98 protein-coding genes, 1 tRNA gene and 2 pseudogenes are annotated in these 105939 nt (G+C 69.2%); 42 read left to right on the forward strand and 59 right to left on the reverse strand.

Annotated features, from left to right (window positions below; translation table 11 throughout):
- The 5 genes from argB to RM1_RS14255 form a co-directional block, all read right to left on the reverse strand.
- Nucleotides 1-470, reverse strand: a 470-nt coding sequence (argB, locus tag RM1_RS14235; RefSeq protein ID WP_143187332.1) for an acetylglutamate kinase, incomplete at its 3' end; no start/stop codon positions are given.
- On the reverse strand, nt 467-1705 hold the full coding sequence (gene argJ / locus RM1_RS14240) for a bifunctional glutamate N-acetyltransferase/amino-acid acetyltransferase ArgJ (protein WP_072752139.1): 1239 nt from the start codon (nt 1703-1705) through the stop codon (nt 467-469). The genes argJ and argB, both read right to left, overlap by 4 nt.
- Nucleotides 1702-2775 (reverse strand): N-acetyl-gamma-glutamyl-phosphate reductase, encoded by a 1074-nt coding sequence (argC, locus tag RM1_RS14245; RefSeq protein WP_072752141.1) that lies wholly within the window; start codon nt 2773-2775, stop codon nt 1702-1704. Before argC ends, argJ begins: the two co-directional genes overlap by 4 nt.
- A 55-nt stretch (nt 2776-2830) precedes the next feature.
- Nucleotides 2831-3319 (reverse strand): DUF420 domain-containing protein, encoded by a 489-nt coding sequence (locus tag RM1_RS14250; RefSeq protein ID WP_072752271.1) that lies wholly within the window; start codon nt 3317-3319, stop codon nt 2831-2833.
- A 95-nt stretch (nt 3320-3414) separates the two neighbouring features.
- Nucleotides 3415-4947, reverse strand: a complete 1533-nt coding sequence (locus RM1_RS14255) for a class I adenylate-forming enzyme family protein (protein ID WP_072752143.1) — start codon at nt 4945-4947, stop codon at nt 3415-3417.
- 126 nt (nt 4948-5073) lie between these two features.
- Here RM1_RS14255 and RM1_RS14260 point away from each other — a divergent pair, with 126 nt between their 5' ends.
- Together RM1_RS14260 and RM1_RS14265 are read left to right on the forward strand one after the other, a co-directional pair.
- On the forward strand, nt 5074-5694 hold the full coding sequence (locus RM1_RS14260) for a TetR/AcrR family transcriptional regulator (RefSeq protein WP_072752145.1): 621 nt from the start codon (nt 5074-5076) through the stop codon (nt 5692-5694).
- Nucleotides 5695-5725: 31 nt separating this feature from the next.
- Nucleotides 5726-7378 (forward strand): acyl-CoA dehydrogenase family protein, encoded by a 1653-nt coding sequence (locus tag RM1_RS14265; protein ID WP_072752147.1) that lies wholly within the window; start codon nt 5726-5728, stop codon nt 7376-7378.
- A 57-nt stretch (nt 7379-7435) separates the two neighbouring features.
- Here the strand turns inward: RM1_RS14265 and RM1_RS14270 are convergent, their stop codons facing one another.
- The 8 genes from RM1_RS14270 to infC form a co-directional block, all read right to left on the reverse strand.
- Complete coding sequence (locus tag RM1_RS14270; RefSeq protein ID WP_072752149.1) at nt 7436-7621, reverse strand: hypothetical protein; 186 nt, start codon at nt 7619-7621, stop codon at nt 7436-7438.
- Nucleotides 7622-7687: 66 nt separating this feature from the next.
- The gene (locus RM1_RS14275; RefSeq protein WP_072752152.1) at nt 7688-8161 is read right to left on the reverse strand and encodes a hypothetical protein; all 474 of its coding nucleotides are present in this window, start codon (nt 8159-8161) and stop codon (nt 7688-7690) included.
- 113 nt (nt 8162-8274) lie between these two features.
- Nucleotides 8275-10761 (reverse strand): phenylalanine--tRNA ligase subunit beta, encoded by a 2487-nt coding sequence (pheT, locus tag RM1_RS14280; protein WP_072752154.1) that lies wholly within the window; start codon nt 10759-10761, stop codon nt 8275-8277.
- Between the two features lie 28 nt (nt 10762-10789).
- Nucleotides 10790-11860, reverse strand: a complete 1071-nt coding sequence (gene pheS / locus RM1_RS14285; RefSeq protein WP_072752156.1) for a phenylalanine--tRNA ligase subunit alpha — start codon at nt 11858-11860, stop codon at nt 10790-10792.
- Between the two features lie 64 nt (nt 11861-11924).
- Nucleotides 11925-12737: a TrmH family RNA methyltransferase gene (locus tag RM1_RS14290; protein WP_072752158.1), complete on the reverse strand. Its 813-nt coding sequence runs from the start codon at nt 12735-12737 to the stop codon at nt 11925-11927.
- Nucleotides 12738-12760: 23 nt separating this feature from the next.
- Nucleotides 12761-13150 (reverse strand): 50S ribosomal protein L20, encoded by a 390-nt coding sequence (gene rplT, locus RM1_RS14295; RefSeq protein WP_027503191.1) that lies wholly within the window; start codon nt 13148-13150, stop codon nt 12761-12763.
- Nucleotides 13151-13217: 67 nt separating this feature from the next.
- Entirely contained in the window at nt 13218-13412 is a 195-nt protein-coding gene (gene rpmI / locus RM1_RS14300; protein WP_027503190.1) for a 50S ribosomal protein L35, read from the reverse strand.
- 54 nt (nt 13413-13466) lie between these two features.
- A complete protein-coding gene (gene infC, locus RM1_RS14305; protein WP_072752160.1) occupies nt 13467-14168 on the reverse strand; it encodes a translation initiation factor IF-3 in 702 nt (233 codons plus the stop codon).
- Between the two features lie 293 nt (nt 14169-14461).
- Here infC and RM1_RS14310 point away from each other — a divergent pair, with 293 nt between their 5' ends.
- The 6 genes and pseudogenes from RM1_RS14310 (at nt 14462) to RM1_RS27050 (ending at nt 21165) form a co-directional block, all read left to right on the forward strand.
- Nucleotides 14462-14806, forward strand: coding sequence for a DUF1844 domain-containing protein (locus RM1_RS14310; RefSeq protein WP_027503188.1), 345 nt, complete (start codon nt 14462-14464; stop codon nt 14804-14806).
- A 73-nt stretch (nt 14807-14879) separates the two neighbouring features.
- Entirely contained in the window at nt 14880-15299 is a 420-nt protein-coding gene (locus RM1_RS14315; RefSeq protein WP_072752272.1) for a DUF1801 domain-containing protein, read from the forward strand.
- 257 nt (nt 15300-15556) lie between these two features.
- On the forward strand, nt 15557-16939 hold the full coding sequence (locus RM1_RS14320; RefSeq protein WP_083576726.1) for a toll/interleukin-1 receptor domain-containing protein: 1383 nt from the start codon (nt 15557-15559) through the stop codon (nt 16937-16939).
- Complete coding sequence (locus tag RM1_RS14325; protein ID WP_072752164.1) at nt 16936-20583, forward strand: nSTAND1 domain-containing NTPase; 3648 nt, start codon at nt 16936-16938, stop codon at nt 20581-20583. The genes RM1_RS14320 and RM1_RS14325 overlap by 4 nt, the downstream gene beginning before the upstream one ends.
- 18 nt (nt 20584-20601) lie before the next feature.
- A pseudogene (locus RM1_RS26840) lies at nt 20602-20770 on the forward strand (aminopeptidase P family protein); the annotation flags it as partial.
- A 263-nt stretch (nt 20771-21033) separates the two neighbouring features.
- Nucleotides 21034-21165, forward strand: a complete 132-nt coding sequence (locus tag RM1_RS27050) for a hypothetical protein (RefSeq protein WP_281252142.1) — start codon at nt 21034-21036, stop codon at nt 21163-21165.
- 87 nt (nt 21166-21252) lie between these two features.
- Here the strand turns inward: RM1_RS27050 and uvrA are convergent, their stop codons facing one another.
- Complete coding sequence (uvrA, locus tag RM1_RS14330; RefSeq protein WP_072752166.1) at nt 21253-24198, reverse strand: excinuclease ABC subunit UvrA; 2946 nt, start codon at nt 24196-24198, stop codon at nt 21253-21255.
- Nucleotides 24199-24368: 170 nt separating this feature from the next.
- On the opposite strand from uvrA, the gene RM1_RS14335 reads away from it, so the two are divergent.
- The 4 genes from RM1_RS14335 to RM1_RS14350 all read left to right on the forward strand — a co-directional run bounded on the left by RM1_RS14335 (nt 24369) and on the right by RM1_RS14350 (nt 28782).
- Nucleotides 24369-25058 (forward strand): MBL fold metallo-hydrolase, encoded by a 690-nt coding sequence (locus tag RM1_RS14335; RefSeq protein WP_072752169.1) that lies wholly within the window; start codon nt 24369-24371, stop codon nt 25056-25058.
- Nucleotides 25059-25111: 53 nt separating this feature from the next.
- Nucleotides 25112-25960, forward strand: a complete 849-nt coding sequence (locus RM1_RS14340; RefSeq protein ID WP_072752171.1) for a DoxX family protein — start codon at nt 25112-25114, stop codon at nt 25958-25960.
- Complete coding sequence (locus tag RM1_RS14345; protein WP_218019708.1) at nt 25957-26370, forward strand: DUF4440 domain-containing protein; 414 nt, start codon at nt 25957-25959, stop codon at nt 26368-26370. The genes RM1_RS14340 and RM1_RS14345 overlap by 4 nt, the downstream gene beginning before the upstream one ends.
- Nucleotides 26371-26481: 111 nt before the next feature.
- Nucleotides 26482-28782: a HelD family protein gene (locus RM1_RS14350; protein ID WP_072752173.1), complete on the forward strand. Its 2301-nt coding sequence runs from the start codon at nt 26482-26484 to the stop codon at nt 28780-28782.
- Nucleotides 28783-28851: 69 nt separating this feature from the next.
- On the opposite strand, the gene RM1_RS14355 is transcribed toward RM1_RS14350, so the two are convergent.
- On the reverse strand, nt 28852-29304 hold the full coding sequence (locus tag RM1_RS14355; protein ID WP_072752175.1) for a universal stress protein: 453 nt from the start codon (nt 29302-29304) through the stop codon (nt 28852-28854).
- A 149-nt stretch (nt 29305-29453) separates the two neighbouring features.
- Between RM1_RS14355 and RM1_RS14360 the strand changes: the two genes are divergently transcribed.
- On the forward strand, nt 29454-32261 hold the full coding sequence (locus tag RM1_RS14360) for an alpha/beta fold hydrolase (protein ID WP_072752177.1): 2808 nt from the start codon (nt 29454-29456) through the stop codon (nt 32259-32261).
- Nucleotides 32258-33127 (forward strand): ABC transporter permease, encoded by an 870-nt coding sequence (locus RM1_RS14365; protein WP_072752178.1) that lies wholly within the window; start codon nt 32258-32260, stop codon nt 33125-33127. The genes RM1_RS14360 and RM1_RS14365 overlap by 4 nt, the downstream gene beginning before the upstream one ends.
- 16 nt (nt 33128-33143) lie before the next feature.
- Here RM1_RS14365 and RM1_RS14370 read toward each other — a convergent pair whose 3' ends face one another.
- Both RM1_RS14370 and uvrB read right to left on the reverse strand, forming a co-directional pair.
- Complete coding sequence (locus RM1_RS14370) at nt 33144-34010, reverse strand: SCO6745 family protein (RefSeq protein ID WP_072752180.1); 867 nt, start codon at nt 34008-34010, stop codon at nt 33144-33146.
- 70 nt (nt 34011-34080) lie between these two features.
- The gene (uvrB, locus tag RM1_RS14375; protein WP_027501997.1) at nt 34081-36243 is read right to left on the reverse strand and encodes an excinuclease ABC subunit UvrB; all 2163 of its coding nucleotides are present in this window, start codon (nt 36241-36243) and stop codon (nt 34081-34083) included.
- 91 nt (nt 36244-36334) lie between these two features.
- Here uvrB and RM1_RS14380 point away from each other — a divergent pair, with 91 nt between their 5' ends.
- Nucleotides 36335-36832, forward strand: coding sequence for a ribonuclease FAU-1 family protein (locus RM1_RS14380; RefSeq protein WP_174562955.1), 498 nt, complete (start codon nt 36335-36337; stop codon nt 36830-36832).
- 40 nt (nt 36833-36872) lie between these two features.
- Here the strand turns inward: RM1_RS14380 and coaE are convergent, their stop codons facing one another.
- Entirely contained in the window at nt 36873-38093 is a 1221-nt protein-coding gene (gene coaE, locus RM1_RS14385; RefSeq protein WP_072752184.1) for a dephospho-CoA kinase, read from the reverse strand.
- Nucleotides 38094-38217: 124 nt separating this feature from the next.
- Here coaE and RM1_RS14390 point away from each other — a divergent pair, with 124 nt between their 5' ends.
- The gene (locus tag RM1_RS14390; protein ID WP_027502000.1) at nt 38218-38430 is read left to right on the forward strand and encodes a hypothetical protein; all 213 of its coding nucleotides are present in this window, start codon (nt 38218-38220) and stop codon (nt 38428-38430) included.
- 121 nt (nt 38431-38551) lie between these two features.
- Nucleotides 38552-38797 (forward strand): hypothetical protein, encoded by a 246-nt coding sequence (locus tag RM1_RS14395; RefSeq protein ID WP_027502001.1) that lies wholly within the window; start codon nt 38552-38554, stop codon nt 38795-38797.
- Between the two features lie 74 nt (nt 38798-38871).
- Here RM1_RS14395 and rpsA read toward each other — a convergent pair whose 3' ends face one another.
- Nucleotides 38872-40347, reverse strand: a complete 1476-nt coding sequence (rpsA, locus tag RM1_RS14400) for a 30S ribosomal protein S1 (protein ID WP_072752186.1) — start codon at nt 40345-40347, stop codon at nt 38872-38874.
- 186 nt (nt 40348-40533) lie between these two features.
- Here rpsA and RM1_RS14405 point away from each other — a divergent pair, with 186 nt between their 5' ends.
- Nucleotides 40534-41427 (forward strand): class I SAM-dependent methyltransferase, encoded by an 894-nt coding sequence (locus RM1_RS14405; RefSeq protein WP_072752188.1) that lies wholly within the window; start codon nt 40534-40536, stop codon nt 41425-41427.
- Nucleotides 41428-41437: 10 nt separating this feature from the next.
- On the opposite strand, the gene RM1_RS26435 is transcribed toward RM1_RS14405, so the two are convergent.
- The 6 genes from RM1_RS26435 to RM1_RS14430 all read right to left on the reverse strand — a co-directional run bounded on the left by RM1_RS26435 (nt 41438) and on the right by RM1_RS14430 (nt 46406).
- Entirely contained in the window at nt 41438-41599 is a 162-nt protein-coding gene (locus RM1_RS26435) for a type II toxin-antitoxin system antitoxin (RefSeq protein WP_169310583.1), read from the reverse strand.
- 4 nt (nt 41600-41603) lie between these two features.
- Nucleotides 41604-42449 carry an SPFH domain-containing protein gene (locus RM1_RS14410; protein WP_072752190.1) on the reverse strand — a complete coding sequence of 282 codons (846 nt, stop codon included), beginning with the start codon at nt 42447-42449 and terminating at the stop codon, nt 41604-41606.
- 48 nt (nt 42450-42497) lie between these two features.
- Nucleotides 42498-43250 carry an amino acid ABC transporter ATP-binding protein gene (locus RM1_RS14415; protein WP_072752276.1) on the reverse strand — a complete coding sequence of 251 codons (753 nt, stop codon included), beginning with the start codon at nt 43248-43250 and terminating at the stop codon, nt 42498-42500.
- A gap of 29 nt (nt 43251-43279) precedes the next feature.
- A complete protein-coding gene (locus RM1_RS14420; RefSeq protein ID WP_245816341.1) occupies nt 43280-44257 on the reverse strand; it encodes an amino acid ABC transporter permease in 978 nt (325 codons plus the stop codon).
- A gap of 23 nt (nt 44258-44280) precedes the next feature.
- On the reverse strand, nt 44281-45147 hold the full coding sequence (locus RM1_RS14425) for an ABC transporter substrate-binding protein (protein WP_072752278.1): 867 nt from the start codon (nt 45145-45147) through the stop codon (nt 44281-44283).
- Nucleotides 45148-45287: 140 nt separating this feature from the next.
- Entirely contained in the window at nt 45288-46406 is a 1119-nt protein-coding gene (locus RM1_RS14430) for an isocitrate/isopropylmalate dehydrogenase family protein (protein ID WP_072752194.1), read from the reverse strand.
- On the opposite strand from RM1_RS14430, the gene RM1_RS14435 reads away from it, so the two are divergent.
- Both RM1_RS14435 and trxA read left to right on the forward strand, forming a co-directional pair.
- Entirely contained in the window at nt 46405-46917 is a 513-nt protein-coding gene (locus RM1_RS14435; RefSeq protein ID WP_072752196.1) for a 2'-5' RNA ligase family protein, read from the forward strand. The two genes, RM1_RS14430 and RM1_RS14435, sit on opposite strands and share 2 nt — an antisense overlap.
- 94 nt (nt 46918-47011) lie before the next feature.
- Nucleotides 47012-47374 carry a thioredoxin gene (gene trxA, locus RM1_RS14440; protein WP_027502010.1) on the forward strand — a complete coding sequence of 121 codons (363 nt, stop codon included), beginning with the start codon at nt 47012-47014 and terminating at the stop codon, nt 47372-47374.
- A 16-nt stretch (nt 47375-47390) separates the two neighbouring features.
- Here the strand turns inward: trxA and RM1_RS14445 are convergent, their stop codons facing one another.
- A complete protein-coding gene (locus RM1_RS14445; RefSeq protein WP_072752199.1) occupies nt 47391-48164 on the reverse strand; it encodes a PIG-L family deacetylase in 774 nt (257 codons plus the stop codon).
- 60 nt (nt 48165-48224) lie between these two features.
- Between RM1_RS14445 and RM1_RS14450 the strand changes: the two genes are divergently transcribed.
- Nucleotides 48225-48659, forward strand: a complete 435-nt coding sequence (locus RM1_RS14450) for a protein-tyrosine phosphatase family protein (protein ID WP_072752201.1) — start codon at nt 48225-48227, stop codon at nt 48657-48659.
- A 30-nt stretch (nt 48660-48689) separates the two neighbouring features.
- Here RM1_RS14450 and polA read toward each other — a convergent pair whose 3' ends face one another.
- From polA to RM1_RS14485, 7 genes are all read right to left on the reverse strand, one after another.
- A complete protein-coding gene (polA, locus tag RM1_RS14455) occupies nt 48690-51425 on the reverse strand; it encodes a DNA polymerase I (protein ID WP_072752203.1) in 2736 nt (911 codons plus the stop codon).
- Nucleotides 51426-51465: 40 nt separating this feature from the next.
- Nucleotides 51466-52245, reverse strand: a complete 780-nt coding sequence (locus RM1_RS14460; RefSeq protein WP_072752205.1) for an ABC transporter ATP-binding protein — start codon at nt 52243-52245, stop codon at nt 51466-51468.
- Nucleotides 52232-53164, reverse strand: coding sequence for an ABC transporter ATP-binding protein (locus RM1_RS14465; protein ID WP_425467871.1), 933 nt, complete (start codon nt 53162-53164; stop codon nt 52232-52234). The genes RM1_RS14460 and RM1_RS14465 overlap by 14 nt, the downstream gene beginning before the upstream one ends.
- A 26-nt stretch (nt 53165-53190) precedes the next feature.
- Nucleotides 53191-54327 (reverse strand): branched-chain amino acid ABC transporter permease, encoded by a 1137-nt coding sequence (locus RM1_RS14470; protein WP_425528715.1) that lies wholly within the window; start codon nt 54325-54327, stop codon nt 53191-53193.
- Nucleotides 54328-54446: 119 nt separating this feature from the next.
- Nucleotides 54447-55484, reverse strand: coding sequence for a branched-chain amino acid ABC transporter permease (locus tag RM1_RS14475; RefSeq protein WP_072752208.1), 1038 nt, complete (start codon nt 55482-55484; stop codon nt 54447-54449).
- 95 nt (nt 55485-55579) lie between these two features.
- Complete coding sequence (locus RM1_RS14480; RefSeq protein WP_245816343.1) at nt 55580-56779, reverse strand: branched-chain amino acid ABC transporter substrate-binding protein; 1200 nt, start codon at nt 56777-56779, stop codon at nt 55580-55582.
- Between the two features lie 319 nt (nt 56780-57098).
- Entirely contained in the window at nt 57099-57710 is a 612-nt protein-coding gene (locus tag RM1_RS14485; RefSeq protein WP_037176995.1) for an ANTAR domain-containing response regulator, read from the reverse strand.
- 106 nt (nt 57711-57816) lie between these two features.
- Here RM1_RS14485 and RM1_RS14490 point away from each other — a divergent pair.
- From RM1_RS14490 to RM1_RS14500, 3 genes are all read left to right on the forward strand, one after another.
- A tRNA-Leu gene (locus RM1_RS14490) sits at nt 57817-57893 on the forward strand.
- A gap of 403 nt (nt 57894-58296) precedes the next feature.
- Nucleotides 58297-58578 (forward strand): hypothetical protein, encoded by a 282-nt coding sequence (locus tag RM1_RS14495; protein WP_072752212.1) that lies wholly within the window; start codon nt 58297-58299, stop codon nt 58576-58578.
- A 97-nt stretch (nt 58579-58675) separates the two neighbouring features.
- Entirely contained in the window at nt 58676-58915 is a 240-nt protein-coding gene (locus RM1_RS14500) for a hypothetical protein (RefSeq protein ID WP_072752214.1), read from the forward strand.
- 68 nt (nt 58916-58983) lie between these two features.
- On the opposite strand, the gene RM1_RS14505 is transcribed toward RM1_RS14500, so the two are convergent.
- The 3 genes from RM1_RS14505 to RM1_RS26550 all read right to left on the reverse strand — a co-directional run bounded on the left by RM1_RS14505 (nt 58984) and on the right by RM1_RS26550 (nt 64509).
- The gene (locus RM1_RS14505) at nt 58984-60381 is read right to left on the reverse strand and encodes an FAD-binding oxidoreductase (protein WP_245816345.1); all 1398 of its coding nucleotides are present in this window, start codon (nt 60379-60381) and stop codon (nt 58984-58986) included.
- A gap of 63 nt (nt 60382-60444) precedes the next feature.
- The gene (locus RM1_RS14510; RefSeq protein ID WP_072752216.1) at nt 60445-63285 is read right to left on the reverse strand and encodes an ATP-binding protein; all 2841 of its coding nucleotides are present in this window, start codon (nt 63283-63285) and stop codon (nt 60445-60447) included.
- Nucleotides 63286-63360: 75 nt separating this feature from the next.
- Entirely contained in the window at nt 63361-64509 is a 1149-nt protein-coding gene (locus RM1_RS26550) for a phosphatidylinositol-specific phospholipase C domain-containing protein (RefSeq protein ID WP_072752218.1), read from the reverse strand.
- A 112-nt stretch (nt 64510-64621) separates the two neighbouring features.
- Here RM1_RS26550 and RM1_RS14520 point away from each other — a divergent pair, with 112 nt between their 5' ends.
- Nucleotides 64622-65083, forward strand: a complete 462-nt coding sequence (locus tag RM1_RS14520; RefSeq protein ID WP_072752220.1) for an SRPBCC family protein — start codon at nt 64622-64624, stop codon at nt 65081-65083.
- Between the two features lie 9 nt (nt 65084-65092).
- On the opposite strand, the gene RM1_RS14525 is transcribed toward RM1_RS14520, so the two are convergent.
- The gene (locus RM1_RS14525; RefSeq protein ID WP_092667888.1) at nt 65093-66076 is read right to left on the reverse strand and encodes an alpha/beta hydrolase; all 984 of its coding nucleotides are present in this window, start codon (nt 66074-66076) and stop codon (nt 65093-65095) included.
- A 304-nt stretch (nt 66077-66380) separates the two neighbouring features.
- Between RM1_RS14525 and RM1_RS26170 the strand changes: the two genes are divergently transcribed.
- Complete coding sequence (locus RM1_RS26170; RefSeq protein ID WP_143069478.1) at nt 66381-66572, forward strand: hypothetical protein; 192 nt, start codon at nt 66381-66383, stop codon at nt 66570-66572.
- Nucleotides 66573-66582: 10 nt separating this feature from the next.
- Here the strand turns inward: RM1_RS26170 and RM1_RS14530 are convergent, their stop codons facing one another.
- From RM1_RS14530 to RM1_RS14585, 12 genes are all read right to left on the reverse strand, one after another.
- The gene (locus RM1_RS14530; protein WP_072752222.1) at nt 66583-68442 is read right to left on the reverse strand and encodes an ABC transporter ATP-binding protein/permease; all 1860 of its coding nucleotides are present in this window, start codon (nt 68440-68442) and stop codon (nt 66583-66585) included.
- 169 nt (nt 68443-68611) lie between these two features.
- Nucleotides 68612-69514 (reverse strand): acyl-CoA thioesterase, encoded by a 903-nt coding sequence (locus RM1_RS14535; protein ID WP_072752224.1) that lies wholly within the window; start codon nt 69512-69514, stop codon nt 68612-68614.
- Nucleotides 69515-70933 carry a pyruvate kinase gene (pyk, locus tag RM1_RS14540; RefSeq protein WP_072752226.1) on the reverse strand — a complete coding sequence of 473 codons (1419 nt, stop codon included), beginning with the start codon at nt 70931-70933 and terminating at the stop codon, nt 69515-69517.
- A 95-nt stretch (nt 70934-71028) separates the two neighbouring features.
- Nucleotides 71029-72534, reverse strand: coding sequence for a glutamate synthase subunit beta (locus tag RM1_RS14545; RefSeq protein ID WP_072752228.1), 1506 nt, complete (start codon nt 72532-72534; stop codon nt 71029-71031).
- Entirely contained in the window at nt 72527-77110 is a 4584-nt protein-coding gene (gene gltB / locus RM1_RS14550; protein WP_083576728.1) for a glutamate synthase large subunit, read from the reverse strand. The genes RM1_RS14545 and gltB overlap by 8 nt, the downstream gene beginning before the upstream one ends.
- A gap of 303 nt (nt 77111-77413) precedes the next feature.
- Nucleotides 77414-77968 carry a TM2 domain-containing protein gene (locus RM1_RS27055; protein ID WP_072752230.1) on the reverse strand — a complete coding sequence of 185 codons (555 nt, stop codon included), beginning with the start codon at nt 77966-77968 and terminating at the stop codon, nt 77414-77416.
- 30 nt (nt 77969-77998) lie between these two features.
- Complete coding sequence (gene lgt, locus RM1_RS14560; RefSeq protein ID WP_072752232.1) at nt 77999-78991, reverse strand: prolipoprotein diacylglyceryl transferase; 993 nt, start codon at nt 78989-78991, stop codon at nt 77999-78001.
- Nucleotides 78988-79809, reverse strand: coding sequence for a tryptophan synthase subunit alpha (gene trpA, locus RM1_RS14565; RefSeq protein WP_072752234.1), 822 nt, complete (start codon nt 79807-79809; stop codon nt 78988-78990). Before trpA ends, lgt begins: the two co-directional genes overlap by 4 nt.
- Nucleotides 79806-81065 (reverse strand): tryptophan synthase subunit beta, encoded by a 1260-nt coding sequence (trpB, locus tag RM1_RS14570; RefSeq protein WP_051637511.1) that lies wholly within the window; start codon nt 81063-81065, stop codon nt 79806-79808. Before trpB ends, trpA begins: the two co-directional genes overlap by 4 nt.
- A gap of 113 nt (nt 81066-81178) precedes the next feature.
- Entirely contained in the window at nt 81179-81988 is an 810-nt protein-coding gene (gene trpC / locus RM1_RS14575) for an indole-3-glycerol phosphate synthase TrpC (protein ID WP_072752236.1), read from the reverse strand.
- Between the two features lie 82 nt (nt 81989-82070).
- A complete protein-coding gene (locus RM1_RS14580) occupies nt 82071-82781 on the reverse strand; it encodes a TIGR02234 family membrane protein (RefSeq protein ID WP_072752238.1) in 711 nt (236 codons plus the stop codon).
- Nucleotides 82774-84348, reverse strand: coding sequence for an anthranilate synthase component I (locus tag RM1_RS14585; protein WP_072752285.1), 1575 nt, complete (start codon nt 84346-84348; stop codon nt 82774-82776). Before RM1_RS14585 ends, RM1_RS14580 begins: the two co-directional genes overlap by 8 nt.
- A gap of 31 nt (nt 84349-84379) precedes the next feature.
- Between RM1_RS14585 and RM1_RS14590 the strand changes: the two genes are divergently transcribed.
- Nucleotides 84380-84853, forward strand: a complete 474-nt coding sequence (locus tag RM1_RS14590; protein WP_072752240.1) for a peroxiredoxin — start codon at nt 84380-84382, stop codon at nt 84851-84853.
- Nucleotides 84854-84860: 7 nt separating this feature from the next.
- On the opposite strand, the gene RM1_RS14595 is transcribed toward RM1_RS14590, so the two are convergent.
- Complete coding sequence (locus tag RM1_RS14595; protein ID WP_083576729.1) at nt 84861-85643, reverse strand: dioxygenase family protein; 783 nt, start codon at nt 85641-85643, stop codon at nt 84861-84863.
- Between the two features lie 79 nt (nt 85644-85722).
- Between RM1_RS14595 and RM1_RS14600 the strand changes: the two genes are divergently transcribed.
- A complete protein-coding gene (locus tag RM1_RS14600) occupies nt 85723-86196 on the forward strand; it encodes a MarR family winged helix-turn-helix transcriptional regulator (RefSeq protein WP_072752243.1) in 474 nt (157 codons plus the stop codon).
- 16 nt (nt 86197-86212) lie between these two features.
- Here RM1_RS14600 and RM1_RS14605 read toward each other — a convergent pair whose 3' ends face one another.
- Nucleotides 86213-86392 (reverse strand): tautomerase family protein, encoded by a 180-nt coding sequence (locus RM1_RS14605; RefSeq protein ID WP_027502040.1) that lies wholly within the window; start codon nt 86390-86392, stop codon nt 86213-86215.
- 439 nt (nt 86393-86831) lie between these two features.
- The gene (locus RM1_RS14610; protein WP_072752244.1) at nt 86832-87458 is read right to left on the reverse strand and encodes a sigma-70 family RNA polymerase sigma factor; all 627 of its coding nucleotides are present in this window, start codon (nt 87456-87458) and stop codon (nt 86832-86834) included.
- Nucleotides 87459-87548: 90 nt separating this feature from the next.
- Between RM1_RS14610 and RM1_RS14615 the strand changes: the two genes are divergently transcribed.
- Entirely contained in the window at nt 87549-87764 is a 216-nt protein-coding gene (locus tag RM1_RS14615; protein ID WP_072752245.1) for a hypothetical protein, read from the forward strand.
- Between the two features lie 171 nt (nt 87765-87935).
- On the opposite strand, the gene RM1_RS14620 is transcribed toward RM1_RS14615, so the two are convergent.
- The 4 genes from RM1_RS14620 to RM1_RS14635 form a co-directional block, all read right to left on the reverse strand.
- Nucleotides 87936-88745: an ABC transporter permease gene (locus tag RM1_RS14620; protein ID WP_072752246.1), complete on the reverse strand. Its 810-nt coding sequence runs from the start codon at nt 88743-88745 to the stop codon at nt 87936-87938.
- Nucleotides 88742-89668 (reverse strand): ATP-binding cassette domain-containing protein, encoded by a 927-nt coding sequence (locus RM1_RS14625; RefSeq protein WP_072752247.1) that lies wholly within the window; start codon nt 89666-89668, stop codon nt 88742-88744. The genes RM1_RS14620 and RM1_RS14625 overlap by 4 nt, the downstream gene beginning before the upstream one ends.
- A gap of 150 nt (nt 89669-89818) precedes the next feature.
- Nucleotides 89819-91033: an MFS transporter gene (locus RM1_RS14630; protein ID WP_072752248.1), complete on the reverse strand. Its 1215-nt coding sequence runs from the start codon at nt 91031-91033 to the stop codon at nt 89819-89821.
- A gap of 6 nt (nt 91034-91039) precedes the next feature.
- Nucleotides 91040-92380 carry an NAD(P)-binding domain-containing protein gene (locus RM1_RS14635; RefSeq protein WP_072752249.1) on the reverse strand — a complete coding sequence of 447 codons (1341 nt, stop codon included), beginning with the start codon at nt 92378-92380 and terminating at the stop codon, nt 91040-91042.
- A 101-nt stretch (nt 92381-92481) separates the two neighbouring features.
- Here RM1_RS14635 and RM1_RS14640 point away from each other — a divergent pair, with 101 nt between their 5' ends.
- From RM1_RS14640 to arsA, 8 genes are all read left to right on the forward strand, one after another.
- Nucleotides 92482-93351 (forward strand): helix-turn-helix domain-containing GNAT family N-acetyltransferase, encoded by an 870-nt coding sequence (locus tag RM1_RS14640; RefSeq protein WP_072752250.1) that lies wholly within the window; start codon nt 92482-92484, stop codon nt 93349-93351.
- Nucleotides 93352-93437: 86 nt separating this feature from the next.
- Nucleotides 93438-93968: a DinB family protein gene (locus RM1_RS14645; protein ID WP_072752251.1), complete on the forward strand. Its 531-nt coding sequence runs from the start codon at nt 93438-93440 to the stop codon at nt 93966-93968.
- A 162-nt stretch (nt 93969-94130) separates the two neighbouring features.
- Nucleotides 94131-94517 carry an ArsR/SmtB family transcription factor gene (locus RM1_RS14650; protein ID WP_072752252.1) on the forward strand — a complete coding sequence of 129 codons (387 nt, stop codon included), beginning with the start codon at nt 94131-94133 and terminating at the stop codon, nt 94515-94517.
- Complete coding sequence (gene arsB / locus RM1_RS14655; RefSeq protein ID WP_072752287.1) at nt 94514-95593, forward strand: ACR3 family arsenite efflux transporter; 1080 nt, start codon at nt 94514-94516, stop codon at nt 95591-95593. The genes RM1_RS14650 and arsB overlap by 4 nt, the downstream gene beginning before the upstream one ends.
- Before the next feature lie 30 nt (nt 95594-95623).
- Nucleotides 95624-96034: an arsenate reductase ArsC gene (locus RM1_RS14660; RefSeq protein WP_072752253.1), complete on the forward strand. Its 411-nt coding sequence runs from the start codon at nt 95624-95626 to the stop codon at nt 96032-96034.
- A 16-nt stretch (nt 96035-96050) separates the two neighbouring features.
- Nucleotides 96051-96488, forward strand: coding sequence for an arsenate-mycothiol transferase ArsC (locus tag RM1_RS14665; RefSeq protein ID WP_072752255.1), 438 nt, complete (start codon nt 96051-96053; stop codon nt 96486-96488).
- Nucleotides 96485-96898, forward strand: coding sequence for an arsenite efflux transporter metallochaperone ArsD (arsD, locus tag RM1_RS14670; protein WP_072752257.1), 414 nt, complete (start codon nt 96485-96487; stop codon nt 96896-96898). The genes RM1_RS14665 and arsD overlap by 4 nt, the downstream gene beginning before the upstream one ends.
- Before the next feature lie 14 nt (nt 96899-96912).
- Nucleotides 96913-98772, forward strand: a complete 1860-nt coding sequence (gene arsA, locus RM1_RS14675) for an arsenical pump-driving ATPase (protein ID WP_083576730.1) — start codon at nt 96913-96915, stop codon at nt 98770-98772.
- An 8-nt stretch (nt 98773-98780) separates the two neighbouring features.
- On the opposite strand, the gene RM1_RS14680 is transcribed toward arsA, so the two are convergent.
- On the reverse strand, nt 98781-99428 hold the full coding sequence (locus tag RM1_RS14680) for a vitamin K epoxide reductase family protein (RefSeq protein ID WP_072752258.1): 648 nt from the start codon (nt 99426-99428) through the stop codon (nt 98781-98783).
- On the reverse strand, nt 99403-100053 hold the full coding sequence (locus RM1_RS14685; RefSeq protein ID WP_072752260.1) for a DsbA family protein: 651 nt from the start codon (nt 100051-100053) through the stop codon (nt 99403-99405). Before RM1_RS14685 ends, RM1_RS14680 begins: the two co-directional genes overlap by 26 nt.
- Before the next feature lie 131 nt (nt 100054-100184).
- Here RM1_RS14685 and RM1_RS14690 point away from each other — a divergent pair, with 131 nt between their 5' ends.
- Both RM1_RS14690 and RM1_RS14695 read left to right on the forward strand, forming a co-directional pair.
- Nucleotides 100185-100580 (forward strand): ArsR/SmtB family transcription factor, encoded by a 396-nt coding sequence (locus RM1_RS14690; protein WP_072752262.1) that lies wholly within the window; start codon nt 100185-100187, stop codon nt 100578-100580.
- On the forward strand, nt 100573-102633 hold the full coding sequence (locus RM1_RS14695) for a heavy metal translocating P-type ATPase (RefSeq protein ID WP_072752264.1): 2061 nt from the start codon (nt 100573-100575) through the stop codon (nt 102631-102633). Before RM1_RS14690 ends, RM1_RS14695 begins: the two co-directional genes overlap by 8 nt.
- Nucleotides 102634-102664: 31 nt before the next feature.
- On the opposite strand, the gene RM1_RS14700 is transcribed toward RM1_RS14695, so the two are convergent.
- Entirely contained in the window at nt 102665-103843 is a 1179-nt protein-coding gene (locus RM1_RS14700; protein ID WP_072752266.1) for an MFS transporter, read from the reverse strand.
- A 417-nt stretch (nt 103844-104260) separates the two neighbouring features.
- On the opposite strand from RM1_RS14700, the gene RM1_RS14705 reads away from it, so the two are divergent.
- From RM1_RS14705 to RM1_RS14715, 3 genes and pseudogenes are all read left to right on the forward strand, one after another.
- Complete coding sequence (locus tag RM1_RS14705; protein WP_143069479.1) at nt 104261-104758, forward strand: hypothetical protein; 498 nt, start codon at nt 104261-104263, stop codon at nt 104756-104758.
- Between the two features lie 149 nt (nt 104759-104907).
- Nucleotides 104908-105642, forward strand: coding sequence for a hypothetical protein (locus RM1_RS14710; RefSeq protein ID WP_245816347.1), 735 nt, complete (start codon nt 104908-104910; stop codon nt 105640-105642).
- 34 nt (nt 105643-105676) lie between these two features.
- A pseudogene (locus tag RM1_RS14715) lies at nt 105677-105939 on the forward strand (TIGR03118 family protein); the annotation flags it as partial.

The following is a 105939-nucleotide window of genomic DNA, read 5'->3' on the forward strand; positions in this document are numbered from 1 at the left end:
AGCCCGATGTCGGTGGCGACCCCGTCGACCTGGACCGTGCGCCTGGTCGCGGTGAACAGGTGCGCGTCCTCGCCCGAGATCCCGACCGCGTACGGGCCGTGGCTGTTGATCAGGCCGACGAGCTCGCGCCCCACCTGACCGAACAGCACCATCCGGACCACGTCCATCACCTCGGGGGTGGTGACCCGGAAGCCCCCGCGGAACTCACCCTCCATGCCGAGACGCGCCAGCATCGCGTTGATCTGCGGACCGCCACCGTGCACCACGACGGGATGGATCCCGACGGTGCGCAGGAAGGCCATGTCCGCGGCGAAGGCCCGCTTGAGGTCGTCGTCGACCATCGCGTTGCCGCCGTACTTGACCACCACGATCTTGCCGTGGAACCGCTCCAGCCAGGGCAGCGCCTCCGCGAGGACGTGTGCCTTCTCCGCCGCGGTGATGTGCTCGATGCTGTCGATGTGCCCGGTCATGACGAGTACGCCGAATTCTCTTCCACGTACGCGTGCGAGAGGTCGGTGGTGCGGATGGAGACCTCCGCGTCACCGACGCCGAGCTCGATCCGCAGCGCGATGTCGATGCCGGAGAGGTCGACCTCCCTTGCGCCGGGCGCGCCGACACCGTCGATGCAGACCGGGTTCCCGTTGAAGGACACCGAGATCCGGTTCGGGTCGAGCTCGATCGGGGCGATGCCGACCGCGGCGAGCACGCGGCCCCAGTTCGGGTCGGACCCGAACAGCGCCGTCTTGACCAGGCTGTCGCGGGCGACGGTCCGCGCGGCGACGAGCGCGTCCTGCTCGGAGGCCGCGCCGGACACCGTGACGGTGACGCGCTTGGTGACGCCCTCCGCGTCGGCCATGAGCTGGTCGGCGAGGTCGTCGCAGACCGCAAGCACGGCGGCGTTGAGCTCGTCCTGGCTGGGCGCAACGGAACTCGCGCCCGAGGCGAGCAGCAGCACGGTGTCGTTGGTGGAGGTCGCGCCGTCCACATCCAGCCGGTCGAACGACAGCCGGGTCGCGTTGCGGAGCGCCTCGTCGAGCTGGGCCGGGGTCGCGATGGCGTCGGTGGTGATCACGCACAGCATGGTGGCCAGCGCCGGGGCGAGCATGCCCGCGCCCTTGGCCATCCCGCCGACGTTCCACTTGTTCGCGTGGTGCAGGGCCGCCTGCTTCGGCACGGTGTCGGTGGTCATGATCGCGTAGGCCGCGTCGGTGCCCCCGGAGATCCCGCCTGCCAGTTCGTGCACGATCTCGGTGACGCCCGCGAGGAGCTTGTCCATCGGCAGCCGGTCGCCGATCAGCCCGGTCGAGCACACCGCGACCTCCCCCGCGCCGGTCTCGGTGCCCCAGTCGCTCAGCGTCGCCGCGACGTGCTCGGCGGTCTGGTGGGTGTCCTGGAAGCCGGGCGCTCCCGTGCAGGCGTTCGCGCCGCCCGAGTTCAGCACGACCGCGCGGAGCCTGCCGCCGGTCAGCACCTGCTGCGACCACAGCACGGGCGCGGCCTTGACCTTGTTGCTGGTGAACACGCCGGCCGCGGCGGTGTCCGGGCCCTCGTTGAAGACCAGCGCCAGGTCCTGGCGTCCGCTGACCTTGATGCCCGCGGCGATTCCTGCGCCGCGGAATCCGGCGGGCGCGGTGACGCCCTGGGTGCGCACGAGCTTGCCGCCCGCGACGGCGACCGAGTCGGGGATGACGGGGGTGGTGTTCACGGGGCTACTCCCACTGTCGAGAGACCATCGGTCTCGGGCAGGCCAAGGGCAAGGTTCATCGATTGCACTGCGCCGCCCGCGGTCCCCTTGGTGAGGTTGTCGATGGCGGCGATGACGACGAGCAGGCCCGCGTCGGCGTCGACCGTGACGCCGATCTGGGCCGCGTTGGATCCGATCACCGCACCGGTCTGCGGGAAGACATGCTCGGGCAGCACGTGCACGAAAGGCTCGTCGGCGTAAGCCTTTTCGTACACCTCCCTGGCCTGCGCCTCGGTGACGGTGGTCGGCGCGGTGCAGGTGGCGAGGATACCGCGGGGCATCGGCGCCAGCACCGGCGTGAAGGACACGGTGACGTCGGTGCCCGCGAGGGGCGAGAGGTTCTGGATGATCTCGGGGGTGTGCCGGTGCACGCCGCCGACCCCGTACGCCCGGGCCGAACCCATGACCTCGGAACCGAGCAGGTCGGCCTTGGGCGCGCGACCCGCGCCGGAGGTGCCACTGACCGCGACCACGGTCACCCGCGGCTCGACGATCCCGGCGGCCACCGCGGGGGCAAGCGCAAGGCTGGCCGCGGTCGGATAGCAACCGGGGACCGCGATCCGGGTCGCGCCCGCGAGCTTCTCCCGGTGGCCCGGCAGCTCCGGCAGGCCGTACGGCCAGGTCCCGGCGTGCTCGCTCTTGTAGTACTTCTCCCAATCCGCCGCGCTCGCCAGCCGGAAGTCGGCGCCGCAGTCGATGATGACGGTGCTCTCCGGCAACTGCTTGGCGATCTCGGCCGAATTGCCGTGTGGCAGACCGAGGAACACCACATCATGGCCGGCGAGCTGCTCGACGGTCGTCGGCTCGAGGACGCGATCGGCCAGCGGCAGCAGATGCGGGTGATGCTCACCGAGCCTGCTGCCCGCGTTGCTTCCCGCGGTGAGCGCGCCGATGGTCAGCGAGCCGTCGCGATAGGCGGGGTGACCCAACAGGAGTCGGAGGACCTCACCGCCCGCGTAGCCGCTCGCACCGGCGATGGCGACCCGGATCGGCGTGGACGCCGGGCCTGAGGAAGCTGCAGAAGTGACCATACGATTGATTATGCATCATCATGCAAGCCCATTCATAGCCAGGGCGCGGGCGGCCTCAGGCGACGAACGCGACCCAGTAGAAGGCCCAGCAGGACACCGCGGTCATGGTCATGCCGATCGCGGCGATCCGCGCCCATCGCCGATGCCACGCGCTGTGCGCCCCCGGGTGCGGCGAGCCGCCGAAGTTCCGCACCGCCCGAACGATCACCACCGGCCACAGCAGGACCGAGAACACCGCGAACACCAGGTGGATCGCCAGCACCGACCACACCAGGGTCGACGCCGAGCCGCCGACCACGCCAGCCGACCGTTCTTCCCATCCGTTGAAGCGCACGTCCAGCTCGAAGAGGACGACGGCCACCAGCAGCGCGATACCGAGCGCGAGCTGCACCGATCTGTGCAGCCGGAAGCGCCTGCCGACCCTGACCTGGTAGACGCTCCAACCGAGGACCGCCACCACCAGCGCCATCAACAGCACCATCATGTCCATGGCCGCGGAGGCCCTCGTGCCGAGGAAGCCGTCGATCCCACTGAAGTCGTTCATCGCCGAAACCACACCCTTGTCCCAAACTTACCGACACCGTGTCGGGAAGATGCGGTTCGGACGGTATCAGGCCGGACAGGCGGGCCTCGCGCCGGTCAGGACAGCACGGCCTCCCGGATCACGTGCTTGGTGAGCTTGCCGGAGGGATTGCGCGGCAGTTCGTCGACAACGACCAGCTCCCGCGGTATCTTGTAGCGGGCCAGCTTGTCCGCCAGGTACTCCCGCAGCTCGTCCAGCTCGAGCGTCGCGCCACCGACGGTCGCCACCACCGCGACCACCGTCTCGCCCCACTGCGGGTGCGGCCGCCCGATCACCGCGACGTCGACGATGTCCGCGCGCGGGCGGATAGCCTCCTCCACCTCCTGCGAGTAGACGTTCTCGCCGCCGGTGATGATGACGTCCTTGGTGCGATCGACGATGTAGAGGTAGCCGTCCTCATCGACCCGTGCCACGTCGCCGGAGCGGTACCAGCGGCCCTCGAACACCTCGGCGGTGGCCTCGTCGTTGTCGAGGTAGCCGACCATGCGGGTGTCGCTCGCGAGCCAGATCTCGCCCGTCTCCCCCGGCCCGGCGTCGAGGCCGTCCGGCCGGACGACGCGCAGATCGACGCCCGGCATGCCGCCGCGCCCGATCGACCCGGCCTTGGCGATCTGCTCGTGCGGGTAGAGGGCGGTGCCGGTCGGGCCCATCTCACTCATCCCGTACACCTGATAGAAGTCCTCGGACCGGTACGCGTCCTGCAGCTGCCGCGCCACCTCGGCACCGATCGGCGCACCGCCGTATGTCCATCGCCGCATGGTCGAGAAGTCGTAGGTGGACATGTCGATGCCAGCGGCGCGGACCACCTGCAACGGCGCCAGGTAGGCGATCGGAGCGCCGAAGAACGCGGTGATCTTCTCGGCGCCGATGATCTCGAGGAAGGGCAGCGGCGCATACTCGCGCATCAGCACGACCGTGCCGCCGAGGAACATCGTCGGGACGAACCAGACATTGAGTGGGGCCGCATGCCAGATCGGCATCGCGATCAGCACCCTTTCGTCGCGGTCGAGGCCGAGGGTGGTCGCGATGTACGGCGCGACGGTCGTGATCGAGCGGTGCGTGTGCAGGCAGCCCTTGGGGGCACTGGTGGTTCCCGACGTGTAGAGCACCTGGGCGATCTCGGTCTCCTCGACCTCGACGCCTGCCCACTCGTCAGCGACGTCCACGAGCGCGTCGAAGTCCCGGTCGGCGTTTCCCTCGGCGTCGTCACCGAGCTCGGTGAGTAGCCAGTCCACCTGCGGCGCACCGGCTTCCGCGTTCGCTCGGAGCCCGGCCGAGACCACACCCACCTTCGCGCCGCAATGCGTGAGCGTGTACTCGACCTCAGGGGGCGCCAGCTTGTGGTTGACCGGCACCAGCACCGCGCCCGCCCGCCACGCCCCGAAGGCCGCGATCACGAAGCCAGGGGTGTTGTAGGTCATCACCGCGACCCGGTCGCCGCGCCGGACACCCCGGCCGCGCAGCACCTCGGCCGCCCGCTTCGACGCGGCGACGAGTTCGCGGTAGCTGAGGCGCTCGGCCCCGTAGACCACCGCCTCCTTGTCCGGGAACTTCCGGCAGGTGCTCTCCAGCATCGTCGTCAGGTCCATGGGTCCTCCTCGGGTGGCGCCCGGCATGTCGTTGCGGCCGGATTGCCGTCTACGGCGATTCGTTCTACAGTCGGGATGGACAAGGATTGAATCACGATTCATAGTTTTGCGAAAGGCGCCGACCACATGGCCTACCGAGCGACGGAGAAGACCCGCGCCGCCCAGGCGGAGCGCAGGGAGGTGCTGCTCGCCGAGGCCGGGAACCTGGTCGCGGCCGGCGGATTCTCCGCCGCCTCGGTCAAGGCCATCGCGGAGAACTGCGGCGTGAGCGTCGGATCGGTGTACTCGTACTTCGACGGCAGGGCCGACCTGCTGGCCGCCGTGTTCCGGCGCGGCGCCGACCAGGAACTGAACGAAGTGCGGATGGCCGTTGCCGAACACTCGGGCGCGGCGGACCGACTGCGCGCGCTGGTCGAGACCTTCGCCCGGCGCGCCATCCGGGGGCGTCAGATGGCCTGGTCACTGCTGTTCGAACCGGTCGATCCCCGGGTCGACGAGGAACGGCTCGTCTACCGCGGCTCCTATGTCGAGCTGACCACCGCGATCCTGCGCGACGGCATCGAGGAGGGCGAGCTGCCCGAGCAGCACGTCGGGATCGCCGCGGCCGCGCTGATCGGCGCCATCAGCGAGTCCCTCACCGGCAGGCTCTCCCCCGTTCCCGTGGAGCTACCCGAGACCTTCTCCGACGATGACATCGTCGACGCCATCCTCCAACTGTGCCTGCGCGCGGTCGGTTTCGCCGCCTGACCGCAGCCGATACCCAAGAAGGAACCAACACATGACGAACGCAGTCGCCTCGCCGCACCGCACCCACGAGGTCTTCAACCAGGCACCCCCTCGGGTGGACGTCAACGAGTACACCTCGAACGTCCCGCTCGTGGAGGGCGTGCGCCGCTACGACGCCGAGTGGGCGCAGCGCGATCTCACCGAGGTCGGCGCACTGGTCGGCACGGCGGGGTTCCAGCACGACGCCGAGCTGGCCAACACCGTGCTCCCGACCCTGCACACACACGACAGGTACGGCCACCGGATCGACGAGGTCGAGTACCACCCGGCCTATCACCGGATCATCGGCGCGGCGGTCGAGCACGGCGCGCACACCTCCGCCTGGGCCGACCCGAAGCCCGGCGCCAATGTCGCCCGCGCCGCAACCTTCATGATGTTCGCGCAGGTCGAGCCCGGTCACTCCTGCCCGGTCTCCATGACCCATTCGGTCGTGCCCGCCCTTGACTTCTCCCCCGAGCTGGCCGGGCTGTGGCTGCCGCGCCTCTACGCACGCGGGTACGACGGCGGACTCGCCGCGCCAGGCAGCAAGCCGGGCGTGCTGTTCGGCATGGCGATGACGGAGAAGCAGGGCGGATCCGACGTCCGCGCCAACACCACCCGCGCGGTCCCGAACTCCGACGGCAGCTGGTCGCTGACCGGGCACAAGTGGTTCTGCTCGGCGCCGATGTCGGACGGGTTCCTGATCCTGGCCTACACGGACGAGGGCATGTCCTGCTTCCTGGTCCCCCGGGTGCTCGAGGACGGCACCCGCAACGTCTTCCGCATCCAGCGCCTCAAGGACAAGCTCGGCAACAAGTCGAACGCGTCGTCGGAGATCGAGCTCGACGGCACCATCGGGCATCTGGTCGGCGAACCCGGCCGCGGCGTCCGCACCATCATCGAGATGGTCTCGCGCACCCGCCTGGACTGCGTGTACGGCTCGGCAGCGGGCATGCGCCAATCGGTCGCGGAGGCCCTGTGGCACGTGCGCCACCGGGCCGCGTTCGGCGCGACGCTGATCGACCAGCCCGCGATGACCGCGGTCGCCGCGGACCTCGCGCTCGAATCGGAGGCCGCCACCGCGACCGCGCTGCGCCTGGCCCGCGCCCACGACGAGGACGGCGACGACACCGAGAAGGCCTTCCGCCGACTCGCCACAGCAGTCAGCAAGTACTGGATCTGCAAGCGCGGACCGCACCACGCCTACGAGGCGCTCGAGTGCCTCGGCGGCAACGGCTACACCGAGGCGTTCCCGCTGGCTCGCCGGTACCGCGAGCAGCCGGTGATGGCGGTGTGGGAGGGCTCCGGCAACGTGATCGCCCTCGACGTGCTGCGCGCCATGACGCGCGAGCCCGAATCCGTCGCGGCCTTCGACGCGGAGCTCGCGCTCGCCTCCGGGTCGTCGAGGCTGTTCGACGAACATCTCACCCGCATTCGCGGCGCACTCGCCGAGCTGGCGACCCTCGACACGGCGCAGGCTCAGCTGCGCGCACGTCCCGTGGCCGCTGCGATGGCGCTCGGCCTGCAGGGCTCGCTGCTCCTGCGCACCGCACCGTCCGCGGTCGCCGAGGCGTTCCTGGCGGCGCGGCTCGGACCCGAGCGCGACCTCGAATACGGCACGCTCCCCGTTGGCACCGACTTCACGGCGATCCTGGACCGCCAGTAGTTCGAGGACGGCAGGCGCGGTGGCGGACCCAGGTCCGACCGCGCCTGCCGTTCGCGCTCACTCCAGGCGCAATGCGGGCGACCGGCGACCGCCGGGCTCGTCGGGGAACCCGCGCGGCTTGCGCTGCCCGAAGTTCTCCCAGATCGACACGATGAAGAGCATCGTGACGCCGATGAGGACGACCGCGATGGCGGCGCAGACGACCACGAAGCCGAACACGACCCCGATTTCCGACCAGACCATGGCATTACCTCCACGTCTTGGTTGTGAAGTTGCAGAGCGGGATGGCTACACCGTACGCCGGGGGTCCTACGAGTCCATGGACTTTCGGATCTCGTCGAGTTTGCTCTTCGCCGCCTTCTGCCGCTCGTCCCACTGCTCCGCGACGGTGCGACCGGCCGGGGACTCGGCATCGAGCTCGGTGGCACCCGCCGCGGTCCCGGCGCGGGTCTCGATCTTCTCCCGAACCGAGTCGAAGGTCGGCACACCGGAGTCGGTGTAGTCGGGCGCGGGCATCGCGGTCGGCAGCCCGGGTCCCGCCGTCGGCACCGGGGCGCCGGTCACCACCGTCGGGCCGGGAGAAATCGGTATGTCGGCCGGGCCGGGCACCTCGGCCGGGATCGGCACGTCCGGCGCTGCGGGGACCTCGCCGCCGATCGCGTTCGCGGCGGCCGCGATCGACGCCAGCGCCGGACGGCCCGCGGTCGCGGCGGCGATCACCCGCGCCAGTTCCTGGTCGGTGAGCCCGCTCAGCCCATCGGCAACGCTCTGGGAATCGGTCATGACACCTCATTCCGTCGACTTGCCGCAAGGCTACGGCAGCCCGCGTCGAGAGTGCACCTGCCGGCGGCCGACTCGGCCGATGCCCCGGCAGGTGCACTCTCGACGGATGGGGGTCAGGCCCGAAGCTGCGCACCCACCGCGGCGGAGGCCGCGGCGACGGCCGCGTCCCGACCGGCGGAGGCCTCGTCCTCGGTGAGCGTCCGATCCGCGGCGCGGAACCGCAGCGCGAAGGCAAGGGACTTGCGCCCCTCGCCCACCTGGGCACCCTCGAACACGTCGAACAGCCGGATCTCCTCGAGCAGCTCGCCCGCGCCGGAGCGCAGCGCCGCCTCCACGGTGGCGGCGGGCACGGTGGCGTCGACCACCACCGCGACGTCCTGGAGAACGGCGGGGAACGGCGAGACCCGAGGCGCAGGAAGCGATTCGGTGATCGGCAGCGCCGTCAGGTCGATCTCCACCGCGCAGGTACGCGGCGGCAGCCCGCTGCGCTCGAGCACAGCCGGGTGCAGCTCACCTGCGTGCCCGACGACGACTCCGTCGACCAGCAGTTCGGCGCCGCGGCCCGGGTGCCAGGGCAGGTACTGGGCGGCCCGCCGCTCGAGGGACACGCCGGCCGCCTCGGCGATCGTCTCCGCGGCCGCGAAGGCATCGGAGGCCTCGACGGCGCGGCCCGCGCCCCACGGCCCGCTCGGCTCCCTCAGCCCGGTCAGCACCGCGGCGACGTGGGTCGGCTGCGCGGGCAGCGACTTCAGCAGGTCCGCGACCTGCTCGTCCGTCGGGCGCCGGTCCACCGGCAGTGCCTGCACCGGCTTGGTATCGGGCCCGGGGAGGACGACCTGCGCGATGCCGAACAACGCGAGGTCGCGCTGGCCACGAGAGGTGTTGCGGGACAAGATCTCCAAGAGGCCCGGCAGCAGCGTGGTGGCGAGCTCGGGGCGATCGGACTCGAGCGGGTTGAGCACCTTCGAGGTGGTGCGGCGCGGATCGTCGGCGTCGAGGCCCCAGGCGTCGAAGACCCCGGTGGGCAGGAACACCGTCGGCAGCACCTCGACGTACCCGTCGAACGCGAGCGCCCGACCGACGGCGCGGCGGCGACGCTGCTGCGGGGTCAGGCCGCGGCCTGCGGGCGCGGCTGGGAGCACCGACGGGATCTGCTCGAGCCCCTCGAGGCGCAGCACCTCCTCCACCAGGTCCGCCGGCTGCTCCAGGTCCGGCCGCCAGGTGGGCGGGGTCACCACGAGCTGACCGTGGCCGGACTCGCTGACCCCCACGTCCACGCCGCAGCCGACCTGGGTCAGCCGCCTGGCCGCGGTGCCGTTCGGGTACGCCACACCGGCCACCCGATCGGGCAGATCGATGTCCATGCGGATCGGAGCGGGCTCGTCGACCCCGCCGACATCGGTGAGGACCGGCTCGATGCGGCCGCCCGCGATCTCCACAAGGAGCGCGGCCGCGCGGTCGAGCGCGGCGACGGGCAGGGCCTGGTCCACCACGCGCTCGTACCGCTTGCTCGCCTCGCTGATCAGCTTGTGCCTGCGGGAGGTCCGGAACACCGCGAGCGGGTTCCAGATCGCGGCCTCGAGCAGCACCTCGGTGGTCCCGGCGCCGACCTCGGTGCTGGCACCACCCATGACACCGGCGAGGGAGACCGCGCCCGTGTCGTCGGCGATCACCACGTCCTCGGCGTCAAGCGTCCGCTCCACCCCGTCGAGCGTGGTCAGCTTCTCGTCCGCGGCGGCCCGGCGCACCACCAGGCCACCGGTCAGCTTGTTCGCGTCGAAGGCGTGCAGCGGCTGTCCCAGCTCGAGCAGCACGTAGTTGGTGACGTCGACCGCAGGGGAGATCGGACGCACACCGGAGAGCAGCAGCCTGCGCTGCAGCCACCACGGCGAGACCGCGGCGGGGTCGATCCCGGTGACGCGACGCAGCGCGAAGCGCGGTGACCCGGACTCCGGCTGCACCGTCAGCGGCCAGGCCTCCCCGTCCGTCCCGTGGGTGGGCAGTACCGCGGGGTCGGCGAACTCGAGGTCGAAACCGCAGGCCAGCTCCCTGGTCAGCCCGCGCACCGAGAAGCAGTACCCGCGGTCGGGGGTGATGTTCAGCTCGATGATCGTGTCGCCGAGGCCGAGCAGCTCGTTGGCGTCTGCACCGGGCTCGGCCGTGCCGGGCTCGAGCACCAGGATGCCCGAATGATCCTTGCCGATCCCGAGTTCGGCGACGGAGCAGATCATCCCGTCGGACACCTGGCCGTAGGTCTTGCGCGCGGCGATCTTGAAGTCGCCGGGCAGCACCGCGCCGGGCAGGGCCGCGACGATCAGGTCGCCCTCAGCGAAGTTCCTTGCACCGCAGACAATTCCGCGGGGCTCGGACTCTCCGACGTCGACCTGACACATCCGGATCGGCTTCTTGAACTCGGTGAGCTCGGTGATCGACACGACCCGGCCGACCACCAGCGGCCCCGGCACCCGGTGCAGGACGTCGACCTCCTCGACCTCGAGGCCGACGCGCACGAAACCGGCGTCCAACTCCTCGGCCGTCACCTCCCAGTCGGGGGTCGCCCGCTGCAGGATCTCGGTCAGCCACGATTGCGCTACTCGCACGTCTACTCAGCTCTCTCGTTCTCGTCGATCAGGCCTGGACACCGAAGGGCAGCGTGAATCGCACGTCGCCCTCGACGATGTCGCGCATGTCCGGGATGCCATTGCGGAACTGCAGGGTTCGCTCCAGACCCATGCCGAACGCGAATCCGGAGTATTCGTCGGGGTCGATTCCACTGGCCCGCAACACCTTCGGGTTGACCATGCCGCAGCCACCCCACTCGACCCAGCCCGCGCCACCCTTCTTGCCCGGGAACCACACGTCCACCTCAGCCGACGGTTCGGTGAACGGGAAGTAGTTGGGCCGCATCCGGGTCCGGGTGTCCGGGCCGAACAGGGCCCTGGCGAAGGCGTCGAGGGTGCCGCGCAGGTGCGCCATGGTCAGGCCCTTGTCGATCGCCAGGCCCTCCAGCTGGGAGAAGACCGGCGTGTGCGTGGCATCCAGCTCGTCGGTCCGGAAGGTGCGCCCAGGGCACACCACGTAGATCGGCACCTCCCGCGAGAGCATGGTGCGGACCTGCACCGGCGAGGTGTGCGTGCGCAGCACCTGTCGCGAGCCCTCGGGCGCGATGTGGAACGTGTCCTGCATGGTGCGGGCGGGATGATCCGGCAGGAAGTTGAGCGCGTCGAAGTTGAAGTGCTCGGTCTCCACCTCGGGACCCTCGGCGACCTCCCAGCCCATCGCGACGAACACGTCGGAGACCTGCTCGGAGATGATGGTGATCGGGTGGCGGGCGCCAACCGGACGACGCTGGGCGGGCAGCGTCACGTCGATCGCCTCCGCGACGAGCACGGCGGCGTCGCGCTCGGCGAGCAGCACCTCACGGCGGGCGTCGAATGCCGTGGTGGCCCTGGTGCGCGCCGCGTTGACCCGCTTGCCCGCGTCCGCCTTCTCCTTGCCGGGCAACGCGCCGAGGGCACGCCGGACGAGCGACAGCGGCGCCTTGTCGCCCAGGTGGTCGATCTTCGCCTTGGCCAACGCATCGAGATCGCCTGCGGCGGCGAACGCCGACTCGGCCCGCTCGGCCGAGGCACCGAGCGCGTCTTCGGTCAGCGCCTCGGTGTCGATCGGTCCTGAAGTCTCGGCCTCGTTCTTTGCCACGGCTGGTCAAACTCCTCGTCGATGGTCGTCGCGCCCTGCGCACCCGGCGCACAGCAGAACAATCCTAGGTTGTCGGTCGGTCCTGTCGGTGCTGCACCCGCGCGCTCGCGTACAGGCAGATGGCGGCGGCGGTCGCCAGGTTCAGGCTCTCCGCGCGGCCGTGGATGGGAATCCGCACCCGGTGGTCGGCCCCTGCGGCGATCGCCGGGTCCAGCCCGTGCGCCTCGTTGCCGAACAGCCACGCCGTCGGCCGGGCCAGCAACTCGTCCGCGTCGTCGAGGTCGACCTCGCCGTCGGCAGCGGTCGCCAGGATCTGCACCCCCGCGGCGGTGATCTGTTCGAGGACGAGGGCCACGTCCCGCTCCCGCGCGATCGGCAGGTGGAAGACGCTGCCCGCCGAGGAACGCACGCACTTGCCGTTGTGCGGGTCGACGCTGTCGCCTGCCAGGATCGCCGCGTCGGCCCCGACCGCGTCCGCGACCCGGATCACCGTTCCCGCGTTACCGGGCTCGGACACCGAGACGGGGACGGCCAGCAACCTGGGCGACCCGCCCAACGCCTGCCCGAGCGGGACGTCCAGGAGTCCACACACCGCGACCAACCCCGGCGGGGTCACCGTGTCGCTGAGTGACCTGGCGGCCCGCTCGGTGATCGGCGAGACCCGCACGCCCGCTGCGGTTGCCCCGGCGATGAGCTCGCCGTACCTGGCGCCGGCCTCGTCGGTGAAGAAGAGTTCCTCCACGCGACCGGTGGCGAGCGCCGCGGTCACCGAGTTCGCGCCCTCGGCGAGGAAGCGCCCCGCCTTCTTGCGCTCGGCGCCGCGCAACAGCTTGACAGCAGAAACGACCCGTGGAGTCCGCTCGGTGAACGGGTCCACGGGTCGCTCCTGGTTCAGCTTGCTCAGGCTGCTTCCCCGGCGGGGGCGTTCACGTCGGCAGGCAGGGCGGCCTTCGCGATCGCCACCAGGCCGGCAAACGCCTCGGCGTCGGAGACGGCCAGCTCGGCGAGGATCTTGCGGTCGACCTCGACACCCGCGGCGTTCAGGCCCTGGATGAAGCGGTTGTAGGTCATGTCGTTCGCGCGCGCGGCGGCGTTGATACGCGTGATCCACAGCTTGCGGAAGTCACCCTTGCGCGCGCGGCGGTCCCGGTACGCGTAGGTGAGCGAGTGGAGCTGCTGCTCCTTGGCCTTGGTGTACAGGCGCGAGCGCTGTCCACGGTAGCCCTTGGAGGCCTCAAGAATCGAACGACGCTTCTTCTGGGCGTTGACCGCCCTCTTTACGCGTGCCACTGGGAAATCCTGTCAATCTCGGAGCGCGACGGGCGCTCCTGGGTTGGTCAAAAAGTGCTGGTCTCGATCAGATGCCGAGCAGGCGCTTGATGCGCGGGGTGTCAGCCTTGCTGACGACGGCCTTGCCATCGAGGCGACGGGTCACCTTGGTGGGCTTGTGCTCGAGCAGGTGGCGACGGCCGGCCTTCTGGCGCAGGATCTTGCCGCTGCCGGACACCTTGAATCGCTTCGAGGTGCCGCTGTGGCTCTTCATCTTGGGCATGGAGTCCTCAGTTCTGTGTTTCTTCGGTACTGCATTTCGGTGGTGCTGGTCTGGCTAGCTGCTCGGCGCCTCGGGTGCAGCGCCTCCGGCCGGAGCCTCGGGTGCCGCAGCGGGGGCCTCCGGCGCGGGCGCCGAGGCGGGCCTCGGAACCTGGGGCACCGGAGCCTGAGCGCTCTCCTGGGCCTTGACTCGGGTCTTGGCGCCCTTGTGCGGGGCGAGCACCATCGTCATGTTGCGGCCGTCCTGCTTCGCCGAGGTCTCGACGAAGCCGAGGTCGGCGACATCGGCACCGAGGCGCTGCAGCAACCGGAAGCCCAGCTCGGGGCGGGACTGCTCGCGACCGCGGAACATGATGGTGACCTTGACCTTGGACCCGGCCTCGAGGAAGCGCACGACGTTGCGCTTCTTGGTCTCGTAATCGTGGTCGTCGATCTTCGGACGGAGCTTCTGCTCCTTGATCACGGTCAGGGTCTGGTTCTTGCGCGATTCGCGCGCCTTCTGCGCGGCCTCGTACTTGAACTTGCCGTAGTCCATGATCTTGCACACCGGCGGACGGGCGTCGGGCGCCACCTCGACCAGGTCGAGATCGGCCTCGAGGGCCAAGCGGAGTGCATCTTCAACACGCACGATCCCGACCTGCTCACCGCCAGGTCCGACGAGTCGAACCTCGGGTACGCGGATGCGATCGTTGATGCGGGTCTCAGTGCTGATGGGGCCTCCTAGGTTGAGCGGCGTGGTCGTCCTGACCGCCGGCAGCCCGTTGCCCGCTCTCTCCCAACAAAAGAGCCCCGCTGGATTTTCACCATGCGAGGCCCGATGTCGACCGGTTCGATGTCCGCCGCGATCGCATCGCGGCCTTCACCCCCTCAGGAGAGGGAACCCGACCCTGAGATGATCTCCGCACGGAACACCGTGCCGAGATCAAGCCCAAGGGCGGGCGACCGGACCGCTGACCAGCGTGTTTGATGCGCCGGATAGCGGTGGGAGTCGGACTCCACTTGCTGCCCCCAACATCGTCGGGGGCGGTCGTGTATGGAAGTCTAGCAGGCATGACAGAGCAAACTCACACGGGCGACGTCCGCGAGCTGGCCGATGTGCCCGCAGTGGAGGTCATCAGCCGCGCCGCAGTGATGCTGATGAGCTCGGCCGCCGAGAAGCTCGGCCTCTCCTCGCCCGACCCCGACGAGAGCGACCACCTCGACCTGGACGAGGCCCGCCGGGTGATCACCGCGCTCGCAGGCCTGGTCACCGCCTCGGCGGAGTACCTCGGCCCGCACGCGGGTCCGATCCGCGAGGGACTGCAGGCGCTCCAGCGCGCCTTCCGCGAGGCATCCGCCCATCCCGACGAGCCCGGCAACGGCCCCGGCGAGAAGTACACCGGACCCGTTTACTGACCGCTCCACCCCGCCGCCATCGAGTGACACGATTCGCTCGGTGGCGGCCGGGGCGAACGGCGATACTGAATCCGTGGCGAACAAGACCCAGCCGACCGGCGCCGACGTCGAGGAGTTCCTCGGCACGCTGACCGACGACGTCACGAGAGCCGACTGCGGACACCTGATCGACCTGATGCGCGCCGCGACCGGCGAGCCGGCCGCCATGTGGGGCCCGAGCATCATCGGGTTCGGTAACCGCACCTACCGCTACGCCAGCGGGCATCACGGCAACACGGCACTGATCGGCTTCGCCCCCCGATCGACGGCCCTCGTCCTCTACCTGAGCCTGGACCTGGACGACCACCGCGACGCCCTGCAGCGTCTCGGCAAGCACCGGACCGGCAAGGGCTGCCTCTACATCAAGCGACTCGCCGACGTCGACGAGTCCGAGCTCCGCGCGTTGATCGAATCCTCGGTGCGCGCCGCCCGCGCGTTGTCCGCCGACTCCTGAGATCGGGTCGACCTTCGATGTGAGGTCGCCGGGAACCTCGTCATAGGGGGTGGCGCAGTTCAGCGGCATACCCCGGGGTCGTCGATGACGATCGCGAATTCCACTCGACATTCCGGCGGCGTAGCGGGTCGGCGCCAAATCACCGAAACAGGGAATTCGAGTAGTCGACTACTCTGTTGCGCCGCACTCTCAGCGAACACCATTAGACCTGTGTGACGAGTGCTCTATGACACACGTCAGGGCGCAGGAGTAGGCGCATGAGCGTGAACGACGAAGATTTTTGGGACGATCTCCTCTCGCATATTCGGGAGCAGCGACTGGTGCCGGTCGTCGGGCCCGAATTGAATGTCGTCGGTGACAACCAACAGACCCTGACCGCCCTGATCGGCGAGCGCCTCGTCGAAAAGCACGGCCTCACCGTGCCACCGGGTGTGACGACGATGGGCGAAGCGGTGGCCGAATTCCTGAGGAAACGCGGTCAGATCGAGGGCGACCGGCTCTACCGAGACATCAACAAGATCATCGCGACACTGGACCCGCAACCCGGCGACGCGCTCCGCGACCTGGCCGCGATCGACGATTTCCGCCTCCTCGTTGCCACGACACCCGACCGATTACTCGCGAAAGCAGTCAACGAAGTCCGATTCAACGGCCGACCGATGGCGCGCGAGATCGCTTTCTCCCCGACACAGTCCACGAGCGAACACTCCTACAACGCGGAGGCACCCGCAGCAGCCGAAACCGTGGTGCTGAATCTGTTCGGTCGAGCCGCCGCCACTCCTCAATATGCGATTCACGAGGAGGATCGACTGGAATGGATGCATGCGTTACTGAGTGACACGGCCAGTCTTCCCGACTGGCTCAATCATCAGCTGAAAGACTGCGCTTTGTTGTTCATCGGCTGCGAAATACCCGACTGGGTAGGCCGATTCCTGCTGCGGATGTCGACGAACGGTCGGCTGTCGGTCGAGCAGAAGCAGTTCTTCTTCGCAGGCTGCTCATCGATGTACGAACCATCACTATCGGACTTCTTCGAAACCTACTGCCGCAGTACGCAGGTCCAGCAGTTGAGCGTGTCTCCGACCGAGTTCGTCGCAGAGTTGAAGACCCGCTGGGAACAGGAATCCGGTCCGAGACCATGGACCCCTGAGCCCGCACCAAGGCGCTCCCCTGCGGACACGCCGACGATCTTCATCAGCTACATGCGCGAAGATGCTCACGCTGCGCGGCAAGTCTGCGATGCCATTCAAGATCTCGGTGGTGACGTTTGGCTGGACGATCGACGGCTACTCCCCGGCGACGACTGGCACACCGAGATCCTCTCCGCGATACGCCGCAACGTTCGCTTGTTCATTCCGATCATCTCGGCGAACACCGAGCGGGTCGAGGAGGGTTACGTTTTCACCGAGTGGTACGAGGCGCTCCAACGATCACGCCGCATTCCGGGACGCAGCTTCATCGTGCCAGTCGTCATCGACGATGACTACACGGGAAGCGCGAGTGCATATCCTCGAATGCGGGACCGCTTCGGACACTTGCACATTGGGCATGCGCCGGCAGGCGAGCCCGATATGGACCTGCTCACCGCGCTGAAGGTCGCTATCCGCGACATGCGACGACCCGCCAACGATGCAGCATGACCCTCACCACGGCACCGCAACTCGACAGCGAGAATCCTTGGCCGGGACTCGCATCGTTCGAAGAGAACGCGCATGCCTTCTTCTTCGGCCGCACCGACGAAACTTCCTCCCTGCTCGGTCATGTGCTCGATACGCCGGTCACGGTGCTGTACGGGAGCTCCGGACTCGGCAAGACATCGCTGTTGCGAGCCGGTCTGTTCCCGGTGCTTCGCGAGCGCAATTTCTTGCCGGTCTACGTGCGCTTGGAACTCAAGCCGGGCGCGCCCGGACTGTCTCAACAGCTACATGAATCTGTCAGTAGAGCCATCCGGGCGGAGGCGCCCGATGCCGAGCTGCCCGCGGATGACGAGTCCCTGTGGGAGTACTTGCATCGCAAGGGCCTCGAACTCTGGAGCACGGGGAACCAACTGCTCACACCGGTGATCGTCATCGATCAGTTCGAGGAGGTCTTCACACTCGGCGATCGGGTGCCTGCGCTGGTCGATGCCTTCAGGGACGAGCTGGGCGACCTCGCCGAGAACCGCATTCCAGCCGGTCTGGCCGCGCGTATCGACGAGGACGAGACGGTGGCAGACCAATTCGACCTGCGATCGCGCCGGTTCAAGTTGTTGATCAGCCTTCGAGAGGACTTCCTGCCCGCACTCGAGGAGTGGTGCGGGTTGATCCCAGCACTGGGACGTTCGCGGGTGCGGCTGCATCGCTTGCATGCGAGCCACGCGCTGGAGGCTGTGCACGAGCCAGCAGCACACCTGATCACCGACGACCTGGCGTGCCGGGTGGTGAGCATCGTTGCCGGCAAGGATCTTCAGCCAGCCGGCACGCCACAGAGCACCGAACCCGAACCTCCGAACGGCGAACTGGAACCTGCCGATGTCGAGCCCGCCCTCCTCAGCTTGTTCTGCCGCGAACTCAACGAGATGCGGAAGCGGCGGTCCTTGCCGCACTTCGATGAGCAGCTCGTCGAGGACGCCAAGGAACACACTCTGGCGAACTATTACTCGTCGTGTGTCGGACACCTGCCGAAGCGCGTAGCAAGGTTCATCGAGTCCGAGCTGATCACGGAAACCGGGTTCCGGGACCGCTACATTCGTGAGGACGCGGTGCCCACGTACCTCGCCGACGACGAACTCGAGCAGCTGATTCAGTCGCGCCTGCTTCGAATCGAAGAAGACCGCAACGGTGCTCAGTGGATCGAGCTGACGCACGATGTGCTGACCGACGTCGTCCGCGAGCACAGAGATGCGCGGCGCGCGACCGAGGACAAGGCAGCGCTCGCGGCACGTACGGCAGAGCTCGAGGCCGACAGGGAGCGTCAGCAGGCCGAGCTGGACAAGGCGAAGAAACGCTCTCGGGTTCTGCGTGCTGTGCTGGCGGCGACCGCTCTCATCGCCGTCGTGGCCATCGTCGCGGCTGTCGTTGCCGTGGTCGCGTTCCGGCAAGCGAACGACGCACAGCAGCAAGCCGATGCACAACGGCAAGAGGCAGACAAACGCACCAACGAAGCCTTCGCGCAGCGGCTCACCTCAGAAGGCCAGGCTATCCTCACCGGCGGGCAACCGGGCAGCGAGCTTGCCGCCTTCGTCAAACTGATTACAGCACAGCATATTTCGCCGGACGCTAACCCAGGAGGACTGCTCGTCGCGCTCGATCGCAAGTCTCGGATACAGGCAATCGATCCCTCCGCCGGGTTCGTGAGCGGCGATGGCAGGCGGATCGTGACGACGGGCCCAGCGGGTGCCCAAACGGTGGACACTCAGACGTGGAAGCCGGTCGGCCACCCGTTCGGAGAACTGGAGTGGCTTCGCATGGGCCTGAGCTTCAGTGGGCGCTACCTCGGGAGCTTCGACTATTCCGACAAGGTGATTCGAGTCTGGGACTTTGACGCCGGGAACTACATCGGACAGCCGATGAGCGGCTCCGATAGCTACGTCGCCGATGTCGCCGTCAGCGCAGACGGGCGCCTCGTTGCCGCCTCGGATGCCCAAAGGACGGCGCGGCTGTGGGACGTCGAGTCCGGTCGGTTGATCGCCACCCTGACTCAGGCGAGGGCGCTCGAGTTCAGCCTCGACGGGCGCAGGCTGGCCACGGCCGGTGACGAGCTCAGCGTGCAACTTTGGGATACCGAGACGGGCGCGGCGTTGCTGAGGACGCAGCCGGCCGGCGATGAGCGCCTGGGCGACGACGACACGATAGAGAACCTGGCGTTCAGCCCGGACGGCAGCATCGTTGCCGCCGGCGGGAGGACCGTGGGCCTCGGATCCGTCAGCGGAGGATCACCGGTGCGACTCTGGGACACCGGCACCGGGGAGTTGATAGCCACACCCGTCGTCGGTGACTACGGCCGGATACGGGCACTCGCGTTCAGTCCTGACGGGCAACGGATCGCCACCGGCAGCGACGACAACTCGGTGCGGCTGTGGGACGCCAGGACGGGCCAGCCGGTCGGCGAGCCGCTCGGCTTCAAATCGAACGTCTGGCAGATCGCATTCACCCGCGAAGGCAACAAGATCATCGCGGTGTCCGAGGACGGCGCACAAACTGTGGACGCGGATCCCGACGCACACATGCCGGTGGAGTCGGCCGGCAGCAAGGCCGCCGCCTTGCGCCCCGACGAATTGATCGGTGTGGACATCAATACCGACGTCCCATACATCGTTCTCGCGCGAGACAACGCCCTGCACCGGGTGAACGCCGACACCGGAGAAGACCGCGCCTATTCGAACAGCCTTCCGGTGTCGATGAACGACGAAGAAGCGAGCCACGACGGTCGTTGGCTTGCAATCGCGGGTACAGACCACGTCATACGTGTGCTCGACACATCGAATGGCCAGTTCGTCGGCAGTCCCCTCCAGGGCCACGAAGACACGGTCAACGACCTGGAGTTCAGCCCCGATGGGCAGACCCTCGCCAGTGCGAGCGCCGACAACACCGTGCGACTGTGGGACTGGCGCGCGGGCCGTCAGATCGGCGAGCCGCTCACCGGACACGAGGACGCCGTGGGGCAGCTCGTGTTCAGCGATGACGGCGAACACCTGTTCACTCGCGGAGGTGGCTCGATCCAGATCTGGGACCTGACGATTGAGCACCCCACCGGAAAGGCTCTCGGTGGCGATCGCAACCGAGATTTCTTCACGGCAATGGCGGTCAACGGAGATGACAACCTGATCGCTGCGGCCACAGGCGACGGGACGATTCAGCAATGGGACGTCGGCACCGACGAGACGCACGGCCGTGAGATGAAGGGCCACAACCAAGGTGTCAGCGACATCGCCTACAGCCCCGACGGCCGCTACCTGTCGTCGATCGGCAGCGGGGGCACCGACGACACGTTGCGTTTCTGGGATACAGAATCGGGGAACCAGATCGGTGAGCCGGTGGACACCACGCCACTCGGCGCAACTTCCCGGGTCAAGTTCAGCGGGGATGGCCGTTGGGTGTACGTCGTCGGGCACGGCGTGTCCCTGAACGGCGAGGGGCCTCAGGAAGGCCGCGACGCGATCTGGCGGCTTCCCGCACCCCTGCAATGGGAGCACGAACTGTGCGCCAAGCTGACCGTCAATCCAAGCGAAGCACAATGGAAAGAGTGGGTCTCGGCCGTTGTCCCCTACCAAGAGCCTTGCCCCGGCAAACCCCGGACGCAGTAGAAACGCAGCGCCTGGGGCCTGACGGCCGCTTCCGCGGCCGTGGATGCGGGGCTCGCCGGGACTGTCCCCAGGCTATGGCCGGCGGTGTCTGGTCGGCTCGCGGCCGCAGACCTTCGAGCGGCCGACGGCCCTGGTGCTGCCGGCCAAAGGTGACCCGAACATGGTGGTGCCACGTCTGGAGTTGGCCGTGCGTACGTATCGGCGGCGACCCCGCTCGCGGCCTGTGATTGACATCACAATCCTTCGCTGAAACCGGCTCCCGGATTCCGTACGTGCGTCCAGTCCCGCTCGTGTACAAAGATTCCGGATCGGGGGATCACTTTCGTTCTACCCGCCCCGTCGTCCGACATCCGGGGATGGGGCAGCAGCTCGATTCGTCTCCAGCCAACGAGGTCGCTGGCTTTCAGCGACTCGGCAATGAACACCGCATATCGCAATGAAGGAGCTCACATGCCCAACCCCAGTGACATCGACGGCCTGTTCGGATCGATTGCCAACATCATCAACTCCATGATCGCGGGCGGCTCGTCCATTCCCGGCGCGGATACCGGCGCAGGAACCGGCACCGGCACCGGCGCCTGAGGAATTTCGGCTAGAGCACGGCTCTGAGCAGAACGGGCCGGGTCTTCACGACCCGGCCCGTTCTGCCGTCTGTGGCTGCCTTCCGCGTCAGACCGCGGCCGCCGCCTTGCGCGGGGCCCGCTTCCGCTTCGTCTCACCCGCCGCCTGCGCCTTGGCCTTGCCGTTGACGGCGGGCTGCTGGTCGAGCACCTCCCGCAGGAACCTGCCGGTGTAGCTGGCAGGCACCGCCGCGATCTGCTCCGGGGTGCCCTCCCCCACGACGGTTCCGCCGCCCGATCCACCCTCGGGCCCCATGTCGACCACCCAGTCCGAGGTCTTGATCACGTCGAGGTTGTGCTCGATCACGATCACCGTGTTGCCCTTGTCCACCAGCCCGTTGACGACACCGAGGAGCTTGCGGATGTCCTCGAAGTGCAGGCCGGTGGTCGGCTCGTCCAACACGTACACGGTGCGCCCCGTGGAACGCTTCTGCAGCTCGGCGGCCAGCTTCACCCGCTGCGCCTCGCCGCCGGACAGGGTGGGCGCCGGCTGGCCGAGGCGCACGTAGCCGAGTCCGACCTCGACGAGCGTCTTGAGGTAGCGGTGGATCGAGGTGATCGCCTCGAAGAAGCCGGCGGCCTCCTCGATGGACATGTCGAGCACCTCGGCAATGGTCTTGCCCTTGTAGTGCACCTCAAGGGTCTCCCGGTTGTAGCGGGCCCCGTGGCACACCTCGCACGGGACGTACACGTCCGGCAGGAAGTTCATCTCGATCTTGAGCGTGCCGTCTCCCGAGCACGCCTCACACCGGCCGCCCTTGACGTTGAAGGAGAACCGTCCCGGCTGGTAGCCGCGGACCTTCGCCTCGGTCGTCGCGGCGAACAGGGTGCGGATCTTGTCGAACACGCCGGTGTAGGTGGCCGCGTTCGAGCGCGGCGTCCGGCCGATCGGCGACTGGTCCACCTGGACCAGCTTGTCGAGCTGGTCGAGCCCGTTGATCCTGGTGTGCCTGCCGGGGACCTGGCGCGCGCCGTTGAGCTTGTTCGCCATCACGGTCGCGAGGATGTCGTTGACCAGTGTCGACTTTCCCGAGCCGGAGACGCCGGTCACCGAGGTGAGGACGCCGAGCGGGAAACTGACGTCGATGTTCTTGAGGTTGTGCTCCTTGGCCCCGATCACCGTGACCTGACGCTTCTTGTCGACGGGCCTGCGAATGGCGGGCACATCGATAGTCGACCGGCCGGAAAGGTATGCGCCGGTGAGCGATTCCTCGCAGGTCAGCAGCTCCTCGTACGGTCCGCTGTGCACGACCCTGCCGCCGTGCTCGCCCGCGAGCGGGCCGATGTCGACGACCCAGTCCGAGGTCCTGATGGTGTCCTCGTCGTGTTCGACGACGATGAGCGTGTTGCCGAGGTCCCGCAACCGGGTCAGCGTGTCGATCAGCCGCCGGTTGTCACGCTGATGGAGTCCGATGGACGGCTCGTCGAGCACGTAGAGCACGCCGACCAGGCCGGAACCGATCTGGGTGGCCAGCCGGATCCGCTGGGCCTCCCCGCCGGAGAGGGTGCCTGCCGCACGTGAGAGCGACAGGTACTCGAGCCCGACGTCGAGCAGGAAGCCGAGCCGCGCCTGCACCTCCTTGAGGACCTGACCGGCGATGGCCTCCTCGCGGGCGCCGAGTGTGAGGCTGTTCAGGAAATCCGCGCAGTCCGAGATCGACAGCTCGGCGACATCGGCGATCGACTTCTTGCCGTGCTCCCCCGCCGAGATGGTGACCGAGAGGATCTCCGGGCGGAGCCGGGCACCGTCGCACGCCGGACACGGCACGTCGCGCATGTACCCGTCGTAGCGTTCCTTCATCTGCTCGGACTCGGTCTGCTCGAGCCGACGGTGCAGGAAGGGCATCACGCCCTCGAACTCGGCGTAGTACGAGCGCGTCCGCCCGTACCGGTTCTTGTACTTGACGTGCACCTGGTCCGCGCTGCCCTCGAGCACCGCCTTGCGGGCCTTGGCGGGCAGTTCGTTCCACGGGGTCGACATCTCGAAGCCCATGATGTCGGCGAGCCCGGACAACAGGCGGCCGAAGTACTCGGAGGTCTGCCCCATCGACCACGGCGCGATCGCCCCGTCCTCGAGACTCAGCTCCGGATCCGGCACAACCAGGTCCGGGTCGACCTCCTTGCGGATGCCGAGGCCGGTGCACTCCGGGCAGGCGCCGTACGGCGAGTTGAACGAGAACGACCGCGGCTCGAGATCGTCGATCGAGAGGGCGTGCCCGTTCGGGCAGGCCAGCGACTCGGAGAAGCGGCGTTCCCGGTCCGGCGCGTTCTCGTCCCGGTCGACGAAGTCGAGGACGACGATGCCGTCCGCCAGCCGCAGCGCGGTCTCCACCGAGTCCGTGAGCCGCTGCTTCGAGCTCGCCTTGACCGTGAGGCGGTCGATGACCACCTCGATGTCGTGCTTCTCCTGCTTCTTGAGCTTCGGCGGGTCGGTCAGCTGATGCACCACCCCGTCCACCCGGACGCGGGCGTAGCCCTGGGTGTTGAGCTGGTCGAAGAGATCGACGAACTCACCCTTACGGGTGCGTACCACCGGCGCGAGCACCTGGAAACGGGTGCCCTCCTCCATGGCGAGCACCTGGTCGACGATCTGCTGGGGGCTCTGCTTCGCGATCTGCTCGCCACACACCGGGCAGTGCGGGGTGCCTGCGCGGGCGTAGAGCAGACGGAGGTAGTCGTACACCTCGGTGATGGTGCCGACCGTGGACCGCGGGTTGCGGTTGGTCGACTTCTGGTCGATCGACACCGCGGGCGAGAGGCCCTCGATGAAGTCGACGTCGGGCTTGTCCATCTGGCCGAGGAACTGGCGGGCGTAGGCCGACAGCGATTCGACGTAGCGGCGTTGGCCCTCCGCGAAGATGGTGTCGAACGCGAGCGACGACTTGCCGGATCCGGACAATCCGGTGAAGACGATGAGACTGTCCCGGGGCAGGTCGATGTCGATGCCTCGCAGGTTGTGCTCGCGCGCTCCTCGCACGATCAAGCGGTCCGCCACTCGATGTCCCTTCTCGTCGACGCAGAGGAGGTAGTCCTCACGCGCTGCACATGGTAGGCCGGGGTACCGACATCGTCGGCTGAGCCGCGATCGGACGACCCCGAGCCCACCCGCGGCCGATCGCGCGCCCGAACCCTCGCCCGCACCCATTCGACGGTAGCGTCCCCACCATGGACGGGCAGCAGATGACAATCGACGACAACTACACCGGCGAGCTCACGGTGGATTCCGACCCGCAGCGGCGGTCCTTCGCCGGCGCCAGCATCACCAAGATCTCCGTCGGCCCCATGGACAACAACTCCTATCTCGTGGTCTGTTCCGAGACCGGCGAATCCCTGCTCATCGACGCCGCGAACGACGCGGACCGGCTCGTGAGCCTGGTCTCGACCGCAGCGCCGACGCTCACCTCGATCGTCACCACCCACCAGCATCCGGACCACTGGCTCGCGCTCGCCGAGGTGGTCGGCAAGACCGGCGTCCCCACCATCGCGCACGCCCTCGACGCGGGCCCGCTCCCGGTCGCGCCCGACCGCACCGTCACCGACGGCGACCTGGTGGAGGTGGGCCGACTCTCACTCGAGGTCATCCATCTCGCGGGTCACACGCCGGGCTCGATCGCGCTGGCACTGACCGATCCGGCGACCGGCCAGGTCCACCTGTTCACCGGGGACTCGCTGTTCCCCGGCGGAGTCGGCAAGACCGCCGATGCTGAGAAGTTCGCCTCGCTGTACCGGGACGTGACGACCAAGCTCTTCGAGCGGTTCCCCGACGACACCGTCGTGTACCCGGGTCACGGCAAGGACACCACGATCGGCACCGAGCGGCCGTTCCTCGCGGAGTGGCAGGAACGCGGTTGGTGACGCCCGGCCCCTGACTAGGGTGGAGTACACCCGATCACGAGGGAGGCCACGCCATGTTGGTCCGTCGAATCGCCCGTCCCCTGCTCGCAGCGGTGTTCATCACCGGCGGCATCGATGCGCTCCGACACCCCGCGGGGAAGGCAGAGCGGGCGGAGCCGTTCATCAAACGGGCGCGGGGCGCTCTCCCCGCGTTGGTGCCCACTGACCCCGAGAACCTGGTGCGCCTGAACGGGGCGCTGCAGGTCGGCGCGGGCGCGCTGCTCGCCACGGGCACCGTGCCGCGCGTCGCATCGCTGACCCTGGCCGGCAGCCTGCTGCCGACCACGCTCGCAGGCCATGCCTTCTGGTCGGAGCCGGACCCGGCGCAACGAGCCGCGCAACGGACCCAGTTCTTCAAGAACATCAGCCTGCTCGGCGGCCTGCTCATCGCGGGCGTCGACACCGAGGGCAAGCCGTCCCTCGGCTGGCGGGGCCGCCGCGCTGCCCGTCAGGCCTCCGAGGCGGTGCTGGCGGCGCTGCCCTCAGCCAAGGACGGTGAGGTCCACGCGGCGGTAGGCGAGCGACTCCACTCCGCATCCGAACGGGTCCGCGGGCTCGCGTCGGAGGCCGCCGAACGCGGGGCTGCGCTCGCCGAGATGGCACAGGAACGCGCCCCCGAGCTCCTCTCGCTCGCGCGCCAGCACGGCGCCGAGTGGACCGAGGCCGCCGCCGAACGCGGGGCCGCGCTCGCCGAGACGGCACAGGAACGCGCCCCCGAGCTCCTCTCGGTCGCGCGCGAACACGGCGCCGAGTGGACCGAAACGGCTGCCGAGCGCGGCGCCCAACTCGGACACACCGTCGGGGTGGGCACCGAACGCGCGGTGCGGCGGGCCCGACGGGCCGTCGCGGACCTGGGCTCGTGATCGCTGCCCCCGAATCCCGGATCATCCGAGAGATCGAGGATCACCACGCGGTGCTCGAACGGTGGCTGGGGACCGTCGCGGACCCGGCGCTGCTGACCGAGTTCATCGGCGCCCACACCGCGGACTTCTCCCTCGTCACGACCGACGGGCACATCGTGTCCGGCGACGAGCTCGCGGATTCGCTGCGCGGCGCCGGTAACGCGGCCCCCGGGCTCAGGGTCGTGATCACTGCGGTCGAGGTGCAGCTCGTCACCGCCGAGGTGGCGATCGCCCGGTTCCACGAGACGCATCACACCGAGACCGGGGGCGGGTCCGGCGTGCGGATCGTCACCGCAGTCCTGGTCCCCGCGCCGGGCGCCCGCAACGGACTGCGCTGGCGTTCGGTACACGAGACGCTCCGCACCGACTGACGACGCGACCGCGGTGAGGACAACTCGCTGACCTGGTCCTTCTGCGTCCGAGCCACCCGACCACTAGACTCGCTTGGCACTTTTCCCTCCCCTACCGCCCGAGGAGACCACTTGCCGGACGAGGCGCTGCAGCACGACGAACGTGAGCGCGAGCAGCAGTACGTGTCGATGCTGTACGACCGTCTGGATTCGATGCGTGACTACGCCGCGACCCGCCTGCGCAAGGTGCTCCTCGAGAAGGGCGGCACCCCCCAGGCCCGCAGCGAGCGCGAGTCGTTCAGCCTGATGTACACCGAGGACATCGCCAAGTACGACGCGGCCGAGAACGGCCTCTGCTTCGGGCGGATCGACCTCGACGGGCAGGACCAGGACACCGAACGCCCCGACGGCGACGCGCGACGCTACATCGGCCGGGTCGGCATCCTCGACGAGGCAAACGACTACGAGACCCTGCTGCTGGACTGGCGGGCGCCGCTGGCCCGGCCGTTCTACCTGGCGACCCCGGCCGCGCCCGAGGGCGTCACCCGGCGCAGGCACATCAGGACCCGCAGCAGAAAGGTCACCGGGCTCGGCGACGAGTACCTGGACCTCGCGACCGCGGAGCGCTCGGGGGCCCTCGACGGCGCAGGCGGCGTGGCGGGCGAGAGCGCCCTGCTCACCGCGCTCAACGCGGCCAGGACCGGCCACATGAACGACATCGTCGAGACCATCCAGTCGGAGCAGGACGCGATCATCCGGTCCGAGCACAAGTCGGTGATGGTCGTTCAGGGCGGACCGGGAACCGGCAAGACCGCGGTGGCACTGCACCGCGCGGCGTACCTGCTCTACACCTACCGGCAGCAGCTGGCGAAGAGCGGCGTGCTGATCGTGGGACCCAACGACACCTTCCTGGACTACATCGGCCAGGTGCTGCCCTCGCTCGGCGAGACCGGTGTGCTGCTCTCCACCATCGGCGATCTCTATCCGGGAGTGCGTGCCACGCATCAGGATTCGCTCGAGTGCGGCGAGGTCAAGGGTTCGCTCGCGATGGTCGAGGTGCTCAAGCAGGCGGTCCGGGACCGGCAGGAGACCCCGCAGGAGCCGATCCGGCTGAGGTTCGACTCTTACCCGATCACCCTCGATCGCAAGGTCGTCACCCGCGCGCGCGGGCGGGCCCGCTCGTCGCGGCGCCCGCACAACCTGGCCCGGCCGATCTTCGTCTCGGCCGTGATCGAGGCCCTCGCGGATCAGCACGCGGCCCGGATCGGGTCGAACGTGCTCGGCGGGGCGAACCTGCTCAGCCGCGACGACATCGCCGACATCCGCGACGAGATGCGCGGCGACCCCGAGGTGATGGCCGCGATCGACGGGCTGTGGCCGCAGCTGACGCCCCAGCGGGTGCTCGCCGACCTGCTCGGTTCGCGGAAACGGCTGGCCACGGCGGCACGCGAACTCACTGCCGAGCAGCGCGAATTGCTGCACCGCATCGGTGTCGCGGGGTTCAGTGCCGCCGACGCTCCCCTGCTCGACGAGCTCGCCGAACTGCTCGGTGTGGACGACGCGGCGGAGCGCGAGCGCGCGGACCGCGAATGGCGGGCACAGATCGCCGACGCCCAGGGCGCGCTGGACATTCTCACCGGCTCGGCCCCGCAGGACCTCGAGGACGAGCTGGATCCCGAGATCCTGATGGCGTACGACCTGATCGACGCCGGGCAGCTCGCGCAGCGTCAGGACCTGCGGCAGTCCCAGACCGCGGCGGAGCGCGCGGCGGCCGATCGCACCTGGACCTACGGTCACGTCATCGTGGACGAGGCTCAGGAACTCTCGGAGATGGCCTGGCGAATGCTGATGCGGCGCATCCCGAATCGCTGGATGACCCTGGTCGGCGACACCGCCCAGACGGGCGATCCGGCCGGCAGCTCGTCCTGGCAGACGGTGCTCGAGCCGTACGTCGCCCGGCGCTGGAAGCTTACCGAGCTGACGGTGAACTACCGCACGCCGTCCGAGATCATGGAGGTCGCGCAGGACGTGCTCGCCCGGATCGACCCCGGCCAGACGGTGCCGCGTTCGGTGCGTGACTCGGGGACGCGACCGTGGGCACGGCGGGTTCCGGAGGGCGAGGTCGCCGAACAGGTCCGTCGGCTGGTCGCCGCGGAGACCGGGCCCGGCCTAGTCGCGGTCCTGACCAGCGAGTCCGGCGTCGACGAGTACCTCGACCTGGTCTCGGATTCGGTGAGCGTGCTCTCGGTCCGCCAGGCGAAGGGGCTCGAGTTCGACTCGGTCCTCATCGTCGAGCCCGGCCGGATCGTGGACGAGTCACCGCGCGGCATGAACGACCTCTACGTCGCGCTCACCCGCGCCACGCAGCGACTTGGCGTCGTGCATGCGCACCCACTTCCGGACGGACTGTCGAAACTGTCTGTACTCGAATAGCTTTCACGGGCGCAATGACAAACCGCCCCCGTCGGCGCGGCCGGCGGGGGCGGGAGATGTCGGACGCGGCTAGCGGACCGTGTGCACGATCAGGACGTCGGAGGTGGACTTGCGCGCCGCGTCCGAAGGTACCGATCCGAGCAGACGCCCGGTCAGCGTGTTCAGTCCGCGGTTGCCGATCACCAGCAGGTCGGCCTCGACCTCGTCGATGAGCGCGAGCAGCGAGTCAACGGGGGCGCCGACGACCGCGCGCTCGACTATATCGGTCGCACCCGCCGCGTGCGCCCGCTCGCGGGCGGTCCGAAGGATCTCGAAGGTCGGCGCGGAACCGGTGATCTGGTACGCGTCCTCACGGAGGGTGTCCTGCGCGGCCTCGATGTCCTTCGGGTCCGCCGGGTAGTAGGCGCAGGCGATGACCAGCTTCGCGCCGGCATCCGACGCCAGCGACGCGGCCTTGTCCACTGCCTTCAGGGACGAATCCGAGCCATCGGTTCCGACGACGATGGTGCGGTAGGCGCTCATTGAATCCTCCAAGGTGCTCAGGTCTGACCGAAGCGCCGCAGAGAACACGGACAGCCCGGCCGCTGGGAAAGACCCTAGCCGGATCACGATCGGGTTAGGGGGAATTGCGGCACAACGCACATCGGCGCCTCCTCGCTACATTAGATCTCATGCGAATCCCCCGGCCGCAGGGAATCAGGACCCGAATCGTCGTGGCCGCCGCACTCGTCGCGGTCGGCGTCGGTGCCGTCGCCGTGACCAGGTCGATCACCGAACCGCCCGCGCCGGTGACCGAGGATGTCGCGGTCACGATGCCCGCTGGTCCCGCAGAGTCGGATCAGGTCAAAATCGATGCCCGCCTGTATCTTCCGCAGCACACCCCGGCCCCCGCCGTGCTCCTCGCGCACGGGTTCGGCGGCAGCAAGGACTCCGTCGCCACGCAGGCGCGCGCCCTCGCGGAGGACGGGTTCGTGGTGCTGGCATACAGCGCAAGGGGTTTTGGGCAGAGCACCGGCCAGATCTCGTTGAACGACCCCGATCGCGAGGTGGCGGACGCTCGCGGACTCGTCGACTGGCTGGCCGCGCGCGACGAGGTCCAGCGGGACGCCCCCGGCGACCCACGGATCGGCGTTGCGGGCGGATCCTATGGCGGCGCACTGGCCCTGATGCTCGGCGGACTCGACTCGCGTATCGATGCGATCGCCGCGGCGATCACGTGGAATGACCTGGGCCACGCCCTGTTTCCGAACTTCGGCACGCTCGAGACGCCACCATCCTCGACACCCGCGGCGGCCGGATACGGCGGCCCCGGCGTGCTCAAGCGCGGCTGGGCGGGCATCTTCTTCGGCGCGGGCACGGCCCCATCCGAGGCGGGCACGGACGCGGCCGGACCACGACCGGCACCGGACCCGTGCGGACGGTTCGCGCTGGAGTTCTGCCGGGAGTACGCCGCGGCCGCGGTGTCCGGGAAGCCGAGCCAGGAACTGCTCGACCTGCTCCGTGCGCACTCCCCCGCGGCGGTCGCGGGCGCGATCACCGCGCCGACGCTGTTGATCCAGGGGGAACAGGACACGCTGTTCGGACTGGACCAGTCCGACGCGACCGCGCGCCAGATCGCCGAGTCCGGCACACCCGTCCAGGTGCGCTGGTTTCCCGGAGGGCACGACGCCGGGGGCGAGGGCACCCGGTTCAGCGAGTCCGCGACGTCACGGTTCCTGTCGGACCGGCTCCGCGGGTCGGGCGAGGTCGACGGGGAGTTCGTGTTCTCGCTCCCCGGCACCCCGACCGATCAGGGTCGCCCCTCCTACCGGCGGATGACCGCCGCCGACTACCCGGGCCTCGTCGCGGGCGCGCCGCCGACCCCGACGTCCGATCTCCCGCTCGCCGGACCTGCGTCGCAGAGCATCATCCGGCCGCCAGGCGCCGCACCCGCCGCGCTGTCGGCGGTACCCGGCCTCGGCTCGGCACTGTCGAACCTGGGTGCCGCGGGCGGACCGGCGGCGCAGCTGGTGGCCGACCCGCCCGGCCAGTCCGCCGCGTTCGCCACCGCCCCGCTCGATCGCCCGCTCACGATCACGGGCGCCCCCACGGTGCGGCTCACGGTCACCGGCGCCTCCGCGCCGGGGGACGCCGTGCTGTTCGCGAAGCTGTACGACGTGAGCCCCGACGGCAGGCGCACCCTTCCCGGCGGCGCGGTCTCCGCGATCCGGCTGTCCGACGGCCCAGGACCGATCCCGATCTCGGTGACCCTGCCCGGCATCGCGTTCCAGGTTCCGCAGGGACACCACCTCGAGGTGGTCGTCACCACCACCGACCAGGCCTACGCGAACCCCCTCAGCCCGGCCCAGTACTCAGTGGCCCTCGCCGACGACGCCGGCCTCCTTGTCCCGAGCGTGCCCGCGACAACCTCCAGCCGGTCGCTGCCGATCGCGCCGCTGATCGGGATCGCCTGCATCCTCGGCGGGGCCGCGCTGCTCGTGACCGTCGGCGTGATCCGCCGCCGTCGCCGCGTTGCGGCCGAGGTCGACCCCGCCCTCGTCGACACTCCCCTGGTCATCACCGACCTGCGCAAGACCTACGACAACGGTTTCCGCGCCGTCGACGGGGTGAGCTTCACCGTCCGCCGCGGCCAGGTTCTCGGGTTGCTCGGTCCCAACGGCGCGGGCAAGACCACCACCCTGCGGATGCTGATGGGGCTGATCGCGCCGACGGAGGGCGAGATCCGCGTCTTCGGCCACAAGGTCACCCCCGGCGCGCCCGTGCTCTCCCGGCTCGGGTCCTTCGTCGAGGGGTCAGGACTGCTGCCGCACCTGAGCGGCATCGACAATCTGCGGCTGTACTGGGAGGCCACTGGGCGGCCTGCCGCCGAGGCCCGCATGGACGAGGCCCTCGATATCGCTGACCTCGGCGACGCGATCGAGCGAAAGGTCCGCTCCTACAGCCAGGGGATGCGCCAACGGCTCGCGATCGCGCAGGCGATGCTTGGCCTGCCGGACCTGATGGTGCTGGACGAACCCACCAACGGGCTCGACCCGCCGCAGATCCGCACCATGCGGGAGGTTCTGATCAACTACGCGCGCACCGGACGGACCGTCCTCGTCTCCAGCCACCTGCTGGCCGAGGTCGAGCAGACCTGCACCGACGTGGTGGTGATGAACCACGGCCGGGTGATCAGTTCCGGCACCGTCGAGGAGCTCACCTCCGCCGAGGGCGCCACCGAACTCCGCGTCGACGACCCGGCCGGGGCGGCCGCCGTTCTCGAGTCGGTCGACGGGCTCGGGCCCGTGCGTCTGATCGAAGGTGAGAATCCCAGGCTGCGAGTCGATCTCGGCGGATCCGACCCGGCGGTGCTGGTGCGCGCCCTGGTCGGCGCAGGCATCGGCGTCAGGGGTTTGTCGAAGACGACCCGCCTGGAGGACGTGTTCCTCCGGCTCGTGGACATCTCGGACCACCGCGAGAACGACAGGGAGGACGCATGACCAGCAACCACGTCACGTCCCATGCCGACGGCAGGGCGGCCGGCTACCGGGCGACGCACACCCTGCCGCTGCGCACCGAGCTCAAGCGCCAGTTCAGGCGCAGGCGAACCCATCTGGCGCTCGGATTCCTGGCCTTGCTGCCGGTGATCCTCGCGGTCGCGTTCGCGATCGGCGGGTCGGACTCCGGGTCCGGCGCGGTCGACCTGATCGAACTCGGCACGAGGGGCGGGGTGAACTTCACCGTGTTCTGCCTGTTCATGTCGGTCGGTTTCCTGCTGATCGTGGTGGTGGCGCTGTTCTTCGGCGATTCCGTCGCGAGCGAGGCGTCCTGGTCCTCGCTGCGGTACCTGCTGGCCATCCCGGTGCCCCGCAGCCGGCTGCTGCAACAGAAGGCCATCGTGTCCGCGGCGCTGTCCGCGCTGGCGATCCTGATCCTCTTCGGGGTGGCGCTCACGCTCGGCACCGCCCTGTACGGGACGGGGCCGCTGGTGACCCCGTTCGGCGATTCCCTCGGGTACGGCGAGGCGGTGGGACGGCTGCTGGCCGCGCTCGCGTTCATCGCGGTGAACCTCACCTGGGTGGCGGGCCTGGCCCTGCTGCTCTCCGTGCTCACCGACGCCCCGCTCGGCGCGGTCGGCGGCACGGTGATGGTGTCCATCCTCGTGCAGATCCTGGACCAGATCACCGCGCTCGGGCACTGGCGGGACTACCTGCCTGGGCACTTCTCCTTCGCCTGGACCCGGCTCCTGGCACCGACGGTGGACTGGCACGACATCGTGGTCGGGTCGTTCTCGGCGCTGGCGTACGCGGCGGTGTTCGGCCTGCTGGCCTGGCAGCGGTTCGCGGTCAAGGACATCACCAGCTGACCGCGCCCGGCCGCGGTCAGCGCGAGACCGCGGACCCGTACACCCCGTCCGGGAACACGTCCTGTTCCACCAGTACCGCGCGCAGGTCGGTGCCGAGTTCGAGCAGGCGCGCCACGCCGTCCTCGCCGAGCGCCGCCCACGGAGCCACCGCCATCTCGTCGGTGAGTTCCTCGACGCATTCGCGCAATTCCCAGCCGGCGCCGGTGAGCTCACCACCGTCGCCGAGCAGACCACGATCGGTGAGCGAGTCGACCGCCGCGCGCCACTGCTCGTCGGACCAGCCGCGGCGGGACCTGGCGAACTGCTCCTGGAACCCGTTGCCGGTGGCCGTGTGCGTGACCAGCGCCTCGATCCCGGAGAGTCCCGCGGTCTGCAGGGCGGCGATGTGGCCGTCGCCTCGGTACTCACGGAGCAAAGTGAGCGCGTGCCACAGCACCAGGTGCGGCTCGGACGGCCACTCGATCTCGGCGTGCCCGGCGTACAGGGGCCGACCGGCCGCATCGGGGATCGAGCGCGCCGCGGCGGCGGCCAGGGCCGCGGCCTCCTCGAACTCCGGTGAGCCGATCGACTCCGCGCCGAAGATCCGACGCATCGCCGCGTCCACCCCGCGGTACCTGGCCGCCACGACGTCCGCCGGGCGTGCCTGCGTCCAGGCGATCGGGATCACCGGTGCGATCGCCTCGGGGTTGAAGTTGTAGAAGGTCGCGGCGACGACCCCGACCCCGACCGCGCCCATCGCCGCGGACCGCCCCGCGAAGTAGCACATCCGGCCGGCGCTCAGGCCCGCCGCCACGAGGCTCTCGTTCACCTCCGGCGCGAAGTACGACATGCCGTGGATCAGATCAAGGGTCCGGGCTGTCTGCCCCGCGGTCCGTGCGTCCATGTGCTCGACCGTAGCGGGCGCGACCGGAGCGTCCCCCGTCCGGTCGGTGCGTGACCCGGGCCCGGCCTGCCTACGAGAGGCCGGCGGCGTCCATGCCCCGAAGCTCCTTCTTCAGGTCCTGGATCTCGTCGCGCAGCCGCCCGGCCAGCTCGAACTGCAGCTCGCGCGCCGCGTTCATCATCTGGTCCGTCAGTTCCTTGACCAGATCCGCCAGCTCCGCCCGCGGCATCGACTTCACGTCGCGGCCCTCGTACACGCCCGCGCTGACCGCCCGGCCGGCCTCGCCCTGGGCACGGCGCCCGCGGCTGGCGTTGCGCCCCGAACCGCCGACGTCCACGCCCGCGGCCGTGTCATCGGCCTCCTCGTACACCTGGTCGAGGATGTCGGCGATCTTCTTGCGCAGCGGCTGGGGGTCGACGCCCATCTCCCGGTTGTAGGCGATCTGCTTCTCGCGGCGACGATCGGTCTCCTCGATGGCGTGGGCCATCGAGTCGGTGATCTTGTCCGCGTACATGTGCACCTGGCCCGAGACGTTGCGGGCCGCGCGGCCGATGGTCTGGATCAGGCTGGTGGAGCTGCGCAGGAAGCCCTCCTTGTCGGCGTCCAGGATCGCGACCAGCGACACCTCTGGCAGGTCGAGGCCCTCGCGAAGCAGGTTGATGCCGACGAGCACGTCGTACTCCCCCAGACGCAGCTGGCGGAGCAGCTCGACCCGGCGGAGGGTGTCGATGTCCGAGTGCAGGTAGCGCACCCGGATCCCCAGCTCGAGCAGGTAGTCGGTCAGGTCCTCGGCCATCTTCTTGGTCAGGGTGGTCACCAGGACCCGCTCGTCCTTGTCGGTGCGCTCCCTGATCTCGTGCACCAGGTCGTCGATCTGGCCCTTGGTTGGCTTCACCACCACCTCCGGATCCACCAGCCCGGTTGGCCGGATGACCTGCTCGACGAACTCGCCGCCCGCCTGGCCGAGCTCGTACTTGCCAGGGGTTGCCGACAGGTACACGGTCTGCCCGATCCGCTGGGTGAACTCCTCCCAGGTGAGGGGACGGTTGTCGGTTGCCGATGGCAGCCGGAACCCGAACTCGACGAGGTTGCGCTTGCGGGACATGTCGCCCTCGTACATCGCGCCGATCTGCGGAACGGTGACGTGCGACTCGTCGATGACCAGCAGGAAGTCCTCGGGGAAGTAGTCGATGAGGGTGGCGGGCGCGGTGCCTGCACCGCGGCCGTCGATGTGCCGCGAGTAGTTCTCGATCCCGGAGCAGAACCCGACCTGCTTGATCATCTCGATGTCGTAATTGGTCCGCATCCGCAGCCGCTGCGCCTCGAGCAGCTTGCCCCGCCCCTCCAGGTCGGCGAGCCGCTCCTCGAGCTCGGCCTCGATGTCCTTGACCGCCCGTTCCATCCGCTCCGGGCCCGCGACATAGTGGGTGGCCGGGAAGATCCGCAGCGAGTCGACCTGGCGGACCACGTCGCCGGTCAGCGGGTGAAGGTAATACAGCGCCTCGATCTCGTCGCCGAAGAACTCGATGCGGATCGCGAGCTCCTCATACGACGGGATGATCTCGACCGTGTCCCCGCGCACCCGGAACGAGCCGCGGGTGAAGGCCAGGTCGTTGCGGTTGTATTGCACGTCGACCAGCAGGCGCAGCAATGCGTCACGGGGCACCTCGACGCCGACGTCGAGCTGGATCGACCGGTCCAGGTAGGACTGCGGGGTACCGAGACCGTAGATGCACGACACCGACGCGACCACCACCACGTCACGACGCGAGAGCAGGCTCGAGGTAGCCGAGTGCCGCAGCCGCTCGACGTCGTCGTTGATCGACGAGTCCTTCTCGATGTAGGTGTCCGTCTGCGCGATGTACGCCTCGGGCTGGTAGTAGTCGTAGTACGAGACGAAGTACTCGACTGCGTTGTTCGGCAACATCTCTCGCAGCTCGTTCGCGAGCTGCGCGGCGAGGGTCTTGTTCGGTGCCATCACCAGCGTCGGCCGCTGCAGCTTCTCGATCAGCCAGGCCGTCGTCGCCGACTTTCCGGTGCCGGTGGCACCGAGCAGCACCACGTTCTTCTCGTCCGCCCGGATCCGCCGCTCGAGTTCCGCGATCGCCGCGGGCTGGTCACCTGCGGGCTGGTGCGGGCTCACCACCTCGAACCGGGCCTCGGACCGTTCGATGTCGCCGACCGGCCGGAACTCGGAGTGCGCCACCACGGGATGCTCGGATGCGAAAGCCATGGAACCAGAGTAAGCCGGGGCACCGACATCCTCCCGGCATCGTCGTCGGCGCCCGACCCGCCGGGTAGGTTCAACAGCCATGGACGGCGAAGTGCACGCCCCGAAGATCGAGTCCTTCTCGCTCGCGGACAAGACCAACACCGATCCGAAGGGTTTCGTGCGACCGGTGGACCACTACCGGCTCGAACCGTGGGGCCTGTACATGGCCAGGACCTCGGACCATGCCCACTTCCACTACCTGGAGTCGTGGCTGCTGCCTGCCCTCGGCCTGCGCGCGTCGATCTTCCACTACCACCCGTATCACGCGCGGGATCAGAACCACTACGTCGACATCGGCGAGTTCACCGCGGCACCGGGGGTCTGGCGATCCGAGGACCACTACCTGGACCTGGTGGTGCGCACCGGGCGCGACACCGAACTACTGGACGTGGACGAGCTGATCGCCGCGCATTCGGCAGGCCTGCTCGACGCCGCGACGACCGAGCTGGCGATCCACAGAGCGGTGACCGCGGCGGACGGGATCGCCGCGTACGGACACGACCTGGACGCCTGGCTCGCCTCCGTCGGGATGCCGATCAGCTGGCGCTGACCGGGTCCGGACGCTGATCAGCCGGCGCCGACCGCGCCCCTCATGAGGGCGACCAGCCGGTCCGCTCGGCCCACTCGCAGGCCCGCTGGTAGCCGAGATCGAACCACGGCGCGAGCGCCGCGGCATAGGTCGCGGTGGCCTCGCCCGTGTCCGCGTCGGCGGCGGCCCAGCGGACCGCAACCCTCTTGGCCTCGAGGAACTCGGCCCGAGCAGCGGCGTCGGCGCGCAGCCAGTCGCGCAGCAGGAGCGCGAAGCGCTGGCCCGGCCAGCCGTCGACGCGCAGGCTGATCTCCACGGGCCTGCCGGGATCGGCGCCGCCGTGGGTGCGCTTGTCCCACAGAGCCGGATCGGACTCGCCACCGATGGCGTAGTCCGGCTTCGGATCGTCGCTGGTGATCGACTCGATCAGCGGGAACCCGGCCGCGGCCAGCGGGCCCGCGAGCGCGTCCGCCGCGGCGATGCTCGAGACGGTGATCTGTACGTCGATCACGTCCTTGGCCTCGAGACCCGGCACAGAGGTGGAGCCGACGTGGTCGATACGCAATGCGCCGGCTCCGCAGGCCAGCCACAGGCGCTCGATCAGCCGCCGTGCCTGGTCCGGCCAGGACGGATCGGCAGGCGCGAGGACGGGCCGGAGCCGGACCACCGCTCCGGTCCGCAGGTTCTCCTCGAAGGGCACCAGCCGCTGTTCCCACAACGCCTTCACCTCGGCGTCCAGGCCGCCCTGCGGACCGCTGTTGTCCAGCCAGACATCCGCCGCGGCTCGTCGCTGGTCGTCGGTGGCCTGCGCCGCGAGGCGGGCCCTGGCATCGTGCTCCGGCATACCGCGCAGCTCGACCAGACGTCGCACCCGCTCCTCCGCGTCCACGTAGACGACGAGGACGAGATTGAACAGCGCGCCCATCCTGCCCTCGACGAGGAGCGGAATGTCCTGCACCACCACGGCATCCGCCGCGGCGGACTCGACGAGCTCGGTCGTGCGCCTGCCCACCAGCGGATGGACCACCGCGTTCAAACGGGCCCTCGACTCGTCGTCGCCGAACGCCACGGCCGCGAGGGCTGGCCGATCCAGCCGGCCGTCGGGTTGCAGGATCGAGTCACCGAACTCCGCGACCAGCGCGGCAAGGCCCTCGGTTCCCGGTTCCACCACCTCGCGGGCCACCAGGTCGCTGTCGACAACCACGGCACCGAGATCCGCCAGGATCCTCGACACCGTGGATTTACCCGCTCCAATACCTCCGGTGAGGCCGATTCTCAGCACGCATACCAGTCTGACATCTGAACACGCCGGAGCACACCAGCCCCAAATGCACCAGGTTTACCGGGGAATCGGTATCCTACGTGCAGACGCGCCAGGCCACCCATCTCGAGACAAAGGGAATTCCATGCAAAGCCACTACATCCTTCAGGGTCGGCACCGTCTGGGCATCGTCAACGGGGTGCACTGCATCCTGATTCCCGAGGTCGCCACCGCTCTGGCCGAGCACCGTCGCAACTGGTTCACGCAGATGATCAGCCCCGCGCGCCACAGCTTCGCCACGATGCGCAAGCGCACCGCCGTCATGCAGAGCGCCTGGGCCCCTGCCGCAGTGAGCTGATCGGGCTCCCCGGCTCCCACACCACCACGAGTGACCCCGCCCGAATCCGGGCGGGGTCACTTGCTGTATGCGTACGCAGATTCGAATGCGGCCGCCGCGACGGCGTCCTACCGTTGGTGACATGACTGTCAAAGCCGATGATCTGCGACTGTTGTTGGCCAGCTCCCTCTCGCAACCCGCACTGGTTCTGGAGGAGGGCTCGATCAAGGTTCTCTCGGGAGACGAGGTGGCCGAGCGTTCCTCCTGGGTGCTCGTCACCCTCGAGGACCTCCGCCGGGAACTACCGGACGGCGACAACCCCACCGAGCACGATCTGGTGGAGAAGGCCGCCATGATCGACGAACTCGCTTCCAGCCCGGGGGCATGACCGGAGAGACAAAACAACCCCGGTCCTGTACGGACCGGGGTTGTTCTGTGAGACCCGGCTAGCGGGTCATCGGGTCACGCGTTGCCGGACAGCTTCTCGCGGAGAGCGGCGAGCTGCGCGTCGCTGGCGAGCGAGCCACCAGCGGATTCCTGCGCGGCACCGGCGGACTCGCCTGCGTCGGCGGAACCGGTCTCGGAGGAGTAGCCTGCGGCGGCGTTGGCAGCCTCGGCGGCCTCGTCCGCAGCGGTCTTCTCCATCTGAGCGGTGTGCATCTTGTGGCGACGCTCGGCCTCGGCGTAGCGGCCTTCCCACTCTTCACGCTGCTTGTCGAAGCCCTCGAGCCACTCGTTGGTCTCGGGATCGAAGCCCTCGGGGAAGATGTAGTTGCCCTGCTCGTCGTACGAGTCGGCCATGCCGTACTTGGACGGATCGAACTCGGCGTTGTAGTCCTCGTTGGCCTGCTTCAGCGACAGCGAGATACGACGACGCTCGAGGTCGATGTCGATGACCTTGACGAGGGCATCGTCGCCGACGCCGACAACCTGGTCCGGAACCTCCACGTGGCGCTCGGCCAGCTCGGAGATGTGCACCAGGCCCTCGATGCCCTCCTCGACGCGAACGAAGGCGCCGAACGGAACGAGCTTGGTGACCTTGCCGGGCACGATCTGGCCGATGGCGTGGGTGCGGGCGAACTGACGCCACGGGTCTTCCTGCGTCGCCTTGAGCGAGAGGGAGACGCGCTCGCGGTCCAGGTCGACGTCGAGAACCTCGACGGTGACCTCGTTGCCGACCTCGACGACCTCGGACGGGTGATCGATGTGCTTCCAGGACAGCTCGGAGACGTGCACCAGGCCGTCGACGCCACCCAGGTCCACGAAGGCACCGAAGTTGACGATGGAGGACACGACGCCCTTGCGGACCTGGCCCTTCTGGAGCTGGTGCAGGAACTCGCTGCGGACCTCGGACTGGGTCTGCTCGAGCCATGCGCGACGCGACAGGACCACGTTGTTGCGGTTCTTGTCGAGCTCGATGATCTTGGCCTCGATCTCCTTGCCGACGTACGGCTGCAGATCGCGGACACGACGCATCTCGACCAGCGACGCGGGCAGGAAGCCGCGGAGGCCGATGTCGAGGATCAGGCCGCCCTTGACGACCTCGATGACGGTGCCCTTGACGGCCTCGTCCTTCTCCTTGAGCTCCTCGATGGTGCCCCAGGCGCGCTCGTACTGTGCGCGCTTCTTCGACAGGATCAGTCGACCTTCCTTGTCCTCCTTGGTGAGAACAAGAGCCTCGACGGCGTCGCCGACGGAAACGACCTCATTGGGGTCGACGTCGTGCTTGATCGAGAGCTCGCGGGAAGGGATGACGCCTTCGGTCTTGTAACCGATGTCGAGCAGGACCTCGTCGCGATCGACCTTGACGATGGTTCCTTCGACGATGTCGCCATCGTTGAAGTACTTGATCGTTGCGTCGATGGCGGCGAGGAAATCCTCGGCGGAGCCAATGTCGTTGATGGCTACCTGCGGCGAGGTGACGGTGGTGGAGGGCATGTGTTGAGTTGCTCCGGACGGTTGGGTAGTCGGTTGATGGTGTTCTGTCAGACTCACGAATCCCCACCGCTGCGCCGAATCCGGCACCGTACGGCAGACACTCGCGTGGATTAGGGTACGCGACCTGTAGCGAGCTGGGCAAACCCGGATGGACCGACGTCGACGGGAAACCCTACTGTGGAGCCCATGCCGGGGTCGACGAATGACGCAACTGACATCACACCGCGGACCGATCCGGACGACCGTCACGGCGAGGCCAATTCGATCCTCGGGACCAGTGGCGTGAGCCGCGACCGCCTCGACTCCGCCGACAGCGAGCGCGCCAGCCGCGCCTGGTGGGATGCCGACGCAGCCGACTACCACCGCACGCACGGCGACTTCCTCGGGGTTGACTCCGCGGCCGGTGAGTTCGTCTGGTGCCCGGAAGGACTACACGAGGGCGATGTCCGACTGCTCGGCGACGTGGCGGGCCGCGACGTCCTCGAGGTCGGCTGCGGCTCGGCTCCCTGCGCGCGCTGGCTCGCGGGCCAGGGCGCGCGCGCGGTCGGGCTGGACCTGTCGATGGGCATGCTCACGCGCGGCGTGGAGGCGATGGCCAAGGGCGGTCCGCGGGTGCCGCTCGTCCAGGCGGGCGCGGAGTCGCTGCCGTTCGCGGACGAGAGCTTCGACATCGTCTGCTCCGCCTTCGGCGCGGTTCCGTTCGTCGCCGATTCCGCACTGGTGATGCGCGAGGTGGCCCGGGTGCTGCGCCCCGGTGGGCTGTGGGTGTTCGCGGTGAACCACCCGATCCGCTGGATCTTCCCCGACGACCCCGGCCCGAAGGGCCTCACGGCGACGATGCCGTACTTCGACCGGACGCCCTACGTCGAGGTCGACGACGACGGCACGCCGACCTACGTGGAGCACCACCGCACGATCGGCGACCGGGTGCGCGAACTCGTCGCGGCCGGCCTCGAGGTGCGCGACATCGTCGAACCCGACTGGCCGGAGTGGCTGGACCGCGAATGGGGCCAGTGGAGCCCGCTCCGCGGTCAGATCTTTCCCGGCACCGCGATCTTCGTCAGCCGCAAGCCCGACTGACCTCGCACCGTCAGTCGGGATCGCGGGGCCTGCGGCCTGCCTCGTCGAGCGCCCGCCGCAGGGCGTATTCCAGTTGCGCGTTGACGCTGCGCAGGTCGTCGGCCGCCCACTTGGCGATGGCGTCGTAGACGGCCGGGTCCAGCCGCAGCAGCACCTTCTTGCGTTCGGCCATGGGATCAGGAGTACAGCGAGCCCGCGTTGACGACCGGCTGGGTGGCCTTGTCCCCACACAGGACCACCAGCAGGTTGGACACCATGTTCGCCTTGCGTTCCTCGTCGAGCTCGACGACGCCCTGCTCGCCGAGGCGATCGAGCGCGAGGCCGACCATCCCGACGGCGCCCTCGACGATCATCGTGCGGGCCGCGACCACCTGGGCCGCCTGCTGACGCACCAGCATCGCCTGCGCGATCTCCGGCGCGTACGCGAGATGGGTGATGCGGGCCTCGATCACCTCGACGCCTGCCAGGTCGGTCCGATCCCTCAGCTCGGCGGTGAGCTCGGCGGCCACCTCGACGCCGTCGCGCAGGCTCGTGCCGTGCGCCTGGTCCGAATCGTAGGGGTGCGTGGTGGCCAGGTGCCGGACCGCGGCCTCGGACTGGATCGCGACGTACTCCTCGTAGTCGTCGACCGCGAAGGTCGCCTTACCGCTGTCGACGACCTTGTAGACGACCACGGCGGCGATCTCGACCGGATTGCCCGCCGCGTCGTTGACCTTCAGTTTCGAGGTCTCGAAGTTGCGCACCCGCAGCGTGACCCGACGCTTGGTGGTCAGCGGGACCACCCACTGGAAGCCTGCGTCGGCAACGGAGCCGACGTAGCGGCCGAAGAACTGGACGACCCTGGCCTCGTTCGGGTTGATCACCGTGAAGCCGGTCGCCAGGACCACGACCACCACCGCGAGCACGATCCCAGCACCGGCCCCCACGGGACCCGCCAGGGTGGCCACCGCGGCGACCACCGCGAGCACCACCAGCCCCAGCAGCACCGCGAACCCGTTCAACCGAAACGCCCGACGCTCCATGTCCCCACCTTTGCTATCGAAGTGATATCACTACGATAGCAAAAGGGCTCAGAGCAGCTTCGACAGGAACAGCTTGGTCCGGTCGTGCTGCGGGTTGGCGAGCATCTCCCTCGGGTCGCCGGACTCGACGACCACGCCACCGTCCATGAACACCAGCTCGTCGGCGACCTCGCGGGCGAAACCCATCTCGTGGGTCACCACGACCATGGTCATGCCCTCCTTGGCGAGGTTCTTCATCACCCCGAGCACCTCCCCCACCAGCTCCGGATCGAGCGCGGAGGTCGGCTCGTCGAACAGCATCAGCTTCGGGTCCATCGCCAGCGCCCGCGCGATCGCCACCCGCTGTTGCTGACCGCCCGAGAGCTGTGCGGGATAGGCGTCCGCCTTCGCGCTCAGCCCGACCTGATCGAGGAGGTCGCGGGCGCGTTCGACGGCCTGCTTCTTGCGGACCTTCTTCACCTGCATCGGCGCCTCGATGATGTTCTCGAGCGCGGTGCGGTGCGGGAACAGGTTGAAGTGCTGGAACACCATGCCGATGTCCCTGCGCTGGCGCGCCGCGGCCCGCGGGTGCAGCTCGTAGAGCTTGCCGCCGCGCTCGGAGTACCCGACCAGGTCACCGTCGACGTAGAGCCGGCCCGCATTGACCTGCTCGAGGTGGTTGATGCAGCGCAGGAACGTGGACTTGCCCGAACCCGACGGCCCGACCAGGCACAGCACCTGGCCGCGACCGACCTCGAGGGTCACGCCGTTGAGGACCTTCAGCGCGCCGTAGTTCTTGCAGACCCGATCCGCACGCACCATCGGCGTGCCGGCGGCGCTCTTCAGCTCGGTCACTTGCGTTCGCCTCCTGGGGTGTCGGGCAGCTCGTCCGCCGCCGGGGTGGCCGTGGCAGGGCCGAGCACCACCGGCTTACCCTGCGCGTCCGCCAGCGCCTGCAGTTGACGCGCGGTGAGGGTGCGGGTGGCGCCCTTCGAGTAGTACCTCTCCAGGTAGTACTGACCGACCATCAGGACGCTGGTGATCACCAGGTACCAGGTGGCGGCGACCAGCAGCAGCGGGATCGGCTCGAAGTTGACGCCCGCGATGTCGCGCTGGCGGCCGTAGAGCTCCAAGCTGAACGGCACCGCCGAGACCAGCGAGGTGGTCTTGAGCATGCTGATCAGCTCGTTGCCGGTCGGCGGGATGATCACCCGCATCGCCTGCGGCAGCACCGTGCGGCGCATGGTCTGCGACCACGACATGCCCAGCGCGGTTGACGCCTCGGTCTGGCCCTCGTGCACCGAGTTCACACCGGCCCGGACGATCTCGGCCATGTACGCGGCCTCGTTGAGGCCGAGCCCGATGATCGCGAACAGGAACCCAGCCTCGATGCCCTGGAGCTCGATGTGAACGAACTGGTGCACGAACGGGATCCCGAGATCGAGGGACTTGTAGATCGACGGAAACAACCCCCAGAACACCAGCTGGACGTAGACCGGGGTGCCTCGGAAGATCCACAGGTAGACCCACGAGAAGGTCTTGAGGACCGGGTTCGGCGACAGCCGCATCACCGCCAGGATCACGCCGAGCACGACGCCGAGGACCATCGCGAGCACCGTCAGCTGCACGGTGACCCAGGCGGCCTTGGTGATCCGTTCGTCGAACAGATAGCGGCCGTACACGTCCCAGGAGAAGGCCTCGTTGGTCGCGGCGCCGTACACGAAGAGCCCGAAGAGGCCCAGTACGACCACGGCGGCGACCCAACGCCCCGGCCGGCGCAGCGGCACGGCCTTGATCGGTGCCGGTTCCCCGGCCGCTGTCTCTGGCATCGGTGCCCGCCTTTCCGTCCCGCTCATCCGCCGGACCCCTCGCTCGCTGCGCCGTTGATCACCGAGGTCTCGATCACGCCCGCCTCGACGCCCCAGTTCGCGGCGATCTGCTGGTAGGCCCCGCTGTCGATCAGGTGCTGCATCGCCTGCTGCAGCACCGGCCCGAGCGGCGAGCCCTTACGCACCGGCCAACCGTATGGCGCCGAGTCGAACACCGGGCCTGCCGGTTCCAGCCGGCCGCTGCTGCGCGCGATCGCATACGCAGTCACCGGCGAATCCGCCGAGAGCGCGTCGACGCGCCCGAGGATCAGCGCGTTCGTGGCCTCGTCCTGGCTGTCGTACTTGACCTTGTTGATCGGAGGCCTGCCCGCTGCCACGCACGCCTCGCTCTTGGCGGGCACCTCGTCGATGTCCTCGGTGGTGGTGGTCTGCACAGCGACCCGCAGCCCGCACGCGTCGTTCGGGTCCACCGAGTCGCCCTCGCGCTGGGCCCACTGGATGCCTGCGCGGTAATAGGTGACGAAGTCGACCGATTCCTCGCGCTCCGCGGTATCGGTGAACGACGACATGCCGAGGTTGTAGGTGCCGGCCTGCACGGCGGGGATGATCTTGTCGAAGTCGGCCTGCTTGTATTCGGCACGCACCCCCAGCACCGCCGCCACGGCATCCATCAGGTCGACGTCGAAACCGACGATGCGGCCCGACTCGTCCTTGAACTCGTTGGGGGCGTAGGGCACGTTGACGCCGACGATCAGCCGGCCCGAGGACGCGATCTCCTGCGGCAGCTGCGCGGCGATCGCGTCCACCTTGTCCACGGGCACTGGCGCGGCGACCGGGACCAGTCCCTCGGTGTTCTTGACGCAGGCCGACACGGTGACCGCCAGCACCAGCCCGACGAGACCGGCCGCGAGGCGGCCGCCGCGTGTGCGTCGGGGCCGGGCGCCGACGGGCGTCCGGCCCGAGGGAGATCGTGATGTCACCCGCAAAGACTACTGGGTATCCCGGGCTCCGGAGACCAACCCGGACGCGGTCAGCGCCGCAGGATCCGTGCCATCACCGTCTCGGCGAACTCCGCGGTCGACGCCAGCCCGCCGAGGTCCGCGGTCGCGACCCCCGCCTTGAGGGTGTTCGCCACCGCCGACTGGATCCGCTCCGCGGCACGACCGAGCGCCGGGTCACCGCCGCGGGTGCTCAACCAGTCGAAGAGCATGGCGGTCGAGAGGATCATCGCGGTCGGATTGGCGCGGTTGCGGCCCGCGATGTCGGGGGCGGCCCCGTGCGCCGCCTGCGCCATCGCCTTGGTCTCGGACGCGTTGAGCGACGGCGCGGTGCCGAGCGAACCGGACAGCTCCCCAGCCAGATCCGAGAGGATGTCGCCGAACATGTTCTCGGTGACCACGACGTCGAAGTCCTCGCCCCGCCGCACCAGGTGCGCCGCCATCGCGTCGACGTGCTCGTTTCGCACCTCGACGCCCGGGTACTGCTGCCCGATCTCGTGACACACGTCGCGGAACAGTCCAGTGGTCAGCGCCAGCACGTTCGCCTTGTGCACCACCGTGACCCGGCCGCGGCGCCGGGAGGCGAGCTCGAAGGCGGCGCGGGCGATCCGTTCGGAGGCCCGCCGGGTCACCACGCCGACCGCCATCGCCACATCCGGCGTCGGCATGAACTCGCCACTGCCGGTGAACATGTTGCGGTCCGCGTAGAAACCCTCGGTGTTCTCGCGGACGATCACCAGGTCCATCTCGGGCGACACGGCGCGCACCCCGGCAAAGGCGCGCGCGGGCCTGATGTTGGCGAACAGGTCGAATCGCTTGCGGATGGTTCCACCGGGAGTCAACTGACCGCGGAACGGATCCGGGTAGGAGGCGCTGTCGTGCGGGCCGAGCACCCAGCCGTCGAGGTCGGCGAGCGCCACCAATGTCGACTCCGGCATCGGCGTGCCGTGCTCGCCGATCGCGTCGAGGCCGACGTCGAGGGGCACCCACTCCACCGGTGTCCCGCCGACGGCCGCGACGGCGGCGTCCGCGATCCGCTGGGCCGCCGGCACGATCTCGTGGCCGATCCCGTCCCCCACCAGCAGGCCGAGCCGCGTCGGCTCCGATGTCGTTGCGCTCGTCGGGTTCACCCGACAATCATTGCTCACCATGGTGCAGTCCGTGGAGTTGTTGCTCGACGACCGCCTCGACGCCGCGGTGCGCCGCGAGTGGCGCCAGGTCTCCGGGACCGGGATCCGCGGGCAGGACGCGGTCCGGCAGATCTCGAATCGCCCGCACATCACCCTCGCGGTGGCCCAGCACATCGACCCCGAGACCGACCTCGAGCTCCAGCGGGGACTGCTCGCCCCAGCCCTCCAGGTCACGCTCGGCGGCCTTGTCGTCTTCGGCGGCCACCGAAAGACGCTGGCACACCTCGTCGTCCCGACCGCAGGTCTGCTGTCGTTGCAGCGGACCGTCTTCCGGCTGGTGCGCCACAGTACGGGCATTCCCGCGCACACCCACCCCGGCGACTGGACCCCGCACGTCACGCTCGCCAGGCGGGTGCTCCCCGAGCAGATCGGGACCGCGATCTGCGCCGTTTCGGCCTCCCACCTGACCGGGCACGCGGTCTCGATCAGGCGGTGGGACGGCGAGGCGAAGCGGGAATGGCTCATCGCCTGAGCCGGGTTCCCCCACGCAGGCCGGCCCCTGGCGGGAAGAATCGGACACCCGGCCGCGTTGAACCCGGTCGATACGCTTTGACGAGAGGATTCAGATGCCAACGCAGACCCTGACCCAGCAGAACTTCGACGAAGTCATCGGCGGGAACGATGTCGTCCTCGTCGACTTCTGGGCGTCGTGGTGCGGACCGTGCCGCAGCTTCGCCCCGACCTTCGAGGCCTCCGCCGAGCAGCATCCCGACGTCGTGCACGCGAAGGTGGACACCGAGGCCGAGCAGGGACTCGCGGCCGCGGCCAACATCCGGTCGATCCCGACGATCATGGCCTTCCGCGAGGGCATCCTGGTCTTCTCGCAGCCCGGCGCACTCCCGCCCGCGGCGCTCGAGGATCTGGTGACCCAGGTGCAGGCGCTGGACATGGACAAGGTCCGCGAGCAGGTCGCGGCCGCTCAGGACTGAGCGCCCGCGGGCCGCGTCAGAGCGGTAGCGCCGTCTCCGCCAGCCCGGCGGGGGCGCCCCGGCGCCGGAACCATTCCTGACCGAACGCGGCCCGCAGCTGCTCCTCCGGCATCTGCAGGAACGGCCCGAAGTCGCCGACCTGGGTGGCGTGCGCGTGCATCGCGGCCCGCTTGGCGCCCATCGCCGCGCTGACGTCCACCACGGTGGTGATGTCCTCCTCCGGCAGGCCGAACGAATCGAGATCCGGGGGCTGGGCATCCTCCGACCACTCCGGATTGGCCGCCATCAGCCGGCGGATGTGATCACGGCTGACGGCGGCCTCGTAGACGTGGGGCACCCCGGCGATCTCCGCCGCGCGCACGCCGACGTGGTGCACCTGCACGTGGTCCGGGTGCCCGTAGCCGCCGTTGGGGTCGTACACGGTGAGCACGTCCGCGGACTCCTCGACGAGGATCGCGGCCAGCCGCGCCGCGGCCTCCTCGACGTCGGCGTTGCAGAACGCCGCCGGGTTCGCGTTCTCGGGCGTGCCCGCCATCCCCGAGTCCGCGTAGTGCAGCAACACCACCCGATGCGCGCCGAGCACGCTGGTGGACTCCTCCAGTTCCCTTCGCCTGCGATCGGCCAGCGACTCCCCCTCCGCGAGCAGTCCCTCTGGGAACTCACCGAGGGCGCCGTCGGTCGCGGTGACGACGACGACGCGATGGCCGGCGTCGGCAGCCTGACGCATGACTCCGCCGGTGATGAACACCTCGTCGTCGGGGTGGGCATGGAAGCAGACCAGGACGCTCATCCCGCAATGGTTCCACAGGACCGCCGCTCGCCCCCGCGTGACCCGAGTATCTTCCCGATAATGGACCGGCCATGGGACACAGCGGAATCGGGGGTGCTGCGCCTACCGTCTACACGGCGCGTGCGGGGACGCGCGCTTCGAAGGCCACTGCCGGACGGCGAACCTCCCGAGTTCGGTCTCTACCTGCTCGGCAGTCCCCCGCCCGCCTTCGGATGGGAGTCGCGCTGGGTCCGGTGGCCGGATTTCCGGCTCCCGAGCGATCGGGCCGACGCCAGGGACGCCATGCGCGACGCCTGGGAGCGCGCCCGGACACAGCGGGTGGAAGTCGCGTGCGGCGGCGGCAGAGGACGCACCGGCACGGCGCTGGCCTGCATCGCCGTGCTCGACGGCGTCCCCGCCGACGACGCGGTCGCCTTCGTGCGTCGACACTTCGATTCCCACGCCGTCGAGACGCCCTGGCAGCGGAGATACGTCGCACGATTCGCCGCCTGGTGACCGGTGTCGACGGCGAGCGACCACCTGCCGCTAGTGCGCGGCTGCGTCCCAGCTGCGCCCGGTACCGACCGAGACCTCCAGCGGCACAGAGAGTTCGATCGCCGCCGCCATCTTCTCCCGGACCAGCGTCTCGACCTGCTCGCGCTCCGACTCGACCACCTCGAGCACCAGCTCGTCGTGGACCTGGAGCAGCATCCGCGAGCGCAGCCCCGACTCGGCGAGCGACTTCTGCACGTCGATCATCGCGACCTTGATGATGTCGGCGGCCGTGCCCTGGATCGGGGCGTTGAGCGCGGCTCGCTCGGCCACCTCGCGTCGCTGACGGTTGTCGCTGTTCAGGTCCGGCAGGTAACGGCGCCTGCCGAACAGGGTGGAGGTGTAGCCGTCCTTGCGGGCCTGCTCGACGACCTCGCGGAGGTAGTCGCGAACCCCGCCGAACCGGGCGAAGTAGGCGTCCATCTGCCCCTTCGCCTCCTCCGTCGAGATCTTGAGCTGCGATGCGAGGCCGAACGCGCTGAGGCCGTACGCCAGTCCGTAGGACATTGCCTTCACGCGGCGACGCAGCTCGGGCGTGACCTCCTCGATCGGCACCCCGAACGCACGCGAACCCACGAAGCTGTGCAGGTCCTCGCCGGTGTTGAACGCCTCGATCAGGCCTTCGTCCCCGGACAGGTGCGCCATGATCCGCATCTCGATCTGGCTGTAGTCGGCGGTCAGCAGGTAGTCGTAGCCGTCCCCGACGACGAAGCCGTCCCTGATCTCGCGGCCTGCGTCGGTGCGCACCGGGATGTTCTGCAGGTTGGGCTCCGTGGACGAGAGCCGGCCGGTGGCGGCCACCGTCTGGTTGAAGGTGGTGTGGATCCGGCCGTCCTCGGCGACGGACTTGAGCAGCCCGTCGACGGTCACCTTCAGCCGGGTGGCGTCGCGGTGCGCGAGCAGGTGCTCAAGGAAGGGGTGCTCGGTCTTCTCGAACAGCGCCTCGAGGGCGGCGGCGTCGGTGGTGTACCCCGTCTTGGTCTTCTTCGTCTTCGGCATGTCGAGGTCCTCGAACAACACCACCTGCAGCTGCTTCGGCGAGCCCAGGTTGATCTGCTTGCCGATCACCTCGTACGCCGCGTCGGCGGCGACGTTGATGGCATCGGCGAAGCGACTCTGCAGGTCGTGCAGGTGCGCGGTGTCGACGGCGATGCCGGTGTACTCGATGTCCGCGAGCACCCCGAGCAGCGGCAGCTCCATCTCCGTGAGCAGCCCGGCGGACTCGATGTCGGCGAGCTCGTCGTCGAGCGCGGCGGCCAGGTCCACCACCGCCCTTGCCCGCAGGATCTCGCTCTCGGCGACGGCCGCGTCGGCCTGGTCTTCCTCGTCGAGGAGCGAGAGCTGGGCCTCACCCGAGTCCTCGACCCGCAGTTCGCGCTTGAGGTACCGCAGGGACAGGTCGTCGAGGTTGAAGCTGCGCTGACCCGGCCGGACCAGGTACGCCGCGAGCGCGGTGTCGCTGGTCAGCCCACCCAGCACCCAGCCGCGACCACGGAGGGCGTGCATCGCCACCTTGGCCTCGTGCAGCGCCTTCGGCTCGCTCGCATCGGAAAGCCAAGCGCCGAGCGCCTTCTCGTCCTCGGGGCTCGCGGTGGCGGTGACGATGTACGCACCCTCGCCGTCCGAGGCCGCGATCGCGACAGCGCTCGCGTCGCCGCCGTACGGATGCTTCGACCCGACCACCGACAGCCCGTGCCGCTGCCCGGTGCGGGCGTGCTCGGCCAGCCAGTCCGCCACCTCGCCGGGCGCCAGCGCACCGCCGCGCACCTCGAAGCCCTCCTCGGCCTCGGGTTCGGCGGAGGAGAGCGTGTCGAACAACCGGTCCCGCAGCACCCGGAACTCGAGGTCGTCGAACAGCATGTGGATCCGGTCCCGGTCCCACGGCGCCAGCACCAGCTGGTCAGGGGTGTACGGCAGCGGCACGTCGCGGACCATCTCGGTGAGGCGACGGTTGAGGATCACGCTGTTCAGGTTCTCGCGCAGCGAGTCACCCACCTTGCCGCGGACCTTGTCGACGTGCAGCACCAGCTCGTCGAACGAGCCGTACTCCCTGATCCACTTCGCCGCGGTCTTCTCGCCGACGCCGGGGATGCCGGGCAGGTTGTCGCTCGGGTCGCCGCGCAGGGCGGCGTAGTCCGGGTACTGGCTCGGGGTCAGGCCGTACTTGGCCTCGACCTCCTCGGGCGTGAACCGGGTGAGCTCGGAGACGCCCTTCTTGGGGTAGAGAACGGTGACGTCAGGGGTGACCAGCTGGAGGGCGTCCCGGTCGCCGGTGCACACCAGCACCCGATAGCCCAGCTCGGTGGCCTGGGTGGTCAGGGTGGCGATGATGTCGTCCGCCTCGAAACCGGCCTCGGCCATCACCGGGATGCCGAGCGCGCCGAGCACGTCCTTGGTGATCTCCACCTGCCCCTTGAACTCGTCAGGGGTCTTGCTGCGGTTCGCCTTGTACTCCGGGAAGGCCTCCGCGCGGAAGGTCTGCCTGGAGACGTCGAACGCGGCAGCCACGTGCGTCGGCTGCTCGTCGCGCAGCAGGTTGATCAGCATCGAGGTGAACCCGTACACCGCGTTGGTGGTCTGTCCGCTGTGTGTCTTGAAGTTCTCGGCCGGCAGCGCGAAGAACGCCCGATAGGCCAGGGAATGGCCGTCGAGCAGCAACAACGTCGGCTTGTCGGCGGTTGCGGCGCCGTCGGGGCGGGCGGAGGACCGTTGATCGGTTGCTGGGCTCACCGCACTGAGTCTAGGGACGTGGACCGACACACGAGAACCACTACCCCACCCCCAGGTAGGCGCGCTTGATCGCCGGATCGGCGAGCAGCTCCTTGCCGGTCCCGGTCTTGGTCACCTCGCCGGTCTCCAGGATGTACGCCCGATCGGTCCGGGTGAGCGCCTGCTGCGCGTTCTGCTCGACCAGCAGGATCGTGGTGCCCTGCGCGTTGATCTCAGCGATGATCCGGAAGATCTGCTGGATCACCATGGGCGCCAACCCCATCGACGGCTCGTCCAGCATCAACAGGCGCGGCCTCGACATGAGCGACCGGCCGATGGCGAGCATCTGCTGCTCGCCCCCGGACATGGTCCCGCCGACCTGGGTGCGGCGCTCCTCGAGCCGGGGAAACAGCTCGAAGACCCACTCCAAGCGCTCGGAGTACGCGGCCTTCGTCTCGAATTTGCGTGCATAGCAACCCATGTCGAGGTTTTCCTGCACGGTCATCCCGGGAAACACGCCGCGTCCCTCGGGCGCCTGCACCATGCCCATCTTCACCCGCTCGTGCGCCTTCACGTGGGTGATGTCGCGTCCGTCGAACACGATGCGGCCGTGGGTGAGCGGCAGCAGCCCGGACAGCGCCCGCATGGTGGTGGACTTGCCTGCCCCGTTCGCGCCGAGCAGCGTCACCAGCTCGCCGCGCTCGACGCGCAGCGAGACCCCGTGCAGCGCCTGGATGCGCCCGTAGCTCACCGCGACGTCGGTCACCTCCAGCAGCGGCCCCTCGGCGGTCGCGACCGAACCGGAGCGGCCGGCCTCGTCGGCCTTCTCATGCGATGGCATCGTCGGGCACCCCCAGGTAGGCAGCGATCACGGCCGGGTTCTCGCGGATCGCGGCAGGCAGGTCGTCGGCGATCTTCTTGCCGAACTCGAGCACCACGATGCGGTCGGTCACGCCCATCACCAGGCGCATGTCGTGCTCGATCAGCAGCACCGTGAAGCCGTCGTCCCGGATCTTGCGGATCAGATCCATCAGCGCGGACTTCTCGCTCGGGTTGAATCCGGCGGCGGGCTCGTCGAGGCACAGCAGTTTCGGCTCGGTGGCCAGCGCCCGCGCGATCTCCAGGCGTCGCTGGTCGCCGTACGAGAGGTTCTTCGCCTTCTCGACCGCGCGGGGCGCGATGCCGACGAACTCCAGCAGCGCCATCCCGCGGGCCACGGCGTCGCGTTCCTCGCGGCGGTGGCGCCTGGTCCGGAAGATGGCCCCTGGGACCGAGGTCCGGTGCCTGGCGTCGGTACCGACCACCACGTTCTCGAGCGCGGTCATCTCGCCGAAGAGCCGGATGTTCTGGAAGGTGCGCGCGATGCCCAGCCGCGTGATCTCGTTGCGCTTCGTCTTGGCCAGCGGCTCACCGTCGAACATCACCCGTCCCGCCGACGGCTTGTAGACACCGGTGATGGCGTTGAAGCAGGTGGTCTTGCCTGCGCCGTTGGGCCCGATCAGACCGAGGATCTCGCCGCGCCGGATCTCGAAGGACACGTCGTCGAGTGCGACGAGCCCGCCGAAACGCACGGTCAGGCCCTCCGTCTTCAGCAGCGCCTGACCCTCGGCGGTCTCGATCTCCCGCTGCGGGGCCACCGCCTCGGCGACCGCCTCGGGGTCGACGAGCGCCGGATCGATGGCCGCGACGTCCACGACGCCCGCGGTCGGCACATCCACCTCGGGCGCGAGGTTCGCGGCCATGTCCTCGTTGTCGAACATCGCGTCGCCCGCTCCAGGTCCCGCCGTCATCCGCCGACCTCCGTCGTCGCTGCGCTGGGCGCCGGACCGTTGCCCGGCGCGTCGCTGGGTCTACGTACAGCCTGGTAGATCTGCCTGCCGTAGGCCAGTAGTTTCTGCCGCGCCGGGAAGAGACCCTGCGGGCGGAAGATCATCAGCACCACCAGCGCGAGGCCGAAGAACAGGTACTTGTAGTCGCCGAGCGACTGCCCGCCGATCTCGATCGACATCGCCCGGTTGGGCAGGTACACGATGATGAACGCGCCGACGATGACGCCGAGCTTGTTGCCCTGACCGCCGATGACCACCGCACACAGGAACAGCATCGAGTTGATGACGTTGAACCCGGTCGGGTTGATGAACTGCACCTGCCCGGCGTAGAGCGCGCCGGACAGGCCGCCGATCGAGGCGCCGATCGTGAAGGCCCACAGCTTGAACTTGAAGGTCGGCACGCCCATGATCTCGGCGGCGTCCTCGTCCTCCCGGATCGCGACCCAGGCTCGACCGACCCGGCTGCGCTCGAGGTTGCCGACCAGCAGCAGGGCGATGATCACCATCACCATGCCGACCCAGAACCACCACACGCCGGAGTTCAGGTTGCCGCCGGTGTTGCCCGCCGAGAACACCCCGTACGGCTTGTCCTCGGTCTCGCCGAGGTGCGGGTACGCGATCTGGGAGAGCCCCTGACCGCCGTTGGTGACGTCGGTGAGGTTGTCGGCCAGCAACCGGACGATCTCGCCGAAGCCGAGGGTCACGATGGCCAGGTAGTCGCCCCGCAGCCGCAGCGTCGGGGTGCCGAGTATCAGCCCGGTGAACGCGGTGATGGCCACCGCGATCGGCAGGCAGGACAGCCACGCCCAGTCCTCGGAGAAGAATCCGCTCTCGGTCATCTTGTTCCACGGACTGTTCGGGCTGGTGAGCAGCGCGACGGTATACGCACCGACCGCGTAGAAGCCGACGTAGCCGAGGTCGAGCAGGCCGGCCTGGCCGACGACCACGTTGAGGCCGATCGCGATCAGCGCGTACATCGCGAACTGGGCCATCACCCCGCCGAAGTCGGTGCCCGGCGTGTCCAGGATCGGCGGCCGCCAGACCGGCAGGATCGCGATCAGCGCGATCACCGGGACCCCGACGAGCCACTGCATCGGCCTGGCCAGGCCGTTCCACCAGCCCCGGATCGCGTCGCCGACGCCGTGCCTGTCGGGTTGCGGCCCCTTGAGCAGCTCGGTCGGGTCTGGCTGCGCCGCAGCCGGATTCTCGGTACTCATACCCGCGCCCTTCCCAGGCTCTCACCGAGGATCCCGGTTGGCCTGAACATCAGCACGACGACCAGCAACACGAAGGCGACGACGTCTCGCCATTCGGTGCCGAACACCACCTGGCCGTAGTTCTCCATGACCCCGAGCAACAGGCCGCCGAGCAGGGCCCCGCGGAGATTGCCGATACCGCCGAGCACCGCCGCGGAGAACGCCTTGATCCCGAGGATGAAGCCGCCGTTGAAGATGATCCCGGAGGGGATCTTGAGCGTGTACAGCAGCGCCGCGGCGCCGGCCAGGATGCCGCCGAGCAGGAAGGTCAGCATGATCACGCGTTCACGGGAGATGCCCATCAGGGTCGCGGTGTCGGGGTCCTGGGCCACCGCCCGGATCCCCCGGCCGAACTTGGTTCGGTTGATGATCATGTCGGTGACCAGGGTGAGGAGCAACGCGGCCACGATGATCACGATCGTCACGTTGCTCACCGAGGCGCCGAAGATGCTGAACACCTCGACCGGCTGGACCAGCTTGATGGGCTGCTGCGCATTGGTGCCGCCGAGGCCGGGCCAGATCTCGGGGAGCACGTAGTGCACGAATTCCTGCAGCACGAACGACATTCCGATCGCGGTGATGAGGAAGGTGAGCGGTTTCGCCCCGCGCTTGCGCAGCGGCCGATAGGCCACGCGCTCGAGCCCGACCGCGGCGCCGCCCGAAACGGCCATGCCGAACAGCATTGCCAGACCGAGGAACACGACCGTCATGACGACGCCCTCATTGTAGGCGTTGCCGCTCGGTGTGAAGCCGAGCAGTTCGAGCGCCACGTACTGCCCGAACATGCCGAGCATGAAGACCTCGGAGTGCGCAAAGTTGATCAGCCGCAGCACGCCGTAGACCAGCGTGTACCCGATCGCCACCAGCGCGTAGATGGCGCCGTAGCTCAGCCCGTCGATGGTCAGTTGCCAGAAGCTCGTGGTGAGCCCCTGGATGTTGAAGTCGATATTGCCCGCGTAGAGGGTTGCCGAGGCGGCGAGGGAAGTCGCGATCATCGAAGTCACTTTCAAAGCCGGGAGGCGCTACCGGCGCCCCGACGACGCAGCCGGGGCCTGCTACGAGCAGGCACCCGGCTGCGGGATGCGTTCTGTCAGTTGACCTTGTAGATCTGGATCAGGGCGTTGGACAGCTCACCCTTGTCGTTCCACTGGTACTTCTTGCCGACGCCCTGCCCGTCGTAGTTCTTGACGAAGGCCAGCATTCCGGCGCGGTCCTTCACCCCGGAGTCGATGGCCTTGAGCATGATCGTGGTCAGGTCGTAGCCCTCGACCGAGTAGACGCCGGGCGCCTGGCCGTTGAGCTCCTCGTACTGCTCTGCCAGCGCGGCAGGCGCCGGGACGCAGGGGCAGGTGAGGATCGCGCCGTTCGCGGATTCGCCTGCCTGCTTGACGAACTCGGGATCGTTGGTGCCGTCACCGGAGGTGAAGGTCGCGGTCACCCCGCCCTCGCGGAGCTGGGTCACGAACGGCGCCGCCTCGGCGTAATAGCCCGAGTACCAGACCGCGTCGGGCGACTCGCCCTTGATCTGGGACACGGTGGCCGAGAAGTCCTTCTGACCGGTCTTGACGCTGGCCGAACAGGCGGGATCCGCTGCGGCGCCGAGGGTCTCGGTCACCACCCGGGCCAGGCCGACGCCGTAGTCGGAGTCGTCCTGCACGACGCACACCTTCTTCGCGTCGAGTGTGCCGGTGAGGTACTTGGCGACGACCGAGCCCTGGCTGTTGTCGTTGCCGAGGCCCCGGAAGAAGGTGGTCCAGCCGTTCTCGGTGAGCGTGGGGTTGGTGGCCGACGCGGTGAGGAACGGCAGCCCGCTCTGGTTGAAGATCGGGCCGGTGGCCTTGGTCTCACCGGAGAAGGCCGGCCCGAGCAGGCCGATGATGGACTGGTTGCTCACGATGTTCGGCGCCACCTGGGTCGCCTTCTGCGGGTCGCCCTCGGTGTCGAAGGTCTCCATCTCGACCTGGCAGTTCGGGTTGGCCTTATTGTGCTTGTCGAGGGCGAGCTTGGCCCCGTAGAGGATGTTCTGCCCGAGCGCGGCGTTGGCACCGGTCAGCGCGCCGGCCATCGCGAGCGAGACCCCCGAGCAGGTGGCGTTGCCGCTGCCCGCGGGATCGGCCGCATCGGTGACGTCGGCGCTCGCGACCTCGTTGCCAGCCGAATCGAGCAGCACCCCGGGCTGAATGCTGAGCGCGCTGGACTCCCCAGACCCGCTGGTCTCCGACGATCCGCCGTCGGTGGTCTTGCTGCTACAGCCCGCGACGGCTAGCGCTGCGGCGACTCCAACGATCAACGCGCCTCTCGCTGTACGACGATGCACGTCCCACCTCCGAAATCTGTGCGCCCCGGACAATTCCGGAGGGGCCGTCCGCCAGCCCGGACAAAACATAACCGTGCGGCAATGCCCGTGCATCACATTGAAGTAGTTCGCCGCGCGGACGAATTTCCGTGGCGGAAACTATACGGTCGACCAAGAATGGCGACACAATGAAGAAACCGCAGGTAACGGCGAGATCTGCGGAGAAAGCGCAATTTCGTCACCCAATGCAGAAAGACTGAACCATCGCCTTGAAACACTTAGTTAGCGCAATGGTTACATTGCGTGTCGCGACCTATTTCGCGTCGAGCGTCTCGATCACGATCTGGGCGACGGCCTTCATGGAGGTCCGCCCGTCCATCGCCGCCCGCTGGATCCAGTTGAACGCTTCGGGCTCGCTCAGCGACTGCGACCGCATCAACACGCCCTTGGCCCGCTCGATGAGCTTGCGCGACTCCAACCGATCGGCCAGCGTCGCCACCTCCCGCTCGAGCGCGGAGATCTCGGCGAACCGGCTCGCGGCCAACTCGACGGCAGGCACCAGATCCGCCTTCGAGAACGGCTTGACCAGATAGGCCATCGCGCCGGCGTCGCGAGCCCGCTCGACGAGTTCACGCTGACTGAATGCGGTCAGGATCACCACCGGCGCAATGCGCTTGGACGCGATCTCCGAGGCCGCATCGATCCCGTCACGCAGCGGCATCTTGACGTCCATGATCACCAGGTCCGGCTTGAGCGCCTCGGCCAGATCGACCGCGCGCTGGCCGTCACCCGCCTCGCCGACCACGTTGTAGCCCTCTTCGCGGAGCATCTCCACCAGGTCCATCCGGATGAGGGTCTCGTCCTCGGCGACCACCACGCGGCGGGCGGCGGCGCCGTCACCCTGCGCGGCCGGAGCGTTCGTCATCACCAATCCCCCTCGGTCGTCAGCCTCGCCCGAGTCAGGCGCCGCACCCTTGAAGGGTACCGGTGCTTGACGCCAGGAGACGATCTTCTACAGTGGACAACCGCCAGCCCTCGTATCCCAATTGGCAGAGGAAACGGATTCAAAACCCGTGCAGTGTGAGTTCGAGTCTCACCGAGGGCACCACGAAGATTCGGGCCGAAGCCCATTCCCGAACTCCTGACGTCGGCGTGTCCCACCGTCGTGGCCCCACCCCGACGCGCTTGCATCCACATCTGCGGCCGGACACCTACCCACGCCGGTTCGGCAGGGATTCCGCCGAATCGGCGTGGGCTCGAAATCGACCGTCCCTCAGAGCGTTTCGCTCGATTTACCCCGCTCAACGACGCCGCAGGCCGACCCGATCTCGGTGCGGGAGGTCACGGACGCCCGCACACGGCAGACGCCTGCCCCAGCACCCGCCGACAGACCCTCGCAATAGGCCAACAGGAAGCGCACGATTAGTGGAGGACTCGGGCAATTGACAGCGGACCGCGACCGCAACCGCGCTCCCGCGCGAGGCCCGGGCCTGCCGCTCTAGGAGGACGTCATGAACACCATCACACTGCGCACGGCGACTGCTGCGGCCCTGATCGCCCCCGCACTCACACTCGGAGCCGGGGTGGCCGGGGCCACGGCGCACGAGCCTCCCACCGCTCCCCCTGCCGTCACCGAGACGACACCCGTGTCCCCCGACATGATCACGCCCGTCGTGCTCCTGCCCGGGCAGACGACATGGCAGGGCGCCCTCGGCACGGTCCTCGCCTGTGCACCGTGGGGACTCATCCCCCTCATCGGGCCGAACGTCGCATTCCCGATCTGCCTCGCCTGACGCCACCCGCAACGCCCTCGTCCACCCCGCATCGCTGCAGGGGTGCGGTAGACCTCCGCGGCGGCGAACCGATACCCCGCACCGATACGGTGGCACCATGACGACCGCCGGCCTCGCCGACCGCGCCTGCCTCCCCATGAGTGACGGTGACCGCGTCCGCCTGCTTCTCGACATCGTCGAACTCGCGCAGACCCGCATCGGGCCCGACGAGGTCAACGACCTCGCCGGGCCCGCGCTTGCGGCGCACGGGGTCGCGCTCACCCAGGACGTGGCACGGGGCTGGAACCTGGCCCTCGAGATCCTCACCCGCACCCTGGAGGCCCGGCTTCCGCAGTGACGCCGCCTACCCGGCGGGGATGATCCGGCGCGAACCCCTCGTGCGCGCCGAACCACCACCGCGGGCCGTCACCAGCGCGCCGCGGCGCCGAACAAGCGGCTCGGATCGAACCGATCGCGGATCTCGGACAGCCGTCGGAGATCCTGCGGACCCCATGCCGCGCGCACCCGGTCGGCGGGCGCACCCTCGGCTCCGCCCGCGAAGTTCATCAGCGCCCCGCCGGTCCCCCACGGCTGCATCGCTGCCAGCACCGATTCGAGCGCGCCGGGGACGACGTCGGCGATGGGCGGCGCCAGCACGCCGACGGCGAACAGACTGAAGGCCGCGTCCCGGCCCGCCACCGCGTTCGGGACCTCGGCGCCGCAGGCCAGTGCCCCGCCCATCGCCCGGATCTCCGCCAGCACCAACGGCAGGCCACCCGCGGGCCCGACCGTGGCGAGGAACTCGTCGATCGCCTCGGCCGGCAGCTCGCGCAGGAGCAGCGACCGCTCGGCGCCGGGCATCGGGTCGGTGGGGTCGGCGTGGATCGAACCCAGATCCGCGTACATGATCTCGGTGACCGTGTCGATGATCGGCTCCGCCAAGTCGCGCAGCGGCGCCAGGAGCGCCTCCCCGTCCTCCGTCTCGCTGACATGCGCAAAGCGCACGTGCAGCACCGTGCGGCCGCGCAGGGCCTCGGGCAGGGCCGGCAGCGGCGGGAAGTTCACCACCGCGACCGAAGAGCTCACCGACTCGGGGATCCGGTGCACCCAGTCCCGCCAGCCGTGCAGGACCCGCGGCGCGTCGAGGATGTCGAAGAACATGCCGCCCGCGTGCACGGTCTGCACAGGGAAGAGCCGGAAGGTGATCTGGGTGACGATCCCGAATGCCGCACCACCGCCGCGCAACGCCCAGAACAGGTCCGGCTCGCTGGTCTCGCTCACCCGGCGCAACCGGCCGTCCGCGGTCACCACCTCGATCTCGGTGACGTGATCGGCGGCGAAACCGAAGGTCCTGGCCACCGGGCCGATCCCGCCACCGAGCGTGTACCCGACGACCCCGACCTCCGTCCCGGACCCGCACAATCCGGCGAGCCCGTGTGGCGACGCGGCGTCGAGCACCTGCTGCCACCGCACGCCCGCGCCGACGGTCGCCGTCCCGGCCTGCTGGTCGATCACGATGGAGTCGAGGAGCCGGGTGTTGATCAGGATCGTCTCGGGCCCGGTGGGCGCCGCGCCGTGCCCGGTGGACTGCACCGCGACCGACATCCCGGCGGCGGCCGCGACCCCGACCGCCGCCGCGACGTCGGCGGCACTGGAGGCGACCAGCACCGCCGCGGGGCGGTGCACCGTGACGGTGTTGAAGCCCGCGACGGACAGGTCGAAGCCGCCGCTCCCCTGCGCGTGTACCGGCCCGGCGGTCGCGGCACTCAGGCGCTCGACCAGTGACGGCAGGACCGGTGAGGATTCTTCAATACTGGTGGACACGGCGATTCCTTCGCTCGTTCGGATCTGTCCACCAGAGGAGACCCAACCGCTCTTATCGCGCTCTTACGGCCGGCTTGCCGCGCTCTCCCCGACCAGGTCGGACAGCAGCGCGTTGATCTGGGCCCGGTCGAGGCCGGCTCCCCGCGCGGTGTGTCGGGCGTACTCCCGTGCGCTGAGCGCATCGCGGACCGCGGCGGCCTCCCTCGGACCGTCGATCGGGTCCATCCCCTCCGGCAGGAACCCGATCCGGCCGCCGAGCGATTGCACCGCCCCGGCCAGCACCGCGGCCTCCACCGGGTGCCCGGCGCCGGCCAGGACCGCGGCGGAGGTGTGCATCAGCACCAGCCAGGACGTCACGTCACCGTCCTCCTCGAGCACCGACTGCATGTGCCGTGCCGCGGACATCGCGGACGACACGTCGCCCGCGTCCATCGACGTCTTCATCAGCGCCCACGTCGAGGAGCTGACCGACCACGCGTTGCCGATGCGCTCGGCGACGGCGATCGCCGTCTCCAACTCCGCGCGCGCCTCCTGCGGGCGACCGTCGTTGCGCAACACCATGCCGAGCACCATCCGGGCGTCCGCCTCCGCGAAGCCCGACCCGAGCGCGTGCGCGGTCGCGGCGCCCTCGCGGACGAGGTCGAGACCCGCGTCGAGGTTGCCGTCCATCGACAGGAAGTAGCCGCACCACGCCCTCAGCCGGGCCGCCTCGGCGAGGTCGCCCGCTGCCTCCCACGCGGCGGCGGACTCCCGCGCGGCGTCGGACGCGGCAGCCCGGTTCCCGGTGAGGTACGTCAGCGACGCGACACCAGCCATCGCCCGCGCGAACAGTCGCGGCTCGGGAGGACTCGGGTCCGCCGCGACCGCGTCGAGGGCCGACTGCAGGAAGCCGAGCCCCTCACCGATGCGGCCCATCCGGTACCAGAACCAGTACAAACCGCCGGCCAGCTCCAGGGCGTAGTGCGCCTCTCCCGCCGCGAGCGCGGACACCAGGGCCGCCCGGTGCTCGGCCTGGTCGGCGGAGAGCTCGCGCATCACCTCCGCCGATTTCGCGCCGTACAGCGCGGACTGGCGGGCGCTGACACGGGCCAGCACGTGGGTCCGGTGTCTCGCCTCGGACAGCTCACGCTCGGCCGGATCGGACCGCTGCCATGCGAAGTGCTTGATGGTCTGCAACATCCGGTAGCGCCGGGGCGAGGTGCCGGGCAGGACGGTGAGCAGCGATCGGCGCACCAGTGCGGTCACCGGCTGTACCGAGGCGACCGCGGACTGAGCCCCGGTGACGGCCGCGGCGCCGCCGATGTCGAAGCTGTCCGCGAACGCCGCCACCCGACGCAGCAGTTCCGCCTCCTCGTCGTCGAGCAGTCGGTAGCTCCAGTCGATGGTGTCCGCGAGCCTGCGCTGTCTCGGTGGGGCGCTGCGGGACCCGCCGCGCAGGAGGGTGAAGCGGTCCCCCAGCCCGTCGGCGATCTGCCGCTCGGAGAGCACCCGAAGCTGTGCGGTGGCGAGTTCGATGCCGAGTGGGATGCCGTCGAGTTCGGCGCAGATCGTGCGCACCGTCGGGGCGTTCGACTCGTCGAGAGTCCATCCTGGCACCACGCCGCCCGCGCGTGCCGCGAACAGGTCCCGCGCCTCGTCCGGCACGAGCGGCGAGACCTCGTGCAGCGCTTCCCCATCCACGTCCAGGGGTTCGCGACTGGTGGCGAGCAGCCGCACCCGAGGACAGCGTGCGGCGAGCGTGGCGGCCAGCGCCGCGGCGTCGGCGATGACGTGCTCGCAGTTGTCGAGGATCATCAGCATCGTCCGCCCGGCGAGCACACCGGCGAGATGCTCCGCGCTGCCGACCCCTGGCAGTCCGAGTGCCGAGGCCACCGCGGGCACGATCAGGGCGCCGTCGGTGAGGGCGCCGAGATCCACCATCCACGGGCCGTCGCCATCACGTCTGCGGCGCGCGACCTCGATCGCGAGTCTGGTCTTGCCGACCCCACCCGGTCCGACGAGGGTGACCACGGGATGCTCGCACAGCGCCGCGGTCACCGACTCGATGTCGGCCGCCCGGCCCACCAGCAGGCTCCGCGGGGACGGCAGGTTCGATGCGCGGGTCAGATCGAATTCGGTCGAGGGGGTCGCCGCCTGCCCGTGCAGCGCGGCATCCTGCGCCAGCACGGCCGCCTCGAGCTGCCGCAGGCCCACTCCTGGGTCGATGCCGAGTTCGTCGTCCAGGATCGCTCGGATCCGGCGCAGCGCGGCCAGCGCGTCGGACTGTCGACCGCCGCGATACAGCGCGAGCACCAGGATCTCCCAGACCCGCTCGTCAAGGGGATGTTCGGCGGTCATGGCCTCCGCCTCGGCGGCGACCTCCGCGAATCGCTCCCTGCGCAGGCCCATCTCGAGCAACGATCTGCGGGCCGCCACATGTATCGCGGTCAGCCGGGCGATCTCCGGCGCCGTGAACTCGGATCCGGCGATGTCGGCATACGGCGAGCCCCGCCACAGCGACAGGGCCTCCAGGTAGGCGGCGGCCGCACCGTCCGCCGACGTGTCCGCGACCTCCGCGCCGAGCCGGACCAACTCCTCGAACCGCGCGACGTCGACGCTGCCGCGCTCGGCCGCGAGCAGGTATCGGCTGCCGTCGCGCACCAGCACCCCGTCCGCGCGCCGGGCCCTGTCGGGACTGAGCAGGTCGCGCAGCTTGGAGATCGCGACATGCAACGAGCTGAGCTTGGGCTGATCGAGGTCGTGCCACACCTGGGCGAGCAGGCGCTCGGACGACACGGAGTACGGGTAGGCGAGGACGAGCGCCGCGAGCAACGCGCGTTGGCGGGCGCCGCCGAGGTCGATCGGGCGGCCGTCGCGGAGCGCCGCGACGGGCCCGAGCACCCGCAGTTCCAGGCCTTCCGGCATGGCTCGATCCTCCTCAGCGCCCCCGATTCCCTTGAGCGCCAGAGGCTACCGGACTCGCCTGGCCGCCCGGCCGCCTCAGCCCCTCGGCACGACCCGCGAGAGCACTCCCGGCAGCGGGTGCCAGTCCGAGGTCACCACGCTCGCGTTGGCTGTCGCGAGTTCGTCGAGGCGGGCGAGCGCCGCCGCCTCAGGTGGACTGATGCCGTCGATCGCGGGGGCGACGTTGTGCGCATCGGTCATCACCAGCAGGTAGCCCCGATCGCGATACCAGGCGGTGTCGATGCCGCCGCTCACGAAGGCCGAGGCGTCCCCGTCGAAGATCACGAACCACGGCCGGATCGAGGCGTCCGGATACCGGACCTGCCGGGGGTCACCCGCCTCCGCGCGAAGCACCGCGGGGAAGGCGACAGCCTGCTCAAGCGCGCCCGCCGCGGCCAGATCCCGGAGATGGGTGGCGTATTCGACGTCCGTCCACAGCGGGTCGGCCGGGTTCTTCTGCTCCACCGTGCCGGGGATCAGCTCGATGATGAACTTTCCCGCCAGCTCGCCCCGCCCGGGCCAGCCGTCGGTCCGCACGGCCTCGTCGAGGGTGACGGGCGCGCCGCCGGTCAGATCGGACGGGCGGAACAGAGCGGAGCCGAGCCGCTCGTCGAGCAGGGCGTCGAACTCGCGGGGGCCGAGCCCACCTGGGGCGTTGAAGCCGTCTTTCATCTCGATCTTGACCATCACCGGCCGATGGCCGGGGTTCGCGTCGTGCCAGACCCGGAGATCGGCGAGGCAGCCGGCGAGATCCTGATCCCGGGGCATGGCCCGCAGCTGATCCGGTTCGGTCGCGTTCGCGCAGTTGTTCGCGTTCGCCACCGGGTTCTCGTGCGCGACCCGCCAATCGCTGACGGCGCTGTCGTTCAGCCTCTCGACCAGCGCGTCGGTGCTGCCACCGTTCGATGGATCGGCGCCTGCCGTCACCGCGGCGACGGCGCCCGGCACCACGTCGAAGCTGTTGGTCCAGACGTCGAGTTCGATCAGGCCCGCTCCCGAGTCCAAGGCGTCCGCGAGATACTCGTACGTGTGCTGCTCGTAGGCGTTGTGCACGCCGACCGCGGTGGTCGCCGAGTACGGGGACCCCGGCGCCGTCACCGGCCCCGCGCCTGCGGGCGCGGCACACACGAGCAGGACCGCGGCGGCGGCCACGGCGACGAGGCCTGCCGGTCGAGGAGAATTCACTTCGTACTGCCTTTACGATGGGCGGATCACGACATGTGCAGCGTACGGGCGCCGAGCGCCGCCGGGTTCCGTTCGAGCCGAGCCCGCTACCCCCGAACGAAGGGCACCGACCTTGTCGAACACCGAGATTCAGCTCACCAGGCACGTGGCCGCAACGCCCACGAAGGTGTGGGCGGTGCTCACCGACCTCGACGCGGCCGCCACGATGCTCACCGGAGTGATCGGCACGGAGCGGATCACGGGCGACGGCTACGCCGTCGGCACCCGCTGGCGTGAGACCCGCAAGATGCTCGGCAAGGAAGCCACCGAGGAGATGTGGGTCGCCGAGGTCGAGCCGGAGCACCGAACCGTGGTGAAGGCGAACTCCCGCGGCGCCGACTACACGACGTCCTTCACGCTCGCCCCGAACGGCGCGGGCACCGATCTCTCTATGACCTTCACCGCCGATCCGGACCGATCGAGCTTCCTGGCGAGGGTGCTGATGAAGGTCTTCGGCAGGCTCGGCGCGAAGGCGACCGAGAAGATGATGGCGCAGGATCTGCGGGACATCGCGGCGGCCGCCGAGGCATCCTGACCCAGCCGGTCAGGCGCCGATCGAGGTCTTGAGCATCGGCAGCATCGCCCACAGCTGGTCCTGCCAGTACGGCCACGCATGGGTTCCCGTCGCAGGGAAGTCGAAGTGGGCCGAATCGATGCCCATCGTCATCAGCCGCACCTGGAAGGCCCTGCTCTGAGCCAGCGAGAGCGCCTCGAGGCCCATTCCCGTCGCGGTGTTGATGTAGTCGATCGGGTACACCGGCCGGTTGTGCTGGCCCGGCAGCCCGCTGGCGGCCGAGATCCACATCGGCAGCCCGCGCAGCCCCTCGGCCTGGACGAACGGGTCGTGCCGCAGCCAGGCCGGGTCCCATGGCGGGCCCCACATGCAGTCCGAGTTGTACAGGCCCGCGTCGAGCATCGCGAGGCGAATGGCCTCGCGCATACCCGGCGCCGACAGGTTGAGGTAGCCGGACATCGCGCCAGCGAAGGTGAACTGGTTGCGGTGATGCGCCGCGAGGATCAGGGCCGCGTTGCCGCCCATCGACAGGCCGACGACCGCATTGCTGGTGCGGCTGATGCCGTACCTGGACGCGAGATGATCGGGCAGGTTCTGGGTGAGAAACGACTCCCACATGTATTTGTAGGGTTGATTGGTGAAATTGTTCGGCGCATACCAGTCCGCGTAGAAGCTGGACTCGCCGCCGACCGGTTCGATCACGTTGACACCGTGATCCGACAGCCAGGCCGCGTTGGTCTCGTGCTCCCAGCCGCTGATGTCATCGGTCGCCCGGATCCCGTCGAGCAGGTAGACCGCCTTGTTGCTGCCGTTGTTCGCCAGCCACATCCGGACCTTGATGTGCCCGACGCCGCCGGGCGCGGGCACCCAGTCCTCGTGGAACCGGTCGTACGGATTGGCCGAGGCGGGCGCGGCGGCGCCGAGCGCCAGTCCGAGCGGTAGCACCAGTGCCGCGATCACCAGCAGCACCGCGGATCGTGCTCCGTCCCGGACACCCCTCGTAGATCCGCGCATCGCCATCGACCTCCGTCGTGACATGAGTCACAGTGGCACCACGCTATTCCCCGTGCCCACCCTCGAGTCGCCTGCTCGGCGCAATCGTTACCTGCATGTGGCCCGGACCGACACCGCTCCGCGACCACGAACGCCCCGGTGTCAGCAAGAGTCCGACCCAAGAATTACCATCAAACCAACCGATAGGTATGTCCGATTTGGATACATTGACCGGCGAATGTGGCACGGCCACGAAGATCCTTGGGGAGGGGCGGCATCATGCGGGGAACATGGTCGGGTCAGGAACTCCGGTGGGCAGGCGTAGATGCCTAGGCCAGGCCCGGTCCGCCCCCTGGTCGGGGTCAAGATGGACGCCGTGCGGATCGAGGAGTACGACCAGCAGGCCGAGCAGGAGGGCCTACTGATGAAGTCCGGCAAACCCAACCGATCGGAACTGATCCGAATCAAGCTGGCGTTCGCCGACGAGCACATGCCGAACGGCTGGCGCCCGGTCTGACCGCCCCCCCCTACACCGGAACCGGTACCGGGGACAGGTCCCACGGTCCGTCACCCGCGAGCTGCAACTGCTGAGCGTGGTGCTGGTCGACCGTGCTGCGGTGGCTGACGCTCACGAGCATGCAGTCCGGCGCCTCGGTCCGGATCAGGCTGTACAGCGAGTACTCGAGCCCCTCGTCGACGGCGGAGGTGGCCTCGTCCAGGAAGACCAGCTCCGGCCGGATCAGCAGGATGCGTGCGAACGCGATCCGCTGCTGCTCTCCCGGCGAGAGGATCTTCGCCCAGTCCGCCTCCTCGTCGAGACGATCGACGAGGTTCGCGAGCTGCACCTTCCGCAGGGCGTCCCGGATCGACTCGTCGTCGAGTTCGTCGGGCTTACCCGGGTACGCGGCGGCGGTCCGCAGGTCACCGAGCGGCAGGTACGGCATCTGGGACAGGAACAGCGTCTTGGTCCCCGCCGGCCTCCGGACCTGCCCTTCGGTGTACGGCCACATCTCGGCGAGGCTGCGCAGCAGGGTGGTCTTGCCACTGCCCGATCGCCCCTTGACGACGAGGGTGTCACCCGGCGCCATCGACAGGTCCAGGTCCGCGATCAGCGAGAACCCGTCCGGCCTGCGCACCTGCACACCCTCGACCCGCAGCGCGCCATCGAGCTCCGCAACCGCGATCGCGGGCAGTTCCCGCGATTCCGAGTTGGCGTCCATCAGGCCGTTGAGGCGGATCAGGCTGGCCCGGTACCCGGCGAAGACGTCATAGGACTCACGGAAGAACGAGAGCGAGTCGTGCACCTGCCTGAAGGCGGTCGCGGACTGCGTCATGTCGCCGAGGGTGATCGTGCCGTTGAAGAACCGCGGCGCCTGGATGAGTAACGCGAACACCTCCGCGATCTGGTTGACCACCAGGTTCCAGCCGTTGAACTTCAAGGTACGGAAGACGATTCGCCAGTAGTTGCGGATGACGGCGGCGAAGCGGAAGAGCAGCCCGTGCCGCTCGACGCCCTCGCCCCGATAGAAGGCGACATTCTCGGCGCTGTCGCGGACCCGGACCAGCGCATAGCGGAAGTTCGCGGTGAGCCGCTCGTTCCAGAAGTTCAGATGGATCAGCGGCCTGCCGATCCAGAACGCCACGATGGTCGAGATCAGCACGTACCCGAACGCGAGAAAGACCATGGCGCGGGGGATCTCGGTGCCGAACACCGTCAGCGGCCCTGACAGATCCCAGAGGATGGTCGTGAACGACACCAGGGAGACGACCGCGCCGACCGCACCCATGGACAGCGAGCGCGAGACCGTGACGAAGTCGGTGATGTCGGCCTGGATCCGCTGATCGGGGTTGTCGATGGTCTCGTCGACGAATCGGTCGCGATAGAACGCGCGCCCGTGCAGCCAGTCGGTGGTCACGTGCTCGGTCAGCCACACCCGCCAGCGGATGTCGAAGGCCTGGCCGATGTAGAAGATCAGCAGCGACCTGGCCACGTGGATCGTGGCCAGCACCCCGAAGATCCACAGGCTCCGCCAGAACGCCGACTTCGCCGCGTCCAACGCGACGACGTCGCCCTGGGCGTAGGACTGCGCGGCCATCTGCAGCGCGGTGTACATCTCGTTGCCCTGGTACGAGAACAGCACGGTCATCCGGACCGCGAAGACGGTCATGAACAGCACCACGGCCAGCAGCGCGTACACGGGCGCGGCCTCGCGGCCCTTGAAGTAGCCGCCACTGATCCGCCAGAACTGCCTGCCCCACCGGGTGGTCCGGAAGAGCACGTACGCGATCAGGACGAAGCACACCGCCGCGATGGCGAAGGCCCGAAATGTCCAGATCAGGCTGGTGACGACCTCGTGGTCCCAGTCGAGCCCGGTGTCCTCCGACATACGCCACCCCATTCGTGCGCGGTCACGGCACGAGCGACCAACACGCCCGCGCCGTAAAGATGGCGAAGTCTAACCCCAATGACACCGACGCCGCGCGAGCGACAGCACCGCTCGGCCGTTCATGTACGCCGTCAACGACTTTCGCGCGCAGCGACGAGGGACCACCGAGCTATTTCCGGCTCGGGAAATGCCGGATCAGGCCCTCCTGCACCACGGTCGCGAGCAGCTGGCCCTCGAGCGAGAAGAACCGACCGGTCGCCAGACCGCGCGAGCCTGCCGCCACCGGCGACTCCGTCGCGTACAGCACCCACTCGTCGAACCGGAACGGCCGGTGGAACCAGATCGAGTGGTTCACGGTGGCCGCGACGATCCGGTCCAGGCCCCAGGACAGCCCGTGGGTGGTGATGATCGAGTCGAGCACCGTGGTGTCCGAGGAGTAGCCCATCGTCGCGACGTGGAGCAGCGGGTCGTCGGGCAGCTCGCCGTCCGCCTTCATCCAGACCCGATTGTGGTTGAGCTTCTCCCCGGTGCCCTTGAGGATCCAGCTCGGGTCGTTCGCGTACCGCATGTCGATCGGCTTGAGGGCGTTGACGAACATCTGCAGCCGGTCCTCGTACCCGACGAAGTGGTCGCCGAGCGGCGGCAGCGTTTCCGGGTATGGCACGTCTGGGACCTCGACCGCGTGCTCGAGACCCTTGCCCCAGTCCTGGAATGCCACGAGCATCACGAACAGCTCCTGGTCGTCCTGGTAGGCGACGACCTGGCGGTTCGCGAAGGCCCTGCCGTCGCGGTGACGCTGCACCCGGTACTCGATCGGCCGCTTCACGTCGCCGCCGCGGATGAAGTGGGCGTTGATGGCGTGCACCGGCCGGTCTCCGGACACGGTGCGCCCCGCCGCGATGATCGCCTGGGACACCAGCTGGCCGCCGAACGTCCGGCTGCCGAGCTGGGCCTGGGGCGGATGCTGCCCGAGGAACACGTCGTCATCGCGCTGCTCGAGGTCGAGCACGGTGAGGAGGGTGTCGAGATCCCCCGCCCGAACGGGACGGGGCTGCGCCCCCAGGTCAGTCACCTAGTGGTCCTCTTCTCCGATGCGGTGCACGTGAATCAGGTTGGTCGAGCCTACTGTGCCGGGGGGCGAACCGGCCACGATCACGACGAGGTCGCCCTTGTTGTACCTGCCGAGCGACAGCAGCGCGGTGTCCACCTGCCCGATCATCTGATCGGTCGTCGAGACCGGAGACACCAGGAAGGTCTCGGTGCCCCAGGTCAGGGCCAGCTGGCTGCGCACCTCCGGCAGCGGCGTGAAGGCGAGCAGCGGCAGCGGCGTGTGCAGTCGCGCCAGCCTGCGGACCGTGTCACCCGACTGGGTGAACGCGACCAGCGCCTTGGCGTCCAGGCGCTCGCCGATGTCGCGCGCGGCGTAGGAGATCACGCCGCGCTTGGTCCGCGGGACGTGGGTCAGCGGGGGCACCCGGGTGGACTCGGCCTCGACCGCCTCCACGATCCGGGCCATCGTCTGCACGGTCTCCATGACGAACTTGCCGACCGAGGTCTCCCCCGACAGCATCACGGCGTCGGCGCCGTCGAGGACGGCGTTGGCGACGTCCGAGGCCTCGGCGCGGGTCGGTCGTGAGTTCTCGATCATCGACTCGAGCATCTGCGTCGCAACGATGACGGGCTTGGCGTTCTCCCTGGCGATCTGGATGGCCCGCTTCTGCACGAGGGGCACCTGCTCGAGCGGCAGCTCGACACCGAGGTCGCCGCGGGCGACCATCACCGCGTCGAAGGCCAGCACCACGGCCTCGAGGTTCTCGATCGCCTCGGGCTTCTCCAGCTTCGCGATCACCGGCACCCGGCGGTCGAGACGGTCCATGACCGCGTGCACGAGCTCGATGTCCGCGGGCGACCGGACGAAGGAGAGCGCGATGAAGTCGACGCCGAGGCGCAGCGCGAACTCGAGGTCCTCGATGTCCTTCTCGGACATGGCGGGCACCGAGACGTTCATGCCGGGCAGTGAGACGCCCTTGTTGTTGCTGACCGGACCGCCCTCGGTCACGGAGCAGACGACGTCGTTGCCCTCGACGGCGGTGACCGTCAGTCCGACCTTGCCGTCGTCGACCAGCAGCCGATCGCCCGGCTTGGCGTCCTTGGCCAGCTCCTTGTAGGTGGTGGAGACGCGATCGTGGGTGCCGTCACAGTCCTCGACCGTGATCCGCACCTCCTCGCCGTTCTCCCACACCGTGCTGCCGGTGGCGAAACGGCCGAGCCGAATCTTCGGGCCCTGGAGGTCGGCGAGGATACCGACGGCCTTGCCGGTCGCGTCCGAGGCCTCGCGGACCCGGCGATAGTTCTCCTCGTGGTCGGCGTGTTCGCCGTGGCTGAAGTTCAGCCGGGCCACGTCCATGCCGCTCTCGACGAGCTCACGAATGCGATCCCCGGTCGCGGTTGCAGGGCCGAGCGTGCACACAATTTTCGTCCGTCGGGTCACGCGTCGAGCCTAGTCGGTGCCCTCACTCATCTCCATCGCAGGCGGTGAATTGTGCATACATACAAACAATTAGACCCTTTGCGTTTGCCTGCGATTCACACGACCGCGAGCGGCAGCGATGTCGGGTGCACGGGCGAGGGAAGGTCCGATTGTCCCGAGAGGTAAACGTCGACGCCGCGCGCAGCCGATCGCCCCTCTGCGATCGCCCACACCACCAGCGACGCCCCGCGGTGCGCGTCTCCGCAGACGAAGACGCCCGGCGCCGTGGTCTGCCAGTCAGGACCGCACGAGAGGACACCGCGTCGGGTCAGCGTCAACCCGAGATCGTCGAGCATCCGGCTGTACTCGACGCCCTCGAAGCCGATCGCGAACAGCGCCATCTCACAGGGCAGTTCGACCTCCTCGCCGACGGGACGGACGTGCCTGCGCCCATCCTCGTCCCGGCTGACCTTCACCTCGGCCAGCACCATCGACCGCACGTTGCCCTGCTCGTCGCCGAGGAAGCGCTGCACCGCGACCTCGTAGCGGCGGACGCCGCCCTCCGCGTGCGCGGGCGAGGTGCGCAGCACCATCGGCCAGGACGGCCACGGGGAACGCTCGTCGTCGCGTTCGGTCGGCAGCTCCGGGTTGTAGTCGAGCTGGGTCACCGACGCCGCCCCCTGACGGTGCGCGGTCCCGAGGCAGTCGGCCCCGGTGTCACCGCCCCCGATGATCACCACGTGCTTGCCCTTCGCGGTGATGGGGCTCGCGCCGTCACCCTCGCATTCCCGGTTCGACAGCACCAGGTGGTCCATCGCCAGGTGGATGCCCTTGAGCTCGCGACCCTCCACGGTGGTGTTGTCCCGCGCCCGCAGCGCACCGACGGCCAGCACGACGGCGTCGAACCGGGCGCGCAGCTGTTCCACGGTCAGATCAACGCCGACCTCGCACTCGGTGACGAAATGGGTTCCCTCCGATCGCATCTGGGTCAGGCGCCGCTCCAGGATCGACTTGTCCATCTTGAACGCGGGGATGCCGTACCGCAGCAGTCCGCCGAGGCGGTCGTCGCGCTCGAACACCGTCACGTCGTGCCCCGCCCTGGTGAGCTGTTGCGCCGCGGCCAGGCCGCCTGGTCCCGAGCCGACCACCGCGACCTTCTTGCCCGTGCTGATCACCGGGTGCTGGGGCACGACGATGCCGCCCTCCCACGCCGCGTCCGCGATGGCCTGTTCGATCCGCTTGATCGTGACCGAGCCGCCGGTGTCGTTCTCGGCGATCGACAGCACGCACGCCGCCTCGCATGGCGCCGGGCAGACCCGGCCCGTGAACTCGGGGAAGTTATTGGTGGCGTGCAGCCGTTCGCTGGCCGCGCCCCACCGGTCACGGCGCACCAGGTCGTTCCAATCGGGGATCAGGTTGCCCAGCGGGCAGCCCGCGGAACCCGAGTGGCAGAACGGAACCCCGCAATCCATGCACCGGGTCGCCTGCTCGGCGACCTCCCTTGCCCGCTCCGCGGCGGGCTGCTCGGTATAGACCTCGTTCCAGTCACCGATGCGCTCGGTGACCGGGCGCTTGGGTGCGTCCCTCTTGACGACCTTCATGAAGCCCTGGGGATCAGCCACGAGCCGCCTCCATGATCGCGATGTCCACGTCCCGGCCCTCGGCCCGCGCGAGGCGGGTCGCGTCGAGCACCCGCTGGTAGTCGACCGGCAGCACCTTGGTGAACAACGCGCTTCGGCGCGGCCAGTCCGCCAGCACCGAGGCCGCCAACGGCGACCCGGTCCAGTGCCGGTGCCGCGCGACCGCCTCGGCCAGCCACGCGAGGTCGTCCGCATCGAGTCGCTGCAGCGTGACCATCGCCGGGTTCACCATCTCCGGATCCAGGTCGAGGACGTACGCGATGCCGCCGGACATGCCGGCCGCGAGGTTGCGGCCCGTGCGGCCGAGCACCACGACGCGGCCGCCGGTCATGTACTCGCAGGCGTGGTCCCCGACGCCCTCGACTACCGCGGTGGCGCCGGAGTTGCGCACCGAGAACCGCTCGCCGACCAGCCCGCGCAGGTAGACCTCGCCGGACGTGGCGCCGTAGAGGATCGTGTTGCCCGCGATCACCTGGCCCTGCGCCGCGAACGTCGCGTCCGGGGACGGCCGCACCACGATCCGGCCGCCCGAGAGCCCCTTGCCGACGTAGTCGTTCGCGTCGCCGATCATGTCGATCGTCACCCCTGGCGGCAGGAACGCGCCGAGCGACTGGCCGGCCGAGCCGGTCAGCTCCACTCGGATGGTGTCGTCCGGCAACCCCTCCGCGCCGTAGCGACGGGTCACCTCCGACCCCAGCAGGGTGCCGACCGTGCGGTTGACGTTGCGCACCGGCAGCTCCAGCCGCACGGGGTGCGCGTCCTCCAGCGCGCCCTCGGCGAGCTGGATCAGGGTGCGGTCCAGCGCCAACTCCAGGCCGTGATCCTGATCGCGTTGCCTGCGGCGCTGGGTCATCGGCGTGCCGTCGCGGTCGGTCGGGATCTCGAAGATCGCCGACAGGTCGAGGCCACGGCTCTTCCAGTGCGCGATGCCCTCCGCGGTCTCGAGCACGTCGGCCCGGCCCACCGCCTCGTCGATACTGCGGAAGCCGAGCTGCGCCAAGAACTCCCGGACGTCCTGGGCGATGAACCGGAAGAACTCCTCGACGAACTCCGGTTTGCCGTTGTACCGCTTGCGCAGTTCCGGGTTCTGGGTTGCCACCCCGACCGGACAGGTGTCGAGGTGACAGACCCGCATCATGATGCAACCGGCCACGATCAGCGGCGCCGTGGAGAACCCGAACTCCTCCGCGCCGAGCAATGCCGCGACCATGACGTCGCGGGCGGTACGCATGCCACCGTCGCACTGGACGGTGATCCGGTCCCGAAGACCGTTGAGCACCAACGTCTGCTGCGCGTCGGCGAGCCCGATCTCCCATGGCGCTCCCGCATGCTTGAGGGAGGTCAGCGGGGACGCCCCTGTGCCGCCGTCGTGCCCGGAGATGAGCACCACGTCGGCGTGCGCCTTCGACACCCCGGCCGCGACCGTCCCGACGCCGACCGAGCTGACCAGCTTCACGTGCACGCGGGCCTGCTCGTTCGCGTTCTTCAGGTCGTGGATCAGCTGGGCCAGATCCTCGATCGAGTAGATGTCGTGGTGCGGCGGCGGCGAGATCAGCCCGACGCCCGGCGTCGAGTGCCTGGTCTTGGCCACCCACGGGTACACCTTGAAGGGGGGCAACTGCCCGCCCTCCCCCGGCTTCGCGCCCTGCGCCATCTTGATCTGGATGTCGGTGCCGTTCACCAGGTAGTCGCTGGTGACGCCGAACCGGCCGCTGGCGACCTGCTTGACCGCGCTGCGCCTGCGCGGATCGTAGAGCCGGTCGGTGTCCTCGCCGCCCTCCCCCGAATTCGACCGTCCGCCGAGGTTGTTCATCGCGATCGCCATCGTCTCGTGCGCCTCGGCCGAGATCGACCCATAGCTCATCGCGCCCGTGTTGAAGCGCGTGACGATGGACTCCACGGACTCCACCTCGTCGAGCGGGACCGGCTCGCGAAGTCCATCGCGGAACCGGAACAGCCCGCGCAGTGCGCCTCCCGCCGCGGCCAGCCGGTTGACCTCCTCGCTGTACCGGGCGAACACCTCGCGCTGGCGCGACCGGGTCGCGTGCTGGAGCAGGAACACCGTCTCCGGGGTGAACAGGTGCAGCTCGCCCTCGCGGCGGAACTGGTACTCGCCGCCCACCTCCAGCCTGCGGTGCGCCCGGTCGGTCGGGTTGTCGGGGTATGCGATCCGCTGCCGCATCCGGACCTCCTCCGCGAGCACGTCGAGTCCGACCCCGCCGAGCTTGCTGACGGTGCCGGTGAAGTACTCGTCGACCAGTTCGCGGTCGAGTCCGATGGCCTCGAAAACCTGTGCCGCCGTGTAGGACCCGACGGTCGAGATGCCCATCTTGGACATCACCTTCAGCACGCCCTTGCCCAGCCCGGTCAGGTAGTTGCGGACCGCGATCTGCGGCTCGACGCCGACCAGTTCGCCCTCGCTGACGAGGTCCTCGATGGACTCCATCGCCAGGTACGGGTTCACCGCAGCTGCCCCGAAACCGATCAGCAGCGCCAGATGGTGCACCTCGCGCGCATCACCGGTCTCGACGACAAGCGCCACCTTGGTGCGCTCCTTCGTCCGCACCAGGTGGTGGTGCACCGCGGAGACCGCGAGCAGGGACGGGATCGGCGCGCGGGCATGGTCCGAATCGCGGTCCGAGATGATCAGCGTCCGGTACCCCGCCGAGATCGCCTCGCTCGCCGCCGACCGCAACTCCTCGATCGCCTCGGCCATGCCTGCGCCGCCCCGCTCGACGTCGTAGAGCGCGCGCAGCACCGTGGCGGCCAGGCCCTGGTTGTCGCCGTCGTCGTTGATGTGGATGATCTTGCTGAGCTCGTCGTTGTCGAGCACCGGCCACGGCAGCACGATCTGCCTGCACGAGGCGGCGGTCGGGTCGAGCAGGTTCTGCTCCGGTCCCATCACCCGCGAGAGGGACGTGACGACCTCCTCCCGGATCGCGTCCAGCGGCGGGTTGGTCACCTGCGCGAACAGTTCGATGAAGTAGTCGTAGAGCAACCGCGAACGCTGCGACATGACCGCCACCGGGGTGTCGGTTCCCATCGAGCCCAGCGGCTCGCCGGGCGCGGAAGCCATGGGCGCGAGCAGGATCCGGAGGTCCTCCTCCGTGTATCCGAAGACCACCTGCCTGAGCACCACCGACTCGTGCGGATGCTGCATGTGCGCGCGTTCCGGCAGCTCCCTCAGCTCGAGCAGCCCGCTGTGCAGCCACTCCGAGTACGGACGCTCCCTGGCGAGCCGCAGCTTGGCCTCCTCGTCCGGCACGATCCGGCCTGCCGCGGTGTCGACGAGGAACATCTGTCCGGGTTCGAGCCTGCCCTTGGCGACCACCTCGGACGGCGGCACGTCGAGGACGCCGCTCTCGCTGGCGAGGATCACCCGCCCGTCCGCCGTCTGCCACCACCGGCCGGGACGCAGGCCGTTGCGGTCGAGCACCGCCCCGACCTCGGTGCCGTCGGTGAAGGTCACGCAGGCGGGGCCGTCCCACGGCTCCATCAGCGAGGCGTGAAAGCGGTAGAAGTCGCGCCGCTCGGCGTTCATCTGGGCATCGTTCTCCCACGCCTCCGGCACCATCATCATCACGGCGTGCGCCACGCTGCGGCCACCGAGATGCAGCAGCTCGAGCACCTCGTCGAAGGACGCGGAATCCGAGGCCTCGGGCGTGCAGATCGGGAAGAGCCGTTTGAGGTCACCGGGGATCAGCGCGCTGGCGACCAGCGCCTCCCTTGCGTGCATCCGGTTCCGGTTCCCGCGCACGGTGTTGATCTCGCCGTTGTGGGCGACGAATCGAAACGGATGGGCGAGGGGCCAGGACGGGAAGGTGTTGGTGGAGAACCTGCTGTGCACGATCGCGATCGCGCTGTGGCAGCGGTCGTCGCGCAGGTCGGGGAAGAAGGCGGGCAGCTGCGCGGTGGTCAGCATCCCCTTGTAGACCATCGTCCGGCTCGACAGCGACGGGAAGTACACCCCGGTGCCCTCCGCCTCGACCTGTGGGGTGACCTGCTCGGCACGCTTGCGCAGCCCGTAGACCAGACGGTCCAGGTCCAGGCCCGCGGGACGGCCGTCGGGACCAGCAGGTCCCGCGACGAACAGCTGGCTCATGTGCGGCATGCAGTCGCGCGCGGAACGGCCGATGTCCGCGCCATCGGGGTCGACCGGCACCTCGCGCCAGCCGAGCACCTCGAGTCCCTCGTCCTCGGCGATCGCACCGATCCGCTCGACCGCGGCGGCCCGTCGATCCGGCGCCTGCGGGAGGAAGCAGATCCCGGCGGCATAGGTGTTGGCGCCTGCCTGGTTCGGCTCGGGCAGCGCGAACCCGGCGACCTCCGCGAGCAGGGCGGTCGGCAGTTGCAGCAGTAGGCCCGCGCCGTCTCCGCTGTTCGGTTCGGCGCCCGCGGCACCGCGATGTTCGAGATTCGCCAGGGCGAGGAGCCCGTCCGCGACGATCGAGTGCGAGCGCCTGCCGAGGATGTCGGCCACCATCGCGACACCGCAGGAATCGGCCTCCTGGGCCGGGTCGTACAGACCCTGCGGCGCGGGCGAGCGAGAGAACAGCAACGGGCACCTCCACATCGGCCGGGAAGGCTGCCGGGTGTGGCGCGCGGGGGCCATCGCACGGAGCCTCGGCTGGCGGGTCCCACCGGGTCGGGTGGAGATCACACCAGTTCGGGGTTCCGGGACGACTGTGGCCCGAAAAGAAACTCCGAGCGTCACACTCGGGCGTGCTCAGTTTAGCAGTGGGCACCCCGCACCAATAGGACGAGGATGATGGCCTTAGCGCTGGTCGCGGGCTCCCAACCGGACCGAGAACCAGCCTTCAGACCTCAGCACACTTCGCCGTTTCCGCGACCGTCGGTGACGTCAGCTCCTGAGCTTGCGCCCCTGGGCGTCGCGGGGGTTACCGGCGAGCATGACGATCCCATCGATCAGCGGCCAGATTGCGCCCAGCCCGCACAGCACCCAGGTCACCGCGATCTGCGCGATCGCCAATCCGATATGCCCCGTGTAGAACCGTCCGACGCCGAACGCGCCGAGAAAGATCTGTAGCAGACCGGCGACGAGCTTCGACTTGTCCGAGAGCGGCTCGCCCGTGAACGGGTCGCGGCCGTACGGCGCCCCGGCGTCTGCACCGAAGTAGGCGGGCTGGCCGTACTGCTGCTGGCCGTATGGCTGCTGCCCGAAGGGCTGGGCCGGTCCGGGCTGCTGACCGTGGGTCGGCTGCCCAAACGGCTGCTGCCCGTAGGGCTGTTGCTGCCCGTACGCCGGCTGGCCATACTGCTGCGGCTGAGTGGGCGCCTGGCCATATGGCGCCTGCTGCGGCCCGGTCGCGCCGGCATCCACCGGCCATCCGGGGCCGGTGCCCTCGGGTCCGTACACGGGTCCCGGCGTCGATCCGCCCTCTGGTACCTCGGACATGTTGATGTATCCCCCCTGGTTGTTCGTGAGCTAGCTGTCGGTCTTTTTCGCGTCGGCGCCGCCGGAATCCGCGGCGCCCGCATCGGGTTCGGGCGCCGAGTCGACGGTCGCCGAAGAACCTGTCGCCGCGATGCCTGCGGCCACGGGCTCGCGAGGATGCTTCGGCTGCAACTCCTCCGGGGCCTCCCTGCCCTTCTTCGCCGCGAGGAAGTAGATGACCGCTCCGATGAACACGATGATCGACGTGAACACGTTGATCCGGACCCCGGCGATGTGGGTCGCGTAGTCGTCGCGCAGGAGCTCGACGAAGAGGCGGCCCATGCAGTACCCGGCGACGTAGAGCGCGAACAGCCGGCCGTGGCCGATCTGGTAGCGGCGGTCCACCCAGACCAGCAGCACGACGATCAGCAGGTTCCAGACGAGCTCGTACAGGAAGGTAGGGTGCACGACCTTCTCCACCACGCCGGTGGAGGTGCCGGCCAACTGGTCGAGGCGACCGTCGGCGTTCACCCGCTCGTAGATCTCCAGGCCCCACGGCACGGTCGTCTCGCGCCCGTACAGCTCCTGGTTGAAGTAGTTGCCGATCCGTCCGATCGCCTGCGCGAGCAGGATTCCCGGCGCAATGGCGTCACCGAGCGCGGGCAGCGGCACCCCGCGTTGCCTGCAACCGATCCAGGCGCCGATGCCGCCGAACAGCACGGCGCCCCAGATGCCGAGGCCGCCCTGCCAGATCTTCAGCGCATCGGCCGGGTCACCCCCCTCGCCGAAGTAGGTGCTCCAGTCGGTGGCCACGTGGTAGAGCCGACCACCGATCAACCCGAACGGGACGGCCCAGATCGCGACGTCGAGGACCGTGCCCTTCTCGCCACCTCGGGCGACCCAGCGCCGATCGCCCCACACCGCGGCGACGACGATGCCGAGGATGATGAAGAGCGCGTATGCGCGCAGCGGCAGCGGTCCGATCGTCCACACGCCCTGTGGCGGGCTCGGGATGTACGCCAGGATGTCGGAAGTCGTGGTCACGACGCCACGGTAGCCGAGCGGACTCCGGCGGCGAGTTCCTCGGTGATCGCCCGCAGCGCCGCGGGACCCTTGGCGGTGGCCGTCACCAGCGCGGAGCCGACGATGACCGCGTCCGCGTAGGCGGCGATCTCGGCGGCCTGCGCGCCGGACCGGACGCCGAGCCCGACCCCGACGGGGATGTCGGAGTGCGCACGCACCCGGGCCACCAGATCCGGCGCCATGTTGGACACCGCATCGCGGGCGCCGGTGACGCCCATCGTGGAGGTCGCGTACACGAAGCCACGGCAGGAGTCGACGGTCTGCGCCAGCCGCTCGTTGGTCGAGGACGGCGCGACCAGGAAGGTCCGATCAAGACCGTGCCGGTCCGAGGCCGCGATCCAGTCGGCCGCCTCGTCCGGGATGAGGTCCGGGGTGATGATCCCGAGCCCGCCTGCTGCCGCGAGGTCGCGGGCGAAGTTGTCGACGCCGTACTTGAGCACGAGGTTCCAGTAGGTCATGACGACGGCCTTGCCGCCCGCCTTCGAGATGGCCTCGACGACGGTGAACACGTCCCGGACCCGGAAGCCGGCGGTGAGCGCCTCGTCGGCGGCGGCCTGGATGGTCGGGCCGTCCATCACCGGGTCGCTGTACGGGATGCCGACCTCGATCAGGTCGCAGCCCGAGGCCACGAGCGTCTCGAAGGCCTCGATAGACCGGGGCAGGTCGGGGTAGCCGGCGGGCAGGTACCCGACCAGCGCGGCCCTGTTCTCCGCCCGACACTGCGCGAAGAGCTCACCAAGGCGGGACGGTGCTGCGGCGTGCGGCTGCGGTGCGGTCACTTCGCCTGGCCTTCCTCGTTGGAGTGTTCGGTGTCGGTGTCCGGCATCAGGCCGAACCACTTCGCGGCGGTGTCCATGTCCTTGTCGCCGCGGCCGGAGATGTTGACCAGCACGATCGCGCCCTCGCCGAGCTCCTTGCCGAGCTTGAGCGCGCCCGCGATCGCGTGCGCGGACTCGATCGCGGGGATGATGCCCTCGCGGCGGCTGAGCAGGGCGAGCGCGTCCATCGCCTCGGTGTCGGTGATCGCCCGGTACTCGGCGCGGCCGATGTCGTGCAGGTGCGAGTGCTCGGGACCGACGCCCGGGTAGTCCAGGCCCGCGGAGATCGAGTGTGACTCGATGGTCTGGCCGTCCTCGTCCTGCAGCAGGTACGAGTAGGCGCCGTGCAGCGCACCAGGGGTGCCGCCCCCGATCGTCGCGGCGTGCCTGCCGGTCTCGACGCCGTCGCCGCCTGCCTCGAAGCCCACCAGCCGCACCGACGGGTCGTCGATGAACGCGTGGAAGATGCCGATGGCGTTGGAGCCCCCGCCGACGCAGGCCGCGACAGCGTCCGGCAGCCGGCCGGTGTGCGCCTGCACCTGCGCCCGCGCCTCGAGGCCGATGATCCGCTGGAAGTCGCGCACCATCACCGGGAACGGGTGCGGACCCGCGGCGGTGCCGAAACAGTAGTAAGTGTTGTGCGCGTTGGTGACCCAGTCGCGCAGCGCCTCGTTGATGGCATCCTTGAGCGTCGCCGAGCCGGTGGTCGCGGGGATCACCTCGGCGCCGAGCAGCCGCATCCGCGCGACGTTGAGCGCCTGCCGCTTGGTGTCGACCTCACCCATGTACACGACGCACTCCAGGCCGAGCAGCGCGCAGGCGGTGGCGGTGGCGACGCCGTGCTGGCCGGCACCGGTCTCCGCGATGACGCGGGTCTTGCCCATCCGCTTGGCGAGCAGCGCCTGCCCGAGCACGTTGTTGATCTTGTGAGAACCGGTGTGGTTCAGGTCTTCCCGCTTGAGCAGCAGACGCGCGCCGCCCGCGAACTCGCTGAGCCGGGTGGCCTCGTACACCGGCGACGGACGACCGGTGTAGTCACGCTGCAGCCGATCCAGCTCGGCCAGGAACGAGTCGTCCCCGCGGGCCTTGTCGTACTCGGCGGTGACCTCCTCGATCACCGCCATCAGCGCCTCGGGGACGTAACGCCCGCCGAAGGCACCGAAATGGCCGCCCTGATCGGGTTCGTGGGCGCTGCGCTCGGTCACACCGGCACTCATGCGGGGAAGGCCGCGGCCCTTGGCGGAAAGTACGGGATCGTCTGTGCTCACCCGTCCAGTCTGCCTTGTCGGTGCGACCGAACTCACGTCGGGTCCGACCCGCCAGGGGTCGGTCAGCGAGCGGGCTTGGGGCAGGACGGGTGCGCCCCTGCGGCCACCAGATCCTTGACGGCCGTGCGCGGATCGCCGCTGGTGACCAGGCCCTCGCCGACGAGGACCGCATCCGCGCCCGCACCCGCGTAGGCCAGCAGGTCGGCGGTCCCACGGACCCCCGACTCGGCGATCTTGACGACCTCGGTCGGCAACCCGGGTGCGATCCGGGCGAAGGTGTCGCGGTCGACCTCGAGGGTCTTGAGGTTGCGCGCGTTGATGCCGATGACGCTCGCGCCCGCCTCGAGGGCCCGGTCGGCCTCCTCCTCGGTGTGCACCTCCACGAGGGCGGTCATGCCGAGGGATTCGGTGCGGTCGAGCAGCGACGCGAGCGCGTCCTGCTCGAGGGCGGCGACGATCAGCAGGATCACATCGGCGCCGTGCGCCCTGGCCTCGTGGATCTGGTACGGACCGACGATGAAGTCCTTGCGCAGCACCGGGATGGTGACGGCCGCGCGAACCGCGTCGAGATCGGCGAGCGAGCCGTTGAAGCGGCGCTCCTCGGTCAGCACGCTGATCACCCGGGCACCGCCCTGCTGGTACGCCGTGGCGAGCTCGGCGGGGTCCGTGATGTCCGAGAGCACACCCTTGGACGGGCTGGCCCGCTTGACCTCAGCGATGACCCCGATCCCAGGCGCCCGCAGCGCGGCGGCGGCGTCGAGTGCCGCGGGAGCGGCGGCCGCGGCAGCCTTCACGGCTGCGAAGTCCAGAACGGATTCACGGGCTGCGACGTCTGCACGCACCCCGTCGAGAATCGAATCGAGAACCGTCATCGTGTCCCGAGTCCTTTCTGGGCCGTTGCCGTGTGAGCAACCTCATCGGATTGGGCAAGCCTAGAGGGCGCCACCATATTGACTAACGGCGGGTGCCTGTGCCTCCGGTCGGCTCGGGTCCGTCCTGGCCGTTTGGCCCGGAAGCGTCTGCATCGGTCGGGTCCTCCCCCGCGTCCAGTGCGTCCCAGAGCATTCGCTCACTGAGCGGTTCCTTCGAGGTCGCCGCGCGGTTGCCCGCCTCCTCCCTGCGGGCGGCGGGGGCCGCGTACTTCGACGACAGCCCGGCGCTCGCGCCCGCCTTGCGGATCAGCGCGACAGCGGCGACCAGGGCGGTGACCCCGCCGAACAGGACGAGGACCGCGGGCAGGGCGAAGGTCTCGGTGGCGGTGACCTCCGCGCGGTCGGGCAGCTCGGCGAGCCGTCCGGCCTTGTCGTCGTCGACCCCGCCGATCAGCAGCGACGCGGCGGGCAGGATCGCCGCGACCGCCACGAGCGCGACCAGCAGCCCGACCACCCGCAGGGCCCAGCCGCGCACGGCGAAGGAGGCGGCGATGGCCGCGACCAGGGTCAGGGCCAGCGGGGTGGTCGCGGCCGCCCAGGTGCCGCCGATCAGTTCGCTGGTGCGGGCGCCGCCGAGGCCGTCGAACGACTCGACGCGGACCCAGGTCATCCGCGAGGACGCCCACAGGCACAGCGCCGCGACCGCGAGCAGCAGCACCGGCACGGCGGCCGCGGAGGCCCGCCCCCTCGCAGGCGCGGCGGCCGGGTCCCGGTCCGGTTCCTGCTCAGTCATCGGTGCCGCCGACCGCCCGGAGTGTGCCCGCCGCCGCGATCGCGCTGAGCACCGCCATCGCCTTGTTCTTCGCCTCGGTGTCCTCGTAGACCGGATCGGAGTCGGCCACGACGCCCGCACCGGCCTGCACGTAGGCCGTGCCGTCCTTGATCAGCGCGGTGCGGATCGCGATCGCGGTGTCGGCGTCGCCCGCGAAGTCGAGGTAGCCGACGATCCCGCCGTAGATGCCGCGGCGGGTCGGCTCGAGTTCGTCGATCAGCTCCATCGCACGCACCTTCGGCGCCCCGGAGAGGGTGCCTGCCGGGAAGCAGGCGGTGACCGCGTCGAGCGCGTGCTTGCCCTCGGCCAGCCGGCCGGTGACCGTCGAGACCAGGTGCATGACGTGGCTGTAGCGCTCGATGTGCCTGTAGTCGTGCACCTTGACGGTGCCCGGCTCGCACACCCGGCCGAGGTCGTTGCGGCCCAGGTCCACGAGCATCAGGTGCTCGGAGTTCTCCTTCTCGTCCGCGAGCAGGTCCTTCTCGAGGAGGATGTCGTCCTCCTCGGTGGCGCCGCGCCAGCGGGTGCCCGCGATCGGGTGGGTGGTCGCCACCCCCTCGCTCACCGTGACCAGCGCCTCCGGGCTCGAGCCGACGATGGAGAACGCGGTCTCGCCGTCGGCGCCGGGGACGTGCACCAGGTACATGTACGGACTCGGGTTGGACGCGCGCAGCATCCGGTACACGTCGAAGGGGTCGGCGTCGGTGTCCATCTCGAAGCGCTGCGAGAGCACCACCTGGAACGCCTCGCCCGCCTCGATCTCCGAGATCAGGCGCTTCACGTCGGCACCGAAGTCCTCGGTGGTGCGCTGACGGCGGTAGTCGGGGACGGTCTTGGCGTAGGTGGACACGGTCGACGGCGCGGGCGCGGTCAGCGCGTGGGTCATCGCGTCGAGCCGGGCGACGGCGTCGTCGTACGCCTCGTCGACGTGCTCGTCGGTGCCATTCCAGTTGACGGCATTGGCGATGAGCGTGATGGCGCCCTCGTGGTGGTCGACGGCGGCCAGGTCGGTGGCCAGCAGCATCACCATCTCGGGGATCTGCAGGTCGTCGATCGCGTGGCTGGGCAGCCGTTCCAGCCTGCGGATGATGTCGTAGCCGAGGAAGCCGACCATGCCGCCGGTGAGCGGCGGCAGGCCGGGCAGTCGCTCGGTGCGCAGCAGTTCCAGGGTCTGGCCGAGCGCGGCGATCGGGTCGCCTCCCGACGGTGCGCCCGCCGGCACGTTGCCGAGCCAACCGGCCTGCCCGTCGACAACGGTCAGCGCGGCGGGGCTGCCCGCGCCGATGAACGACCACCGCGACCACGAGCGGCCGTTCTCCGCGGACTCCAGCAGGAAGGCGCCGGGACGGTCGCCCGCGAGTTTGCGGTATGCGGACAGCGGGGTTTCGGAGTCCGCCAGCACCTTTCGCGTCACCGGGACCACGCGATGGTCGGCCGCGAGGGCACGGAACTGCGCCCTGGTGGTGGTGTGATCGCCCGCATCGGCGACGGCGACTGCGGGCTGGACGGTGGTTGACTCGCCGGACATGCCGTCCATCATCGCAGGTAGCCTCAGCCCAATGCAGACCGGACAGCAGGCCCCCGACTTCTCGCTCCCCGATCAGGACGGCACCGTCCGGACCCTGAGCGAACTGGTCTCGGGCGGCCCCCTCGTGCTCTTCTTCTACCCCGCGGCCTCCACCCCCGTGTGCACGGCCGAGGCCTGCCACTTCCGCGATCTGGCGGGCGAGTTCGCGGCGGTTGGCGCGACGCGGGCCGGGATCAGCACCGACACCGTGGACAAGCAAGCCTCGTTCGCGGCGGCGCAGTCCTTCGACTACCCGCTACTCGCCGACGTCGGCGGCGTGGTGGCCGAGCAGTTCGGGGTGCGCCGCGGACTGCTCGCGAAGCTGTCGCCGGTCAAGCGCACCACCTTCGTCATCGACTCGGATCGGACCGTGCTCAAGGTGATCGCCAGCGAGCTCCGCGCGAACACCCACGGCGACCAGGCCCTGGAATTCCTGCGCAGCCGCGACACCGCACTGGAGAGCTGAGACACGGCTAGGCGACCTGGATGGAGCGCTTGGCCAGGCCCATCCAGAACCCGTCGATCACCTGCGATGGCACCTGCTCGGGATCACGGGACGCACCGAGCGTGACGAAGAGTGGAGCGAAGTGCTCGATGGTCGGGTGTGCGTAGGGCATCCCTGGCGCCTTCGCCCGGAAGTCGATCAGCGCGTCGACGTCGGCGGCCGCGAAGCGCTCCCCCGCCCAGGCGTCGAACTCGGCGGACCAGCCGGGCGCCTGCGCGGTGGGCGACAGATCGCGCAGGAACGGCAATCCGTGGGTGGTGAAACCGGATCCGATGATGAGCACGCCCTGCTCGCGCAGCGGACGTAGCCGTTCGCCCAGGTGCAGCAGCCGCTCCGGGTCCAGGGTCGGCAGCGAGATCTGCAGCACCGGGACGTCGGCTTCCGGGTACATGACGCTGAGCGGCACGTACGCGCCGTGGTCGAGACCGCGGTTCTCCTGGTGCGCGACCGGCTCGTTGTCCGGCATCAGCGCGGCGACCTGCCTGGCGAGCTCGGGCGCGCCGGGCGAGCGGTAGGTCACCTCGTAGTACTTGCGCGCGAATCCACCGAAGTCGTAGGTAAGCGGCGTGCCGGTGGCGGTGGCTCCGATGGTGAGCGGAGCCGACTCCCAGTGCGCGGAGACCACCAGGATCGCGGTCGGCCGCGGCAGCTCGCTCGACCACGCGCCGAGCTGGGAGACCCACAGGTCGTCGTCGACCAGCGGAGGGGCGCCGTGGCTGAGGTAGAGCGCTGGCATAGCGTGATCGCTCATAACGACTCCTTATATTGAAGCTTCAAGTATCTTAGGAGTCAACGTAGCAGCAGCACGAATATTCCGATCGGAGGCCGCGATGACGCGGTGGTTGAGCACGGAGCAGCAGCAGGCCTGGCGCGAGCTGGTCAACGTGATGACCCGCATGCCCGCGGCGCTGGACACCCAGCTGCAGCGCGACTCCGGGCTGACCCACTTCGAGTACTTCGTCCTCTCGGCACTCTCCGAGGAGCCGAACCGGCGATTGCAGCTGAGCGCGCTGGCGAATGCCGCGAACGCCTCGCTCTCCCGGCTCTCACACGTGGTGACCAAGCTGGAGAAGGTCGGCTGGGTGCGCCGCGAGAGCATCGTCGGCGCGCGCGGATCGCTGGCCGTGCTCACCGACACCGGCTATCAGAAGGTCGTCGAAGCGGCGCCCGGCCACGCCGAGACGGTGCAGGCCCTGCTGTTCGACGGCCTGGACGAGCGGCAGGTGCGCGAGCTCCTCACCCTCAGCACGGCGATGGTCGCGCAGCTCGACCGAGGCCTCGCCGCGGGTAACGGCAAGGCGTAGCCGCCCGCCGTTGAGGTCAACCCAGCGGGACCCCGCCGACGCCCCAGTTCTCCCTCGGCACGTCGGTGAGCGTGACCCACACCTGCGCAGGGTTCTTCCCGGTGGCCTCCGCGTACGCCTTGGTGACGGCCTCGATGGTGGCCTTCTTCTGTTCGGTGGTGAGTCCGGGCGTCTGGCTGATCTGAATGAGTGGCATGGGAACCACTGTGCCATCCGCCAATCCGGCCCGACTGGGACAGCATGATGATCCGGCCGCCGGGCCGCTCCCCGGCCTTCTCGGTCCCGCCGGTGCGTCCATTCTCGATCTCCTCCGTCTGATCTGGTGCCCATCCCTACGGATCAAGGAGTCACCATGACCAACCCCAATGCGTTCGAGACCCCGGCGACGGATCGAACGGACGCAGCATCCCAGGCCCTAGCGCCCACGTGTTGCAGCACCGAACGACAGGCCACCTGCTGCGACCACAGCGAGAAGTCGACGTGCTGTGGTCCGGCGGCGACCGCCGGTGGAGGATGCGGCTGCCAGTAGCCCTCGGGGCAAGGCGGCGGCGCGGCGCGAGCGAATGGGCTCGCACCGCGCCGCCGTCTTCTCGGGTGACCTCGTCCGTCCGCCGCTCCCGAGCGGGCGTGCTGGTCTACTGGCCCGCGGGTGAGGTGGCGCCGCAGGCGCACGATCCGCTGCGGGGCTGGTAGTCGTGCACGTGGCCGGTCCGGTCCTGGCTGATCTGACAGCAGGCGTGCAATTGGGCCTGCAGGGCGGCGCGGCCGCGTTGGACTCGAGACTTCATCCCGGACACCGAGATTCCCGCCTCACCCGCGGCCGCCGCGTGGGTTCGGGCGTCGAGGTCGACCATCTTCACCGCCGCGGCCTGCTCCGCGGGCAGCCGCGAGAGCATCGGCCCCAGGCAGGAGGCGAGTTCTTTCTCAGCCGCCTCGTCGGCGTCCGGCTCGCCGGCGGAGGGATCGTCGGGGACGGTGTCGACGGCCAGCTCGCGGCGATGGGGCGCGGACCGGTAGTAGTCGGTGATCGCATTGCGGGTGATCGCATACATCCAGCCCAGGATGCGGTCCTGCTCGCGCAGGTTGTCGAGGCTCTTGGCCATCCGCAGGAAGACGATCGACAGAATGTCGTCGGCGTCCTCGGGACGCGAGACCCGGCGGGCGATGAAGGCCCGCAGGTCGCTGGAGAAGTTGCGCCAGAGCTGGTCGAGATCGGCTGACTCCGATCGGGGTGTCGTCGTGGTGGCCGTGTCCTCGCTCATGATTCTGGTTCCTCTCCGCTTCCAGCATCCCCGCCTGGCGGCGCGGTCGCGACCCCTCAGTTCAGGTTTCTCGCAGAGGTACCGACGACAGTGACCGCGATCGGACGCACGCTGCGTCCGAATCCGGGGTGCCTCGTCTGTATGAGTGTCGATGTCGATTCCGGATTCTCCGGTTCGACGAACCAGCAGAAGCGTGATGAGGAGGTGAGAGCGATGCTCACCACACACCTGTTGTCGGATCTGACCAGCGAAGAGGTCGATCTGATCGTGGCGGAGGAACTGCATCTGCTCGACACCGCCGTATGAGCGCCGACGCCCGCGCCGGGCGCATCCGCTGACCGCAGCGACTTTCTGGCCCCTACCCCGTTCACCGGGGTGGGGGCCAGAACTCTGATCGGTTCCGGAAGGACAGCGCACACGAAGAACCGCGCCCCGCCCTTTCCCTGGTAGGTGGAAGGACGGGGCGGGTGTGTCGTCTCAGCGGGCGCGTGCCGACCGAACCAGTCGGGTGAGAACCGGGACCGCGGTGACCACGGCCCACAACCCGATCGCCGCGACCAGGGCTGAAACGGTGTCCCCGACGGTGGCGGTACCGAGCACGTGCGCACGCAGTGCGTCGGTGGCGTGCGCGACCGGATTCACCGTCGCCATGGCCTGCATCCAGCCGGGCATGGTCTCGAGCGGTGCGAACGCACTCGAGATGAACATCAGCGGCATCATCACCATCATCCCGGCGAACTGCACCACGTCCGGTCGGCGCAGCCGGTCCCCGATCAACCCGAACAGGGCGCTCATCGCCCCGGCCAGCGTCACCAGCACCACGACCGCGGCGACAGCATCGAGTGCGGTGCCGAAGAACTCGAAACCCAATGCCACGGCAGCGATCCCGAGCAGCGCAGCCCGGGCGAGGGTGAAGACGGCCTCGTTGATGGTGCGAGCCAGCCCCGGCAGCGCCGCACGCATGGGCAGTGCCGCGAAGCGGTCGTGGAGGCCGTTGGTGTGATCGATCGCGGCGGAGACTCCGGCGTTGGTGCCGGCCATCACGGTGGAGACGGCGAGCATCGCCGGGGTGAGGAAGACGATGTAGCTGACCCCGGCCGGGAAGCCGGGTCCGGCGGCGACGCTGCGGAACACCTGGCTGAACAAGATCAGCATTGCCATCGGCATGGTCAGCGAGAACATCAGCAGCTGCGGGACGCGGGCGCTGGTGCGCAGGTTGCGGACGGTGAGGGCGGCGAGCTGGTTCCCGATCGGGGAACGCTCGATCGAGGGCGTAGTGGTGGTCATCGGTGGGCTCCTGTGGTGTGGGCGAGGTGGGTGAAGACGTCGTCGAGGCTCGGCGAGGTCACGTCGAGGTCGGTGATCTCGATGCCGCCGCGGTGCAGGTCTGCGACCAGCGCGGTCGCGGCGGCAGCGTCGTCGACGGTGACCGACACCCGAGCCCGGTCGCCGTCGACCCGATCGGTATCCGGGATGAACGGCAGATTGGCGATCTGGCCGGTTGGGATGGTGGCGCTGAGGACCTTGCCGCCGACGATCCGTTTCAGCTCCGTAGGGGTGCCGCGGGCGGCGACCCTGCCGCGGCTCAGGACCACGACGTGGTCGGCGAGCCGGTCGGCTTCCTCCAGGTACTGCGTGGTGAGCACGACCGTGGTGCCCGCGGCCGTGAGCTCGTCCACGACCTCCCACAGTCCCGCTCGGGCGAGGGGGTCCAGGCCCGTGGTCGGCTCGTCCAGGAACAGCACTGACGGGGATCCGACGAGGCTGGCGGCGAGATCGATCCGGCGACGCGAGCCCCCGGAGAGTTCCCCCACCCGCCGGGTCGCGTATTCGTGCAGCCCGAGCCGGTCGATCAGCGCGTCGGCCCGGGCGCGAGCGGTGCGCCGCAGCCCGGTCAGGCGGCCGATCAGCTCCAGGTTCTCGCGAGCGGTGAGGAACTCGTCGAGTCCGGCGTATTGGCCGGTCACGCCGATCCGGCGACGCACCGCGGTGGCGTCACCGACCACGTCGAGGCCCTCGATCTGCACGCGGCCGATGGTGGGGCGCACCAGCGTGGTCAACGTGCGGATCAGGGTCGTCTTGCCTGCTCCGTTGTGGCCGAGCACCCCGAGTGTCGTCCCGGCGGCCGCTTCCAGGTCGACGCCGTCCAGGGCCCATGTCTTGCCGTAGGCGACATGCAGGTCCTCGACCACGACGGCCCGGGCGCTCATCGCACACCCCCACGGTGGTCTCCGGCGAATTGAGTGGACAGGTGGGTGGTCATCGAAGGTTCCTCTCGGAAGGTGTGCTCCCACCCGGTGTGGATAGGAGTTCGCTTCCTCAGACGAACCAGTCGCGAATTGGACGCACCCGCCGTCGAATCAGGCGGTTCGGCGCGGCACGCCGGCGGCGGCGAACACCGCGGCGAGGAGGGCGATCCCGCCGAGGACGAGGTAGGTGCGGGCGTAGCTTCCGGTCCACGAAGAGAGTGCGGTGCCTGCCCACGGCGCAAGGGCCATCACGATGACGATGGGTGCCGACATGAGCCCGTTGAGGCGGCCGTAATGGGTTGCGCCCCAGCGGTCGGTGATGGCGGTGGCCTGGACGAGCGTGAAGACACCGCGGACCAGACCGGCGCCGATCGCCACGGAGACCAATGCGGTCACGCCGTCGACGACACCGAGCAGTGCCGTTGTCGCCGCGGTCGCGGCGATGATCGCGACGGCGCGGCCGCGGGGGCCGGTGTGGGCGGCGATGGGGAGATAGCCGATGCGTCCGAGGACCTGACCGGCGCCGCCGAGGCCGAGGGTCAGTGCGGCGAGGCCGGGGCTGAAGCCTTGTTCGATGAGCAGTGGCACGAGGTTGAACACGGCGGCGAACGCGGCGAAGGCGGCCAGACTCAGCGCGATCACCAGTGCGGCGAAGGCCCGGCTGCGGGACGCGTCGCGGTGATCGACCGCGGAAGCGCCTGGATGCGAGGGTGGGTCCGGCCACCGGCCGCGTAACCCCAGAAAGTGCCCGGGAATGGTGACAGCGGCAAGGATGGCAGCGAGGACGACGTAGGTTGCGCGCCAGTCGTATCGCTCGACGAGCGCCGCGGCCAGCGGCGCGAAGACGGTGCTCGCCAGTCCCGCGGCGAGGGTCAGGATCATCAGCGCCTTGACGTAGTCGGCGCCGTACCAACGGGTCAACGCTGCGAACGCGGGCGGGTAGAGCACCGCGCCCATTGCCACCCCGGCCAGGGCCCAGCCCGCGTAGAAGACGGGCAGGTTCGGTGACCAGGCCACGACCAGCAGAGCAGGGACGGCGAGCACCGATCCGGCAGTCATCACCGTTCGAGGTCCGCCGGCATCGAGGAGTCGTCCGACGGGGATCCCGACGAGAGCGGCGACAAGCTGGCTGATCGAGAACGCGGCCACGATCACCGACGGTGACCATCCACTCTCGTGTGAGATCGCCACCGAGAGAACCGGAAAGGCGTAGTAGAGGATCCCCCAGCTGGTGATCTCGGTCAGGCACAGCGTGGCCAGCACCCGCCGCAGCCCGGACCTGTCGAGGGTCTCGGTCTGCGGCGGGGCCGTCGTCGTCGCGGTCACGGCGCCCTACCGACCAGCGACCGGCGAGAGAGTCACCAGCTCCGGCTCGGGCGCGGCGCCGCAACCGCCACCCTCGGCCGCCGCGGCGTCGGGCTCGTCGAACACTCCCGCTCCGCCGCACACCCCGGTCTCGGGCAGGATCAGCTCGACTCGGTGCGCGGCATCCGCGTCGCCGGCGAGGTGCGCGGCGATGCTGCGGACCTGCTCGTAGCCGGTCATCGCGAGGAACGTCGGTGCGCGACCGTAGCTCTTCATCCCCACAAGGTAGACACCCGGTTCGGGGTGGCTGAGCTCGCGGACGCCGTGCGGATAGACGGTGCCACAGGAGTGCACGTTCGGGTCGATCAGCGGCGCCAACTCGACCGGGGCCTGCAGGACCGGATCGAGCCCGAGGCGGATCTCCGACAGCCAGGACAGGTCAGGCCGGAACCCGGTGAGCGCGACCACGCGGTCGACATCCTCGATCCGCTGGCCGGAGTCGGCGACCAGCGCCACCGTTCCGGCGCCGTTGGATTCGACTGCGCCGGTGCGGAATCCGGTCACCACCTGGAGCACCCCGTCGTCGACGGCCTTCTTCGCACGCAGGCCGAGGGCTCCGCGGGCCGGGAGCTGGTCGGCCTCGCCGCCTCCGAACGTGGATCCGACATCGCCGCGACGCAGCGCCCACGCGATCCGGGTGCCCGGCGCCTCGGCCGCCAGTGCCGAGAGGGCCACGATCGCGGTCAGAGCCGAGTGGCCTGCACCGGCGATGACGGTGTGCTTGCCCGCGTACTCGTTGCGGACTCGGGGGTCCTCGAGGTCGGGGACGCGGTAATCGATATGGGCCGCGGCCGCACGCTCGCCGAGGGCGGGCAGGCCCTCACCGCCGAGCGGGTTCGGCGATCCCCAGGTGCCGGTCGCGTCGATCACCGCGCCGGCGAGGATCCGGTCCTCGGATCCGTCGGCGCGGCGGATGTGCACGGACAGGGGCTCGGTGTCGCGGCCGGCGTCGACGACCCGGTCGCGGCCGGCGCGCGCCACCCCGATCACCTCCGTGTCGAACTGCACTGTGTCACCGAGCGCGGCGGCGAGCGGGACGAGGTAGTCGCTCGCCCATTGGCGGCCGGTGGGGTAGGTCTTCGCCTCGGGGGCGGTCCAGCCGGCCTGTTCGAGCAGTCGTCGTGCCGCCGGATCCACCAGCTCCGACCACTGGGAGAACAGTCGGACGTGATTCCATTCGGCGACCGCCGAGCCGGCGGTCGCGCCGCGCTCGAAGACGAGCGGCGCGAGGCCGCGTTCACGCAACTCCGAGGCAGCCGCCAGGCCGATCGGGCCGGCACCTACAACGACAACGGGCAGGTCATTCATCGCAACTTCCTTTCATCGACGCTCATCGATCAATTCCAAGGAAACTATATCGATGCTCATCGATGGATGCAACCATCGATGAAGATCGATATAGTTGGGGCATGACCTCCCTGGACATGCCGGTCATCCGGCCCACCCACCCAGCCGGGGCAGACGCGCTGGCCCCCGAGGATGCGACGACCTACGCGGGTTGGTTTGCCTGCTTGGCCGACCCGACGCGGGTGCGGCTGCTGCATCAGGTCGCCAGCCACCCGGCCGGCATCTCGGTGGGCGAGCTGGCCGAAGCATTGGGGGTTGGTCAGCCGACCGTGTCGCACCACGTCCGCAAGCTCGCCGACGTCGGGTTCGTGAGCGTCCACAAGGACGGCACCAGCACCATCGTCGTGGTGAACCCCTCCTGCTGCACCGGACTGCCGCAGGCCGCAGACGTCGTGATGGGTGTGCTCGCCCCGCGCCCGTGCTGCCCAGAAGACCTGCCCACCGACGTCACCGTCCGCCCGATGCGCGACGGCGACTGGGACGCCGTGCGCCGCATCTACGGCGAGGGCATCGCCACTCGCACAGCGACCTTCGCCACCGAAGTCCCCACTCGCAAGGCGCTCGACGCGCAGTGGCTGCCCGGGCACCGCTGGGTCGCCGAGATCGACGGCACCGTGGTCGGCTGGGCCGCCCTCAGCCCGGTCTCGAGCCGCGAGTGCTACCGCGGGGTCGCCGAGAACTCCGTGTACGTCGCGGAGGACATGCGCGGCCGCGGGGTCGGAAAAACGCTCCTGACCACCCAGGTCGTCGCCGCCGACCAGGACGGCCTGTGGACGCTGCAGACATCGATCTTCCCCGAGAACCGGGCGTCGATCGCACTGCACCACTCCGCCGGATTCCGCACCGTCGGCGTCCGCGAACGCATCGCCCAACTCGACGGCCAGTGGCGCGACACTGTCTTCCTCGAGCGCCGCTCGAGCGCAAAGGGATAGCAGGCGCATTGTCTCGCCTACGACCGTGGCTCGTCGGAATCTACAGGCCGACAATGAGACACGGATGGCCCACGACGGAGACACAGATGATCAAACAGGAACCGGTGGACCGCGCATCGATAGCCGAGGACCTCGAACGTGCCCGGGTTGCGTTGCACGAGCTGGTCGAGGGCGCGAGTACCCAGAACCTCGACCGCGCCTCGAACGGCACCCGCTGGACGAACGAACAGCTGCTGTTTCACATGGTCTTCGGTTACATGGTCGTCGTTCGGCTTCTCGTGCTGGTGAGGATGTTCTCGCGACTACCCGAGAGCGCGAGCCGACTGTTCGCGAGGGCGCTCGACGCCGCGACCCCGGCGTTCGACGAGGTCAACTACCGCGGGTCGTGCCTGGCGGCGCGAGTGTTCGATCACCGGCGAATTGGACGTAGGTGCGACCAGGTCATTGCCGCCCTCCAGCAGCATCTCGCGAACGAATCCGACGATGCGCTGCGCCGCGGCATGCACTTCCCGACACGATGGGACCCGTTCTTCGCCGACTACATGACCCTCGAGCAGCTGTACCGATACCCCGGTCGCCACTTCGACTTCCATCGGCACCAGCTCACCCTCGACTGAGTGCCTCAGCCACCCGAGCCAGTGAGAGCCGAGACCTTGCCGCTTAACGGTGAGATTGCCCTTGTCGCCGACACGATCACCCGAGTTCAGGGAGGTCAGGTGGCGAGTAGCGATCCGAAGACGTTTGTTGCGGAGTAATTCGACGTCTGTCAATATTGATGCATGTCGAATCAAGAGTCCTCGGAGAGCGGTGTGCGCTGCTCACCGCTCGTTCGTGAGCCGTTGACGCAGGACTGGGCCGGTGACCTGGCCCGAATGTTCAAGGCACTCGGAGACCCGGTGCGATTGCGGCTGCTGAGCCTGGTGGCCAGCCACGCCGGCGGCGAGGCTTGCGTCTGCGACATCTCCGAGTCGTTTGACCTGTCGCAGCCGACGATCTCGCATCACCTCAAGGTGCTGCGCGAGGCGGGTCTGCTGGACTGCGAACGCCGCGGTACCTGGGTCTATTACTGGGTGGTCCCGTCAGCGCTCCAGCAGCTCTCGGCGGTCCTCCTCACCGAGAGCGCACCAACCGTCCCGTCTGAGGCGTGCGCGGAGGTCCCCGCATGAGCGAGGCCACGACCGCAGAGCACCCCGCCGTCGTCGGGAAGCTCTCCGCACTCGACCGCTTCCTACCCGTGTGGATCGGCGCCGCGATGGTCGCCGGACTGCTGCTCGGCAACGTGATCCCGGGACTCGGCGACATGCTCAGCGCGGTGGAGATCGACGGCATCTCGCTGCCGATCGCCCTCGGCCTGCTGATCATGATGTACCCGGTGCTGGCGAAGGTCCGCTACGACCGCCTCGACACCGTCACCGGCGACCGCAAGCTGCTGATCAGCTCGCTGGTGTTGAACTGGGTGCTCGGCCCGGCGCTGATGTTCGCCCTCGCCTGGATCTTCCTGCCCGATCTGCCCGAGTACCGCACCGGGCTGATCATCGTCGGCCTCGCCCGGTGCATCGCGATGGTCATCATCTGGAACGACCTGGCCTGCGGGGACCGGGAGGCCGCCGCCGTCCTGGTCGCGATCAACTCGGTGTTCCAGGTCTTCATGTTCGCCGTCCTCGGATGGTTCTACCTCTCGGTGCTGCCCGGCTGGCTCGGCTTGGAACAGACCACCATCGACACCTCGCCGTGGCAGATCGCCAAGTCGGTGCTGATCTTCCTCGGCATCCCGCTGCTCGCCGGGTACCTCACCCGCCGCTACGGCGAAAAGGCCAAGGGCCGTGAGTGGTACGAGTCGAAGTTCCTTCCGCGCATTGGGCCGTGGGCCCTCTACGGCCTGCTGTTCACCATCGTCATCCTCTTCGCCCTGCAGGGCGACCAGATCACCTCCCAGCCCCTCGACGTCGTCCGCATCGCGATCCCGCTGCTGGTCTATTTCGCGGTGATGTGGGGCGGCGGCTACGCCCTCGGCGCCGCAATGGGGCTCGGCTACGAGCGCACCACCACCCTCGCGTTCACGGCAGCGGGCAACAACTTCGAGCTCGCCATCGCCGTCGCCATCGCCACCTACGGCGCCGCCTCCGGGCAGGCGCTCGCCGGGGTGGTCGGACCGCTGATCGAGGTCCCGGTCCTCGTCGGACTCGTCTATGTCTCACTCGCGCTGCGCAAACGCTTCACCAGGACAACCGTGCCCGCCTGACCGACTTCGTCTTCCCGAAAGGACCACCGCATGTCCACCGCCCCGAGCGTCTTGTTCGTCTGCGTCCACAACGCCGGCCGCTCCCAGATGGCCGCCGGATTCCTCACCCACCTCGCCGGCGACGCGATCGAGGTCCGCTCCGCGGGCAGCGCCCCGGCCGAAACCATCAACTCCGCCGCAGTCGAGGCGATGGCCGAGGTCGGGATCGACATCTCCGCACAGTCTCCGAAGGTCCTCACCGCCGACGCGGTCGAGTCCTCGACCGTGGTCATCACGATGGGCTGCGGCGACGCCTGCCCGGTGTTCCCCGGGGTCAGCTACCGCGACTGGGCCCTCGAGGACCCGGCCGGCAAGGGTGTCGAGGCGGTTCGCCCGATCCGCGACGAGATCCGCTCCCGCGTCGAAGCCCTGATCGCCGAACTCGTCCCCGCGACCGCCTGAGACTAAGGACCCTTCGATGGCCAGACCCTCTGTGCTGTTCGTGTGCGTCAAGAACGGCGGCAAGTCGCAGATGGCAGCCGGGCTGATGCGCGCCGCCGCGGGCGTCACCGTCGACATCCACTCGGCCGGAACGAAACCCGGCTCTGCCGTCAACGCGCTCTCGGCCGAATCCCTGTTGGAGGTGGGCGTCGACATCACCGGTGAAACCCCGAAACTCGTCGACCCCCAGCTCGTCCGGGAGGTCGACCTGGTCGTCACGCTCGGCCGCGAAGCCCACGTCGACGCGGTCCCCGGCACTCGATTCGAGAACTGGGACACCGACGAACCGTCCGAACGCGGCATTGACGGCCTCGAACGCATGCGGCTGGTCCGCGACGACATCGCCGCCCGCGTCACCGACCTCGCCGCCCGGCTCCAGAACGAGTCGGCCACCGAACAACAGGAGATCCGTTGAGCACCATCGAAGTATTCGAGCCTGCCCTGTGCTGCAACACGGGCGTCTGCGGCGACGACGTCGACCAGGCTCTTGTCACCTTCTCCGCAGACATGGACTGGATCCGCTCCCAGGGCGGCGACATCGCTCGGTTCAACCTGGCCAGTGAACCTTTGGCCTTCACGCAGCGCGAACCGGTCACCGCGTTCCTCAGGCTCTCGGGATCCGAGGGGTTGCCGCTGGTCCTGGTCGACGGAGTCACGGCCCAGACCGGCCGCTACCCGGACCGGGCCCAGCTCGCGAAGTGGGCCGGCCTCGACTCCCCTGCCCCTGCTGCCGCGCCGGCCGGGATCACGATGCTGGGCCTGGCCGAGACCGGCGACGACGGCTCCTGCTGCGGTGACGACGCGGCGAACTCGAACTGCTGCTGAAAGGGATTGCCCGCATGAAGTTTCTCGACGACCCGCCCCGGTTCCTGCTCTTCACCGGTAAGGGCGGGGTCGGGAAGACCTCCATCGCCTGCGCCTCGGCTATCGCCCTCGCCCGCGCCGGCCGCAGGGTGCTGCTCGTGAGCACCGACCCTGCCTCCAACGTCGGTCAGGTGTTCGGCATGAGCATCGGCAACACCATCACCGAGGTTCCAGCCGTTCCGGGTCTCTCAGCGCTCGAGATCGACCCGGAGCAGGCCGCCGACGCCTACCGCGAACGCATCGTCGGGCCGGTCCGCGGTCTGCTGCCCGAGACCGAGATCGCCTCGATCACCGAACAACTCTCGGGCTCGTGCACCACCGAGATCGCCTCGTTCAACGAGTTCACCGCCCTGCTCACCGACGCCCACGGCGTCACCGCCGGGTTCGACCACGTCCTGTTCGACACCGCCCCGACCGGGCACACGATTCGGCTGCTCCAGCTCCCCGGATCGTGGACCGACTTCCTCGACGACGGCAAGGGCGACGCGTCCTGCCTCGGTCCGCTCGCCGGGCTCGAGAAGCAGCGCACCACCTACGCCGACGCCGTCGACGCTCTCGCCGACCCGAACCGCACCCGCCTGGTCCTGGTCACCCGGGCGCAGCGGGCGCCGATCGCGGAGATCGCCCGCACCCACACCGAACTCGCCGACATCGGGCTTGCCCATCAGTACGTCGTCGTCAACGGCGTCCTGCCCACCCCAGACGGAGAAGACGCCCTCGAAACGGCGATCTACCACCGCGAACAGGCCGTCCTCGACACACTGCCTGCAAACCTGCGGACCCTGCCCGTCGACGAGGTCGAACTCAAGCCCACCAACATGGTCGGCATCGCAGCCCTGGAATCGCTCTTCGCCCCGACCACCGCGCCGGTTGACGAGTCGCAGTCCGCGGGCCCCGGTGGACTCGAAGTTGCCGATGCGCCGTTGTCGAGGTTGGTCGACGAGCTCGCCGCCGACGACCACGGTCTGATCATGTGCATGGGCAAGGGTGGGGTCGGCAAGACAACCGTCGCCGCCGCGATCGCGGTTGCCCTCGCGCAGCGCGGACACCAGGTCCACCTGACCACCACCGATCCCGCCGCGCACCTGGCCGACACCCTCGACGGCAGCGTCGACGGACTCGAGGTCTCGCGCATCGACCCGGCCGAGGCCACCGCCCAGTACCGCAACCGGGTCCTGGCGACCAAGGGCGCCGCCCTCGACGATCAGGGCCGCGCGAACCTCGCCGAGGACCTGAAATCCCCGTGCACCGAGGAAGTCGCTGTCTTCCAGGCCTTCTCGCGGGTGATCCACGAATCCCGCCGCAAGTTCGTCGTCGTCGACACCGCCCCGACCGGGCACACCCTGCTGCTGCTCGATGCCACCGGCTCCTACCACCGCGAAATCGCCAGGCAGATGGGCGAGAACACGAACTTCACCACCCCACTGATGCGGCTGCAGAACCCGCAGGAAACCAAGGTCATCCTGGTCACCCTCGCCGAGACCACCCCTCGTCTAGAGGCCGCCGGCCTGCAGGCCGATCTCGAACGCGCCGGAATTCACCCGTGGGCATGGGTGGTCAACAATTCCCTCGCCGCCGCGCGCCCGACATCCGCACTTCTGCGGCGTCGTGCCGCGGCCGAGGTCTACGAACTCGACGCCATCACCACCGGCCACCCGGGCCGGTATGCGGTCGTGCCCATGCTCGCGGAGGAACCTGTGGGAGCCGAAGCGCTGACAGCTCTTACCCGTTCACTCGTCGCCGGCCTTGAGAACGGCGTAGATCCGACAGCCCTCGAAATAGTCCGACATCACGACGCCGTCTATGACCGCCAGTCCACACCCACCACGGATTGACAGGTCGGCTACAGCAGACCGGACCAATACGAGTAGAAGCGGTGGACCACCAGCGCAGCGACGGCGAGGAACCAGAAGGTCACCGGGATCAGGTGGTTCCCGGCCGCGGTCACGACTTCCGCGCGGATGGGCCGGGTGAATGTGCCGTGGTGCAGGTTCCGGAGGGTGACGTACCAGAAGACCGGGATGACCGCGGCCCACACGACCATGCAGTACGGGCACAGCGCGCCGATGACGTAGAGGCTCTGCGCGATCAGCCAGTGCACGAACACCACCGCCGCGGTCACACCGAGTTGCAGGGCCAGCCAGTACCAGCGGGCGAAGCGGGCACCGGCAAGGAGTCCGGCGCCGGTGGCCGCGACGACCGCGAACCCGGCGATGCCGAGCAGTGAGTTGGGGAACCCGAACACCGCCGCCTGCGTCGTGGACATCACCGAGCCACAGTTGAGGACCGGATTGAGGCTGCACGATGGGATGTAGTCCGAATCCGCTGCGAGGGAGAACTTCTCCACGGTGAGCACGAATGAGGCCGTCAGGCCGACGAGCCCGCCGATCAGCAGCAGCCAGGGCAGCGATCGATCGAACGGCGCACTGCCACGGGGCTCCGCCACCGTCGGCGCCGCAGCGGTGTCAGCGGAGGGCGGCATCGAGCGCATCGGTCAGGTCCTGGTAGGTGGCGGGTGAGAACCGCTGGCCGTCGAGGAAGAACGTCGGGGTGCCCTGCACTCCGAGGGCTTTGCCGTCGGCGACGTCCGCCGCGACTCGCGCCGCGGTCGCCGGGTCGGCGTATGCGGCGTCGAACGCCGCCATGTCGAGTCCGAGATCGGCGGCGTAGCCACGGAAGACGTCGTCCTTGGGCACCCGCTGCTCGCCCCACTCGCTCTGCGTCTCGTACATCTTCTGGTACATCTGCTCGAACTTGCCCTGCTGCGCAGCGGCTTCCACTGCTCGGGCCGCCCGTTCGGCGTTGAAGTGCCCGGGCATCGGGAAGTAGCGCACCACGAAGCTCACCCGGTCCCCGTACCCGGCCCGCAGTTCCTCGATCGCGGGATACACCGACCGGCAGGCCTCGCACTCGAAGTCGAGGAACTCCACGAACGTCGGGCTGCCCTCCGGTGCCGACGAGATCCGGTGACTGTCCGGCCGCACCACCGCACCGGCACCACCTCCGGGGGCGGACGCATCGGAATCGCCACCCGATCGACCGACCAGCAGAATCGCCGCCACGGCGACGACGAACACGGCCACCAGAGCCAGCGAGATCTTCACTCCCCGACTCACGCGACGACCGCCGGCCAAGCAGGATCTTCGGGCGAACAGCGCAAATGAGACATGGCGACACGCTAACGGATGTTGATATCGCCACGTCGGCGCGGGTTCCGGTTCATATCAATACCCATTAGGATATTGATATGACTGATGGCACGGTGGACACCTGCGACCTGCTCTGCCTGGATCTCCCGCACGCGGAGCGGATACGGGCCGGGCTCCCGACCCCGGCGATCATCGAGCCGGCCGCTGCCGCTGCCCGCGCGCTCGGTGACCCCACGCGCCTGACGATCGCCACCGCGCTGCGCTCCGGCGACGAGTTGTGCGTGTGCGACATGGCCTGGGTCGTCGGGCAGGCACAGAACCTCGTGTCGCATCACCTGCGGCAGCTCAAGATCGCCGGCCTGGTGACCTCCCGCCGACAGGGCCGGCTGGTGATGTACGCACTGACCACCCGCGGGCGCGCCCTTGTCGACGCCGTCGTCGGCGATTCTTCCGCCGACACCCGAGCCGACACCGTGGAGACCGAGCATGTCTGATGCCTGCTGCGGGCCGACGCCCGCCGACACCGCCGAACCCGACCACGGTCCCGGACGGCTGTGGCACGTCCGCGAGCTACAGTGCGCGGCAACGGCCGCGGTCCTACTCGCCGCCGGGTGGGCACTCGGACGAGCCGGAATCGGCCCTGCCGCAACGGCGCTCGAACTCGCCGCGGTCGTGGTCTCCGCGTCCACATTCGCGCCCGGCGCCCTGAGGAATCTTCGGCACCGCCGGGTCGGGGTCGGGACCTTGATGACAATCGCCGCTGTCGGTGCGGTCGCCCTCGGTCAGTATCCCGAGGCAGCGATGCTCGGCATCCTCTTCTCCGTCGCCGAGGGTCTCGAGCACGACGCCGTCACCCGCACCCGCCGCGGACTGCGGGCACTGCTGTCGCTGGTCCCTCCCACCGCGACCGTCCTGCGCGCCGGCAGGGAAACGACCGTGGCGCCGGACGACCTCGCCCTCGGCGATCGGATGCTGCTGCGCCCGGGCGAACGCGCGGCAACCGACGGCGTGATCCGTGTCGGTCGCACCAGCCTCGACCTGTCCGCGATCACCGGCGAGTCGGTCCCGGTGGAGGCCGGGCCCGGCGACGAGCTGTACGCCGGGGCTATCAACGGTGGCGGTGCGATCGAGGTCGAGGTCACCGCCGTCGCGGCCGACAGCTCCCTCGCCCGGATCGTGCACATCGTCGAGGAGGCCCAGGACCGCAAGGGTGCCGGGCAGCGCCTCGCCGACACCATCGCCAAGCCACTGGTCCCGACGATCATGATCCTCGCGGCACTCGTCGCCGGCATCGGATCCGTGTTCGGGGACCCGATGCTGTGGATCGAACGCGCCCTCGTCGTGCTCGTCGCGGCCGCCCCCTGCGCGCTGGCGATCGCCGTCCCACTCACCGTGGTCGCCGCGATCGGGGCATCGAGCCGGCACGGCGCCCTGATCAAGGGCGGCGCCGCGCTGGAGGAACTCGGCCGCATCCGCGTCGTCGCCCTCGACAAGACCGGCACCCTGACCCGCAACACCCCGCAGGTCGTCGCCATCGTCACCGCCCCCGGCACCCCCGAAGCCGAGATTCTCGCCGCCGCGGCGGCGCTCGAGGCGCGCAGCGAGCACCCCCTCGCTGCCGCGATCCTCGCCGCCGCCGACCTGCCCGTGACCCCCGCCGACGACGTCACCGCGGTGCCCGGCCACGGACTGACCGGAACCCTCGGCGGCAGCACGCTGCGTCTGGGCAAGCCCGGATGGATCGACGCAGGCGCACTTGCCGCGGACGTCACGGGGCTACAGGGAGCGGGCGCCACGGTGGTGATCGTCGAGCGCGACGGATCGGCGCTGGGGGCGATCGCCGTCCGCGACGAGCTGCGCCCCGAAGCCGCCGAGGCCGTCGCCCGGCTGCGCGGACTCGGCGTCGACGTCGCCATGCTCACCGGTGACAATGAGCGCACCGCCCACACCATGGCCACCGGCGCAGGCATCACCACCGTTCACGCCGAATTGCTTCCCGAGGACAAGGCGAACCTGCTGCCGAGCCTCGCGAATGGCCGCCGGGTCGCGATGGTCGGCGACGGCATCAACGACGCGCCGGCCCTCGCCACCGCCGACGTCGGTATCGCAATGGGGGCGATGGGCACCGACGTCGCGATCGAAACCGCCGACGTCGCCCTGATGGGCGAGGACCTGCGTCACCTGCCCCAGGTCCTCGCCCACGCCCGCCGCGCCCGCCGAATCATGGTGCAGAACATCGGGTTCTCGCTCGCGATCATCACGGTGCTGATACCCCTGGCCGCCACCGGTGTGCTCGGTCTCGCCACGGTGGTGTTCATCCACGAGTTCGCCGAGGTCCTCGTCATCGCCAACGCCATCCGCGCCGCCCGCGCCACCACCCTGCCCGGACTCACCAGCGCACCCGTCACCACAGGGCCGGTCCACGTGAGCGTCGCCCCCGCGGAGCACACCCCGGGCGATGCCTGCTGCCCGCCCGCGCAGCCGGCGCCATCGAGGCCCGCTACCAGTCGATCCGAAGCCCAAGAGGATTCCGCCTCCCCACGGTGACTGTGATCGAACTCGAGGGCCAGAGCCGAGGTCAGCCCACGCCCGCGCGCCGGGATCGGCGGGCCATCGCCGTGGGGGCGACCGCGATGAGTACGGCCAGGGCGGCATAGCCGACCGTGAGCGTGGCGGCTGCAGCGACACCGGCAACCAGCAGGGGTCCGCCCGCGTCGCCGAGTTCGCGGCCGAGTTCGGCGGCACCCATCGTTTGGCCCATCCGCTCATCGGGGGTGGCGGCAGCCAAGGTGGCGAAAGCCAGCGGTGTGATCAGGCCGGTACCGATCCCGATCCCGATCGCGGCAAGCAGTACGCCGGTCAGACCTGGCAGCATGGCGCAACCCAGTCCGGCTGCCGCGATCACCAGTCCGGTTGCGATCCCGGTCCTGGCCGGCAGACGCCCGTCATCCAACGCCCGTCCCGCGCGTGGCTGCACCAACGCGGCGCTCGCCGCGAGAAGCGAGACCACGGCACCGGTGACCACCGGTCCGAGGCCGGCCGCAGCCCCGGACACGGGAAGGAATCCGACACCAACCGACAGGGCGGCGGTTGCGGCCGCGAGTGCGGCGGTCGGGCGCAGGAACGACCCCTCCGATAGGCGCCGCGCCAGGTCGACGAGGGTTTGCCTGGCGCGCGGGAGCGGCGGAACCGCCGGGACCGCGCATACCGCCCACACTGCCACCCCGACCGAGAGGACCGTCATCACCGCGAACAGCAGCGACAGCCCGCCGACCCATACGATGGCACCGCCGAGCAGCGGCCCCAGGGTGTAGCCGATGCTCTTGTAGAACCCGTAACTACCGAATGCCCTGCCCTGCTTCGCCTTCGAGTGCATTCGGGCGACCAGGGCGCTCGCGGCGGGCGAGAGTGCCGATGCGCCCGCGCCTTGGCCGAGGCGGGCCAGCCACAGCCAACTCGGGTCGTCGACCACGACGAAAACCGCGGAGGCTGCGGCGAAGACGATCAACCCGCCGATCAATACCGGACGTGCCCCGACCCGGTCCGCGACAGACCCGAACACCGGCTTCAACACCACCTCGGCACCGTCGTACAACGCCAGCAACAACCCCAGATACAGCAGTGAACCGCGCAGGTCCCCGGTCGCCGACCCCAGGTTCGCCGCGATGCCGTGTGCGCCGAACGCGGTGGTGAAACCCGCCGCGTAGAGCGGCCACATCCGCCACCGAGGCGGGACCGGCGGCGCGGGAACGGTCATCACAGCGCGCCAACCCGGCGCAACTCCCGCCACACCGCCACCGGATGCCGTGACGGCCCCGCATTCAGCTTCACCAGCACCATGATCCACCGAGTTGAATCCGATTGCGTGCGCCTCAGCCCTTCCCGACACTCGACGTCGAGGGCTGAGTGATCAGGCGATCTCGGACGATCGAGAAGGTGTCGGCCAGGCGGATCTCAAGAGCCCTACCTGGACAAATGCCCATATGTGACTGGAGCCACATCGGTTGACTTCGGGTCGACGAACATCTTAACTAAGGCGGTCCTCACATAGGACACCCTTAGCTAACTCGCGTGCGGGCGCCGGCTTCGACCGAAAGGTCGCCGAACCGGCCGTTCGTGCGCGAGGTCGAATCCACTGTGCATGGGCACGGTGACCCACGAAATGGAGCACTCCATGGCAACTTTCACCAAGCGTCGCCTCGCCGGTGCCGGCACCATCGCCGGCCTGTCGGCGCTCGCGCTGGTCGTCAGCCCGGCGATCGGCTCGGCAGCAATCACTGGCGGCGCGACCGTGCAGGCGAACGCGGGCAAGGGCACCATCACGACCTCGATCAGCGGGCTCAACACCACCAAGGCATTCGTCAAGTGCGAGGGCACCGTCTACCGCGGCGACGCCGTGGTTCTCGACAAGACGACGAAGGTCGGCGAGAGCTTCCTCGTCCAAGGTCCGACGATGGTGGTCGGCCAGGTCCTGACCAACGCCTCGGGCACCGGCACGTCGGCCGCCTTCCCGGATGGCGAGTACCAGGTCCGCACGAAGTGCAAGGAAGAGGGCGACGTCGACTACCAGGACCCGATCGCCCCGGTACGGGTCACCGTCACGGGCGGCACCGCCGCAGGCGGCAGCGCCGACTTCAGCCTTGACGGCCTCCTCGGCGGGTTCGGCAGCTAGCAGCGAATCGGCGGTGGTTGGCGTCCGGGGCAGCGCGCGCCAACCACCGGCTCCCCGTCCGGAGCCGCGGAGCTCTCAGCACACTTCGCGGCGGAAAGCGCCGCGTGGCAACGATTTCTCGCCCGCCCCACCCGTCAGGATCGATTCCCGTGTACGACACCCCCGACCTCGTCGGTACCGCAGGACACGACCAGTCCGAGCCCGACATCCTTCCTCCCCCACCGGCCGCCCTGCCCGTCGTCGTTCGGCCGAGGCCTCGCCCCGAGGCCGTGACGTGGGGGCCCCCGCATCACCAAGCACTGTTCTCGAACGCGTCTGAGCGGCCATCGAGCTGGCTCGCCGCGGTGCCCGAACGGCCACACGCACTGCACGATTCGTGGTGGATGATCGCGGCTGCCGCGCTCGCGGCGTCCTCGGTGATCGCGGGTGTCTTGTGGATCTCCACACACGTTGACGTCGACCCGACGCTCCACACCGTTGCGCTGTTCGTGCACCTGGCGTCGCTCGTGCTCGGGTTCGGCGCGGTACTGGTCGCCGACTACCTCGTGCTGGTCTGGCTGTCCGGCCGCTGCACCCTCGCCGAGGCGATCGCCGGCGCCAGTCGGCTCCACCTGCCCATTTGGGCGGGCCTCGCGGGCCTCATTGCCAGCGGATCACTTCTCGAGCCCAACCTCGCGTCTGGCCTGACACGGACCAAGGTGAGCCTCGTCCTGGTTCTGACGATCAACGGACTTCAGGCCCTCATCCTGAGTAGACGTATCGCCCAACACGTTTCGATTCCTCTCACCCGTCGACTGATGGTGTGGGGCGCATCAACCGCACTGGTCTCCCAGATCTGCTGGTGGGGCGCGGTATGGATCGGATTCTGGAACGCCGAGCACTAGGCAACGCGCCCTGGTCAACGAGAGGAGCCCCCGCATGAAGATGCAGACAATCAGGACGAGATCCGGCTGGGCCGTGGCACTGGGTACCACGCTGGTCGTGAGCGTCGCGTGCACGTCGTCGACCTCGTCGACGAGCGAAGACACCGTCGAGGCGCTGCCGGGCAACAACTACACCCAGACCAACCTCGCCGCCACCGGCGAGAGCTACTCTGCGCCGTTCACCCTGCCCGACATGGTCAACGCGTGGGGCGTGGCCATCCGCCCCAAGGGCGCTGGCGGCCACTTCTGGGTCGGCGC

Origin of the sequence: Rhodococcus maanshanensis NBRC 100610, assembly GCF_001894865.1 — a bacterium.
GTDB classification, from domain to species: Bacteria; Actinomycetota; Actinomycetes; order Mycobacteriales; family Mycobacteriaceae; genus Rhodococcus_G; species Rhodococcus_G maanshanensis.

Excerpts from the sequence above, each read along its gene's own strand:
- RM1_RS14340 (WP_072752171.1), top strand. The coding sequence starts at position 25,112 with ATGTTGGTCCGTCGAATCGCCCGTCCCCTGCTCGCAGCGGTGTTCATC.
- RM1_RS14695 (WP_072752264.1), top strand. The coding sequence starts at position 100,573 with ATGTCTGATGCCTGCTGCGGGCCGACGCCCGCCGACACCGCCGAACCC.
- RM1_RS14390 (WP_027502000.1), top strand. The coding sequence starts at position 38,218 with ATGCAAAGCCACTACATCCTTCAGGGTCGGCACCGTCTGGGCATCGTC.
- RM1_RS14275 (WP_072752152.1), bottom strand. The coding sequence starts at position 8,161 with ATGACCGATTCCCAGAGCGTTGCCGATGGGCTGAGCGGGCTCACCGAC.
- RM1_RS14500 (WP_072752214.1), top strand. The coding sequence starts at position 58,676 with ATGACGACCGCCGGCCTCGCCGACCGCGCCTGCCTCCCCATGAGTGAC.
- RM1_RS14415 (WP_072752276.1), bottom strand. The coding sequence starts at position 43,250 with ATGGTGCGTGCGGATCGGGTCTGCAAGAACTACGGCGCGCTGAAGGTC.
- RM1_RS14525 (WP_092667888.1), bottom strand. The coding sequence starts at position 66,076 with ATGCGCGGATCTACGAGGGGTGTCCGGGACGGAGCACGATCCGCGGTG.
- RM1_RS14485 (WP_037176995.1), bottom strand. The coding sequence starts at position 57,710 with ATGACGAACGCTCCGGCCGCGCAGGGTGACGGCGCCGCCGCCCGCCGC.
- RM1_RS14355 (WP_072752175.1), bottom strand. The coding sequence starts at position 29,304 with ATGAGCGCCTACCGCACCATCGTCGTCGGAACCGATGGCTCGGATTCG.
- RM1_RS14420 (WP_245816341.1), bottom strand. The coding sequence starts at position 44,257 with ATGCCAGAGACAGCGGCCGGGGAACCGGCACCGATCAAGGCCGTGCCG.
- RM1_RS14595 (WP_083576729.1), bottom strand. The coding sequence starts at position 85,643 with ATGAGCGATCACGCTATGCCAGCGCTCTACCTCAGCCACGGCGCCCCT.
- trpC (WP_072752236.1), bottom strand. The coding sequence starts at position 81,988 with ATGACGGTTCTCGATTCGATTCTCGACGGGGTGCGTGCAGACGTCGCA.
- RM1_RS14250 (WP_072752271.1), bottom strand. The coding sequence starts at position 3,319 with ATGAACGACTTCAGTGGGATCGACGGCTTCCTCGGCACGAGGGCCTCC.
- RM1_RS27055 (WP_072752230.1), bottom strand. The coding sequence starts at position 77,968 with ATGTCCGAGGTACCAGAGGGCGGATCGACGCCGGGACCCGTGTACGGA.
- RM1_RS14475 (WP_072752208.1), bottom strand. The coding sequence starts at position 55,484 with ATGATCGCGACTTCCCTCGCCGCCTCGGCAACCCTCTACGCGGGCAAT.
- RM1_RS14435 (WP_072752196.1), top strand. The coding sequence starts at position 46,405 with ATGGTGCAGTCCGTGGAGTTGTTGCTCGACGACCGCCTCGACGCCGCG.
- RM1_RS14450 (WP_072752201.1), top strand. The coding sequence starts at position 48,225 with ATGGACCGGCCATGGGACACAGCGGAATCGGGGGTGCTGCGCCTACCG.
- arsA (WP_083576730.1), top strand. The coding sequence starts at position 96,913 with ATGAAGTTTCTCGACGACCCGCCCCGGTTCCTGCTCTTCACCGGTAAG.
- RM1_RS14465 (WP_425467871.1), bottom strand. The coding sequence starts at position 53,164 with ATGTTCGACAACGAGGACATGGCCGCGAACCTCGCGCCCGAGGTGGAT.
- RM1_RS14270 (WP_072752149.1), bottom strand. The coding sequence starts at position 7,621 with ATGGTCTGGTCGGAAATCGGGGTCGTGTTCGGCTTCGTGGTCGTCTGC.
- RM1_RS14605 (WP_027502040.1), bottom strand. The coding sequence starts at position 86,392 with ATGCCACTCATTCAGATCAGCCAGACGCCCGGACTCACCACCGAACAG.
- RM1_RS14460 (WP_072752205.1), bottom strand. The coding sequence starts at position 52,245 with ATGCCATCGCATGAGAAGGCCGACGAGGCCGGCCGCTCCGGTTCGGTC.
- RM1_RS14470 (WP_425528715.1), bottom strand. The coding sequence starts at position 54,327 with ATGCAGTGGCTCGTCGGGGTCCCGGTGATCGCGCTGATCGCGATCCTG.
- RM1_RS14585 (WP_072752285.1), bottom strand. The coding sequence starts at position 84,348 with ATGTCCGGCGAGTCAACCACCGTCCAGCCCGCAGTCGCCGTCGCCGAT.
- RM1_RS14510 (WP_072752216.1), bottom strand. The coding sequence starts at position 63,285 with ATGCCGGAAGGCCTGGAACTGCGGGTGCTCGGGCCCGTCGCGGCGCTC.
- RM1_RS14265 (WP_072752147.1), top strand. The coding sequence starts at position 5,726 with ATGACGAACGCAGTCGCCTCGCCGCACCGCACCCACGAGGTCTTCAAC.
- RM1_RS14395 (WP_027502001.1), top strand. The coding sequence starts at position 38,552 with ATGACTGTCAAAGCCGATGATCTGCGACTGTTGTTGGCCAGCTCCCTC.
- RM1_RS14255 (WP_072752143.1), bottom strand. The coding sequence starts at position 4,947 with ATGGACCTGACGACGATGCTGGAGAGCACCTGCCGGAAGTTCCCGGAC.
- RM1_RS14445 (WP_072752199.1), bottom strand. The coding sequence starts at position 48,164 with ATGAGCGTCCTGGTCTGCTTCCATGCCCACCCCGACGACGAGGTGTTC.
- RM1_RS14260 (WP_072752145.1), top strand. The coding sequence starts at position 5,074 with ATGGCCTACCGAGCGACGGAGAAGACCCGCGCCGCCCAGGCGGAGCGC.
- RM1_RS26435 (WP_169310583.1), bottom strand. The coding sequence starts at position 41,599 with ATGGCCGAACGCAAGAAGGTGCTGCTGCGGCTGGACCCGGCCGTCTAC.
- uvrB (WP_027501997.1), bottom strand. The coding sequence starts at position 36,243 with ATGGCTTTCGCATCCGAGCATCCCGTGGTGGCGCACTCCGAGTTCCGG.
- RM1_RS14705 (WP_143069479.1), top strand. The coding sequence starts at position 104,261 with ATGGCAACTTTCACCAAGCGTCGCCTCGCCGGTGCCGGCACCATCGCC.
- RM1_RS14635 (WP_072752249.1), bottom strand. The coding sequence starts at position 92,380 with ATGAATGACCTGCCCGTTGTCGTTGTAGGTGCCGGCCCGATCGGCCTG.
- RM1_RS26170 (WP_143069478.1), top strand. The coding sequence starts at position 66,381 with ATGCCTAGGCCAGGCCCGGTCCGCCCCCTGGTCGGGGTCAAGATGGAC.
- RM1_RS14690 (WP_072752262.1), top strand. The coding sequence starts at position 100,185 with ATGACTGATGGCACGGTGGACACCTGCGACCTGCTCTGCCTGGATCTC.
- RM1_RS14530 (WP_072752222.1), bottom strand. The coding sequence starts at position 68,442 with ATGTCGGAGGACACCGGGCTCGACTGGGACCACGAGGTCGTCACCAGC.
- RM1_RS14620 (WP_072752246.1), bottom strand. The coding sequence starts at position 88,745 with ATGACCACCACTACGCCCTCGATCGAGCGTTCCCCGATCGGGAACCAG.
- RM1_RS14650 (WP_072752252.1), top strand. The coding sequence starts at position 94,131 with ATGTCGAATCAAGAGTCCTCGGAGAGCGGTGTGCGCTGCTCACCGCTC.
- RM1_RS14700 (WP_072752266.1), bottom strand. The coding sequence starts at position 103,843 with ATGACCGTTCCCGCGCCGCCGGTCCCGCCTCGGTGGCGGATGTGGCCG.
- RM1_RS14625 (WP_072752247.1), bottom strand. The coding sequence starts at position 89,668 with ATGAGCGCCCGGGCCGTCGTGGTCGAGGACCTGCATGTCGCCTACGGC.
- trpB (WP_051637511.1), bottom strand. The coding sequence starts at position 81,065 with ATGAGTGCCGGTGTGACCGAGCGCAGCGCCCACGAACCCGATCAGGGC.
- RM1_RS14365 (WP_072752178.1), top strand. The coding sequence starts at position 32,258 with ATGACCAGCAACCACGTCACGTCCCATGCCGACGGCAGGGCGGCCGGC.
- RM1_RS27050 (WP_281252142.1), top strand. The coding sequence starts at position 21,034 with ATGCCCAACCCCAGTGACATCGACGGCCTGTTCGGATCGATTGCCAAC.
- RM1_RS14600 (WP_072752243.1), top strand. The coding sequence starts at position 85,723 with ATGACGCGGTGGTTGAGCACGGAGCAGCAGCAGGCCTGGCGCGAGCTG.
- RM1_RS14320 (WP_083576726.1), top strand. The coding sequence starts at position 15,557 with ATGAGCGTGAACGACGAAGATTTTTGGGACGATCTCCTCTCGCATATT.
- RM1_RS14590 (WP_072752240.1), top strand. The coding sequence starts at position 84,380 with ATGCAGACCGGACAGCAGGCCCCCGACTTCTCGCTCCCCGATCAGGAC.
- RM1_RS14325 (WP_072752164.1), top strand. The coding sequence starts at position 16,936 with ATGACCCTCACCACGGCACCGCAACTCGACAGCGAGAATCCTTGGCCG.
- RM1_RS14495 (WP_072752212.1), top strand. The coding sequence starts at position 58,297 with ATGAACACCATCACACTGCGCACGGCGACTGCTGCGGCCCTGATCGCC.
- RM1_RS14645 (WP_072752251.1), top strand. The coding sequence starts at position 93,438 with ATGATCAAACAGGAACCGGTGGACCGCGCATCGATAGCCGAGGACCTC.
- arsB (WP_072752287.1), top strand. The coding sequence starts at position 94,514 with ATGAGCGAGGCCACGACCGCAGAGCACCCCGCCGTCGTCGGGAAGCTC.
- argC (WP_072752141.1), bottom strand. The coding sequence starts at position 2,775 with ATGGTCACTTCTGCAGCTTCCTCAGGCCCGGCGTCCACGCCGATCCGG.
- rpsA (WP_072752186.1), bottom strand. The coding sequence starts at position 40,347 with ATGCCCTCCACCACCGTCACCTCGCCGCAGGTAGCCATCAACGACATT.
- RM1_RS14680 (WP_072752258.1), bottom strand. The coding sequence starts at position 99,428 with ATGCGCTCGATGCCGCCCTCCGCTGACACCGCTGCGGCGCCGACGGTG.
- RM1_RS14310 (WP_027503188.1), top strand. The coding sequence starts at position 14,462 with ATGACAGAGCAAACTCACACGGGCGACGTCCGCGAGCTGGCCGATGTG.
- RM1_RS14360 (WP_072752177.1), top strand. The coding sequence starts at position 29,454 with ATGCGAATCCCCCGGCCGCAGGGAATCAGGACCCGAATCGTCGTGGCC.
- RM1_RS14335 (WP_072752169.1), top strand. The coding sequence starts at position 24,369 with ATGGACGGGCAGCAGATGACAATCGACGACAACTACACCGGCGAGCTC.
- RM1_RS14370 (WP_072752180.1), bottom strand. The coding sequence starts at position 34,010 with ATGGACGCACGGACCGCGGGGCAGACAGCCCGGACCCTTGATCTGATC.
- RM1_RS14405 (WP_072752188.1), top strand. The coding sequence starts at position 40,534 with ATGCCGGGGTCGACGAATGACGCAACTGACATCACACCGCGGACCGAT.
- RM1_RS14430 (WP_072752194.1), bottom strand. The coding sequence starts at position 46,406 with ATGGTGAGCAATGATTGTCGGGTGAACCCGACGAGCGCAACGACATCG.
- RM1_RS14665 (WP_072752255.1), top strand. The coding sequence starts at position 96,051 with ATGGCCAGACCCTCTGTGCTGTTCGTGTGCGTCAAGAACGGCGGCAAG.
- RM1_RS14660 (WP_072752253.1), top strand. The coding sequence starts at position 95,624 with ATGTCCACCGCCCCGAGCGTCTTGTTCGTCTGCGTCCACAACGCCGGC.
- RM1_RS14410 (WP_072752190.1), bottom strand. The coding sequence starts at position 42,449 with ATGGAGCGTCGGGCGTTTCGGTTGAACGGGTTCGCGGTGCTGCTGGGG.
- RM1_RS14610 (WP_072752244.1), bottom strand. The coding sequence starts at position 87,458 with ATGAGCGAGGACACGGCCACCACGACGACACCCCGATCGGAGTCAGCC.
- rpmI (WP_027503190.1), bottom strand. The coding sequence starts at position 13,412 with ATGCCCAAGATGAAGAGCCACAGCGGCACCTCGAAGCGATTCAAGGTG.
- RM1_RS14580 (WP_072752238.1), bottom strand. The coding sequence starts at position 82,781 with ATGACTGAGCAGGAACCGGACCGGGACCCGGCCGCCGCGCCTGCGAGG.
- trxA (WP_027502010.1), top strand. The coding sequence starts at position 47,012 with ATGCCAACGCAGACCCTGACCCAGCAGAACTTCGACGAAGTCATCGGC.
- RM1_RS14640 (WP_072752250.1), top strand. The coding sequence starts at position 92,482 with ATGACCTCCCTGGACATGCCGGTCATCCGGCCCACCCACCCAGCCGGG.